The organism is Tenacibaculum pelagium, assembly GCF_014062345.1.
GTDB classification, from domain to species: Bacteria; Bacteroidota; Bacteroidia; order Flavobacteriales; family Flavobacteriaceae; genus Polaribacter; species Polaribacter pelagius.
Genome location: NZ_JACGLS010000002.1, coordinates 1 through 115,343 on the forward strand (window position 1 = coordinate 1; position 115,343 = coordinate 115,343).

The following is a 115,343-nucleotide window of genomic DNA, read 5'->3' on the forward strand; positions in this document are numbered from 1 at the left end:
GTGTAAAAAAAAACCTCAATCTAAAAAGATTGAGGTTTAAAAGAAAGGCAACGACCTACTCTCCCACCATTGGCAGTACCATCGGCGCAAATGGGCTTAACTTCTCTGTTCGGAATGGTAAGAGGTGAGCCCCATTGCAATAATCACCTTAAATCGTTCAGTATATTTCAACTGTATAAGTTAACATATTGATAAAATCATATTGTAAAAAATCAAAGAGTTTCGCTTCCGCTCACAAGGAGCGGAAGACTATACATAAGCCTATGGGTTATTAGTACTACTCGGCTACATACATTACTGCACTTACACCTATAGCCTATCAACGTGGTAATCTCCCACGACCCTTTAAAGAAATCTCATCTTGTGGTGGGTTTCGCGCTTATATGCTTTCAGCGCTTATCCCTTCCCGACGTAGCTACCCTGCAATGCCACTGGCGTGACAACAGGTACACTAGAGGTCAGTTCAACTCGGTCCTCTCGTACTAAAGTCAAATCCACTCAAATTTCTAACGCCCACAGCAGATAGAGACCGAACTGTCTCACGACGTTCTGAACCCAGCTCGCGTGCCACTTTAATGGGCGAACAGCCCAACCCTTGGGACCTTCTCCAGCCCCAGGATGTGACGAGCCGACATCGAGGTGCCAAACCCCCCCGTCGATGTGAGCTCTTGGGGGAGATCAGCCTGTTATCCCCGGAGTACCTTTTATCCTTTGAGCGATGGCCCTTCCATGCGGAACCACCGGATCACTATGCTCTACTTTCGTACCTGATCGACCTGTATGTCTCTCAGTCAAGCTCCCTTATGCCATTGCACTCTACGCACGGTTACCAAACGTGCTGAGGGAACCTTTAGAAGCCTCCGTTACTCTTTTGGAGGCGACCACCCCAGTCAAACTACCCACCACGCACTGTTCTCATTGCTGAGTTAGGCTCTAGATAAGCAAAGGGTGGTATTTCAAGGACAACTCCACAACGCCTAGCGACGCCGCTTCAAAGTCTCCCACCTATCCTACACATTACTTATCCAAAGTCAATACGAAGCTATAGTAAAGGTTCACGGGGTCTTTTCGTCCCGCTGCGGGTAATCGGCATCTTCACCGATACTACAATTTCACCGAGCTCATGGCTGAGACAGTGTCCAGATCGTTGCACCATTCGTGCAGGTCGGAACTTACCCGACAAGGAATTTCGCTACCTTAGGACCGTTATAGTTACGGCCGCCGTTTACTGGGGCTTCATTTCAGATCTTCGCCGAAGCTAAACCCTCCACTTAACCTTCCAGCACCGGGCAGGTGTCAGGCCTTATACATCATCTTTCAATTTAGCAAAGCCCTGTGTTTTTGATAAACAGTCGCCTGGACCTTTTCACTGCGGCCCCACCGAAGTGGGGCGACCCTTCTCCCGAAGTTACGGGTCTATTTTGCCTAGTTCCTTAGCCATGAATCTCTCGAGCACCTTAGAATTCTCATCCCAACTACCTGTGTCGGTTTACGGTACGGGTTCTTATAATCTGAAGCTTAGAGGTTTTTCTTGGAAGCCTTTAGGCACACTATCAACGCATCCGAAGACTTGTTGTACTATCACAATTCACCTAGCTCTGCGGATTTACCTACAGTGCCAATAGCTACTTGTTTCAACGAACTATTCCGTCAGTTCGCGGTGCTTTCATTACTCCGTCACCCCATCGCAATTATAAGAAGTACAGGAATATTAACCTGTTGTCCATCGACTACTCCCTTCGGATTCGCCTTAGGTCCCGACTAACCCTCAGCTGATTAGCATCGCTGAGGAAACCTTAGTCTTTCGGTGAGGGGGTTTCTCGCCCCCTTTATCGTTACTTATGCCTACATTTTCTTTTCTATCCGCTCCAGCATACCTTACAGTACACCTTCGGCGCAAATAGAATGCTCCCCTACCACTTATACTTACATATAAATCCATAGCTTCGGTAATATGTTTATGCCCGATTATTATCCATGCAAAACCGCTCGACTAGTGAGCTGTTACGCACTCTTTAAATGAATGGCTGCTTCCAAGCCAACATCCTAGCTGTCTAAGCAGTTTCACCTCGTTAGTTCAACTTAACATATATTTGGGGACCTTAGCTGATGGTCTGGGTTCTTTCCCTCTCGGACATGGACCTTAGCACCCATGCCCTCACTGCTGAAAAACATTTTATAGCATTCGGAGTTTGTCAGGAATTGGTAGGCGGTGAAGCCCCCGCATCCAATCAGTAGCTCTACCTCTATAAAACTTTTAATCAACGCTGCACCTAAATGCATTTCGGGGAGTACGAGCTATTTCCGAGTTTGATTGGCCTTTCACCCCTACCCACAGGTCATCCAAAGACTTTTCAACGTCAACTGGTTCGGTCCTCCACTGTGTGTTACCACAGCTTCAACCTGCCCATGGGTAGATCACTCGGTTTCGCGTCTACTACTACTAACTATGGTCGCCCTATTCAGACTCGCTTTCGCTTCGGCTCCGGACCTTAAATCCTTAACCTTGCTAGTAACAGTAACTCGTAGGCTCATTATGCAAAAGGCACGCCGTCACACAGTAAATGTGCTCCGACCGCTTGTAGGCGTACGGTTTCAGGTTCTATTTCACTCCCTTACTTAGGGTTCTTTTCACCTTTCCCTCACGGTACTAGTTCACTATCGGTCTTTCAGGAGTATTTAGCCTTACCGGATGGTCCCGGTGGATTCATACAGGATTACTCGTGTCCCGCACTACTCAGGGTACTGCTATATCCTCATCGCTTACCTATACGAGACTATCACTCTCTTTGGTTTGTCTTTCCAGACAATTCTAGTTCACTTTGATTCTAATGTCGCAGCCCTACAACCCCCAATTTGCCGTAACAAATTGGGTTTGGGCTAATCCGCGTTCGCTCGCCACTACTAACGGAATCACTATTGTTTTCTCTTCCTCTGGTTACTTAGATGTTTCAGTTCACCAGGTTTGCCCCCTTGCGGGTACTATGTCTTCAACATAGTGGGTTGCCCCATTCGGAAATCTACGGATCAATAGGTATGTGCCCCTCCCCGTAGCTTATCGCAGCTTATCGCGTCCTTCATCGCCTCTGAAAGCCTAGGCATCCGCCATACGCCCTTATTTAGCTTATTGTACTTTTTGCTCTAGTATAAATACTAGAACGAGCTCTTTATAATTCTTAATTTTATAAAAAATATTGTGTTAATCGTTAGATTAACTCTCTATCTTGATTCTTTACGATATCATTTTACCAATATGTCAATGAACTTTGTGGCGAGTCGCCACTGACAAGTATTTAAACTTGTTAGCTACAATCTGCCCGCAATACTCATGAAGATAATTTTACTTATCTCCAGGCATCGCCTGGTGGAGAATACCGGAGTCGAACCGGTGACCTCTTGCGTGCAAGGCAAGCGCTCTAGCCAGCTGAGCTAATCCCCCATTACTAGTAGTTAGTAATAGTGATAGTAATTAATCTTAATTACGTCAACTTCTAGAATTTCCTTTCTAATATTTAAGTTTTTGTAGTCTCGGGCAGACTCGAACTGCCGACCTCTACATTATCAGTGTAGCGCTCTAACCAGCTGAGCTACGAGACTATAATAGCTTATATATTAGTGTGTTTTAAAATTAACAGCAAAGAGTAAAATCTCCTTTTGTAACTCACCATCTTTCTCTAGAAAGGAGGTGTTCCAGCCGCACCTTCCGGTACGGCTACCTTGTTACGACTTAGCCCTAGTTACCAGTTTTACCCTAGGCCGCTCCTCTCGGTAACGGACTTCAGGCACCCCCAGCTTCCATGGCTTGACGGGCGGTGTGTACAAGGCCCGGGAACGTATTCACCGGATCATGGCTGATATCCGATTACTAGCGATTCCAGCTTCACGGAGTCGAGTTGCAGACTCCGATCCGAACTGTGATATGGTTTGTAGATTCGCTCCTATTCGCATAGTGGCTGCTCATTGTCCATACCATTGTAGCACGTGTGTAGCCCAGGACGTAAGGGCCGTGATGATTTGACGTCATCCCCACCTTCCTCACGGTTTGCACCGGCAGTCTCGCTAGAGTCCTCAGCATTACCTGTTAGCAACTAACAATAGGGGTTGCGCTCGTTATAGGACTTAACCTGACACCTCACGGCACGAGCTGACGACAACCATGCAGCACCTTGTAAAGTGTCCGAAGAAAAAGCTATCTCTAGCCCTGTCACTCTACATTTAAGCCCTGGTAAGGTTCCTCGCGTATCATCGAATTAAACCACATGCTCCACCGCTTGTGCGGGCCCCCGTCAATTCCTTTGAGTTTCAGTCTTGCGACCGTACTCCCCAGGTGGGATACTTATCACTTTCGCTTAGTCACTGAGATAAATCCCAACAACTAGTATCCATCGTTTACGGCGTGGACTACCAGGGTATCTAATCCTGTTCGCTCCCCACGCTTTCGTCCATGAGCGTCAGTATATACGTAGTAGACTGCCTTCGCAATCGGTATTCTAAGTAATCTCTATGCATTTCACCGCTACACTACTTATTCTATCTACTTCCGTATAACTCAAGTCAACCAGTATCAAAGGCAGTTCCATAGTTAAGCTATGGGATTTCACCTCTGACTTAATTGACCGCCTGCGGACCCTTTAAACCCAATGATTCCGGATAACGCTTGGACCCTCCGTATTACCGCGGCTGCTGGCACGGAGTTAGCCGGTCCTTATTCTTACAGTACCGTCAAGGCCGTACACGTACGACTGTTTCTTCCTGTATAAAAGCAGTTTACAACCCATAGGGCAGTCTTCCTGCACGCGGCATGGCTGGTTCAGAGTTGCCTCCATTGACCAATATTCCTCACTGCTGCCTCCCGTAGGAGTCTGGTCCGTGTCTCAGTACCAGTGTGGGGGATAATCCTCTCAGACCCCCTACCTATCGTTGCCATGGTAAGCCGTTACCTTACCATCTAGCTAATAGGACGCATAGTCATCTTGTACCCATAAATGTTTAACTAAATTGTGATGCCACATCTCAGTATTATGGAGTATTAATCTTCATTTCTAAAGGCTATCCTCCTGTACAAGGCAGATTCTATACGCGTTACGCACCCGTTCGCCGGTCGTCAGCGGAAAAGCAAGCTTCTCCCTGTTACCCCTCGACTTGCATGTGTTAAGCCTGCCGCTAGCGTTCATCCTGAGCCAGGATCAAACTCTTCATTGTATATTTTAAATAATATTAATGAATAAGTTTCAAAAGAATTTAACTTCGTTAGAAGTTATGGTTATTCTACTCTTTGTTTACGCTGTCAATTTCAATATTTTCAATGAACTTGGTGAGTCGCCAATAACAAGTATTATCTTATTTTTTTAACTCAACCTTTTGTAGAAATACTAGACTCGAACTAGCTGATTTTATTATCTCAAAATCATTCCAAAATTTCTGTGATCGTATCGCTTTCTTAAAGCGGTTGCAAATTTATAAACTATTTTAAAACTGACAAACTTTTCTGAAAGTTTTTTTTAATTTATTTTTTCGCTAATTTTAATGAACTTCCGTTTTTAAAACGGACTGCAAAGATACTCTCTTTTATTTATTCTAAACAAATAAAATCAAACTTATTTTTAATCTTTTTTTGAAAATTTCTTTACACTATTTTAATGAACATTCGCTATTTTCTAAACTCGCGTTTTCCCCTTAGCGGGTGCAAATATAGAACCCTTTTTTAACATAACAATCACCTTTTTAAACTTATTTTTAAAAGAATTTTCAAACCGTTGTAATGCAGGTTTTTATGATGAAAATATTTTTGGAAATCGCTTTTAAACCCATTAACCCCCTCAATAAAACCAATTCAGAACACTTCCTTTTAAAATACCTTATATATATATTGTGCAAAAAATGCTTTTACAATATCTTTGCGCTTCGAAATCTCCACTTGTAAGGAGATTAACATATAACATATATATAATGATTAAAATTACATTACCTGACGGGAGCGTTAAAGAGTTTGAAAAGAATAGCACAGCTATTGATGTTGCTAAAAGTATTAGTGAAGGTTTAGCAAGAAATGTTATTTCTGCAACATTTGAAGGGAATACAGTTGAAACTACCACCCCACTTATAACAGACGGCTCGTTAGTATTACATACATTTAATGATGCAAAAGGTAAAGAAGCTTTTTGGCATTCTTCTGCACACGTATTAGCGCAAACCATCTTAGATTTTTATCCAAATGCAAAATTAACGATAGGTCCTGCTATTGAAAATGGATTTTATTACGATGTTGATTTTGGTGATGATTCAATTTCTGATAAAGATTTTGGAAAAATCGAAAAGCAATTTTTAGAAAGAGCTCGTGAAAAAGCTGAATTTAAGATGCGTTCAATTTCTAAAGCAGATGCGTTAGCATACTACAAAGAACAAAACAATGAATATAAAGTAGAATTAATTGAAGGATTAGAAGATGGTGATATTACTTTTTGTGACCATTCTGACTTTACTGATTTATGTCGTGGTGGACACATTCCAAACACTGGAATTATAAAAGCTATTAAAATAATGAGTGTTGCTGGTGCTTATTGGCGTGGTGATGAAAAAAACAATCAGTTAACTCGTGTTTACGGAATCTCTTTCCCTAAACAAAAACAGTTAAAAGAATACTTAGAGCTATTAGAGGAAGCTAAAAAGCGTGACCATAGAAAACTTGGTAAAGAATTAGAGTTATTTACTTTTTCTCAAAAAGTTGGGGCAGGTCTACCTTTATGGTTACCAAAAGGAGCTGCTTTACGTAGCCGTTTAGAAGATTTCTTAAAAGCTGCTCAGAAAAAAGCAGGTTACGAAATGGTAATGACTCCTCATATTGGTCAGAAAGAATTATATGTTACTTCTGGGCACTATGCTAAATATGGTGAAGACAGTTTTCAACCTATTAATACACCTAAAGATGATGAAGAGTTTTTATTAAAACCTATGAACTGCCCTCATCACTGTGAAGTTTTCAATTTTAAACCCCATTCATATAAAGATTTACCAAAACGTTTTGCAGAATTTGGTACCGTATATAGATATGAACAAAGTGGAGAATTACATGGATTAACTCGTGTTAGAGGATTTACTCAAGACGATGCACATATTTTCTGTACACCTGAGCAATTAGATCAAGAATTTAAAGAAGTTATCGATTTAGTTCTTTATGTATTCGGTTCTTTAGGTTTTGAAGATTTTACCGCTCAAGTATCTATTAGAGACATGGACAATCTTGACAAATATATAGGTGATGTTAAAACTTGGGAAATTGCAGAACAAGCAATTATAAATGCAGCGACAGACAAAGGTTTAAATTTTGTAATTGAAGAAGGTGAAGCTGCTTTTTATGGACCTAAATTAGACTTCATGGTAAAAGATGCTTTAGGCAGAAGTTGGCAGTTAGGAACCATTCAAGTAGATTATAATTTACCTAAACGTTTTGAATTAAGCTATAAAGGAGCTGATAATCAGTTACACCAACCAGTAATGATTCACCGTGCGCCATTTGGTTCAATGGAACGTTTTATTGCAGTATTACTAGAGCACACAGGAGGAAACTTCCCTCTTTGGCTAACTCCAGAACAAGTTATTGTACTGCCAATCAGTGAGAAATATCAAAAATATACAGAAAAAGTTTTAACTTTGTTAGAAAATTCCGAAATTCGCGCCCTCGTAGACAGCCGAAGTGAGAAGACAGGAAGAAAGATACGTGATGCCGAAGTAAACAAAATACCTTTTATGGTTATTGTTGGAGAGAAGGAAGAACAAGATGGCACAGTATCTGTAAGAAAACATGGTGAAGGCGATATAGGAACATTTACAATCGAAGAGTTTATTTCTCTAATACAGAAAGAAGTTAGTAAAACATTAGTTCCTTTTGGAAACCAAAAATAGATAGTAATTTTAAATTTATAAGTCATAGCAATTAGAAGAAGAGGCGGACGTAGACCGCTAAGAGTAATTAAAGAAGATCAACATAGAATTAACGGAAAAATCCGTGATGTTGAAGAAGTTCGTCTTGTAGGCGAAAACATAGAGGTGGGTGTATATTCTTTATCGAGAGCTAGAGAAATAGCACGAGAACAAGAATTAGATTTAGTTGAAATTTCACCTAAAGCAGTTCCTCCTGTTTGTAAAGTTATTGATTACAAGAAGTTTTTATACGAGCAAAAGAAACGTGAAAAAGCTTTAAAATCAAAAGCTACTAAAGTTACCGTAAAAGAGATTCGTTTCGGACCGAATACTGATGAGCATGATTATGAGTTTAAAAAGAAACACGCCATTAAATTTTTAAAAGATGGTGCTAAATTAAAAGCATTTGTTTTCTTTAAAGGACGTTCGATAGTATTTAAAGAGCAAGGACAAATTTTATTATTAAAATTAGCTCAAGAATTAGAAGAATATGGTAAGGTAGAGCAAATGCCTAAGTTAGAAGGAAAACGTATGATTATGTTTATTGCTCCGAAAAAGGGTAAATAATATAACATGCACACAATATATAAGCAAGATAAACTAAAAAACAAAGATGCCTAAAATTAAAACAAAATCTAGTGCCAAGAAACGTTTCAAGTTAACTGGTTCTGGTAAGATCAAAAGAAAGCACGCGTTTAAAAGTCACATCTTAACAAAGAAGTCTAAAAAACGTAAGCTTGCATTAACTCATTCGACTTTAGTACATAAGTCTGATGAAGCTAACATTAAGCAACAATTAGTATTAAGATAATAATTGTTAGCCAGGGAATTTAATTATTAACCATGGAGTTAGGCTCAGTAAAGTATCGATTTTCGATCGCCTACTACAAAAAACATTGAAATTATGCCAAGATCAGTAAATTCAGTAGCTTCAAGAAATAGAAGAAAAAAAATCTTGAAGCAAGCAAAAGGTTACTTTGGAAGACGTAAAAACGTTTACACAGTAGCAAAGAATGCGGTTGAAAAAGGAATGCAGTATGCATACCGTGACCGTAAAAACAATAAGAGAAACTTCCGTTCATTATGGATTCAACGTATTAACGCTGGAGCTCGTCAGTTCGGAATGTCTTACTCGCAGTTTATGGGGAAAGTAAAAGCTAATAATATCGAATTAAACCGTAAGGTTTTAGCTGATTTAGCTATGAACAACCCAGAAGCTTTTAAGGCCATTGTAGAAAAAGTAAAATAAGTTTCATAACCTTGCTTATACTAAAAACCCAAACTTAATCGTTTGGGTTTTTTTAAACCAATAACATCCATAATAAAGAACATAAAATCGTTACCTATGAAAACTTTAAAGATCTTATTTATTCTTCTTTTTACTCAAAATATTATTGCACAAAATGCAGATAAAATTGAGCAACCAAACACTGTTGAAAATCAATTTAAAAAACTTTATAAAAACTCAAACAATTATCAAATCTATAAAGTTGTAAAAAAGAATGAGTATTTAAGTTTACAAAAAAGCATTTTAGACAGTATTAAAGTTATTAAAACTGATGCCGCTTCTAAACAAATTAAAATAGATGAACAGCTTAAAGCAATTACATCTTTACAAACTAAAATAGATACCTTAAAAGGAGACTTATCTGTATCTATTGAAAAAGAAGATTCATTTTCTCTTTTAGGTATGTCGCTAAATAAAGCAACCTATAATACTACTTTATGGAGTATTATTGCCGGTTTATTAATTGGTCTTGCTTTTTTCATATATAAGTTTAACAACAGCAATTCAGTTACAAGAGAAACTAAAAGCTTGTTAGTAGATGTTGAAGAAGAATTCGAAAAACACAAAAAGAACTCTATTGAAAAAGAACAAAAATTGCGTCGTCAATTACAAGATGAAATTAATAAACAACGTGGAGTAAATTAATTTACGTTTTAACATAAATAAAAAAGAGCATCTTAATTAAGGTGCGCTTTTTTTATTATTCAAAATATTCTTTTAATCGATTTGTAAAATATTTCCAACCTCCTTCACAACTTTCTCTTGTGAATTCTGGAATATCAAAATGATGAAACTTTTCAATCCCTTCAGCCGACACCTTTACTTCTGTTTGGTTTTCTGATTCAGAATTTAACTCAAACGTAACTAAAAATGGTTCCTTTACATAATCTGGATACGTCCATTCTACCTTTATAATTTTATTAGGTACAACTTCTGCTACTTCCCACAAGTGATAAAATGTTCGCTCTTCTGAAGCAACTACAAACCAAGTTTTAAAACCAACTTCTGCCTTAAAATCTGGAATGTTATCAAAAAACCACTGAATCATTTCTGAATGTTCAGTAATAGCATCCCAGACTTTTTTTACTGGCTGATTTATTATTTTATTTACAATTACAGGCTTCATTTACGACAGTCCTGATATAACTCCATTATTGTCAATAGTCATTCCTTCAGATGCGGGAACAGCTGGTAAACCAGGCATACGCATCATTTTCCCTAAAATAGGAATGATAAACTGTGCACCCGCAGCTATTTCTATCTCTCTAACTGTAACAGTAAATCCTTCGGGTCTTCCAATTAGCTTATCATTATCTGAAAATGATTTTTGAGTTTTCGCCATACATACTGCAAAATCATTGAAACCTAAACGATCTATTCTACGCAAGTTTAATTGCGCCTTTTTACTGTACTCAACCTTATCTGCCCCGTAAACTTCTTTAGCAATCGTTTCTATTTTTTCTTTTACAGGGCTTTTCCAATCATACAATGGCTTAAATTGTGTTGCTTTATTTTCAACTACATCAACCACAGCATTCGCTAGATTTTTAGTTCCTTCACCTCCTTTTGCCCATCCTTCTGAAACTACTGCTTTTACACCTAAATTAGCACAAGCATCAATTACAAAACTAACCTCTTCATCAGAATCTGAAATAAATGAATTGATTGCCACCACAGGTTCAATATTAAACTTACGGATATTTTCAATATGCTTTTCTAAATTCTTAAATCCATTTTGAACACGCTCTAAACTTGGAGTATTGTATTCTTCTTTTGGGGAACCTCCATGATGACGTAGCGCTCTAATGGTAGCGACTAACACTACACATTTAGGATTCAAATCAGCATATTGCGATTTTATATTCAAGAACTTCTCCGCTCCTAAATCTGCACCGAAACCTGCTTCAGTAACTACATAATTAGACAATGACAATCCCATTTTTGTAGCAATAATAGTATTCGTTCCTTGCGCTATATTTGCAAAAGGTCCTCCATGAATAATTGCTGGGTTCTCTTCTAATGTTTGTACTAAGTTTGGTTTAACTGCATCTTTTAACAAAATAGCCATAGCATCTTGCGCTTTTAAATCGCGTGCAAAAACTGGCTTTTTATCAAAAGTAAAACCTATAAAAATATTTCCTAAGCGCTCTTTTAAATCATCAAAATTAGTAGCCATACAAAGTATTGCCATTACTTCTGATGCTGGTGTAATATTAAAACCATCTTCACGAGGAATTCCGTTTGCTGTTCCGCCCAACCCAATAGTTATTTGGCGTAACGCACGGTCATTCATATCAATTACACGCTTCCATAAAATAGTACGCGGATCGATATTCAAGTTATTAGTTTTACTCTGTAAGTTATTATCTATTAAAGCTGATAATAAATTGTTGGCTTTTTCAATCGCATTAAAATCTCCTGTAAAATGAAGATTAATATCCTCCATAGGTACTACTTGAGAATACCCACCACCAGCAGCACCTCCTTTAATACCAAAAACAGGACCTAGAGATGGTTCACGTAACACTACCGTAGCTTGTTTACCAACTTTATTTAACCCCTCAGTTAACCCGATAGAAACCGTAGTTTTTCCTTCACCAGCAGGTGTTGGCGTTAAAGCCGTTACTAAAACTAAATTATTATTCTTTACTTTTTCATCATCAATTAAACTTAAAGGTAATTTAGCTTTGTATTTACCGTACATTTCTAAATCATCTTCTAAGATATTCAACTTAGTTGCTATATGTTTAATATGCTGTAAATCTTTTGCTTGAGCAATCTCAATATCTGTTAAATGCGCCATAGCGAATTGTATAAATTTTAGGTTGTTTGTTATGCTAAAAATAGCAGGTAAATATACATAATATAATCCCTATAAAACCTGACATTTATTAGCATTTTATAACTAAACCCATACTAACTAGATAAATATCCTAAAAGAATTGTCCAATCTTTTTTGAAATACTATATTTGCACGTTTTAAAAAAAGTCGATTTAAATTATTAAAAATGCAAAACAAAGGTCTTATTAAATTATTTGCTGTCCTATTTGGATTAGTGAGTTTGTACCAATTGTCGTTTACATTTTTTGCTAACAAAGTAGAAGATAGCGCAAAGGAGTACTCAAAAGAAAACGTTAAAGATAACAACGGTAGAGAGTTAGCTAGATATGAAAGAAAATATTTGGATAGCGTAGCAAATAAAGAAGTATTAAATTTAGGAGTTGCTAAATACACTTACGACGACATCAGGGAGAAAGAAATGAACCTTGGTTTAGATTTAAAAGGTGGTATTAATGCAATTTTACAAGTATCTGTAAAAGATATCTTAATTGGGTTATCTAACAACTCAAAAAACACAGTTTTTATTGAAGCATTAGCGAAGGCTGATGAAGCTCAAAAAGACAGTCAAGAAAATTATTTAGATTTATTCTACAACAACTTCGTAGAATTATCTGCAAACAATGTAAAGTTAAGCGATCCAAGTATTTTTGGAACTAAATCGTTGCGTGACAAAATCGACTTTAATAAAACGAACGAACAAGTAAAATCGACTTTACAAGAAGAAATTAATACATCTATTAATACTGCTTTCGAAGTATTACGTAGCCGTATTGATAAATTTGGTGTTGTTCAACCAAACATTCAAAGAATTGGAACTTCTGGACGTATTCAAGTAGAATTACCAGGAGCTAAAGATATTGATAGAGTTAAAAAGTTATTACAAAGTACTGCCGAATTACAATTTTGGGAAGTATTTACAAATGCTGATGTGCAAAACTTTTTATTTGCTGCAAATGCAAAAGTTGCTGAATTATTAAAAGATGATTCAACTACTGAAGTAGCTAAAGATTCTACAAAAGCAGATAGTATTGATGATTTACTAGGGGAATCTACAGATTCTACTAAAGTAGCTACTCAGAAAAACTTGTTTACTTACATGTACCCTTTCGTAGCTCAGAGTCAACAACAAATTAGTCCCTTAATTGCACAAGCTAGAGTACAAGATACTGCGAAAGTAAATAGCTTTTTAACCAACAAAGAAGTTAGAGCTTTATTACCAGCTAATTTAAAATATGTTAAATTTTTATGGGATTACAAAGCGCAACCAACTGCTGACGGAACTGGTGAAAACATTAACTTATACGCAATAAAATCTAACAGAAAAGATAAAGCTCCTATTGATGGAGATGTTATTGCAGATGCAAAACAAGATTATAACGAGTTAAGTAAACCAGTAGTTTCTATGGCTATGAATGGTGTAGGAACTAAAAAATGGGCAAAAATGACTAGCGAAAACGTTGGTAAATTTGTTGCTGTTGTTTTAGATGACTATGTTTATACTGCACCTTCTGTAAACCAAGTAATTTCAGGAGGGCAAACTCAAATTTCTGGAGGAAACATGACTGTTGAAGAAGCACAAGATATCTCAACAGTATTAAAAGCTGGTAAATTACCTGCACCTGCAAGAATGATTCAAGCACAAGTTGTTGGACCATCTTTAGGTCAAGAATCTATTAACGCAAGTATGTGGTCTTTTGGATTAGCGATCTTATTAGTATTAGCTTGGATGTTCTTATACTATGGTAAAGCTGGTTTATATGCAAACATCGCTTTAGCAGTAAACATCTTGTTTATCTTCGGATGGTTAGTATCGTTTAATGCTGTATTAACATTACCTGGTATTGCTGGTATTATCTTAACCATAGGTATGTCGGTAGATGCGAACGTAATTATTTTCGAAAGAATTAAAGAAGCATTAAGAGGTGGTAAGAGTTTAGGAGAAGCTGTTAATGAAGGATTTAGTTTCAAAGGAGCTTTATCTGCAATTATCGATGCTAACATTACTACTTTCTTAACAGGGGTTATCTTATTTGTATTCGGTACAGGGCCAATTAAAGGTTTTGCTTACACTTTAATGTTAGGTATTGCTACTTCTTTATTTACAGCAATTTTTATTACTCGTTTATTTATTGACAGGGCTGTTAACAGAGGTACTAAATTACCATTCAACACAAATATTTCTAAAAACTGGTTTAACAACATTAATATTGAATTCTTAAAGAAACGTAAGTTGGCTTACATCATTTCTGGATTCTTTATTCTTGCTGGATTAATTTCAATCTTTACTTTAGGATTAAAGCAAGGTGTTGACTTTAAAGGAGGTCGTTCGTACATCGTACGTTTTGATCAACCAATGAAAGCTAACGAAGTTGCTTCTTCATTAAAAGGTGCTTTTGGTACTGCTCCTGAAGTTAAAACTTACGGTCCTAGTAATCAATTAAAAATTACTACTGCTTTTAAAATTGAAGAAGAAGGTAGAGAAGTTGATGATCAAGTACAAACTGCATTATATAACGGATTAAAATCTTACATCGGAACTACTTCTTATGAAGACTTTAAACCAGGGTTTGAAAAAGCTGAGAATTCTAATGCAATTATGAGCTACATGAAAGTTGAGCCAACAATTGCTGATGATATTAAGCAAGCTGCATTATGGGCTGTATTAGGTTCATTAATTGTAGTATTCTTATATATCTTATTACGTTTTAGAAAAATGTCTTACTCTATTGGTGCAGTAGCAGCAGTATTCCACGATGTATTAGTGGTATTAGGAGTATTCTCAATTTTCTACAAAGTAATGCCATTTGATATGGAAATTGGTCAATCATTCATTGCAGCAATCTTAACAGTAGTTGGATACTCGCTGAATGATACCGTGGTAATTTTTGATAGAATTAGAGAATACGCTGCTAACAGTAATACTTTAACAGCTGGTTTAGTAGACAAAGCATTAAGTAGTACTTTAGGTAGAACAATCAATACATCTTTAACTACATTATTAGTAATGTTAGCTATTTTCTTCTTCGGTGGAGATAGTATTAAAGGATTCATGTTCGCATTAATTGTAGGTGTAGTTGTTGGTACGTATTCATCATTATTCGTAGCAACACCAATTATGTTCGATGCTTCTAAAAAAGAAGACAAGAAATAATAATTAAATAAATATTTCCAAAACCGTTTTGAGTTATTATTCAAAACGGTTTTTTTAGTTAATATCAAGCAACTATCTTTGCACTCTGATGAAAATTACAAAACTTCACGATTTATATTTTAAAGAATTTATTTCTACTAACGAATTAGCTACCATAGTAAAATCGTTAGCAGAGCAAGTAAAAAACGATTTACCTAAAGATGAAGTTCCTTTATTTGTAGGGATTTTAAACGGGTGTTTTGTTTTTACGGCAGACTTCTTACGCGAGTATAGAGGCGATTGTGAAATGACTTTTGTAAAATTGGCTTCCTATGAGGGAACCACATCAACAGAAACTGTAAAGAAATTAATTGGTATCAACGAAGATTTAACAAATCGAACTGTTATCATTTTAGAAGATATTATAGATACGGGCACAACCCTACAAGAAATCTATGAAATCTTCAAAACAAAAAACATAAAAGAACTTAAAGTAGTAACACTTTTCTTTAAGCCAGATGTATACCGTAAAGAATTACCAATAAATTATATCGGAAAAAGTATTGAAGATAAATTTATTGTTGGTTACGGATTAGATTACAAAGGTTACGGAAGAAACTTGCCATCTATTTACCAATTAACAACACAACCCAAAATGAAAAACATCGTATTATTCGGCCCTCCGGGAGCAGGAAAAGGTACACAAGCTGAAGTATTAAAAGAAAAATACAACTTAGTACATATCTCTACTGGAGATGTATTCCGTTTTAATATTAAAAACAAAACTGAACTAGGTCTATTAGCTAAAACTTATATGGATGATGGTAATTTAGTTCCAGACGAAGTTACGATTAGCATGTTAAAAGCTGAAGTTGAAAGAAATGCAGATGCAGCTGGTTTTATTTTTGATGGTTTTCCTAGAACAGAATCTCAAGCTGAAGCTTTAGATGCTTTTTTAGCTGAAAAAAACGAGCGTATTAATGGGATGGTTGCTTTAGAAGTACCTGAAGATTTATTAGTTGGTCGTTTATTAGAAAGAGGAAAAACTAGTGGTCGTACCGATGATATGGACGAAAGTAAAATCCGTAATCGTTTTAACGAATACAATACAAAAACAGCCGTTTTAAAAGATTTTTACCACGCACAAGGTAATTATTACGGTGTAAACGGTGTAGGGTCTATTGAAGAGATTACACAGCGTTTATCTGACGTGTTTGACACATTATAAATTACATAAAAAGAAAGAATAAATTTTCTTTTTAAATATTAGAAAAAATGACTGAAGGAAATTTTGTTGACTATATAAAAATCTACGCATCTTCGGGTAAAGGAGGGCGAGGATCTGCGCATTTACACCGTGAAAAATACATTACCAAAGGAGGTCCTGATGGTGGAGATGGTGGTCGTGGAGGTCACATCATTTTACGTGGTGACAAAAGTATGTGGACACTTTTCCATTTAAAATTTAAACGTCATTTTAGAGCAGAATCTGGTGGTGATGGTAGTAGTAGCCGAAGCACAGGTCGTGATGCTGCTGATATTATTGTACCAGTACCTCTAGGTACAATTATTCGTGATGCAGATACCGATGAAATTTTATTTGAAGTTACACAACACGATCAAGATGTTATCTTATTAGAAGGTGGTAAAGGAGGTTTGGGTAACTGGCACTTTAAATCATCTACCAATCAAGCACCTCGTTATGCACAACCAGGTATTGAAGGTAAAGACGGGTGGTTTCGTATAGAACTTAAAATATTAGCTGATGTTGGTTTAGTTGGTTTTCCTAATGCAGGTAAATCTACTTTACTATCTGTAATTACTGCAGCAAAACCTAAAATTGCTGATTATGCTTTTACAACACTTAAACCTAATTTAGGTATTGTAGAGCATCGTAATCATCAAAGTTTTGTGGTAGCAGATATTCCTGGAATTATTGAAGGAGCTGCTGAAGGAAAAGGATTAGGACATTATTTTTTACGCCATATCGAACGTAACTCTGCCCTATTATTTTTAATCCCTGCTGATAGTGATGATATTCAAAAAGAATATGATATTCTATTAAACGAATTAAAAAAACATAATCCTGAATTATTAGACAAAGATCGTTTACTAGCTATTTCGAAATCGGATATGTTAGACGACGAATTAAAAGAAGAAATTAAAGCTGAATTACCAAAAGGTGTAGAAACTTTATTTATCTCATCTGTAGCGCAATTAGGCTTACAAGAATTGAAAGATAAATTATGGGGAATGTTGAATTAATATAATAAATGATCAGAAATACATTTTTAACATTTCTTTTTTGTATCACTTCATCATTTTGTTTTTCTCAATATGATTGGACAGAAGGTGAGATAAATTTAAAAAATGGACAAACAGTTTTTGGGCTAGTAAAAATCCCTATAATATCAAAGAACTTTGTTAGCTTTAATGGTAAATCTAAAATTAAATTAAAAGATAAAACAACAGGTAGTAAAACTAAATTTGAAGAGCATCAAGTTGAATTAATAAAATTTAATTATTCAAATTCTGAAGTTGCTTACTACAAGTATATTCCTATTTCAAAAAAAAGAAAAGAGATATTTTGTGTGATTTTTTCAGGAAAAGCAACTCTGTATGCAAGAGTTGTTGGAACTTCTTCGTCTAACCCTGGAATGATGTCTTCTCACGGTATAAATGAATTTTATGTTTTAAGAGATAATGAAAAAATAGCAACTCCTTTAATTACTGCTAGACCATCAAGATCATTTAGAAAACGTGCTATTAGTTACTTTAATGATTGCCCAACATTAGTGGAAAAACTAAAAAGCAGAGTGTTTTCAAAAAAAGATATCATAACGGTTATCAAAGAATACAATAATTGTTCTTTATAATTTTTAAAAAATTATAAAAAGCGCTTCGCTTTTACAAACTCTTTTTTCCAATAGGGTTCATTCATAGAAGAAGTAATTACCCCTTTTGATGTTGTGGAGTGAATAAATAGAATGTTATCATTTTCAACTGAAGTCACCAAACCTACATGATTGATTCCTCCTTTTAAACGAGCAATATCAAAAAACAATAAATCACCAACTTTTACATCTTTTAAATCAATTTCTTTTCCTTTTGTACTAATAGCACTTGAAGATCTTGGCAAATCAATTCCTATTTGTTTAAAAGAAATATTTACCAAACCAGAACAATCCATTCCTTTTTTGGTACTCCCTCCAGCTTTATAAGAAACGCCTTTATAGGAATTTGCGATTTCTAATAGTTTAGAAATTTTTGAGCTTTCATTTTTTAAAACGATAGTTCTTTCAGGTTGTTCGTCTCCGCTAGTTATATAACGAAAAGTAATAAAACCTATAATTACAATTAATAAGAGTAATCTTTTGCTCATTATTACAATACTCTTTTTGCTTTTATAAAAGCTTTATTCCAATAATCTTGATTTAAAGAAGTAACGATAACACCACGAGAACTTGTAGCGTGTATAAAACGAATATCGCCGTTTTTTATAGAAGTAACTAAACCTACATGATTTACTTTACCTCTTTTACGAGCTGTTTTAAAAAACAATAAATCTCCTCTTTTTACTTTTCGCAAAGAAATATCGTAACCCTTTGCATACATTTCTCGCGAAGTTCGAGGAATCTCAACATTTCGTTGTTTAAAAGCAGTGTGAATTAATCCTGAACAATCCATTCCTTTATTGGTTGTTCCACCGTATTTATAACGAACTCCTTTGTAAGAAACTGCTGTCCAAACAATTTTATCGGCAACAGTGATTTCTTTAGTATCTGTAGTTGTTCTTTTAGTTGTGCTAGTAACGTTTTTTGAAGACCCACAAGAAATCATCAAAAATGATAGTATAAAAATGCAGAGTAGTTTTTTAATCATAGATTAATTATTTCAGATATAATTCTTTGAAATATTCTATACGTTTTCCTGGTATTATCATTTTCCAAATATCTTTTTTTGCTATTACTTCTTTATCATAAAGTCTTTTACCATCAACATAAGTTCTAAAAACTAGAAGATATATAGATAAAACTATAACAAAGTGTATTGAACTAATTATCTCAGATTTAATCAGATATATTATTGCTGCTAATGGTATAAAAATCGTTAAGTAGTAGATAAAAATATTTTTCATTCTTTTTTAAAGAATTTAAAAGATTATTTAATTAACCCTTCAACAATTAATTTTGCTGTTTTTTCTGAAGCTCCTTTACCTCCAAGTTTTTGTTCTAAATCAAAGTAATCTAAAAACAATTGCTCTCTTTGTTTTTCTTCAAGAATTTCAGTCAACTCAATTTTTAAATTTTCTTTCGTAAAATCATTTTGAATCAACTCTTTTACAACCTCACGATCCATTATTAAATTCACTAAAGAAATATATTCTAGTGTAATAATTCGCTTTGCTATTTGATACGAAATATTGCTTCCTTTATAACAAACCACCTGTGGTACTTTAAACAAGGCCGTTTCTAAAGTTGCGGTACCAGAACCTACCAAAGCTGCATGAGAAATACTTAATAAATCATAGGTTTTATTACTGATAAGCTTCACATTTTTATCTCCGATAATTTCTTGGTAAAATGCAGTTGCTTGACTTGGCGCTCCACCGACTACAAACTGATAATTCGGAAAATCACCTACCAAAGACAACATTACCGATAACATTTTAGTAATCTCTTGTTTTCTACTTCCTGGTAGCAATGCAATAATTTCTTTATCTCCTAAATTGTGTTCTTTTCTAAAAGAAAGTTCATCAATTTGTTTTCTACCAGCAATTCCATCAATTAATGGATGTCCTACAAAATTAACATCGTAATCGTATTTTTTGTAGAATTTTTTTTCGAACGGAAGAATTACAAACATTTCATCAACATCACGTTTAATGTCTTTTACTCTACCTGCTCTACTTGCCCAAACTTGTGGAGAAATATAATAGTTAGTTCTTATCCCTTGTTGTTTTGCCCATTTAGCAATACGTAAATTAAAACCTGAATTATCAATTAAAATAAGTACATCTGGGTTAAATTTAGCAATGTCTTTTTTACAAAAAGAAATCATTCCTAAAATCTTACGCAAATTCATTAACACCTCAATAAACCCCATAAAAGCACGTTCTTTGTAATGCTTTACAAGCCTACCCCCTACTTCTTGCATTAAATCACCTCCCCAAAAACGAATCTCTGCATTTGGGTCTTCTTTTAACAAAGCTTTCATCAAATTTGCTCCATGTAAATCACCTGAAGCTTCTCCTACAAGAATGTAATATTTCATCTAGTTATATTAGAAAAATTTTAAAACCAGTGTTAATAAAGCAATCAAAATAGTTGCCATTAAAACACCTCTTGCTCTGTAGTCTTGTTTCTTTTTTAAAAACACCCAAAACACAAATAAATTAGGTATTGCTGCTAATGCTAAAACAGGTCCTAATACACCACCTTCTCTAACCATTTTAATAGTTTCAGCAATGGTTCCTTGTGAAATATATTGTAAGTAAACAAACAAACCAAAGGCAGTGGCTAGCAACGATACTAAAACTCCTATTGCTATTTCTTTTTTTATATGTCCCATGAATTTAATTTTTGAATTGCATGATGTGCTGTCATATCAAACTTAACAGGAACCACTGATATATATCCATTTTCTAAAGCCCAAATATCGGTGTCTTGTCCTTTATCTCTATTGATAAATTCTCCAGACAACCAGTAATATTCTTTACCATGTGGACTTTTACGTTTTTCAAAATCCTCTTTCCAATACCCATTTGCTTGACGACAAACACGAATTCCTTTAATATCGTTTTCTTTTAACTTCGGAATATTTACATTTAATACTACTCCGTCTGGTAAACCGTTTAACAATACGTTTAATGTAATTTTTTCAATAAACTTTTTAGCAGCTCTAAAATCAGCATGCCAATCAAAATCTAACAACGAAAATCCTATTGCAGGAATTCCTTCGATACCTGCTTCAACCGCAGCACTCATTGTGCCTGAATAAATTACATTTATCGATGAATTTGATCCATGGTTAATTCCTGACACACATAAATCTGGTGTACGATTTAAAATCTCATTCTTCGCCATTTTAACACAATCGGCAGGAGTACCTGAACAACTATATTCAATCTGAGGACCCTCATCAATTGTAATCGGATTACAATGCAATACATTGTTTACAGTTATTGCGTGTCCCATTCCACTTTGTGGACTATCGGGAGCAACTACTACAACATCTCCAATTTTATTCATTATTTCGATAAGCATACGAATACCAGGAGCGGTAATTCCATCGTCGTTAGTAACCAAGATTAAGGGTCTTTCTTGCATAGTGTGTTAGTTTTACAACAAATGTAACACAAAAAAAGGATTATTATTTTAACATTTTGTAAAGATAGAATCGCTCATATTATGCGTAAAATTGTAGTAATCAATCACAAACATCATGGTACGAGTTATAGTTTACATTACCGTTTTTATAGTTTCTACATTTTTTTCAGTAGCAACCGCTCAAAATAAAACAAGTATTCCCTGTAGCTCACCTGAATATTCTCAATTTGATTTTTGGGTAGGTAATTGGGATGTTTACAATACAAACAACAAAATAATCGGACATAACAACGTTGTACAAGTACCTAACGCTTGTGCTATTCAAGAAAATTGGAGTTCGGAAACATCAAAAAGTAAAGGAACAAGTTACAACTACTATAATAAAAAAGATAATTCTTGGAATCAAGTTTGGGTTGATAATTCAGGTTTTTCACTTGAATTGAAAGGTCATTTTGAAAATAATGCCATGATTTTGAAAAGCAACCTAATTAAAAGCGACAAAGGTAATTACTATAACCAAATTACTTGGACTAAGAACAACGATGGTTCTGTTACTCAGGTTTGGGATTACCTAAATGAAGACCATAAAAAGATTAAAGAAGTTTTTAGAGGGATTTATAAAAAACACCAAGAATAAAAAACTGGCATTATTTTAGTAGATTAGCAGTATAAGTAGCACAAAAAAATAAAAAGACAGAAGATACATGAAGACGAAGTTTATCATTCCATTTTTAACATTAGCATTATTATTTTCAAATACTACATATTCAAACTCAATTCCTGATACCGATCCAGATAAAGATCGTGTAATTGTTTATGTGTTAAAGAATATTTTAGGACGTTATCATTATGTTCAAAAAGAATTGAATGATGACTTTTCTAAACATGTATACACAACTTTTATAGACGGGTTAGATCCAAGTAAACGATATTTTACGCAAGAAGATTTAAAAGAATTTTCTCAATTTAAATACTTAATTGATGATCAATTAAGAGAAACCAATATTGACTTTTACAAATTAGTATATAATCGATTTTTAGAAAAGTTAGGTGCTGCAAAAAATAGTTATCGTGCATTACTTGCTCAACCTTTCAACTATAAAAAAGATGAAGTAATCGATATTGATTACGACAAGGTTCCGTTTGCTAAAAACGAAATAGAATTGGTTGATTATTGGAGAAAGCAATTAAAGTTATCTATTCTAAGTAGAATTGAAGATGCTGAAAATTCTCAAAATGAAAAAATTAAAAAAGACCCGACTTTTAAGAAGAAATCATTTGCCGAATTAGAAGAAGAAGCTAGAAAAGAGGTTTTAAAAAACATGAACGATTTATACCTACGTATAGATGAACTTGAAAACTCAGACTGGTATTCTACATTTTTAAACAGTGTGGTTAGTGGTTTCGACCCACATACAACGTACATGTCTCCAAGAAGAAAATCTCGCTTCGATCAAGAGATGTCTGGTAAATTAGAAGGTATTGGTGCACGATTACAAAAAAAAGGAATTTATACACATATCGTTGAGTTAATTTCTGGTGGACCTGCATGGAAACAAGGTGAGTTAGAAGCAGATGATATTATTTTAAAGGTAGCTCAAGGAAACGAAGAACCTTTAGACATTGTCGGTATGCGTTTAGATGATGCTATTAAATTTATTAAAGGTAAAAAGGGAACTGAGGTTCGTTTAACTGTAAAGAAAAAAATTGACGGTTCAACAAAAGTAATTCCTATTATCAGAGATGTAGTTGAATTAGAGGAAACCTTCGTTAAATCGAGTATAGTTGAAAAGAACGGAGAAAAGTATGGCGTTATTAATCTTCCAAGATTCTATATTGACTTTAATGACTTAAGTCGTAGGGATGCAGCCAAAGACATGGAAAAAGAAATTGAGCGTTTAAAAAGCGAAAACGTTAAAGGTTTAATTGTTGATTTACGTGATAATGGCGGTGGATCTTTAAAAACTGCTATAGAAATTGGTGGATTATTTATTGAAAAAGGACCAATTGTACAAGTAAAATACAGAGGAGAACAACCGTTAGTTAAAAATGATACCGATGCAAAAATTCAATGGGACGGACCTTTAGTAGTTATGGTAAATGAATTTTCTGCTTCTGCTTCAGAAATTTTTGCTGCAGCCATGCAAGATTATAAACGTGGAGTTATTATTGGTGGTAAGCAAACTTATGGTAAAGGTACTGTACAGAACGTTTTACCTATCAATCGTTTTTATGAGAAATATCCAAGTGACTTAGGTGCTTTGAAAATGACCATCCAAAAGTTTTACAGAATAAATGGTGGATCTACACAAATAGAAGGTGTGTATTCAGATATTTCTTTACCTAGCAGATATAGTTATATGAAGTTTGGAGAGCGTGATTTAGATGGAGCTTTACCTTGGGATAAGGTACAACAAGCTAAATACAACACAACAAATTCATATAGTAATTTTGCAGATGTTGTTTATAATAGCAAACAACGAATTATGAAAAATGATAAGTTTCAAAAAATTAATGATTATGCGAAATGGTTAAAGAAAAATCAAGAAGAAAAAACGTACTCATTAAATTATAATGAGTTTAAAAAAGAAAGTGAACAAAAAAATAAAGAAGGTGAACAATTTAAAGAAGTATTTAAATTTGACTCTAACCTTACTTTTAATTCACCTAAATACGAATTAGATTTATTTAAGAAAGATACTGTTTTAGAAGAAAAACGTATTGTTTGGCATAAAAACCTTAAGAAAGATATTTATATGAACGAAGCACTTAATGTGCTGAGTGAATTAAAAATGAACAATAATCATATTGCTGTAAAGCATTAAAACTAAAAAAAGCGAATCATAAGATTCGCTTTTTTTATATAATATTATTTTGTTTACACTAAACTTATTTTTACAACTAAACCTTCATTAGCACGAACATTAAATACAGTATTATCATCAAAAATTAAATACTGCCCTTTTACTCCTACTAGTTTACCTGTATAAGATTCCTCCTTTACAATGTTCAAACTTTTAGGTTTTTCAGGATATTTTTCTACAGGAAAATTAATTGTAGTTTCTTTATTATTCTCTATAAAATATTCTTGTACTTCATCAGGAATAAACGCTCTTAATTTCTCTTGCCAAGAAACTAAACTTTCATCTTCAATATCATTTTTTAACATCTTACGCCAATTCGTTTTATCAGCTACATGCTCTTTTAAAGCAACTTCGGTAATTCCTGCTAAATAGCGATTCGGAACCTCAACTATTTCGATAGCCTCATGCGCTCCTTGGTCTATCCAACGAGTTGGCACTTGCTGCTTTCTAGTTACCCCCACTTTTACATTACTTGAATTTGCTAAATACACAATATGCGGCTGCAATTGTACTTTCTGCTCATAAGCTAAATCGCGATCTTCAATACCTAAATGTGCTTTACTTAACTCAGGACGCATAATCCAATCTCCAGCATTTGGAGTTTCGAAAAAACAACTTTTACAAAAACCTTGGCGATAAATTTGTTTTTCTAAATGACAATTTAAACACTCATAAGTAACAAAACTCATTTCTATTTGCTTACCTATTAACTGATTTATATTTAAAAAATCAGATTTCATATCTAAATAATACTGCACCGTATCTAAATTTTCGGTAACCATTTTTTTTAAAACTCCTTGGTATTGCATGTCTTAAATTTTAGTACTTTTAACTGCAACAAACTTACAGTAAAAAAATTGAATTAAGAGTTAACCTATGGCGTTTCCATTTATAAATTCTATTATTTCTTGGTTTCTAAAAAAACGTAAACACCAAGTAGAATTATTTTTAAAATACCCTATTGATGTTCAAAATGAATTATTAATAAAGCTCTTAAACACTGCTAAAAACACTGAATTTGGAAAACAACACTCTTTTTCATCTATAAAAAATTACACTGATTTTTCGAATAATATTCCAATTCAGAAATACGAAAGTATTGAACCACTTATTGAGCGCTGTAGAAGAGGTGAACAAAATTTATTTTGGCCGACTCCTATTCGTTGGTTTGCAAAATCTAGTGGTACAACCAATGCAAAAAGTAAATTCATTCCTGTAAGTGATGAAGCATTAGAAGGATGCCATTTAAAAGCAGGTAAAGACATGCTGTGTTTATACATTAATAATAATGAAGAAACACAAATGTTTAAAGGAAAAGGATTAAAATTGGGCGGTAGTACTGCAATTTACGAAGACAACAACACTTACTTCGGAGATTTATCAGCAATTATTACCGAGAACCTTCCTTTTTGGGCAGATTTTAGTTCTGCTCCTAGCATGGAAGTTTCGTTAATGGCTGAATGGGAAACCAAAATGGAAGCTATTATTGATGAAACTATTAACGAAAATATTACAAGTTTAGTTGGAGTACCAAGTTGGATGCTAGTCTTATTAAACCGTGTTTTAGAAAAAACAGGAAAGGATAATATTTTAGAAGTTTGGCCGAATTTAGAAGTTTATTTTCATGGAGGAATTAACTTCAATCCATATAGAGAACAGTACAAAAAACTAATTCCGAAAGCCAATTTTAAATATTACGAAACCTATAATGCTTCAGAAGGTTTTTTTGGCATCCAAGATCAAAATAATTCTGATGAGTTATTATTAATGCTTGATTATGGTATTTTTTACGAATTTATTCCAATGGATACTTATGATGGGGAAAATTCAAAAGCAATTCCACTTTCTGAAGTTAAAAAAGGCGTAAACTACGCAATTGTAATTACTACAAATGGAGGGCTTTGGCGTTATTTAATTGGCGATACAGTTAAATTTACTTCAACAGATCCATATAGAATAAAAATAACTGGCCGTACTAAACATCATATTAATGTTTTTGGAGAAGAATTAATTATTGAAAATGCAGAAGTAGCTTTAAAAGCCGCTAGTGAGAAAACAAATGCAAGCATAAAAGACTATACAGTAGGTCCTGTTTTTATGGAAGGGAAAAGGAATGGCGCTCATGAATGGATTATCGAGTTTGAAAACCCGCCAGAGAATTTAGCTCTTTTCACTGAGTTACTTGACAATGCTTTAAAAAACTGCAATTCAGATTACGAAGCAAAACGTTATAATAATATGACTTTATCAATGCCAAGAGTACATCAAGCTCGTAAAGGTTTGTTTTATGATTGGCTAAGTTTAAAAGGTAAATTAGGCGGGCAACATAAAGTTCCTAGGCTATCGAATACTCGCTGGTTTGTTGATGAATTATTAGAACTATAACTATGAATAGAGAAGACCTAAAAATTATAATTGCCAGTGATGTAAGTGAAAGGGATGGGATTGGAATTTTCAGAGATGATTCAAAAAAAAGTAAAGAATTTAATACTTATAGAAAAGATATACCTCTTGATATCATTGAATACTCTATTGAATGTTTTAAAAAAGAAATCCCTAAAGAATACATTAACTATATATGAATTCTTTCTTAGAGCAAAACGCTGCCTTATTATTAGATAATCCTCTACTAGCTGAAGCTTTTCAGAATATTATGATGTTTGAAAAATATCCTAAACATCATATTTTACATGAATCTGGAACAATTTGCAATCACTTTTATATTATAACTTCTGGTGTAGCTCGTGTATTTTACTATAAAGAAGATAAAGATATTACAGTACATTTCTCGGCTGAACAAGAAAGTATTACCACTATAGATAGTTTTATTCAACGAAAAAAAAGTAAGTATAACATAGAAGCTCTTGAAGACTTAGACGTTTTAAAAATTGCCCATGCCGATTTAGAAAACTTATTTGAATCTAACCCTAAGTTCGAACGTTTTGGTCGATTATTTTTACAACAAATCTATATTGATTTAGTTGAGCGAATTGACGATTTACAATTACACTCAGCTCAAGAACGCTATCAAAAATTATTAGAAAAGAAACCTTACCTGTTTCAAAGAGTAGCATCTAAACATATTGCTTCATTTTTAGGAATGACCCCTGAAACTTTTAGTAGAATTAGAGGTAAATAATTTCTTGATAATTGTCAAGAAGAATTAAAACTCCCTAAAATATCTTTGTGTTATAATTAATCTATTATGACAATAGCACAGGCATTACAGCAGTTTTACAAAGACAATAATTTTGCCAAAGATGGTGGAGAAAGCGAAGATACTTTCGAGTTAAAATTTAAGTTTTTTACTTTAAAACTACCTAACTCACAATTCAGAAAAGATGTAATTCACATACACGACATTCAGCACATCTTATATAATTGTGATACTAGTTGGAAAGGAGAATCATTTATAGCTGGTTGGGAAATTGCGACAGGTCTTTGGAAACATATACCGATTGGTTTTATGAGTTTATGGGCAATGGGTTTTTGTTTATTAAACTATCCTAAGAAAGTTATACAAGGTTATAAATCTGGTTTACAATCAAGAGGAATTGTAGATTTACAAATAACAAAACAAGAGCTTTTAAATTTATCAATAGATGAATTAAAAGAAAAAATTGCAAAAAAGAAACCCACTAAAATGAATATACTTCAATGGGCAATTTTCCTTTTTTGGATTCTAGTTAGTCAAATAATATTCTTATTCCCGTTTCTTTTAATTATTGTTTTATTCTTTAGTTAATATTCTTATTGGTAATTGATATTGAGTACTAACAGGAATTCCTCTTTTTATAGCTGGAGAAATTCTTGGTAAATCTTTAACCGATTTTTGTAATATACTATCTAGTTTTGGTAATTCGACTTTTAAACTTTCTGTAGATGAAGTATTTAAAAACCGAAATTCTCCTTTATTAGTTATAAATACATCTAAAAAAACAACTTCATCAATAAAATTTTCTGTGACAAAATGATGCTGTTTTAAACTAATTGCTATTCTTTTTTGAATTTCATTTCTAAAGCAATTTGTTTTTGCATCATCAAAAAGGTTCTTACATTTATTAAACGAAGGCGAAACATCTACTCTAGTAAAATCTACAATAGTATCAGTAGTTTGAGTATTTTGTTTTTTCTCTAATGATAAATAATTACATGAAGCACATATAAATATTGATAAAAAGAAAAAGACACAACGAAACCTCATCTATTTGATTTTTAGATGAAAGTACAAAATATTTATCTGTTTTTTCTCTTCTTACCTTTAACCTTAAAAGTAATTGGTAATGTATATGCCACTCTAACAGGTACTCCTTTCTGCTTTCCAGGTATCATTGCGGGTAATAATTTAATCACCCTTATACTCTCTTCTTTCAATTTAGCATGTGGTGCAGTAACATTAACATCTTCTATTAAACCTTTTTTATCTATTTTAAACTGAATGTAAATTCTTTTTTTACCTGGATCTAAATCTAAATTTTCTGCTAATTCAATATTAAAATATTTCACTATATGCAATTGCATACTTTTATTTAAACATGCTTTTTTCTCTGCTTTACTTCCTATACATCCTGGAAATACAGGGACTTCTTCTAAAAATTTAAAAGGAACTGTTTCATCCACTATTTCTACCTCTTTAGAGTTTTGTGACGAAATTGAAAATGTTAAAAATAATAGACTTAAAATAAATACTCTTCTAATTATGTTTTTCATTGTGTTTTCTTTTTTTATTGTTTTTATATTAAAAATATAAAAACTATTCTAAAACCTCACCTTTCATGAAGTAATATTTTTTAATTTCCTTTAATCTAGATTTTACTTGATCGGTGAGTAATGAATCTTTTTGCTCAAATCTATCAATATAATTCTTATAAAGTTTATATGCTATCCTCTTGTCTTTATAAAAATTCTCTGTTGTAGTTGCTTGTTGATATAAAGCCCTGAAGTTCCTTCCGTTTTCATTGTAAGCTTTTTTATAAAAACTCATTTCTTCTTTCGGTTTCCCTAATGCTTTATATGTTCTAGCTAACTGATAATACTCAGTATCTCTAGGTTCTTTTCCAGTAAAAGCAGCAGACATATAATTATACATTGCTTCTTTATAATCTTTTTGATCAAAAGCTATATCTCCTAAATAGGTATATGATTTAAAATCATCTCTATCTATTCTTAGTGCCTTCTTAAAATACTTTTTTGCTTCACCATAATCTTTTAGCTTATATAAAATTCTCCCTAACATTTTCTGTGTATAATGTTCGTTTGAAGCTAACGTATCAATTTTTTCTAATAAACTAATTGCTGGTAAATATTCTTTTCGCCTATATAAATCATTAATCTTTAATTTGTTTAAAGCGACATGGTTTTGATTTACTTTCAATCCTTTATTTATAAATAGATTTGCCGAATCTCTATCTCTTAATAATGTATACGAAACTGCCAATTGATGGATTGCCTTTATATGTTCATCATCATACTTATAAGCATCTAAAAAACTATCAATCTTTGGATTTCTCTTTTTTGACATTGAAAATACTAAGCCTAATTGATAATGATAATTAGCATTTGTTTTGTCTTTCACGATTAAAAACTCAAAAACTTTCTTTGCTTTTAAAGGTTGTTTAGTTTGCAAGTATAATTTACCAAGTTGATAATTGATTAATAAATTATCAGCATCTTTTTCAATAATCTCTTCAAAAATTGAAATTGCTTTTTGTAGTTTTTTCTCTTTTTGATAAGTTTTTCCTAAACTAACTTTAGTTACGTAATCATCTTTTAGTCCTAAAGCTTGTTCGAAATATTTTGCAGCTTTTTTATTATCATCTATCGATGTATAAATTTTAGCTGTTTTTATATTGGTTTTAAAAGTTGATGGTAACTTTTTAAGCTTTACTAAAGCTTTTTTATACCGTCCAATAGTTAGCAAACTATCAATTGATTTAAAAGCCGAAGTTTGTGCTTCGGCTTTTATGAATCCAATTACTAAAACAATAATTAAAATTCTCTTTTTCATATATTTTTAATCCTTATGTGACAACCAAGTCATAATATTTAATAACAATTTATAATTCTCTTCGGCTCCCTCTGCATTCATTCCTACTTTAAATCGATTTCTTCCTGCCAATTGAGCAGTAAACATTGCTGCTTCCCCAAAGAATGCTACTTTACCTTTTCCATATTTCATAATTGCACCTTGTGATAACCCTTTAGCTGAAAAGTTTTTTGTTTTTTCAGAAAATCGCCACATGGTATCTGGTAAATGAACTTGCATTTTCTCATTTGTTTTTAATATTGAAATTGCTTTATCTGGAATTTCAAACGCTTGACCTGTAAATGTTTTTATCGATTTTATCTTTTCATATTTTTCAGATCCGCTTATAATTTTATGCTTTCCTAATAATGAGTTTTCATTAGAAAAATTTAATATTCCTCTTCGGTTTTCATCAAATAAAAAGCTATCATAAAAAGTAAATCCAAATGCTTTTGCTAATTTTTCACTCGCTCCGGCAAAAGGCATATGATCTGCAATTAAAAACAAAGAACCACCTTTTTTCACCCAGGTTTTCACAGCTTTGACTTCCTCTTTCGAAAAAGCACTTAGTGTTGGAGCTACAAACGGACCTATTGCTCCTTCAACCAAAGCATTAGAAACTACTAATACTTTAATTTTATTTAAACTCTCTTTTGAAAACTTTTCTGTGAAGCTTTTTACTTCATAACCTGCTTGATCTAAAACATTTGCAAATGGTTTAAAGCGATTGTCTTTTGTATGAAAATTGTTATGCGCTTCATCAATATACACCTCAATATTCATTGCTTTTTTTTGAATACTAGGTATATACAATGTATCTGGCATCTGTTGAGCAATACCAGATACACTCATATACAATAACAATATGATTATAAAATACCTCAACTTACTCTACATTAAATGTAATTGGTAATGTATAACCAGTTTTAACAACTTTTCCGTCCTTCTCTCCTGGCTTCATTATTGGTAATTTACTAGCTACTTCCATAGCATGCTCCTTTAGTGATGGATGCGGCGCTCTAGCTTTAATATCTATTACTTTACCTTCTTTGTCAATTCTAAACTGAACGTAAATTCTTTTTTTTCCTGGTTCTAAGCCTAATGTATTCGCTAACTTCCCGTCAAAATTCTCTTGTATAAACTTTATCATACTCTGATTAAAACATTTTTTATTCCCTTCTTCACAACCAGGAAAAGTCGGATGCTTATCTAAAGTTGCAAAAGGTGCATACTCCCCTTCTTTATAATTCTCCTTTTTAACTTTAGAGAAATCAAAAAAATGAGCAATAATTTTCCTTCCTTTAAATCCTGAGAAAATTTTTAACTTCATCATAGAAGCAACTTTACTAGAATTAAGTTTGTCATTTATTTTCATAAACTCTTCTTTCTCATCTTCAGACAATTCTTTTATCGATAATTCTTTTCCTAAATCTGCTTTAGCATCTCCATAATAAAAATCCAAGTAACTCTCTTCTTTTCCTTTAACAGAAGTTAAACTACCTTTTTTATTATTATAAATAGTAACAATTTCTTTTTCAGAACTTTTAACATCTTCATTATTATTACAAGAAGTATACAAAACCATACTTGCTAGTAACGGAATTAATAATAAATACTTTAATTGTTTAATTTCTTTCGATTTCTTTTTCGTCATCATAATAATTCGTTTTTTGATTAATGAATGTTTATAAAATTGATTAATGAATGAAATACTCTCCACCTGAAAAATATCAGAGAGTAAATTGTTTATATAGTTTTCTTTTGGAGTAGACTTACTTACTATTGCATCAGAAATATATTCATGAACTAACGAAATGCGGTTTTGATATACATACACCATTGGATTAAACCACATTATAATTCTTAGAAATTCAAAAAACAATAAATCGAACGTATGCTTTTGTTGGCTATGCACCAACTCATGCTGAATTATCTTTTCTTGCTTTTCAGCTGGAATACCTTTTCCTAAAAAAATATAATTAAAGAATGAAAACGCTTTTGAACCTTGAGGTAACAGTACTAATTTATAAGAGCTTCTTTTCTCGCTTCCATATTTAAAAATTAGTCGAATGATGCGTTGTAACTTTATCATGAAAACTACCAAAAACAGTAAGCTTACCAACCAAAATAACACATCTAAATAATCTATCGATTGATACCAAGCTGCTTGCTCAATAACTTTTTGAGGTGACAGCACTACTTCAGGTAGTAAAATCGTATACTCTATTGGAACTGCCTTTTGAATTGTTGGTATTTTTAACAACGGAAGTATAAATGAGATTACTGCTGTACTGAGCAAATACCATCGATTTTTAGTAAAGAACGTTTCTTTGCTTAAAAAGAAATCATACACCGCAACAAATAGCGCTTGAAATAATATTACTTGAATAATGTAGTTTATCATGATTTCTTGTTTTTATCTACCTCTTTTAAAATACTCTCAAGCTCATTAATATCCATTTTATTTTCTTTCATAAAAAAAGACACCATACTTTTAAATGAACCTCCAAAATATCCGTTCATTAACTTATGTAAGCTTTCATTACTATAATCCGATTTTTCTACTAAGGGATGATATACATACCCTCTCCCTTTTGGTTCGTGCCCTACAAATTCTTTTGTTTCTAAAATTCTAATGATTGTTGAAACAGTGTTATATGCTGGTTTTGGCTCTGGTAGTTCAGCGATTACTTCTTTTACCGATGCAACTTTTAAATTCCATAAAACTTGCATTATCTGCTCTTCTGCTTTTGTTAACTGTTTACTCATTTTTATTCTTTTAAAGTAGTATGAAAATATTCTGATTTAAATAATTTTGATGGATCTTCTTTACTGTAAGTGTATTTTACTTTAGCGATATCTCGTACAGGAACTACCTCCTTATTCAATCCATAAAAAACTCGTTCTTTTACATTTCCGTAAATATCAAATTTGTAATTTCTAAACACATATTCTCTATTCCCTACCATTGGCTTACCATCTAAACCAATTGTTATATACTGTAATACATTTCCGTTGTCATCATATTTTACAATTCCGCCTGCTGCTCCTATAAAAGTCCCAACAACAGGTACTTTCTTTGCGTTTAAAAATTTATATGAAACGATATTAAATTTTTCATCATAGACTGGCACATCGATTGCTACACCTGTTGCTTCTTCAATCAAATTCCCTTTATCATCGACATTATTCATCGATTGTAAAATTCCTTCTTTAGAAAACCTATATAATGTTGTCATAAAATGATAATAAGATCTCATTGGCACAAAATCTCCTTTTACATTTTTTCTTTTCTCCGACACATCACTATCATTAACATGAGACCAGAAGTACTCATAAATTCCCCAAGAATTATTTATTGGCTTCTCTTCATCATCATAATGCTTCAATCCTACTTTTTTATTTTTCTCATCGTAACTGTATACTTCTTTATATACACCCATAAAATTTTTACGCTGATTACCATACTCATCAAAAAAAGTTCTTACCTCTGTATTGTTCTTATATTCAATACTCGTTTTAGGCATTAAATTTCGATTTCCATCTAACATCCCAGATCTTCTAGTACTAATTAATTTACCTCCGATATTATACTCTACTAAAATCAACTTACCTAGTTCATTATATGTCAACTTATAATTATTCTCCTTAAGTGCTCTTCCTTTTGTTATTTCTATTCTACCTTTTATCTCAGAAAAAGGGGTTTCTCTAAATACCAAATGTTTATAATGTTTAACTTTACTCTGAGCATTTGTCGTAATTGAAAGAAGAATAATTATAATTAATATCGAATATCTCATTAAGTTTATTTTTCACAAATATAACTAAAAAATTAGTTTGAACTAATTTTTTAGTTATAAAGTTGTGTAACAAACTGTTAGTATTTTCGTCATATTTATGAGAAACCGTTAAAAACACTATGGATATACTACTTGCCTTTCTTGGCTTCTTTTTTGTTTGCTTAGGTATTATTGGATCATTTTTGCCAATTTTACCAGGGCCCATTACTAGCTGGATTGGATTATTACTACTGCATTTAACCAAAGCAATACCGCAAGACTGGACTTTTCTTGGAATTACTTTAGCTATAGCTGTATTGATTTTTTTCTTAGACTATTTTATCCCAGCTATGGGTACAAAACGTTTTGGAGGTACAAAATATGGTGTATATGGAACTACAATAGGATTAATTATAGGTTTACTCTCCCCTATTCCATTCGGGATATTAATAGGTGCTTTTTGTGGAGCCTTAATAGGTGAATTAATATATGACAGTAATGATACTAACCGAGCTATAAAAGCTTCTTTTGGTGCATTTTTAGGCTTTTTAGCTTCTGTAACCATTAAGTTCTCAATTTCTTCAGTATATTTTGTATTGTTTATAATGACGCTATGGGAATATAAAGAAGTTTTATTCTAGTAGAGTTTACTCCAAAAAAAAAAGCAACCCATTTCAGGGAAGCTTTCCATTGGTTAACAAAACCATGACACTATTTAAAGTGCCTAACAACACAACTAAATGCTACTTTATAAAAAAGCAGCCTGCAAATATACAACCTTTTTTAAAACTTACAAGTTTTTTCTATTATTTTACAAAAAACCTGAAATTGTTATTCATTGTTTAATTCTTCAATTGATTGTATCTTTGCCCCTTCATTAAAAATTATAAAAAACAACCCATGCAATTATCAGAACAAGAAGTTGTACGTAGAGAAAAGTTAGGGAGATTACGCGAGTTAAATATTAATCCGTACCCTGCTGATTTATTTCCATTAAATTCTAATTCAAAAAAAATAAAACAGGATTTTGAAGAAGGAAAAAAGGTGGTGATTGCTGGTAGATTAATGAGTCGTCGTATTCAAGGAAAGGCTTCTTTTGCCGAATTACAAGATAGTGAAGGGCGTATACAAGTATACTTTAATAGAGATGAAATTTGTACCGGAGAAGATAAAACCTTGTACAACGAAGTATATAAAAAATTATTAGACATTGGAGATTTCATTGGAATTGAAGGTGAATTATTCACAACCCAGGTAGGTGAAAAAACTGTAATGGTTAAAGACTTTAAATTATTAAGTAAATCTTTAAAACCATTGCCTATTCCAAAAGTTGATGCAGAAGGAAATACATTCGATGGGTTTACAGATCCTGAAATGCGTTACCGTCAGCGTTATGCTGATTTAGTGGTTAACCCGTATGTAAAAGAGGTATTTGTTAAACGCACCAAATTATTCAATGCAATGCGTCAGTTTTTTAATGACGCAGGTTATTTTGAAGTTGAAACTCCAATTTTACAACCAATTGCGGGAGGTGCAGCAGCAAGACCTTTTATTACACACCATAATGCATTAGACATTCCATTATACATGCGTATTGCCAACGAATTATACTTAAAGCGTTTAATTGTTGGTGGTTTTGATGGTGTTTATGAGTTTTCTAAAAACTTCCGTAACGAAGGAATGGATAGAACGCACAATCCAGAGTTTACTGCAATGGAAATTTATGTAGCTTACAAAGACTACAATTGGATGATGGATTTCACCGAGAAATTATTAGAGCACTGTGCAATTGCAGTTAACGGAACTACAGAAGCTACTTTTGGTGAACATAAGGTAGATTTTAAAGCTCCTTATGCTCGTGTAACTATGGCAGACTCTATTAAGCATTTTACAGGTTTTGATATTAATGGAAAATCTGAAGCTGAGTTATTTGAAGCTGCGAAAGGAATGGGTATCGAAGTTGATGCCACCATGGGTAAAGGAAAATTAATTGATGAGATTTTTGGTGAGAAGTGCGAAGGAAACTACATTCAGCCTACATTTATAACTGACTACCCTAAAGAAATGTCTCCTTTATGTAAAGAGCATAGAGATAATCCTGAATTAACTGAGCGTTTTGAATTAATGGTTTGTGGTAAGGAAATAGCAAATGCATATTCTGAATTAAACGATCCTATTGATCAACGTGAGCGTTTCGAAGCTCAGTTAGAATTAGCTAAACGTGGTGATGATGAAGCTGGTGAATTTATTGACCAAGATTTCTTACGTGCTTTAGAGTACGGCATGCCACCAACCTCTGGGCTAGGAATTGGTATGGATCGTTTAATTATGTATTTAACTAATAATCCATCTATACAAGAAGTATTATTCTTCCCACAGATGAAACCAGAAAAGAAAGCTCCTGCTATTGAATTAAATGATGATGAAAAAGCAGTATTAGCTTTACTAGAAAAAGCAGAAAAAATTGGTTTAAACGATTTAAAATCTCAGAGTGGTTTATCTAACAAAAAATGGGATAAAACCATTAAAGGATTAACAAAAAACAAATTAGCGAAAGTTGGCAAAACTGATCAAGGTTTATTTGTTGAGATTTTATAATCTATTTAATACAAAAAAGAACCCCGATAAATTTAAATTTATCGGGGTTCTTTTTTGTATTTCTACACTACTTTACAAAAATAAAAGCTTAGTTAAGTAAACTTATTAATTTACTGCAATTCTACTGCAAAATGGATTTTGTGTCCATCAACCAAAACATATCCATCATGATTCAACACTCTGTTAAAGTCTTCATCTGATAACTGATTTGTTAACACTGAGAAATCATTAATAACAAAATTATTTATTTCTAACTCACCATCTTTCTCAACAAAAACTATTTTTTCTACATTTCTATCAGATATCTTAGCATCAAACTTAATTAATAACTGACGATAAAGAGCACCTCCCTGATTATTATAAAGTTTTGACTTCCCATCTATTTTTACATTAGGATGCTCTGATTCTCCTAACTTTACAACAATAGTATGTTTTGTAGCCAATTCACCACCACTACTAATTGAAACATTATTTAACACATCTAAACCATAGGCCCCGCTTTTTATATAAGCAGGTATTGATACGGTAGCTTGATTTTTATTTTCTAAATCACCCAAAAAACTTATATATTTAAATCTTGAGAATGCTTTTAAAACTAACTTACTAGGGGTCTTATCTTCTTGACCATTTATATTACGATTATAAAATAAATTCTCTCCTAAAATATCAAATTCTTCATTTTTATAAACTTCTGACTTACTAACGCTTACAACCTTAGCTTCTTGTGTAACAGTAACACCTATAGGTTTCATTAAGTCATTTATAAACGGAAATTCAAATTCTTTATCGTTATACTTAATAATAAACTTAAAATCTGAACCAGATTCCGCCTCTCTTAATTTATGATCTACAGAAGTTTGAAAATGGACAACAGGAGAGTTATCCCAAAAACCATAAGCACCTAACATATAGTCTTTGTCATTTTTACGTAAATAAAAATTATAATCATTTTTATTCTCAACATCAACAATTACTTCAGCTCTAAAGCCATAATAAGGAACAAGCAAGGTATTAATAGTATGTGAGCTACCACTACTACCATTTACAAATAGAAAATTTGGTTCTCCTTTAGCTAGAAAAAATGTTGTGGTCTCATCTTTGTTATCATGCTCGATTGACACCTCGAATTTGTATTTGTTATTTTTATAATCATTTGGTAAATAAAAAAAGATATTATGATTGTCTTTATCAATCGTTTCAGTTCTATCAACCTCTAAAGCTATAGACTCGTTGCTTATTAAATTAACTTTCACACTATCTAATACAGGATGTATTCTATTAACTTTTAAACTCATTAACTCCCCAGGCATTTTATCCTTTAAAGAAGCGTAAAAAACACTTTCTTTAATATTAAGTTGGTCTATAAACTTATCTATAATTACAACGTACTCTTTAACAGAACTATCTTGCGCTGTTACCTTATATACAACTGGTGCTGTATAATCTAATATTTCACCTGACTTTGGAATAACTGAAGCCGTTTCATTAATTTCAATTTTAGATTTTAAGCTGGTCACATCAGTTTTATAAGGCATTTTAAATAATAAGGTATCTATATCATTGGGGCTCTTATTAATTAAATCATAACTACCATCTACTCCATTTGGTAAATCTAAAAAACTAAATGATTTTATAGAGTTATCTGTTAAAGGTGGGGTTACATTTATATTTACTGTATACACTTTTACATCTCCATTTTCTGCTTTAACTTTATATTCTACAGGTGAGGAAAAATCTATTACTTGACCAGAGCTTGGTGTCACAGTTGCTTTTTCAGAAATCTCTACTACAGGTTTTAAGTTTTTTACATTAGTTAATGCAGGAAGTGTTGTAGTTATACTTGTATTATTAATAGTAGCATTAAAAGTATCTCCACTAATAATAATGGAAAAATTTAAAATGCTATTTTCATTTGACTTTATATCTTCTTCTGAACAAGAGGTGAAAATCAAGGCAAAAGCCATAGATAAAATAAGTAATGTATTTTTCATATTTAATTCTTTTTAAAGCTCACAAATATAAAAATATTTCTAAATTAAATGAATAGGCACTTTGCTATATAACTATATATTTATTAACTTTAACTAGTTGTGAAAAAGCTATTTACATATATACCTTTTTATTGTTTATTATTTTTAGTCATTGGAATCATTATTCAATTCCATTGGAAACTATGGACGTTTGATTTCACTACCTTATTTACTTCTTTTTTATTTTTAATTACCTTATTATTTGTTTTTAGACAGCGTTTAAAAATTGCTTTTAAATTACAACTTCACTCGTTTTTATATTAATAGGTATTTCTGCTATTATCATTCAGAATCCTAAAAATTATAGCAACTACTACTTTAATAAGTATCAAGAAAACAATAATGTAGTTCTATCAATTCAAAAAGTTTTAAAATCTGGAAATTATTATAATAAATATGTTGCTAATGTTACACAAGTAAACTCTGAAGAAACTGTAGGGAAAATTCTATTGAATATTAAAAAAGATAGCGCACATATCTCTTTACAAGTAGGCAATCAACTCTTTTTAAAACCAGAATTTAAAAAATTAATTCCTCCTTTAAACCTACATCAGTTTAGTTATAAAGATTACTTAGCAAAACAACACATTTACCATCAAATATTCACAAGCAAAAGTCATTACAGGAGACTAAATAACAATCACTATTCATTAATAACATTATCAGCATCAGTTAGAAGAAAAATTCAAACTTCATTAAAAAAACACAACTTTTCTAAAAATGAATATGCAGTAATCAATGCTTTGCTATTGGGGCAACGTCAAGAAATATCAAAGGAACTATTACAAGACTACACCAATGCAGGAGCGATTCATATTTTAGCAATTTCAGGCTTACATATAGGAATCATACTACTAATCTTATCTTTTTTATTTAAACCCATAGAGCGGTTTAAAAACGGACGTTTAATAAAGAGTATCTTAATCATATTACTACTTTGGATGTTCGCTTTTATTGCTGGTTTATCAGCATCAGTTATGAGAGCTGTAACCATGTTTAGCTTTGTTGCAATTGGAGCTTCTTTTAAAAAGAAAAAAATAATTGAGCATTCCTTAATCAGCTCCATGTTTTTACTCTTACTCATAAAACCTCTTTTCTTATTTGATGTCGGTTTTCAACTAAGTTACTTAGCCGTTTTTGGAATCGTTTGGGTACAACCTCTACTCTACAATTTATGGAAACCAAATTTTTGGCTACTAGATAATTTTTGGAGACTTTTTACCGTATCTGTAGCTGCTCAAACTGGAATATTACCAATAAGTCTGTACTATTTCCATCAATTTCCTGCATTGTTTATTTTATCGAACTTAATTATCATTCCTTTTTTAGGTGGAATCTTAATAGGTGGAATCCTTATTATAACCCTTTCTCTTTTAAACATACTACCGCAACTTATTGCAGATTTTTATGGTTGGATAATCTCATTTATGAATGAAACTGTAAGTTGGATTTCTAACAAAGAAGAGTTTCTTTTTAAAGAAATATCGATGTCCTTCATTGAAATGATTGTTTGGTATCTTTTTATTGTTTTAGCATTTCGGTTTTTAATATCGAAAAACATCAAACGGTTCAGATACTTTTTAATCTCAATCATCTTAGTGCAATCAGTTTATATTTTTGAAGCTTATCAAAGAAATAACAAACAAGAATTAATTGTTTTTCATAAAAGCAGGAAAAATCTAATAGGAATCAGAAACTCAAAAAAGCTAGAACTTTATCACAATCTTGATTCAAATAAAATTGATACAGAAAAATCAATTATTGCCTACCGTATAAATGAAAATATCAAAAGTGATTTTTCTAGCAAAAAACCAACACTTTTGAAATTCAAGTCAGATACTATTTTAATTGTTGATAGTTTAGGAATTTATCAGTTTAAAAGCATTAAAAATCCGATAGTCCTTCTACAAAATAGCCCGAAAATAAACTTAAATCGATTGATTAAAAAAATAAATCCTAAACAAATAGTAGCCGATGGTAGTAATTACAAAAGCTATATAAGTAGATGGAATATGACTTGTAGACAAAGAAAAACTCCGTTTTATCACACAGGACAAAACGGAGCTTATATTATTAAGTGAAACTAATTAGTTTACTCTTTTAAAATTCTTTTCAAAATCTACCCAACTAGAGTTCTTGTAATTATCATTATTAAAGAAAGCTAAAATCTTTTCAAACCTATCCTCTTTTAAATACCCTGGAACTGTTTGAATCAGTTGCTCTTCAGGGTTAAAAAATGCTGTTGAAGGATAACTCATTTTACCTTTCATAATAGCTGCTGCTAATTGATGGTATTTACTTCGCCCTTCTTGCACATACTTATAGGTTTTCCCTTTAAACTGAATATCCTCTTTACCTTCGCCGTCCATCTTTACAGCATAGTAATTATCATTAATATACTTAACAATAACATCGCTCTTATAAGTGGTTTTATCCATTTTTTTACACCAACCACACCAGTCTGTATACAAATCAACTAAAATTGGCTTCGGATTTTCTTTATTTTTCTCAATTGCTTCCTCAAAAGTTAACCAATTAACTTCTTCTTGCGCATTCACTCCTATCGAAATAATTGCTAAAACGGCTACTAATATTAATTTCTTCATGTCTCTTAGGTCTCAATAAGTATTCCAAATTTACAAAAAAACCTGTCAATTATTAATAATTGACAGGTTGTTAAGTTATTTTAACTTTTAATTAGGGTTATTTCACCCCGTGCATTAACTTTTTTAGTGTTTTATTTAATATCATAGATAACAGCCCCATTACAATAGGTACTAAGGTAAATATCAAGAAGAAAGTGCTCAAAGAGTATTGTTCAGTAATTTTATCAATCATTCCTCCCATAGTTCCAGCTGCTTTTTGCCCGATAGCAATGGCTAAATACCAAATTCCAAACATAAATCCAATCATTCTAGCTGGTACTAATTTACTTAAATAAGATAAACCTACAGGGGAGATACATAATTCTCCCATTGTGTGGAGTAAATAGGCTAATATTAAAAATACCATACTTACTGAAGCCGTTTTTGCTCCTTGTGGAATTCCAGCAGTACCAAATACTAATATACCAAAACCAGCTCCCAACAATATTAATCCTATTCCATATTTCATTGCGGCACTTGGATTGTATTTGCTTTCCCACCATTTAGAGAATAAAGGAGCAAGTGTAATAATAAAGAATGAGTTTAAGATTCCAAACCAAGACGCTCCTACCTCTGTAGTTTCTTTACTAAATTCGTTGTTGATTTTGTAAAAAACAATACACCATAAAAACACAAAAGAAAGTGCTAATACAATATTTGAATACGGAATTTTAGAAGAGGTCTTCTTAAATAACAGGTACAATACCCAAGTTATAATAGCTAATGGGCCAACAGTTAAAATTAAATCTATAATTTTAAAAATCATTGCAGAGCTTCCTGTTAGTGCTCGTTCTGTATAATCTCTTGCAAATAAAGTCATAGACCCTAAAGCCTGTTCAAATGCTGCAAAGAAAATCACTGTAAATAAACCACAAATAGCTACAGCTATAATTTTATCTCTTACAATTTCTGTATACCTTAATGTTCTTGTAATGATTAAATACAAGAATATAACTAGTCCTATAAGCACTGTAGCATATGACCCTTCTAAATTCCCTATACTATAATCTAAGATATTAACACCTCCGATCTTCGATAATGGATCGTTGAATAAATACAGTAAACCACAAATAGAAGCTAAAGCCATTAGAACTTTATCAACTATAGTAAATGGATTAGCAGGCTCAATATCTTGAGATGCAGTTGGACTTTCCTCATTAATATTTTGAGGTAGTTCAGCTTCAACAATATTACTCGGTTTGGCTCCAATAGAACCAAAAAGATCTTTAGCCAACCAAAACTGAATCAGTCCTAATAACATAAATATTCCGGCTAAACCAAACCCATAACTCCATCCAATATTTTCTGCTAAATATCCACAAAGCATCATTCCAAAGAAAGCTCCTGCGTTTACTCCCATATAGTAAATCGTATATGCTCCATCTTTTTTAGACTCTTTCCCTTTATACATCTCAGAAATCATCGAAGTCATATTTGGTTTAAAGAATCCTGTACCAACAATCAACAAAGCTAACCCCAAGTATAACGACCATGGTGTTTCAAAGACCATTGCTGCATGTCCAAGCATCATTATAAAACAACCAATAACTACTGCTGTTCTATAACCAGTGTACTTATCAGCAATCCATCCACCAAGAATCGGTGTTAAATATAATAATGAACCATAAGTTCCTATTAAAGCTAAAGCATTTTCTCGTGGCCATTCCCATCCTGGATTATCTCCAAATAAAGGTGCTGTTAAGAATAACACTAATAATATTCGCATTCCATAGAATGAAAAACGTTCCCACATTTCTGTAAAAAATATAACAAATAATCCTGCAGGGTGCCCTAAAACTTTGTCTTTAAATAGATTTTCTATATCTGTATTCATGTGTAAAAAATTGATTTATAATAAAGAAGCTTAATAATTAACAAGCTTTGTTTTTTTAGTGTACGTTACCCATTAACTTTTTCATTAATGGAGAAAAAATTAATACGATTGCTCCTGCTGCTAAAGAGTACATAGCAATTAAATGGAACCCATCAGTATATATTCCTAAAGTATCTAACCCTCCTACATTTGCATCAGTACTTTCTACAGCTAATTGTTTAGAGATGAATCCTACAATTTGAAATGCAAAAGCTGATGATAAAAACCAAACTCCCATCATAAATGCTACGATATTTTTAGGTGATAAATCTGTAATTTTCGATAAACCTACTGGAGACATAAATAATTCACCAACAGAAATAATAAAGTACATTACTAATAAGTATGTAAAAGGAACCATTCCGTTTTCATTTGCACTTGTTCCACTAATTGAAAGAATATAAAAACTTACACCAGCTAAAAGTAATCCTAATCCAAATTTATATGGTGTTCTTGGATTTAATTTTCTCTTTGATAAATACCCCCATAATAATGAAATTGGAATTGCTAAAATGATAATAAACATTGAGTTTAATGCATTTGTTTGACTAGCAGTCATAATACCATCTAAATCAACATTTCTTGAAGCAAATAAAGTAATTACACTTCCAGATAATTCATGGAAACCCCAAAAAAGAGTCATGAAAAATGTAATTAACACAGCCATAAACAACTTTTTACGTGCTCCACTATCTAAGTTATACATAATATATCCTAAGTAAGCCAATACAGTAAAACCTATAAATTTGAATATTCCACTTACATAATTCGCTTGCCAAGAAGAAAGCAACCATGCTATTGCTGGAGCACATAAAAATGCGATTATTGGAATTAATGTCTTTTGAGGAATCCCTAAAACTCTCTTTTCATATACTTCCTGACTAGGTGGCATCCCTTTATCTCCAAAAACATTTTTTTTAATTCCACTCCAAAAGAAAATTAATCCTGCTAACATTCCTATTCCTGCAAGACCAAAACCATAATGCCAACCATATTCCGCAGCTAACCATCCACATAATAAAGGAGCTACAAATCCACCGATATTAATTCCCATATAAAAAATGGTGAATCCTGAATCTTTCCTTACATCTCCATCTTCATATAAAGAACCTACGAATGTTGAAATATTTGGTTTAAAAAAACCATTACCTACTACTATAAAAGCTAATGCTAAAAAGAAAGCAATGTCATTTTCTATAGCTAGTACAAAATGACCTAAAGCCATTAAAACACCACCCAAAAAAATAGAAGCTCGCATTCCTAAAATTTTATCAGAAATCTGTCCTCCAATAACAGTTGACGCATATACTAAAGAACCATAAGAAGCATATACAATTGCCGTTGCCGCATCACGTTCTACAATTGCTTTAAAAATTTCTTGCACCATGTACAAGGTTAATAAAGCACGCATTCCATAGAAACTAAAACGTTCCCATAACTCTGCGAAAAATAAATAAAACAATCCTTTAGGATGTCCGAACATTTGTTGCTCTTCTGGTTTAACTACTGAACTCATATGAATTATGGTTTAATTTTATAAATTGTTTTTAATAAAGTTTGTCATTTTTGTGTACAAATGTAAACGAGTATTACCACCATAAATTCCGTGGTTTTTATCTGGGTACATTCCCCATTCGAATTGCTTATTAGCTTGAATCAATGCTTCTGCCATTCTATAAGCATTTTGTACATGTACATTATCATCACCTGTACCGTGAATCAATAAATATTTTCCTTTTAATAATTCTGGGTAATTTAATGGAGAATTCGCATCATAACCTTCAGGGTTTTCTTCTGGAGTTCTCATATAACGTTCTGTATAAATTGTATCATAAAAACGCCAAGTAGTAACAGGTGCCACTGCAATTGCTGCTGCAAAAACATCATTTCCTTTTAATAGTGAATTTGTACTCATATGACCTCCAAAAGACCAGCCCCAAATACCAATTCTTTTAGCATCAACATAAGGTAACTCTGCTAATTTTTTAGCTACTGCTATTTGATCTTCTGTTTCGTGCTTTACTAAATTCATATACGTTACTTTTTTAAAGTCACGTCCTTTAAATCCAGTTCCTCTACCATCAACACAAACAACGATATACCCATCTTGTGCCAGCATTTGATGCCAATAATCATTCGTACTATTCCAACGATTTGCTACTTGTTGCGACCCTGGACCTGAATACTGGTACATTAATACCGGATATTTTTTGTTAGGATCGAAGTTTGCTGGCTTTATTGTATACATATTTAAGTCCTCACCATTTACTGTAATAGTTGAGAATTCTTTTTTACTTAAATTATATCCAGCAATTACTTCTTTTAACGCAGCATTGTCTTTTATCGTTTTTAATACTTTTCCTGAGTCGTCTCTTAAAGTATATACATTTGGAGTATTTATATCAGAAAATGTATTGATAAAATAATGCATATTCTTACTAAAAGATGCTCTATTAGTTCCAGAAGGATTACTTAACAATTTCTTGTTTTCTCCTTTTAAAGAAATACTATAAACACCTCTATTAATAGAACCGTTTTCTACAGATTGATAATAAATTGTTTTTTTATCAGCATTATATCCGTAATAAGAAGTTACTTCCCAGTTTCCTTTTGTTACTTGGTTAATTAACTTTCCATCTTTATTGTAATGGTAAATATGATTGTAACCATCTTTTTCGCTCGTCCAGATAAAACTATTATCATTTAAAAAAGTTAAATCATCAGTTACATTAACATATGCTTTATCTGTTTCATTTAAAATTAAAGAACTATCGTAAGAATCAGCATTAACGAAATACATTTTTAAATCATTCTGATGACGATTCAATGTACGAACTGCTAATAAGTTTCCTTCATTCGTCCAATTAATTCTTGGGATATACTCATAATCACCTACTCTAATTTCAGCAGTTTTATTCGTTTTTAAAGAGAATATATGCAACGATACTTTTGCATTTTCTTCACCTGCTTTTGGGTATTTAAACACATGTTGACTAGGATACTTCCCTTTCCCATAAACATCCATCGAAAAAGTTTTTACTTTACTCTCATCAAAACGTAAAAAAGCTAAATTCTCACTGTTTTTGCTCCATTCAAAAGCCTTTACAAAAGCAAATTCTTCTTCGTAAACCCAATCTGTTATACCATTAATAATTTCGTTCTTTTTACCATTACTAGTAATTTGGTAAACAACATTATTATTAGAATAATCTTTAATAAATAAATTATTGTCTTTGGCGTAAGCAATTTTCTTGCTGTCAGGTGAAAATGTTGGCTCTTGAATATCTTCTCCAATTAAATCTAAAGATTTCGTTGCAATGTCGTACACGTAAAATGTACCCAAAAAAGAATGACGAAAAATCGGTTTAAAGGCAGTACCTAAAATCAATTTTGATTCGTCATTATTAAAACTATATGATTGAAAGTTTTTTAATCCTTCTAAATCTTTACTATTTACAATTGTGGCAACTTTTTCCAAAGTTTTATAACTGTATTTATCTACAGTCGAACTTCCTTCTGAATAATTTAAAAGTGAATAAAAATCTCCATTCATTGAATTTAGAGAATTCATGTAATCAGCTCTAAATGTGCCCTTTTTCCATATATCTTCTAAAGAAATATCTTTTTTCTGAGCTTGTAAAAGCGAAGATATTCCTATAAAAAATATCAATATTTTCTTCATATTACCTTGTTGTTTGTGTAAAAAGTTTGCCAAGTTTACGGAAAAATCATCAAAAATCAGCCCAAAAAGATTAGAAATCCTAAATAAGAAGCCTATTTTAACAGGATTCATTTATCTTTGAGCCACTCAAAATAAACTAAGAATGTCTAAAATTATTTCTGGATTTTCGAAACTTACCAAAGAAGAAAAAATTGATTGGTTAGCTAAAACATATTTTAATAACCAACCTGAAATTATACAAACACTAAAACAGTATTGGAATGTTGATAATAAATTGCAACAATTACATGATGATTTTATAGAGAACACGGTTTCTAATTTTTATATGCCCTATGGTATCGCTCCTAATTTTGTCATTAACGGGCACGATTATGTAATACCAATGGTGGTTGAAGAAAGTTCAGTCGTTGCAGCAGCCTCTTTAGTGGCTAAATACTGGAGTACTCGTGGTGGTTTTAAAGCCGAGGTAATTTCTACTACTAAAATTGGTCAAGTACATTTTATGTACGCTGGTGACAAAAAAGATTTAGAAACTTATTTTAATCAGAGAAAAAGCGAACTATATACAGCCACAGCTTCCATTACTAAAAATATGGAAAAACGTGGTGGTGGTATTTTAGATATTCAGCTAGTTGATAAAAATGATAAACTTGCTAATTACTACCAACTACATGTTACGTTTGAAACCAAAGATTCAATGGGAGCAAACTTTATCAACTCATGTTTAGAAGCAATGGCTAATCAATTTAGAAATGATGAGATTGACATTGTTATGAGCATACTTTCTAACTACGTCCCTGAGTGTACTGTTAGAGCTGAAGTGAGTTGTAAGGTAGAAGATTTAGGAGGGAAAAATCCTCAAAAATTTGCTCAAAAATTTGAGCAAGCTGTTAAAATAGCGGAAATAGAACCTTATCGTGCAGTAACGCACAACAAAGGAATTATGAATGGTATCGATGCTGTTGTTTTAGCTACTGGAAATGATTTTAGAGCTATTGAAGCTGGTGCTCATGCATACGCCTCAAAAGAAGGTCAATATAAAAGCTTAACACATTGTACTGTAAAAGATGGTGTTTTTAAATTTTGGATTGAGATTCCGTTAGCTTTAGGAACTGTTGGAGGTTTAACCTCTTTACACCCTATGGCAAAATTATCGTTAGATATGATGCAAAAACCTAGCGCAAGAGATTTAATGCAAATTATTGCTACTGCAGGTTTAGCTCAAAATTTTGCTGCTTTGCGTGCTTTGACTACCAAAGGAATTCAGCACGGACATATGAAAATGCACTTGCAAAACATATTAAATCAGTTAGGAGCATCAATTAAAGAAAAGGAAGAAATAACTACTTATTTTGAAAATAAAACAGTTTCTCACAGTGCTGTAGTTGATAAATTTAATGAAATAAGAAAGTAATTTTGAACAAGTTTTACAGTAACGGAAAATTATTATTAACTGGCGAATATGTTGTTCTCGACGGAGCAACCTCTTTAGCTGTTCCTACAAAATTTGGTCAAGATTTAATCATTAAGCCGATTAAAGAGCCTCAACTTATTTGGGGAAGCTTTACCGATAAAGGCGAATGCTGGTTTGAAGCTAGTTTCGATTTACCAAAACTTCGCTTAACCTCAGCAACCTTTAATTCTAACAAAGAAGGAAGTGCCGAATTCATTGCTGAAACTTTACGTGATATTTTATCCGAAGCTAAAAAATTAAATCCACAATTTTTAAATTCTGAAAACGGATTTATTATAAAAACTAACTTAACATTCCCACAAGATTGGGGATTAGGAAGTTCATCAACTTTAATAAACAATATTGCTACTTGGGCAAATGTAAATCCGTTCGCCTTATTATGGAATGCTTTTTCAGGTAGCGGATATGATATTGCTTGTGCAAGTCACAACTCCCCTATTTTATATCAATTAGAAGATAAGAAACCTATAATTGAAGAGGTAAAATTCAATCCTAGTTTTAAAGATGAATTGTTTTTTGTGTATTTAAATCAAAAGCAAAACAGTAGAGAAGGAATTGCGCAATACAAACAACATAGAGAAGAAGGAAAAACATTAATTCCTGAAATTAATAATTTAACTCAAGAGTTTTTAAAAGCTGACTCATCTAAAAGTTTAAACAAGATAATTATTGAACATGAACATATTATTAGTTCAATTATAAAACAGGAGCCTGTAAAAAAACGATTGTTTTCTGACTATTTCGGAGAAACAAAAAGTTTGGGTGCCTGGGGTGGTGATTTTATTCTGGCTACAGGAAATAAAGACACCATTAAATACTTCAATAAAAAAGGATACAATACTGTTATTCCTTATAAAGAAATGGTTTTATAATGAAAAAAGTAATAATCGTTGGTGGTGGAGCTGCAGGATTTTTCACAGCTATTAACGCTAAAGAAGCAAATCCTGATTTAGACATTACCATTCTTGAAAAAGGAAAAGAGGTTTTACAAAAAGTTAAAATTTCTGGTGGAGGACGTTGTAACGTAACACACGCTTGTTTTGACCCCAAAGAACTAACAAAATTCTATCCTCGTGGAGAAAAAGAACTATTAGGTCCTTTTCATCAATTTATGACAGGTGATACTTTTGAGTGGTTTGATATCAGAAATGTTCCTTTAAAAATAGAAAGCGACAATCGTGTGTTTCCGGAAGCAAATACTTCTCAAGCAATCATCGATTGTTTTCAAAACGCTGTTGATGACTTAGGGATTAAGGTATTAAAAAACCATGGTGTAAATTCAGTTTCTAAACAAAATGACAAATGGATTGTTAACACTAAAGAAAAACAATTTGAAGCTGATTATATAGTAGTTGCAGCTGGTAGCTCAAAAAAAGTGTGGGATTTATGCAAAACCTTAGATCATAGCATCATTGAACCTGTTCCTTCTTTGTTTACTTTTAATATAAAAGACAAACGAATTATCGATTTGGGCGGAATCGCTGTACCAAATGCAGAGGTTAAATTAGTTGGAACAAATTTAGAAAACTCAGGACCTTTATTAATTACACATTGGGGATTGAGTGGACCTGCAATTTTAAAACTATCTGCTTTCGGAGCAAGAATTTTAGCCGATAAAAATTATAAATATAACGTTGAAGTTAATTGGTTAGGACAAGATTTTGATTCGGTTTTAGAAGAACTTCAAAGTTTAAAAAAATCACAACCTAAAAAGCAAGTCAATTTAAAATCTCCTTTTGTTGATATTCCTCGTCGTTTATGGGAACGTTTTATTACTGCTTCAGAAATTAAATCCAATCAGAATTGGGCTGATTTAAGTAATAAGCAATTAAACAACTTAGCAAGTCAATTAACCAAAGGAGTGTTTAACGCAAACGGAAGAACAACTTTTAAAGAGGAATTTGTAACCGCTGGTGGTGTAGATTTAAAAGAAATAAACTTTAAACGTTTTGAAAGTAAGCTTCACAAAAACCTATTCTTAGTTGGTGAAGTCTTAAATATTGACGCTGTCACAGGTGGATTCAATTTTCAGAATGCTTGGACCGGAGGTTATATCTGTGCAAAAAGCATTGCTGAATAATTACCATTAATTAACAAAAAAAAGAGCATTTACTAAATTTAGTAAATGCTCTTTTTGTTTTGCTTAGCTCTTAACTAAGCCATTGCTGATGCTTTCATTGACTTTCTATAAGTAAAAGAGTTAAAAATATTTCTCTTTCCGAAGTTGTTTATAGACTTTGCATTAATGAATTTTAGAAATATCTTTTTACTTACTCCAAAGTATTCATAAGTATTACCATCAGTAAAAGTAACTTCTAGCAACATACTTTTGTGCTTGTAATCTGCTACTTTAAATTCAGTAATTGTAGTATGGTACGCCTCTAAGTTATCTTCTTTTGTCTTTGGTGCAATACTTACTAAAAAATGATAACCGTCAATAATTTTAGTACTCACTTCTTCAGCTTCTAGTTTTTTCTCGTCATCTAAAAACTTATCTGGATGCCATTCTTTTACTAATCCTCTATAAGTTTTTTTCAATTCCTTTAAATCTATAGCTCCTTCTACATTAAAAAGCTTTTTATATTCTTTTATTCGTTTCATTTTCCTGAAATAATTTAGCGCGCAAAGCTATTCAAATTATCTGAATATGAGACAGAAAGCTCATTTTATTTGATATAAAATAATTAGACTTAAAAATTAGTAACTCATTACGGTACCGTAATACAATAATTGAAAGGTTTTAACATCTAACAATAAACAGTTCATTGCCATCATCATTCCGTAGTTAGATTTATCATAAAAAAGATATTCAAAGTAGTTTATCTCTTTTTCATACTCATAATACCTAGCAGAAGTTTTAAAGTTGTCGTTGTAAAAATTTTCTAATTGTGATAATTGATGCACATTAATTTTTACTGAACAATTATACAAACTATCTATTTTATCTTTAAGTTTCTTTCCTTTTAAAGTTAAATTTCCATTATTCTTAAAAAGAGTTGTTTTGTATTTATCTTTTTCTAATAATTCATAGAGAATCATTTCGGTATTCACTTCTTCTTGAATACTTTCAATATATTTTGATAAGTTATTAGACAATCTATTTAATTCGCTAATTCTAACTTTTGTTTTTTGAAACATTAAAGGTTTTACTTCTGCTTGTTTTTCAAAAAATGTAGTCCGTCCTTTTATTATTTCATCATTAATACGAATAGCATCAATAATAGATTTATGTGCAGTAAAGGTTTTGTATTTATGCTGAGATATACAGTTTAAAGAAATGAAAACAATAATTAGCAAAACAAGTTTACCCTTCATAAAATATTTTTTTACAAGATACTATGTTTTAGCTAATTATTATAAAAGTAAAAATCTATTCCTCTTCGTAGCAATTAAAAACAATAGAATAACCGTATTCTAAAGCTTCATTGTACAGTTCTTTTTGTCCTTCTTCATCAACATCATTAACAGAATCTAAACTAAAATATTCTTCTTCTATTTCGGTAACCTTCCATCCTTCTTCTTTAATATAAAAGTTGGCAAGCTTTAAAGCTCCTTCTATATCTTTATAATCAATATATAAGCTCACATAAGCTCCGATTACCTCATCGTAGTGTTCAGATGATTTTTTAGGTTTTGCTAAGGCATTTATTAAAAACATATTTTCTTTTTTATTGGTTAAGCTAATTCTCCTCTATGTGGTTTTAGAGCATCTCTAAAAATTTTCATATTACTTTCATCAACTACAATAAAAGCAATGGTATGCATCGGGTTGATTTCTTTAAAATCAACCTCATCATAAGGCAAACTATCAATTTGCGCAAACTCTTTTAAATGAACACAATGATGTTTTGCTGTTTCTAATCCGTCTGGACCTTTAAAATCCCAAATTAGTTTTAATTTTCTATTCACAATTATCGTTTAAAGCACAAAAATACCCAATTCAAAATTGAATTAGGTATTTAATCAACTAACTAATCAAAAACGTTGGTTACTTATTCTACTATCCAATCGTAATTAATCTTTCTTATTAAAAAGAAGTGCTATAATTCCTAAACGAGCTACTAAAAAAGTAACAATTCCAAACGATGGTGATAACAACCCTATTTTTAAACCACCTGCTAACACCCCTTGATTAATATCTGTAGCTCTAGATATAGCATCGAAAGCATCAATTAACCCAACAAAAAAGCCTAAAAAACCCCATGCCAATGCAAATAAACTAATGTGTTTTATTAGTGAAACTGTTTTTCCTCCTAAATCTCCTTTTAAAAAGACTTTCACAATTAAAACAATACAAATAAGTAACATTAACAATGTTGGATACATAAAAGTTGGTCCTCCATCGTTTAAAAGATTAAAGAATAAAAAATTCATATTTCTGCTTTTTAAATTATTATGCTTCTAATTTATAGTTAAGCTTTACACTTTAAATTTAATTTCGATATTTAACCAAAGTAAAGATTAAAATAGCAGTTTTTCATCTTGTTACTACAAAAATGAGGATTTTGTTATTCATCGATGATTGATAGCTATTTATCGCAAAAAATAATATTTTAACTTCAAAAATTAAGATATTGCAATCTTATGACAAAATACACTGTTCCAATAAAACACTTTCTATTTATATTATTGAACCTCATTTTTTGGGTAGGTGTTTATTTTTTTTACACCTATTTTTTAGGTTATGGCAGTTCTAACACAGCTTATGTCAATCATTTTTCAATGTTTTTAATGCCAATTACAATTACATTAAGCTATTTTATAATTCTACATCTAATTCCAAAGTATTTATTAAAAAAGCAATATTTTCTTTTTATTCTATATAGTATATACACGTTTCTTATTTCATTTGCAGTAATAATTATCTCTATCTTTTATGGATTGGTATTCTCTTCTTATTTACGAGACATTAACTCCATAGCATTAACCAAGTCTCTTTCACTAATAATTTTAGGTGTTTATTTTATTGTAATTATAGCTACTTCAATTGCGTTACTTATCTATAATTATTTATCAAGTAGTAAAAATGAAGATTTAAAAAATAAATTCTTACAAGCCCAATTACAATTAAAAGAACAAGAATTGAAGTTCTTAAAAATGCAATTGCATCCGCACTTTTTATTCAACACCTTAAACACTTTATATGGTTTTGCCTTAAAAAAATCAGATGCAGCTTCAGACATGATTTTAAAACTATCTAATTTGCTTGATTATATATTATATCAAGTTGACAAACCATCAGTACTTTTATCTAATGAAATAAAGCATATAGAAAATTATATTTCTTTAGAAAAAATGAGGTTTCAAGACAGTCTACATGTCAATTTTATCAAAGATTTACATAAAGATAATATAGAAATTGCTCCTATGCTATTATTACCTTTTATAGAAAACTCATTTAAACATGGAACACAAATAAATAATGTTTTAAAAGTAGACGCTTTTCTTAAAACTTCAGATAATCTTTTAGAATTTACAGTAAGTAATACTTCTAAAAATAGTCTCGCTTCAAAAAGAGGAATTGGCTTAAATAACATAAAAAAACGTTTAGAAATGCTATTTAATAATGACTACACGCTGAATATTACCAAAGAAGATACTTCATTTAATGTTGCACTAAAAATCCCATTAAAAAATGTATAAAAAAACAACCTGTGTAATTGTTGATGATGAACCAATAGCTAGAGAAATAATTACTTCATTCATAGAAAAAACACCTTCATTAGAGTTAATAAGAACCTGTAAAAATGCTACTGAAGCAATTAATTTTATTGAAACTAATGAGGCGGATTTATTTTTCCTAGACATTAATATGCCAGAAGTTAATGGACTTAGTTTAGCCAAAATTATTGGTAAAAAAGCAAATATCATTTTTACAACTGCTTATAGAGATTATGCTGTAGATGGATTCAACTTAAATGTGGTTGACTATTTATTAAAACCTATTGCGTTCGAACGTTTTTTTGAAGCTGTACAAAAAGTAGAATCAATACCAGAATCAAAATCTATAGAGAAAGACAAACCTGTTTCAAAAGATTTTATGTTTGTTCGAGCAGACCGGAAAATGGTAAAGATAAATTTCAATGAAATCTTATATATAGAAAGCTTAGGGGACTATTTGAAAATTTTTCTAGAAGGACAAACTATTGTTACTAGAGAAACTATGAATAACATAAACAGTAAACTACCTGAAAGTATCTTTATTAGAATTCATAGATCATATATTGTTTCATTAAACAAAATATCCTCATACACAAATGAGTTTATCGAAATCAACAATAAAGCATTACCAATAAGTAGAAGCTACAAAGAAACCGTTTTACAAAAATTAGCAGAAGTGTAGTCTAAATTTTATCTTTACCCCAAAATTTAGACTTTTGAATACATCACAATTTATTTCCAAAAACTTAGATAAAACAATTGAAAAAGTAACATTTACTTGGCAAACACCAAGTAATATTGCTTTAGTAAAATATTGGGGGAAAAGTAATCCGCAAATCCCTAAAAATACATCTATAAGTTTTACACTAAATAACTGTCATACCACAACAAGTATAGAGTTTGAAAAAACTTCGAAAAATACAGTTGTAGATTTTGAATTATTTTTTGAAGGAAAAAAGAAAGATGATTTTAAACCAAAAATCGCTGAATTCTTTAAACGAATTGAAAAGTACTGTCCGTATATTTTTGAATATAAAATGATTATTAATTCTGAGAACTCTTTTCCTCACAGTAGTGGAATAGCATCATCAGCAAGTGGAATGAGTGCCATTGCAATGTGCTTAATGAGTTTGGAAAAAGAATTAAACCCGAATATAACAGACGAATTCATCAATAAAAAAGCATCATTCTTAGCCCGTTTAGGTTCAGGAAGTGCAAGTAGAAGTATAGAAGGTCCTTTAGTTGTGTGGGGAAATCACCCAGAAATAAAAGGGAGTTCCGATTTATTTGGCACAAAATTCCCTTATGAAATACACCCAGTTTTTGAAAACTATTGTGATACAATCTTACTTGTTGATAAAGGAGAAAAACAAGTTTCTTCAACCGTTGGTCATAATTTAATGCACAACCATCCGTATGCAGAAAATCGTTTTAAACAGGCTAACGAAAACTTAACTAAGCTCTCTAAAATTTTACAAAATGGAGAAATTAAAGAGTTTATTAATCTTGTAGAAAGTGAGGCCTTAACACTACATGCAATGATGCTTACTAGTAACCCTTATTTTATTTTAATGAAACCAAACACCTTAGAGGTGATCAATAAAATATGGCAATACAGAGAAGAAAATAATAGCAATATTTGCTTTACGTTAGATGCAGGCGCAAATGTACATGTCTTATATCCAAATACCGAAAAGACTGAAATAGAGCTTTTTATTAAGAATAATTTAGCTAAATACTGCCAAAAAAATCAGTATATTTGTGATAATGCGGGTTTGGGAGCAAAACCGCAATAATCTTAAATTCCCTGATATTATGAAAACATCAACACTACTAATAGCTATGTTTATTGGGTTTTTAGCTTCCTCAGTTACGGCTCAAGATTCAGATACAGTTTGGTTTGACAAAAATTGGCAAGAAACCACCAAAGAAAATCATGAATTTTACAGACCTACTCCAAAAAAAATAAAAGATGGTTTTTGGATTGTAGACTATTATAAAAGTGGTCAAATTCAAATGGAAGGATATAGTACCGTTAACAAACCAAACGAAGAAGTTTTTGATGGTCTAATACTGTATTATCACCCTAACGGAAAACCTTTTCATAGGGCAAATTACAAAAACGGAAAACTAGAAGGAGTACGCAAAGTGTTTCATGAATCTGGCGAACTGAAAGAACAAGGAAAATATGTAAATGGTAAGCGTGAAGGCGTATGGAAAACCTTTTACAAAAACGGTAAAATAGAAACAAAGGGGAAATATAGAGACAACGAGAAAGTTGGTGTTTGGAAAACTTTTTACAAAAATGTTTACTAGCTTGTAAACAAGCTTATTTACTTGTACTTTTGCTTGGTAATTAAATCATCTATGAAAGGACCATTATTTTACGCGAAAATCTTACTTTTTGGTGAGTACGGAATAATAAAAGACTCTAAAGGCTTAGCTATTCCTTTCAACTCATATAAAGGCGCGTTGAAATCTGCTAATAATTTATCTGGAGAAGCGAAAAAATCAAATGAAAGCTTATCTAAATTTTATAATTATTTAGCAAGCCTAAATTCAGACATCGTATCTTTTGATTTAACATCATTAAAAAACGATATTGATACTGGTATGTATTTTGACTCTTCGATTCCTCAAGGATACGGAGTTGGAAGTTCTGGTGCTTTAGTGGCTTCTATTTACGATCAATACGCTACGGATAAAATTACTGTTTTAGAAAACTTAACACGTGATAAACTGTTAACTTTAAAGCAAGTTTTTTCTTTAATGGAATCTTTTTTTCATGGAAAAAGTTCCGGATTAGACCCTTTAAACTCATACTTAAGCTTACCTATTTTAATTAACTCAAAGGAGAACATTGAGCCAGCTGGAATTCCATCTCAAAAAGAAGGAAAAGGAGCAGTTTTCTTATTAGACTCTGAACAAATAGGAGAAACCGAACCTATGGTAAACATCTTTATGAATAAGATGAAGAATGAAGGTTTCCGTAAAATGATTAGTGAAGAATTCTCACTACATACCGATGCTTGTATTGAAGACTTCTTACAAGGAAATATCAAGTCATTATTCGGTAATGTTAAAAAATTATCTAAAGTTGTTTTAGCTAATTTTAAACCAATGATTCCTTCTGCTTTTCATAAAGTTTGGGAAAAAGGGATTCAAACCAACGATTACTATTTAAAACTTTGCGGTTCTGGTGGCGGTGGTTATATCTTAGGTTTTACTGAAGATTACGAAAAAGCAAAAAACAGCTTACAAGAATATAAATTAGAATTAGTGTATCGTTTTTAAAGAATGTTACCATGAGTACATTAAAAACCAATACATTTTTCTTTAAACTTTTCAGTCTTCTATCAGTAGTTAGAGGATATAATATTTTAGTATTAATAGCAGCTCAATATTTGGCTGCTATTTTTATTTTCTCAGAACATAAATCGATAAAACCAATACTTTTCGATTGGCACTTGCTATATTTAGTAATAGCCACTGTTTGTGTAGTCGCCGCTGGATATATTATCAATAATTTTTATGATAAAAAAGCAGATAAAATTAATCGCCCTATAAAATCAGGTTTAGATTCTTACGTAAAACAAGAAACAAAACTATCATTATATTTTTTCTTAAACTTTATTGGTTTTGGTTTCGGTTATTTAGTTTCATGGCGAGCAGCATTCTTTTTTGCAGTTTATATTTTCGGAATTTGGTTTTACTCTCACAAACTTAAAAAACATCCTTTTATCGGTTTAATGAGTGTAACTATATTAACAATCTTACCTTTCTTTGTTGTTTTTGTACATTATAAAAACTTCTCTAAAGTTATTTTTGTACACGCTATTTTCCTTTTTTTAGTAATCATGATTCGCGAACTAATTAAAGATTTAGAAAACATAAAAGGAGCAATTGCCAATAATTACAATACGTTTCCTGTAAAATATGGAGAAAAAAACACTAAAAGGTTAATTATTCTTTTAATGGTTTTAACACTAATTCCTATTGGAGTATTATTTAATTATCCAGCTATAGAATACATGAAATATTATTTTTATCTAGCTGCAATTATTTTAATATTTACTGGATTATACACTTGGAAAGCTACTGGTAAAAATCAATATCGTTTAGCTCATAACATCTTAAAAATATTATTATTAATAGGTGTTTTTAGTTTATTATTTATCGACAAATCTTTAATACTAGACAAAGTCGTTGAGGTTTTAGATTAAAAATCAAATAATTACCTTACATTTGCCCACTTTTTAAAATTTAAACATGAATTCAAAAAACTCGTCGAGAGGACGACAAGCTGGAAAGAGCAGCAATCCTCAAGGAAAAAACCAATTTAAAAGAGATTTTAGAAAACCTAAAAAGAGTACGCCTACTCAACAAAAATCTGAAAACACTGGTGTTCGTTTAAACAAATACATATCAAATTCTGGAATTTGTTCTCGTAGAGAAGCAGATACTTATATCGAACACGGAAGTGTTACTGTAAACGGAGACTTAGTAACCGAAATGGGATATAAAGTTCAACCTGGTGATGAAGTACGTTTCGATGGAACGTTGATTTCTATTGAAAAAAAGCGTTACATCTTATTAAATAAGCCAAAGAACTATATTACAACCATGGAAGACGATCGTGGTCGTAAAACAGTAATGGAACTTATTGCTAACGCAACAAAAGAGCGTATTTACCCTGTTGGAAGATTAGATAGAAATACAACTGGATTATTGTTATTTACCAATGATGGTGAAATGGCAAAAAAGTTAACACACCCAAAACATGATGTTCGTAAATTATATCACGCATCATTAGATAAGAAATTAAGTTTATCAGATTTAGATAAATTACGTGGTGATGTTATTATTGAAGGAAGAAAAGTATTTATTGATGCTGTTTCGTATGTCGAAGGAGAACGCAAAACAGAAGTTGGAATTGAAATCCACTCAGGAAGAAATCGTATTGTACGTAAGATTTTTGAAAACTACGGGTATACAGTTAAAAAACTAGATCGTGTAGTTTTTGCAGGCATGACAAAGAAAAATTTACCAAGAGGTAGATGGAGAGAGTTAACAAGTCAAGAAGTAAATAACTTACAAATGATATAAAAAAATCCCGAGTTTTAAACTCGGGATTTTTTTATTTATTGCTTTTCTTTCTTATGATCGTTTTGTATTTCCTCATCTCTGTATTTACAACAACCATGTAAGTTATCATAAACTTCTTTTGGTGCCTTAAAAGCATCTGTATCATGACCTACATTTGCGATATTCTGTTGCACTGTAGCTGCATCTGTTTTACGTTCATCAATAATTAAATTTAACTGATGTGTCTTTACATTCCATAAAGCATATTTTACCCCTTTTGAATTTAATGCTGCTTTTTCAATTCTGTTTTTACACATCATACAAACACCATCAACATCAAAAGAAACTTTTGCGTTTTTCTTCTTTTTTTGTGCCGACATAGACACGCTTAAAAATAATACTGTTATTACTAATACTAATTTTTTCATTTTAATCTATTTTAAATCTTAATCCTGTATAAAAATTACTTCCAAAAATTGGCGCATACACTATCGTCGTATCAAAACTTGAGCCAAAAGGATCATCACTTGCCAATATAGGATTTTTCTGTTTATAATTTGTAATATTCTCTGCTCCAGCATAGATCTCAAATTTCTTAGAAAAGACTTTTGTTATTTGAGCATTTAATAAGTTATAGCTGTTTGAGTACTCTGATAATTGATATTGAATTGGGTTTTGACTTGTATTTGGTAATCGTTGTTTACCAATCCAATTATAGGTAACATCAAACTTCCAATGTGCATCGTTTTCTTGTTTACTAGTTTCATAAGAAACATTAGCAAAAAATCGATGTTTCGCCTGAAGTGCTTTTGCTGCATTTCCAGATTTAAAATCTGTATTTACATCGTAATACTTGTATGAAAATCGAGTATTAAAAAAAGGAATAATATTCTGATTTAACTCAACCTGAAAACTATTAGCAACACTTTTTCCATCTAAATTATAAAACGAAATTTCTTGTGGATTTTCCCAATCCACCACTACTTGATTATCAAAATTGGTTCTGTAAAAATCAAAAGTAACATCTCCTTTTCTACCAAATAACTTATATCCTTGTAAAAAAGACACTCCATAATTCCATGCTACTTCTGGATCTAATCCATAAATTTTACCGTTTGCATTACCTATATTAATCTGTCTAGAAGATGCAAATAACTGTTGATTCTCAGCAAATATATTAGCACTTCTTTTTCCTCTACCAACAGATGTTCTAAACACCCCTTTTTCCCAAGGTGAATATCTTACATGTAAACGAGGTGTTAAGAAAGTTCCTAATAAATTATGATTATCAACCCTAATACCAGCAGTTACGCTTATATCATCTGAATTATCATAAGCATATTCAAAAAATGCTCCTACGGATGTTTCATTTCTATTATAATCATTTACTTGTGGAGTCGTTTTCACCATTTCGTCATATTTATCATAGGTAAAACTAAGACCAGTTTTAAATTTATGACGTGTATCTCCAATAATAGAGTTAAATAAGAAATTACTGTAAAAACTTTGGTGCTCAATATCATATTCTCTTAATCCAAAATACGAATCTTGTTTATGATTACTATAAGCAGCTTGTAATCCCATACTTTGAAAAGGTAAATCTGGAAAAACGTACCCTAATTTTGCTGAAGTTTCAAATCTTTTACTTTTAATTTCACTACCCCAAATTGTAGTTGAACCTTTATCAGTATCTGGATTAAAACCAATTTGACCAACTTGCTTATCGTCATCTAAATAGTGAAAATTAATAAAGCTAACCCATCCTTTTTCGGCATCGGTATATTGCCAACGGTTCATTACATTTATTTGTTTCGATAATGGATTATCTAAAAAACCATCATTGTTTTTATCAAACTTTTCACCTCTATGATTCCCATGTACATAAATACCTGTTTGCCATTTATCACTCACTTTTTGATTAAAATGTGTGTTTAACTCTAACCTTCCTCCTAAAGCACCATAAGCGTTTAAAAAGAATTTATGATCTCTCGAAGGTTTTACTAATTCAGCATTTATTTGTCCGGAAATACTTTCAAATCCGTTAATAACACTTCCAGCTCCTTTGGTTATTTGAATACTTTCTACCCATGTACCAGGTGTAAAAGTCAAACCAAATGCTTGAGCGGCTCCTCTAATTGACGGAATGTTTTCTTGAGTAATTAATAAATATGGACTAGTTAAACCCAACATTTGAATTTGTTTTGTACCTGTTAAAGCATCTGAAAAATTCACATCAATAGATGGATTTGTTTCAAAACTTTCCGATAAATTACAACATGCTGCTTTTAATAATTCTTCACTATTAATCGTTACTAAATTTTGAGCTTGTAAATACGATTTTTGTGTTGCGCTCTTTTTAGCATTTACCGAAACCTCTTTTAATGTATTACTCTCGGTAATAAAATGATGAATCGGTTTTAAGTTATTAATTGTTATTGTATCTGTTTTATATCCAACAAAACTAACAACTAGTTTTTTATAATTTGACTTATAAGGAATAGTAAACCATCCTTTTTCATTAGTTGTTACACCTACATTTGTATTCAACCAATAAACACTTGCTCCGTAAACCCCTAAATTATCTTTGGGATTATTTTTATCCATAATCATTCCCTTAAAGGTTTCTTGCGAAAAGGACATGGATGACATCAGTATAAATATACTGACCAATAAATTATTTTTCATTTTTTTATATCATATTAAATTTTACAATTCTTAATTTTTAAATAAGAACTATAAAATCATATGATAAAAACTTCGTGAAGTACCTGAATATCTTGAACTAGATCAGGTGGAGAATAATATTGATGTGACTCGATTTGCTTTTCAAAATCTTGAAAAACGAATTGATAAGCATTATAAAATGCTAAAACTATTTTTAGCTCATCAAAACTAACATCATCTAAAGAATGTTTTTGAAATTCATCTTGCCCATCAATTTGATGAACTTCATCTTTACAACATTTCTTTTTCTTTGTAACAGTAGCACATTCATCTACACCACCATCACTATTACAAGTATCAGCTTTACCTAAATAAGAAACATCTACTAAATAATCACCGCAGTAATGCTTCTCTACCGTAAAAGAAAACGTAGAAAACAGCACTAAAAATGCTAATACTGATGATACTATTTTAGTAATTACTTGTTTCATTGGCTGCAAAGTTACAAAAAATCAAAAATCTATTTTTTAAAACAATTGTTAAATCTATTTTTGTAAGTTCTTAACCTTAATTACGAACTAGGTAATAAACATTTTAAAATGAACTTACAAGCATTAAAAAACAACATAGATAACATCGCAGAAAATAATTCTACCAAAGAAGAAAAACTTCAACAAATATGTGATTATTTAGCTTCTGAAATTTCATATTATGATTGGGTAGGATTTTACTTTAAAAACGGTGATAAAGACGAATTAAAATTAGCACAATTTAACGGTGAACCAACAGATCATACAATCATTCCTTTCGGAAAAGGAATTTGTGGTCAAGTAGCTGTTAGTAATAAGAATTTTGTTGTGCAAGATGTTAGCGAACAAGACAATTATATTTCTTGTGGATGGAAGGTTAAATCAGAGATTGTAATTCCAATTTTTGTTAACGAAGAAAATATCGGGCAAATAGATATTGACTCTCATACAGTTAACCCATTTACAGCTGATGACGAAGCTTTATTAGAGTACACTTGTAAAAAAGTAGCTGATTTTATATAATTTTATTGTAATCGTTTGATTGTTAGGATTTTTTTTCTTTAATTTGAAAAGATTTATTAACCCTTGCTTAATTCCCCTATATTATGAGCAACAAAGAATACCCTACTTACGCTGCGTTAGGCAATCCTAATGCACGTGCAAATTCTCAACAATCTTTTTTCGAAAAATTTACAATGTGGTTTCGTGATTTCTTAGAAAACGCGGAATAATATTTTATATTTTGTTGAACAAAACACCACCAAAAACATATAGTTTTGGTGGTGTTTTTATTTAATAATAAACCAAAATAATTTATTGTATAACCTTTACTGTTTTAGTAGTTTTGCTAGCTTAACAACACAACAACAATGAACAATCAAAAAACTATTAAATCTGCACTGATTTCGGTCTTTCATAAAGACGGTTTAGAACCAGTTGTAAAAAAACTGAACGAGCTTGGAGTTACTATTTACTCTACAGGAGGAACAGAAAAATTTATTAAAGATTTAGGTATCGATGTAGTACCTGTAGAAGATATTACTTCTTACCCTTCAATATTAGGGGGTCGAGTAAAAACTTTACATCCTAAAGTTTTCGGAGGAATTTTAAACAGACAAAATCATGAAGGTGATATTGCTGAAATGCAAGAATATAACATTCCGCAATTAGATGTAGTAATTGTAGATTTATACCCTTTTGAAAAAACAGTAGCTTCAAATGCACCAGAACAAGATATTATAGAGAAGATTGATATCGGAGGAATTTCTTTAATTCGTGCTGCTGCTAAAAATTTTAAAGATACTGTGATTGTCTCTTCTATGGATCAATACGAAGCCTTTTTAAATTTAATTTCTGAAAATAACGGAAGTACATCTATCAGTGATAGAAAAAAGTTTGCTGCAAAGGCTTTCAATATTTCTTCTCATTACGATACAGCTATTTTTAATTACTTTAACGAAGACGAAGTTGCCTATAAAGCAAGTGAAACAACTTCTAAGACTTTAAGATATGGAGAAAATCCGCATCAAAAAGGGTATTTCTTTGGTGATTTAGATGCTATGTTTGATAAATTACATGGTAAAGAATTAAGCTATAATAATTTATTAGATGTTGATGCTGCTGTAAACTTAATGAATGAGTTTAAAGGAGAAACTCCAACGTTTGCTATTTTAAAACACAACAACGCTTGTGGATTTGCTCAAAGAGAAACAATTCATCAAGCTTATGTAGATGCTTTAGCTGGTGACCCAGTTTCTGCTTTTGGTGGGATTTTAATTTCAAACACAAAAATAGACAAAGCCACTGCAGAAGAAATCCATAAACTATTCTGTGAAGTTGTAATTGCCCCTTCTTATGATGATGATGCTTTAGAGGTTTTAAAAGGAAAGAAAAACAGAGTTTTATTAATTCAAAAAGAAGTAGAATTACCTAAGCAAACTGTTCGTACAGCTTTAAACGGTTTATTAATTCAAGATAAAGATTATATTACTGATAAATTAGAAGACCTTTCATACCCAACAAACAATAAACCTAACGAAAGTGAGTTAGATGATTTATTATTTGCTTCTAAGTTGTGTAAAAACACAAAATCTAATACTATTATCTTAGTAAAAAACAAGCAATTATTAGCTGGTGGAACAGGACAAACAAGTAGAGTTGATGCTTTAAAACAAGCAATCGACAAAGCAAATAGTTTTAATTTTGATTTAAACGGAGCTGTTATGGCGAGTGATGCATTTTTTCCGTTTCCAGATTGTGTAGAAATTGCAAATAATGCTGGGGTAAAAAGTGTAATTCAACCAGGTGGTTCTATTAAAGATCAATTAAGTATTGATTATTGTAATGACCATGATGTTTCAATGGTTTTTACAGGAACTAGACATTTTAAACATTAATAATTTTAGTTGTAGAAACATTACATATTTTTAGTTAGATTTGTAATAATCCTCTTAAATTAAAGAAATAACAATATCATATGGGTTTTTTCGACTTTATGACTGAAGACATCGCGGTAGATTTAGGTACTGCGAATACATTAATTATACACAATGGTAAAGTTGTTATAGACAACCCCTCTATCGTTGCACGTAACCGATTGACTGGAAAAATTATTGCTACTGGTCATGAAGCAAACAGAATGCAAGGAAAAACTCATGAGAATATTAAAACTATTCGTCCATTAAAAGATGGAGTTATTGCAGATTTTCAAGCTTCTGAAGAAATGATTAAAGAGTTTGTTAAACAAATTCCTGCAATAAAGAAAAAGCTTTTCCCACCTTCATTACGAATGGTAATTTGTATTCCTTCAGGAATTACAGAAGTTGAAAAACGTGCTGTTATTGATTCAGGCCGTCATATGAACGCCAAAGAAATCTATTTAATTTACGAACCAATGGCTGCAGCTATTGGTGTTGGTGTTGATATTATGGAGCCAAAAGGAAACATGATTATTGATATAGGTGGAGGTACTACTGAGATTGCAGTTATTGCACTTGCTGGTATTGTTTGTGATCAATCTGTAAAAGTTGCGGGTGATTTATTTACAAGCGACATTATGTATTACATGCGTACCCAACACAATTTACATGTTGGTGAAACTACTGCCGAAAAAATAAAAATACAAATAGGTTCTGCTACCGAAGATTTAGATACTCCGCCAGAGGACATGATGGTTCAAGGACGTGATCTTTTAAGTGGAAAACCAAAACAAGTACAAGTTTCTTATCGTGAAATTGCAAAAGCTTTAGATAAATCTATTTTACGTATCGAAGATGCTGTAATGGAAACTCTATCTAAAACTCCACCAGAATTAGCTGCTGATATTTATAATACAGGTATTTATTTAGCTGGAGGTGGATCTATGCTTAGAGGCCTTGATAAACGTTTATCTAGAAAAACTGATTTACCTGTTTATGTTGCAGAAGATCCTTTACGTGCTGTAGTTCGAGGAACTGGTATTGCATTAAAAAATCTTGAAAAATACAAATCAGTATTAATCAAATAAATTTTAATGATTATTTATGCAACAGCTTTTTTATTTCTTTCAAAAGAATAAATATTTTTTATTTTTTCTATTTCTAGAGATTATAGCTGTTGCATTAATCATTAACAATCATTCTTTTCATAAAAGCAAATTCATCAGTTCTACAAATTATATTACTGGAGGGCTTTATGAAAAATCTTCTGAACTTACTGAATATTTAAATCTAAAAGAAAGAAATAAAAATCTTTCAGAAGAAAATACTAGTCTTAAAAATAAGTTAGACCAATTGTATTTAATGATTGATAGTATAAGTATTACTAAAATCAGTGATTCTTTAAATCACAATCAACAATACAAGTACATTAATGGAAAGGTAATTAATAATATTTATCACAAGTCTGATAACTTTATTACCATTAACAGAGGTGCTAAAAACGGTGTTTCAACTGAAATGGCTGTAATTAATAACAAAGGTGTTATTGGTATTACTGACAATGTTGGCCCTAAGTTTTCAAGAGTGCAGTCAATTTTAAATTCAAATAGTAAAATAAACGCCAGTTTTAAAAACAGTAATTATTTTGGGACTTTAATTTGGAATGGAAAAGACTACAACATCACTCAGCTAACAGATATTCCTCGTCAAGCAAATTTTAAAATTGGAGACACTATAATTACTGGAGGTAGATCAACAATATTCCCAAAAGGAATTCCAATAGGAACCGTTGCTGACATTCCAGAAAAATTATCGGCTACAAACACAATTAATATTAAATTATTCAATGATATGGCTAATCTTGGACATATCTACATTATTACAAATCTTAATAAAAAAGAAATAAAAACAGTAGAAAACAAAAATGAATAGAACAGTTTATATCATCTTTTTATTTGTTTTTTTCTTGCTCTTGCAAGTACTAATACTTAACAACGTTTTGTTTTTAGGATATGTAAACCCTTATTTATATATCACTTTTGTTTTTTTATATCCATTAAACACTAATCAGTTTCCTTTTTTAAGTTTAGCTTTCCTATTAGGTTTATTCGTTGATGCATTTTCTAACTCAGGAGGTGTACATGCTTTTGCTATATTATTTATAGCTTATATCCGGTTATTTTTTATTCGAACAATTTTCAAAAAAACTCCCTCGGACTATTTACTTTTTAACTTAAGACAAGAAACTTTTGATAAAGTTTTTAATTATACTGCTATTTTAACAATCATTCATCATTTTATTTTATTCAGTTTAATTAATTTCAGCTTTTATAATTTATCTAATGTGGTTGTTAACACACTTTTTTCTAGTGCATTTACGTTAGTATTATATTTTTTAGGTAGTTTTATATTTAAGAAAAAACTCACATAAAAATAAAAGCAGTAAATGAAAAGAAGTTTCCTTCTTATTTTTCTAATTTCACTAGTCGGAATAATCTATATCGGTAGATTATTTCAACTACAAATTATACGTGGCGGAAATCAAAACCCTATTCAAGGATCTACTGTTAAAATCGAATATGATTATCCTGAAAGAGGCTATATATACGACCGAAATGGAAAGCTTCTGGTTGCCAATCAGCTATCTTACGATGTAATGATAATACCGAAAGAGGTTGAACCTCTTGACACTCTTGAATTTTGCAATCTTTTAAAAATTACAAAAGAAGATTTAAAAAAACGTTTTAAAAAAGCTGAAAAATATGCTAGATGGCTCCCTTCAAAATTCTTAAAACAATTAGCAAAAGAAGATTTTGCTTACCTGCAAGAAAAGCTGCCCAAATACAAAGGTTTTTATATTCAAAAACGTATTATTAGAAACTACCCCATTAAATCTGCTGCAAATGTTGTTGGGTTTATTGCCGAAGTAAACGAACAAAAGGCAAAAACCAATGATTATTATGAACAAGGTGAACTTATTGGGAAACTTGGTGTAGAAAAACAATATGAAAATGCTCTTAGAGGAATTAAAGGAAAAAAGATTTTTAAAAGAAATAATTTAAATAAAATAACTGGATCTTTTAAAAACGGAGAATACGATACTTTAGCTGTAGCTGGTCAGGATTTAACATTAACGATTGACACAGAACTACAACAATATGGAGAGTTGTTAATGAGGGGAAAAAGAGGAGGTATTGTTGCTTTAGAACCAAAAACTGGTGAAATTTTAGCTCTTGTTACTGCTCCTAGTTACGATCCTAATTTATTAGTTGGAAGGAAGCGATCACCAAATTCAGTAAAATTATTTGAAGATAATATAACGAAACCTACTTTTGATAGAGCTTTAAAAGCACAGTATGCACCAGGATCACCTTTTAAAATCATTAATGGCTTAATTGGATTAGAAGAAAACGTTATTGACGAAAATTTTGGAGTTAAATGTTATCGAGGATATCGATACGGTAATCGAAAAAGTGCTTTTATGGGTTGCCACTGCGATATTGTTGGGAGACCGATACGTTTAAAAACTGCCATATCTAAATCATGTAATAGTTATTTTGCAACTACCTATAGAAAAATAATTGACAAATATGAGAATAGCACTATTGGCGCCAATAAGTGGAGTGAACACGCAAAGAGTTTTGGATTAGGAAATTACTTAGGTTATGATTTACCTGAAGGTCAAAAAGGAAGGATCCCTAACGGAGAATATTATAATAAGGTCTACCCAAAGTTTCGTTGGGGTGCCACACATACAATATCAAATGCAATTGGACAAGGAGAGGTAGAAACCACACCAATTCAGTTAGCGAATATGACAGCAGCTATTGCTAACAGAGGGTATTTTTACACTCCACATATTATAAAAGAAATAGATCATAAACCAATTAGCGACTCTACTTATACTACAAAAAGGAACACTACTATAAACCCTAAGCATTTCTCTGTTGCTATAGATGCCATGCACGAAGTTTTTAAAACTGGTACTGCAAAATGGTTCCAAATGAAGGATATTGACATGTGCGGAAAAACAGGAACTGTAGAAAACTTTATTCGTGTAGATGGTGTAAAAAAACAACTAGAAGATCATTCTATTTTTATTGCTTTTGCTCCCAAAGAAGACCCTAAAATAGCAATGGCTATTTTTGTTGAGAACGGAGGGTATGGATCCACAATAGCGGCTCCAATTACAAGTTTAATGATTGAAAAATATTTAACTGGAAAGACCAAAAGAAAACATATCGAAGAAAGAATGATTAATCTTAGTCTTCAAAAGGAATATGATAAATTAATTCAGAAAAAAGACACACTTGAGACAGGAACGAAATAATATTTTTGCTGGTATCGATTGGCTACTAGTTCTACTATATATAATCTTAGTTGGATTTGGCTGGCTTAACATATACGCTGCATCATCAACTGATGAATCTAGAGAGGTTTTCACTTTTTCTTCTCAATATGGTAAGCAACTTATTTTTATCGGATTAAGTGTTCCGGTAATTATATTAATCCTCTTTTTTAATTCAAAGTTTTACGAGCAATTTTCTAGTGTCTTTTATATTCTTTCTTTAGTTTTATTAGCTGGAGTTTTAGTTTTAGGAAAAAAAATAAACGGAGCTACTTCTTGGTACAACTTTGGAGGAATTGGATTACAACCTTCCGAGTTTTCAAAAGCATTTACTGCGCTTGCTCTAGCAAAGTTAATGAGTGATCGACAATACAATTTAAAGCTTTTCAAAAATCAGATAAAAGCTTTTATTGTAATATTTCTCCCTGCTTTTTTTATTACATTACAACCAGATATGGGATCTGTATTAATTTACTTTGCTTTCTTTTTTGTATTAAACAGAGAAGGTTTAACATTAGCTTATATTCTATTCGGTGTAATTTCAATAGTATTATTTTTACTTACTATTTATTTTGGTGCCAAGTGGATTCTCATAATATGTTTATCTATATTAACCTTAGGCATCTTATATGGATACTATAAAAACAAGCGTTTTATCCGATTTAATGCTATAAAAATAATAAGTCTCTATTTATTTACAAGTGTTTTTGTTTTTGGTATAGGCTACACCTATGATAACATCTTAGAACCGCATCAAAAAGACAGGTTTGATATTCTTTTAGGAAAAACAACAGATCTTAAAAATAAAGGATATAACACATATCAATCTGAGCTAACAATTAGTTCTGGTGGTTTTTTAGGTAAAGGCTTTTTACAAGGAGATAGAACTCAAGGTAAATTTGTTCCTGAACAGGAAACGGATTACATTTATAGTACAGTAGGTGAAGAATGGGGGTTTGCTGGAAGTTCTTTGGTAATTATTCTATTTATACTACTACTCTATCGTATTATTTATTTAGCTGAAACCCATACTAATAAATTTGGTAGAATATACGGTTACGGTATTGCATCAATTATATTCTTCCATGTTATTGTAAATATAGGAATGGTTATTGGATTGTTACCTACTATCGGAATTCCACTACCTTTCTTTAGCTATGGAGGGTCGTCTTTATGGGGATTTACCATCTTACTTTTTATTTTTATTAGGCTAGACGCACATAAAAAATATGATTGGTAAGTATTTAGTTACTCAACTCAACCTCTTTACTCTCTGTTAAATTAATCTTTTCTTTTAATATTAATTTATCTATTAACTCTTTAGATATTTTATTTTTATTAGTTAGTTTTTTTTCATTATTAAATCTTTTTCTCAAAACCAAATTCTCACTAAGAGTTCTTACCTCTTTTTTTGAAATATTATCACGTGTAATAACACATTTATCTATACTATTTACATCAACTATATGGTTTTCTTTCGATTCGCAAACTTCTACTTGAGCAATCAAATTTAAAGTGTTAAAAACTGCAAAAACAAAAATCAATATACTTTTCATGTTATTTCTTTTAAAAAATTATATATGAGATTTAGTACGCACTAAATTCTTTTAACTTTCTTTCGAAATAAGTATTTAACATATTTTTATAGTTTTAGGCAAAAAAAAGCGTTTCGAAAATCGAAACGCTTTTAACTATTAACTAACCTTAAAACTCTTATAAAGCTGCAACGTGTTTAGCCAATTTAGACTTTAAATTTGCTGCTTTATTCTTATGAATAATGTTGTTCTTTGCTAATTTATCTAACATAGATACAACTGACGAAAACATTCCTTCCGCTTCCTTCTTATCTTCAGTAGCTCTTAATTTTCTAACAGCATTACGTGTAGTTTTGTGCTGATATTTATTTCTTAAGCGCTTTGCTTCGTTACTTCTAATTCTTTTAATTGCTGACTTATGATTTGCCATTGTGCTAAATTCTTAATTGTTTATAAAAACTTTGTAGTCCGTACGGGAATCGAACCCGTGTTACCAGGATGAAAACCTGGCGTCCTAACCCCTAGACGAACGGACCAAAACAATCGTTCTGATTGCGGGTGCAAATATACAATACTTTTTAATATTTGCAATAATTTTTAATCTTTTAATTATCAATTTGATAAAAGGTCTTTAACATCACATTAAAGCTGATTAAACCTAGTAGTCCGTACGGGAATCGAACCCGTGTTACCAGGATGAAAACCTGGCGTCCTAACCCCTAGACGAACGGACCAAAACAATCATTTTTCGTGATTGCGGGTGCAAATATAAAAACTGTTTTTTATTTGAACAAAGCTTTTTTTATTTTTTTTAACCAACCTCTGTTTTCTTTAGATTATAAATTCCTAAAATCATAAAAATCACTTCTAAAATCACTCCAGGAACATATTGATATGATATACCATCTAAAACAAAACTAAGAAGCCTTCCAAGTGCTAATCCTCCCATAAAGATTATATTAGACAATGTAGCAGCTTTCCAATAAGTGTTATTTGCAGCGCCAAGAGCCCAGAAAAAAGCAAATCCTAAATACAGTCCCATTATAGCTCGAAAAATATTCTTTAGCTCTAAACTCTCTACTTTAAAATCAAAAACTAATGGTAAAACTCTATTTGGGTTTCCGCCATATAGTAAAGCTACTATAATAATTAGCATAGCAGAAGTTAATAAATGAAACTTTCTCATACTTTTTACAAATAAAAAATCCTGCAAAAAGCAGGATTTTGAAATAGTTATTAATATGCTTTCGCAAAAAGCACTCTTTTCGATGAAGGTTTTCCTGTAAAAACACAAACTCCTTCTTCCTCTTTAGCATCATTAGGAATACATCTAATAGTTGCTTTTGTTACTTCTTTAATTTTATCTTCAGTTTCTATCGTTCCGTCCCAATGTGCAGAAACAAATCCTCCTTTGTTTTTTATCACATCTTTAAACTCATCAAACGTATCAACTTCAGTAATATGATTATTTCTATAATCTAGTGCTTTTGTAAATAAGTTCTCTTGAATTTCTTCTAATAGACTAGCAACAACATCAACAACATTACCTTGAGCAACAGTTTGCTTTTCGAAAGTATCACGACGTGCTACCTCAACTGTTCCGTTTTCTAGATCTCGTTTACCCATTGCTATTCTTACAGGGACTCCTTTTAGCTCGTATTCTGCAAATTTAGCTCCAGGGCGGAAAGTATCTCTATTATCAAATTTAACTGAAATTCCTCTCGCTCTTAACTCCTTTACAAAAACGGATACTTTTTCAGAAATTGCCTCTAATTGCTCTTCTCCTTTATATATAGGTACAATTACTACTTGAATAGGCGCTAATTTTGGAGGCAATACTAATCCTGCATCATCTGAATGTGTCATAATTAATCCACCAATTAAACGAGTAGACACTCCCCAAGAAGTAGCCCAAACATGTTCTTGCTTACCTTCTTTAGATGTATACTTTACATCAAATGCCTTTGCAAAGTTCTGACCTAAGAAGTGAGAAGTACCTGCCTGCAATGCTTTACCATCTTGCATTAATGCTTCAATAGTTAAAGTATCATCAGCTCCTGCAAAACGTTCGCTCTCTGATTTTGCTCCTTTTACCACTGGCATTGCCATAAAGTTTTCTGCAAACGTAGCATACACCTCTTGCATTTGTTTCGATTCTGCAATTGCTTCCGCTTTTGTAGCATGTGCAGTATGACCTTCTTGCCATAAAAATTCAGCAGTACGTAAAAACAAACGCGTACGCATTTCCCAACGAACAACATTTGCCCATTGATTAATTAACAACGGTAAATCTCTATATGATTGAATCCATCCTTTATATGTATTCCAAATAATAGCTTCAGACGTTGGACGAACCACTAACTCTTCTTCTAATTTAGCCTCCGGATCAACTCTTAATTTCCCTTCATTATCAGGATCATTTTGTAAACGATAGTGTGTAACAACCGCACATTCTTTAGCAAAACCCTCTGCATTCTTCTCTTCAGCTTCAAACAAACTTTTAGGTACAAATAGCGGAAAATATGCATTTTCATGTCCTGTTTCTTTAAACATTCTATCTAATTCTGCTTGCATTTTTTCCCAAATAGCGAATCCGTAAGGCTTTATAACCATACATCCTCTAACTGCTGAGTTCTCAGCTAAATCAGCTTTTACAACTAATTCGTTATACCATTTCGAATAATCTTCGGCTCTTTTTGTTAAGTGTTTGCTCATAATCAAAAGTTTGGCACAAAACTTGTTACTTTTTATGCGTAAATTGTAAGTGCAAAACTACATTAAAAAGGTAACAAGCCCAACAAAGAAATAAGTTTTTGCAATGCATTTTTAAAAAATTTGCTTTAACCTAAAAATACACGACATGAAGTTACATTACGCCAACACCAAACTTCCATTTTATATTCTATCATTATTAATGGTGGCAACATTTGTTTCCTGCGGAACAATGCAAACGGTTGCTGGTAGTGATGACGGTATTTATGCCGATGATCAAGAACAAATACAAAAACCTCAACGTAGAGTTGTTGTTGAAAATAGTAGAGAACATAAAGAGCACGAGGAGAATTACTTTAGAAAAGAAGTTGAACGTTTAGGTACACTAAATGGAACCGACATCTTTACAGATATTGAAAATTATAGTTCTGAAGATTTTGATGTAGAAGAAGAAATTATTGATGAAGAAAGACCAGAAACAAGAATTACATATAACGATAACGAACCTTGGGGATACAACACAAATTCTGATGTTGTTATAAACATTAACACTAATCCTCGTTGGGGATGGGGCTATAATGGATTTTACGACCCTTATTGGGATGGAGCATGGGGATGGAATAATAATTGGCGTTGGAACAGATGGCGTTGGAATAGATGGAACAACTGGGGATACAACCCTAACTGGCATCCTTACCACTGGAATTCAGGATTATATGTTGGTATTGGCTTAGGCGGTTTTTACAATAATCCTTTTTACTGCCCTCCATATTATAGAAATAGATTCTACAACAATAGATATTATAGAGGAGCTAATCCATACAGAGGATATCGTACTGCTTCAAATTCGAGAAGAGGATATACTAATGGCAGAAGAGCAACCACTACATCAAGAAGATCTTCAAATGTATATCGAAGAAGTAATAGAAGTGCTACTTCTCGTACATCAAGAGGAACAAGATCTACAAGAGGATACAACTCCAATAGAAGAAACACTCGATCTACAAGATCAACGAGAGGTTATAATTCCAACGGGAGTAGATCTATAAGAAGTTCTAGAGGAACAAGAAATACTCGTAGTCACTATAACACAAGAGGTTCTCGTGCTTCTAATAATTCTAGAGGTTACAACTCTAATGGTAACAGATCTGTAAATAGCTCACGAAGTACAAGAAGCAGAGTCTCTAACAACTCAAGAGGAAACAGTACTAGAAGCTATAAAAATTCTACTCAAAAAAACACACGTAGTTACTCAAAACCAACTAGAAGTAGCAGAGACTATGCCTCTAACAAAAACTCAAGATCTAGTAGATCAAATAGCTACTCAAGCTCTTCAAGAAGCAGAAGCTCTCGTAGTTATTCAGCTCCATCAAGAAGTAGTTCTAACAGAAGTTCTAGTTCTTCTTCAAGCCGAAGAAGCTCAAGAAGTAGACGATAATTTAAACCAACTTTTCTAAATAAGTTTTAAACTAATTAACGAAAACATGAAACGAATTTTAACCTTCGCGATTCTTATCGCTAGTACTTTTACTGCCTTTTCACAATCTTTAGGCTACAATGATTTAGGCATCCTTTTTTCAAAAGATGATAATTTTGGAACCGCTCGTTTTGAAGCCATGAGTGGAGCATTCGGAGCCTTAGGTGGTGACATATCTGCCTTCGGAATTAACCCAGCAGGATCTGCTGTAGCTAAAAAAAGTATGGCTTCTATTACGCTTAACAATAGAAACACTGAATATTTAGCTAATTACTACGGAAACACAACAAACTCACAAGATGATTTTTTTAACATCTCACAAGCTGGAGCTATTTTATCTTTCGATACTGCTTATAACTCTGAATGGAATCGATTTGCTTTAAGCTTTAACTATAGAGTAAAGAAAGATTTTGATGGATTTTACACTGCTACAGGAAATAGTAATAGATTATTTTATACAGAACACGCTGGAGACACTAATACTCCTAAAAGAGAATTTGACGCAAGTGTAGATCAATTTATTTCAAGTAGAACTAGAGGGCAATCTAGTGTTTTCAATTTAGGTTTTTCTGCAGTACATCAAAATAAATTATTTGTTGGAGGTTCTTTAAATTTTCATGATTTAGAATTTCGTAGAGAATATCTTTTTAACGAAGTAAATGATGATGCTGCCGGAAATATATTAGATGTTGAAGAATTTAAAGATAGCCGCATACAAGGAAGTGGGTTTTCTCTTGGTTTAGGTTTTATATATAAGTTTAATCAAAACTTACGATTAGGTTTAGCTTATGAAACACCTACATGGTATCAAGAAGTTTTAGAAGATTATTACGATGAACTTTTAATGAAAGAAGTAAGCGCGTTAAATATTCCTCAAGACAGAGATATTATTGAAGAAGGATATTTGTATAAATTTAAATCTCCTAGTAGAATTACTGCAAGTGGTGCTTATGTTATCGGAAAAAAAGGCTTAATAAGTGTTGATTACACCTATAGAGATTATAAAAACATTAAATTTAGAGATGGTAACTTTTCTCAAGAAAATGCAAATTTTGCCAATAACTATAGAAACACACAAGCTTTAAACATCGGTACCGAATGGCGTTTCGATAAAATGAGTATTAGAGGTGGGTATCATTATGAAAAAGACCCAAACCTTTTATTAGGAGGAAACACCAATAAAGACAATGTACAAGGGTACTCAGCTGGATTAGGTTATAATTTCGGAAATATGAAATTTGATTTATCGTATTCAAAATTCGAAAACAAACAATTTTACACCATATATAACGCTGATGATTTAAATATTAACAATAACACTTCAAGAGTTTCGGCTACCCTTACCTTTAGCTTATAATTCTAAACTGTTAAACAATATCAAAGTCCTGCTTCTTGCAGGACTTTTTATATATACATATCTCAGTTTTTTACCGTAATTTTGCACTTCATTTTACAAGACATGAGCTCAATTAAAATAAACATACAAGAAACTAATAACGAAACCATTATTAAATTTGTTAGTAATAGCATTTTAGTTAATGGTGGTAGTTATGAATTCAACAATATAGACGAAGCTAAAAACTCACCTTTAGCACAACAACTTTTTTATCTTCCTTTTGTAAAAAAAGTATTAGTTACCGCTAATTTTATAGCGATTCAACGATACGATATTGTACAATGGGATGATGTTGAAGAAGAAGTACGTGAGCAAATTGAAGCGTATTTACAAGAAGGAAATTCTGTTGTTAAAGAAGAAACAACGAAGAAAGACGCTGTTGAAGTATATGCCGAAGTTACTCCTAATCCAGCAGTTATGAAGTTCGGCACCAACAAAGCCTTAACACAAACTGATGTTGAATTTAAAAATATTGAAGAGGCAAGTAAATCATCTCCTCTAGCGCAACAATTATTCAGTTTTGCTTTCGTGAAAGAAATCTTTATTTCAGAAAATTATATTTCAATTACGAAATATGATATGATTGAATGGAATGAAGTTTATCAAGAAGTAAGAACTTTTATAAGAAGCTATCTTCAAGATGGAAAAACGATTATTAAAGAGCTTCCAAAGCAACAAACAAAACAAAACGTTGAAATTCCAAAAGAAGATTTAACCGATACCGAAGCTAAAATTGTTGATATTTTAGATGAGTATATTAAACCTGCTGTAGCTTCAGATGGTGGAAATATTGCTTTTCAATCTTATGACGAAAACTCTAAACAAGTTCGAGTAATTTTACAAGGAGCTTGTAGCGGATGTCCATCATCAACAGTAACTTTAAAAAACGGTATCGAAACCATGTTAAAAGAAATGCTTCCTAATCAAATTAACGAAGTAGTTGCTATTAACGGATAATCAAAAAACAAATGTCAAAAACAATCAAACCATATAAAGATTCCGAATTAGGAAAAAAAGAGCAAGTTGCTAAAATGTTTGACAATATTTCTGAAGATTACGACGGGTTAAATCGTGTTATTTCTTTAGGAATTGATGTAAGCTGGCGTAAAAAAGTAGTAAAATTAGTTGGCGAAAATAAACCTCAACAAATTTTAGATATCGCTACTGGAACTGGTGATTTAGCTTTAATGATGTCTGATTTAAATCCTACAAAAATTGTTGGTTTAGATATTTCTGAAGGAATGTTAGAAGTTGGTAAGCAAAAAGTAGCTAGAGCAAACTTATCAGATAAAATTGAAATGATTGTTGGCGACAGTGAAAACATTCCTTTTGAGGATAACACTTTTGATGCTATTACAGTATCCTTTGGTGTACGTAACTTCGAAAATTTAGACAAAGGATTAACTGAAATATTTCGTGTGCTTAAACCAGGTGGAAAGTTTGTGGTTTTAGAAACTTCAAATCCAACTAAATTTCCTTTTAAACAAGGTTATAAATTTTACACTAACTTTATCTTACCTGTTATTGGTAAAATATTTTCGAAAGACAAGGTTGCTTATTCATATTTATCAGAAAGTGCTAATTATTTTCCTTTTGGAGAAGCTTTCAACAATATTTTGCAAAAAAACGGGTTTAAGAATGCAAAGAATTTACCTGTAACTTTTGGAGTTGCATCAATTTATACTGCTACAAAATAATATGCTTAAAAGACTTTTATTATTAGGATTTTTAGGGGCTTTTACAATTACCTCTTATGCTCAAGAAGAAAAAATATTGAAACTACCTAGTTTTGACAAACCTCTTTTTCATTATGGTTTTTACTTGGGAGTTAACAACAACGGATATAAAGTGTCTTATAAACCGAGCGACATAACTAATAATCCTGAAGTAGAAGTTTCATCATCTGTAGGGTTTAATGTTGGTTTAATTGCCGACTTAAGACTACATAATAACATTAATTTAAGATTCGAACCAGGTTTAATGTCTAATACCAAAACATTAAAATTTAACCATATTACTGGCGCTGATAATATTAAAACTAGAGAAGTTGGAGCAACCTACTTACACTTACCACTTATTTTAAAGCTAAGCACAAATAGATTAAATAATTTTAGACCATACGTATTAGGTGGTATTTCTTATGACTATAATTTTTCAAGTAACGAAAGTAATAGTGATGACAACTTTGCTGGAGAATTTAGAACCACTACCAGCAACTTAATGTATGAACTAGGTATTGGTGTAGATTTTTATTTAAGTTATTTTAAGTTTTCGCCATCAATTAGAGGAGTTTTTGCAGTTAACAACGAACTTGTAAGAGATGGTCAAAGACCAGGAGGTAGCCAATGGACTGACCCTATCGACTTTCTAGGAACCAGAGGTATATTCTTACATTTATCTTTTGAATAACTGACATTCAACACAATACACTTACAGGGTGTTTTTATATAACACAAATGGCTTTTGTTTTCACAAAAGCCATTCTTTATTAACACCGAGATAGTAGTCCCCCCAGAAAACTATCTCCTCTATTTTAGACACTTTATTGTTTTTAAAGTCACAGTTTAGTGCAAAAAAAATGACCATCCGAAGATGGTCATAATTTGTAAAGATTACTCTTTACTTATAAGATAGAAGTCCCCCGAAATCTATCATTCTACTTTTATTTCAATTCTATTTGACTTCAAATATATGAAAAAATATTAATTTTCCTTATTTTCTAACGACTATTTTACTGTCAACCACATCTTTAATCGGTATAACAACCTTACCATCTCCAGTAGCTACTGTTAAACAAATGTTGTCTATTGCTACTACTACACCTTCTATATCATTAATAATTATCTTTTCTCCTATACCTATATTCTTTCTAGAATAATAACCGAACAACAATCTTGAAACCGCATCACGGGCTCCTAAACCAAAGGCAATAGTAAATGCTAAAAGAATAGAACCTATCAACATCAACAAATTACTTTTAATAACCGATGTATCAACTCCAGCTTGATCTAATGCTGTTATTGATAAGAAAATTACTATTAAATAAAAAGCAATGTTACCTACTAAGTTACCTCCTGAAATTTCGAGAGATTTAAACATTGTATGAATAGCTTTTTTAACCATAGTTCCTAAGTATGCCCCAGCCACAAAAATTCCTAGTGCCGTTAATAATTTAGGCAAGTAAGCGAAGAAACTTTTTATACCTTCAGATACAGCAGATAAACCAAACATTTCTGCACCAACCATAACAAACATAAAAATCAAGAACCATTTTAAAACAGCCAAAATTACATTTGTTAAAACGATATTTATTGTTGAATTTCCAAAAATCTCTGTTTTACTTAACTTCTTAGACCATTCATCAATTTTAGTTTTAGCTAAAGCTTTTCTAACAATATATAAAAACACCTTTATTAAAAGCCAAGAAACTATAATAAATCCAACAAAACCAGCAACTGTTGGTAACGTTTCAACTATATCTTCAAATGTATTTCTAAAGGGTTTTAAAAAATCTATTTGCAATGAGTACATAATTCTTTGTTTTTATTCTTAGTTAGTTGTAATTAATCTTCTTTATCTTTTTTGTTAGAGCTCCCCCCACCTATTAAATCTGCAATTACATTTGGGTATTTTACCACAAATAAGTCTGCAACATCAATAGACAGTTTAATCATTGCCACATCATTAAGTACTTTATCTTTAAGTACCTCTGGCAATTCTTCGTTATGTAATATTTTCTTAAATGGGTTATCCATAATTATTACAGTTCGTTATATGCTTTAACAACTTTTTCTTTCGCTCTTTTTAAACGCATTTTTACTGCGCTATCTCCTAAATCTAATGCCAAAGAGATTTCTTTAATGCTCATATCATCTTGATATTTCATTAAAAGAATCATTTTTTCAGCAACAGGTATTATTTCTAAAGCTTTCGCTAATTTATCAGATTTCAATTCAAATAATGTAGAGTCGTCGATTTCATCTACATTACCATCTTCTTTAATTTGATCGGTTACTACGGTTACTTTTTCTTTCTTTTTCTCTTTATTTCTTTGAACGTAATTTACACAGAAATTGTAGGTAAAAGAATATAACCAAGTAGAAAACTTAGATCTACCTTTAAAAGATCTTAATTTTACAAATAGCTGTATAAACACATCGTGGGTTAAATCTTGTGCCTCTTCTTTATTTTTAGAAAAGCCATAGCATTTATTATAAACCACGGGTGCATAACGATCATATAAAACAGCGAATAAATGAGTATCATTTTTTTCAACTATTTTACTAACCAGTTCTTCATCGCTTAATTTTGTTATATCAAGACTTTTCAACAGCTATCTTTAGTTCTTATAAGTGGGTTAGACATATTATCATTTAGACACCTTTTACATAAAAAAGTCACTAATTGTATCTAATCTCAAAATCAAATTTAACACTTCTTTAACAACTACAGAAAATTAAATAAAAAAGTTTCATCTTTTTGTAACATTATTGAAACATCGTACGTATAAGAGTATGTAGGAAGATTAAGAATTTAAAACACACCTTAATTACATGAGACAACTTAAGATTACAAAACAGGTTACCAATAGAGAAACCGCCTCTTTAGATAAATATTTACAAGAAATAGGAAAAGTAGATTTAATTACTGCTGACGAAGAAGTAGAATTAGCTCAACGAATTAAAGCTGGTGACCAAAGAGCCTTAGAAAAATTAACTAAAGCAAACTTACGTTTTGTAGTATCGGTTGCTAAGCAATATCAAAACCAAGGATTAACATTACCAGATTTAATTAACGAAGGAAACTTAGGTTTAATTAAAGCTGCTAAGCGTTTTGATGAAACTCGTGGTTTTAAATTTATATCTTATGCTGTATGGTGGATTCGTCAATCTATCTTACAAGCGTTAGCAGAACAATCTCGTATCGTTCGTTTACCTTTAAACAAGATTGGATCGATAAACAAGATTAATAAAATGTACGCTTTCTTAGAGCAAGAAAATGAAAGACCTCCAAGTCCTGAAGAAATTGCTAAGAAATTAGACATGACTGTTAACGACGTAAAAGAATCTATGAAAAATTCTGGTCGTCACGTATCAATGGATGCTCCTTTAATTGAAGGAGAAGATTCTAACTTATATGATGTATTAAACTCGGGTGAATCACCAAATCCAGATAAAACATTATTACACGAATCTTTACGTATCGAGATTAATAGAGCTTTAGAAACGTTAACTCCTCGTGAAGCTGATGTTGTAAAGTTATACTTTGGTTTAGGTGAACACCAACCAATGACTTTAGAGGAAATTGGAGAAACTTTCGATTTAACTCGTGAGCGTGTTCGTCAAATTAAAGAAAAAGCGATTCGTAGATTAAAGCATACTTCTCGCAGTAAAATTTTAATGACTTATTTAGGATAGTATCACTGATGCTTTTAGCATAAGCATATTTGTAAACAATATATACAACAACAAATAGTTATTATAACTATTCGTTTTTTGATTAATGAATGGAAAACTCTCGAATTATCGAGAGTTTTCTTTTTTATACAACCACCCTTTATGTTTTCATTATATTTGCTCAACTTAACAACACAACAACAATTACAATGAATAAACTTGTAGCTCCTTCAGTTTTAGCCGCTGATTTTGCAAACCTTCAAAGAGATATAGAAATGGTAAACGATTCGAAAGCCGATTGGTTCCATATCGATATTATGGACGGCGTTTTTGTACCTAATATCTCTTTTGGAATGCCTGTTTTAAAAGCCATTTCTAAGCACGCAAAAAAAATAATAGATGTACACTTGATGATTGTAGATCCTGATAGATACATTCAAACTTTTGCAGACTTAGGTGCTGATATTTTAACTGTACACCATGAAGCATGCACACATTTACACAGAACAGTACAAGCTATTAAAGCTGCAGGAATGAAAGCTGGAGTTGCTTTAAATCCTCATACACCAATTGCTGTTTTAGAAGACATCATTCAAGATTTAGACTTAGTATGTATTATGAGTGTAAATCCTGGTTTTGGAGGACAATCTTTTATTGAAAATACTTATAAAAAAGTAAGTCAATTAAAACATCTAATTGAATTCACCAACTCTTCTACTTTAATAGAAATTGATGGAGGCGTAACTGATAAAAATGCAAATCAACTAATTGAAGCTGGTGCAGATGTTCTGGTAGCTGGTAGTTATGTTTTTAAAAGTGATAATCCAACCGATACAATTGAAAATTTAAAAAATCTAATAAACTAAAAAGAGGAGGCAATTGCCTCCTCTTTTTTTAAAACTGCTCTAACAAATAATTTATTAAATCAGTTGTTGTAACTATACCTACTAAATTATTATCATCAACTACTGGTAAAGCATGAAATTCTTTTTTAGCTAAAATTTCCGCTACTTCTTTTATCTTTGTAGACGAAGTTACTTTTACTAAATTCTTAGCCATTACCTGATCTATTGTAAACATATTATACACAACTGTATCTACATCAGTTTCATTATCATCAACAGCATCTGCAAAACTAATTCTTAATAAATCTGTATAACTTAACATTCCTACAATTTCTTTTCCACTCACAACAGGAATATGTCTTATACTGTTTTCTTTAAATAATTTTTCGGCTGTCATTAAATCATCTACACTACTAAGCGTTATAACATCTTTAGTCATAATTGCTGATACTGGCGTTCTTTTTTTCATTTTTATAGAGTATTAATCGTTATTTTCTATATCAAATTTCAGAAATAAACTCAATAGAAAAACTGATTAAAATCATCATGATTTAATTTATTTTTTTGTAAATTTTCACTCCAAAATTCCAGAAAATTGATACAAGATTTAAAAAGCTATTATGGTTATTTGTTTGAGGATGAATTACTGAACGAAATAGCCAAAACAGCCACTCCTAGGTCATTTAAAGCAAATACTACTATTATTGATGTTAATAGCTACATAACCTCTATTCCTTTACTTCTTAGTGGTGCTATTAAAATTTTACGCGAAGACAAAGAAGGAGATGAATTAGCTCTTTATTATATTGAAAAAGGCGACACTTGCGCTATGACACTATCTTGTTGTGCTGGATTAACAAAAAGTAAAATTAAAGCTGTTGCCGAAACTGATATTGAGTTATTAATGATTCCGAAAGAAAAAATGTCGGAATGGTTAAGTAAATATAAAACCTGGCAAGAATTTATTTTACAAAGTTATCATTCGCGTCTCGATGAATTTATTGAAGCTGTTGATACGATTGCCTTTTTAAACATGGACGAACGTTTAATTAAATACCTAAAAGACAAAGCAATGATTATAGGTAGTGATGAAATAATTGCTACACATCAACAAATTGCGAATGATTTACACACTTCTAGAGTGGTGGTTTCAAGACTGTTGAAATCTTTAGAAAATAAAGGAGAAATAAAGCTACAACGAAACCAAATTAAAGTTTTAAACGTTTAATTTGACCGATTTATAGTTAAGCATAACTTCAATCTTCTTATATAATTTAGGGAATTTTTCTTGAAGGTCTTCTGGTGTTTCGAAAAAATGCTCCATAATAACTGCCACAAACTCTAGCTTGTTTGTTAAAGCATATTCTCTAAAATAATTAGATTGTTTTATAGCTTCTAAGTTTTCTTCTGAATTCATAAAACTGGTTATTTCTTCAAATACACTATAAAATATTCTTGCACTAACATCTTTAGATTTCCTTCCGTGAAAAGTTAAGGCATGAGTAAATTCATGAATTCCTAAATTCAAATTATCATTAACCACAACATCTCCAAGTAAAAAATCTTCCCAAGAGAACACAATCATTTTAAAAGCAGGATTAAATTCTCCTTTATGATATTGCTTAGTTATAAGCGAGTAGAAATTATTTGGATATACTACAATTTTATCAAAAGTCGTTGTTAAATATTTTCGCATACCAAAAGTTAATTTCACATAAGATGAGGCTATTAAAACCTTAGCCTCTGGGGTTAACTCAAAGTTTTCTCTTTCTACAAAATCGTATGTTCTAATAAATTTTGTTAATCTATGTTCGAAGTAACCTTTATGTTTATTACTTAACTTATTATAAAAAGACACGTTATTAACTAAAAATTCTTTCTTTTTCTTTGGTAATTTCTTCTTAACCAAATACAAGTGTACAAATATTGGCTTATTAAAAAGATACACATAAATGGATTCAACTACATTAATTCCAGCACTTAAAAAGCCTAGCAAAATTGCCGAATATTTAATTATATAAATGTGCTTCATTATTTATAGTTTCCTTTAGCTATGTAACAAATGTTACATTATTTAGTATAACGATTGTTTATTTTTAATATTCCTATTAAGAAGTAGCCCCCTTTTTCTTATCCCTTAAAAAAAAGCAGTAAAATTAACTTTTACTGCTTTTATTTTATGCGACCGCGAAGGGATTCGAACCCCCAACCTTCAGAGCCGAAATCTGATATTCTATCCAGTTGAACTACGCAGCCAAATATCTTGTTATATTAAATTCTTACGAACCAACGTTGAAATTGTTTTTCCGTCTGCTTGACCTGCTAACTGTTTAGATACGATTCCCATTACTTTACCCATATCTTTCATTCCTTCAGCTCCAACTTTTGCAATTGTTTCTTTAACCACTTTCTCAATTTCCTCTTCACTTAAAGCTTCTGGTAAAAATTGCTCTAAAATTGCTGCTTCAGCTAATTCTGGCTCAGCTAAATCACTTCTTCCTTGTTCTGAAAAAACAGCAGCACTATCTTTACGTTGCTTAACTTGTTTCTGAATAATTTTCATTTCATCTCCTTCCGACAACTCTCCAGATCCAACTTCAGTATTTGCTAGCATAAAAGCAGATTTTAATGCTCTTAAAGCTGTTAAAGCTACAGTATCTTTCGATTTCATAGCTTCTTTCATTTTATCCATTACTTGTTTTTGCACACTCATAATTGTAATTATTTTAATTAAAAAATTCCCGATGTTATCGGGAATTTAAAAGTATATGTTATTTTTTAATTAATCTACATTATCATGTAAAAACGAATTATTAGAACGTAACAAATCATTATTATCAGTATTTAATGCAGTATCTGATTTACTAATATCAGATCGAGTATCGATATCTACTCCTAATCTTTTATATGCTGGCTGACGTTCAATTTCGTCGATATTCTTACTTACCTGATCGTTGAACTTATAATTAAACCCTTTCATTTTTTCGCGACGCTCTTTTGCTCTTTGCTTTAATTCTGAAACCGTTAAACTTAAAGGAGAAACTTCTTCGCTAACTGTAGCTATATTATTAATTTCTTCTTGAGTTTTACTTTTTACTTCGAACTGTAAAGCTTCTTCAACTTCATCTTTTATTATTGGGGTAGAACTTTTACCTATCGTAGGCTGCACATCAAAATCATCAAGAACATAACGTTTTTCTATTTGATGTCCTCTTGGTTTAACTTCTTCAGCTACCACCTCAATATTTTTAATTTCTTGGGTCGTTTCAACTAACTTAGAAGCTGGTTTAATTTCTTCGTAAGAATTCAACGGTAAATCAAACAATAAATCTTGTTGAACTACTTGTTGTTTTACTTCTTGAACCTCTTCTTTTTGCTCTATAACATTAGTAATGATAAAATCATCTTCTGAGATTGTTTCAATCTCTATCTGATCATAAGTTACGTTTATGTTTTTAATAGCTTCAGTAGTAGTAATCAAATCTAACTTTGGTTCTACAACTTCTTCTTCTAAAACATGAACAACTTTAGCTTCTGGTTTACTTGTTAAAGGCTCATTAATACTTGGTGCAGACTGTACTTTTTGTTCAGTAAAATTATAAGTAGCTTTTTGCTCATCCTCTAAAGTATGTACAATTTTCTTAACCTCTGTATTTGTAATATTACTTTGTTGCTCTACTGCGAAACCAGTAGCAACAATAGTTACAGCTATTCCATCCTCTAACGATTCGTCTTCACCAATACCCATAATGATGTTTGCATCATACCCAGCTTCATCTTGAATGTAATCGTTAATCTCACCGATTTCATCTAAAGTAACTTCATTTTGTCCAGATACAATTAACAATAATACATTCTTCGCACCAGTAATTTTATTATCATTCAATAACGGTGAATCTAATGCTTTTACAATTGCATTTTTAGCACGGTTTGCTCCAGTTTCTTTCGCAGATCCCATAATTGCTGTACCACTATTAGAAAGCACCGTTTTAGCATCATGTAAATCGATATTTTGCTTATAGTGATGTGTAATTACTTCCGCAATTCCTTTAGCAGCTGTAGCTAAAACTTCATCTGCTTTAGAGAAACCTGCTTTGAATCCTAAATTACCGTAAACCTCACGTAATTTATTATTATTGATAACAATTAATGAATCTACATTTTTACGTAGTTCATCAATTCCATTTTGAGCTTGTTTTGAACGCATTCGACCTTCGAACTGAAATGGCATTGTTACGATTCCTACCGTAAGAATATCCATGTCTTTCGCAATTTTGGCAATAATAGGTGCTGCACCTGTACCTGTACCACCACCCATACCAGCAGTAATAAATACCATTTTGGTATGTGTACTTAGCATTTGCTGTATTTCTTGAATACTTTCTGCTGCTGCTTGTGCACCAACATCAGGATTTGCTCCTGCACCTAACCCAGAAGTTAAATGTGCTCCTAATTGTATTTTATTAGGAATTGGACTGTTCTCTAATGCTTGTGCATCTGTGTTACAAATTACGAAGTCTACTCCGTGAATTTGCTTGTTAAACATGTGGTTTACTGCATTGCTACCTCCCCCACCAACACCAATTACTTTAATGGCATTCGATTGAGTTTTTGGCATATCGAATGAAATGTTATTGAATTCTGCGCTCATAATAACTTTTCTTTTTATTAATTCTTATTCATTTTACATTCCTATTTTAGGGAGTAACAGGAACAACTTATTCTATTTATTTCTATTCAGCGTTATCTAAAAACTCTTTGAATTTTTCAGTGAATTTTTCAAAAATTGATTTAGACTTCTCTTTCGCTTTATACTCTTTTTCTACCACTGGCTCTTCTAAAATCTCTTCTTCTAAAGCATCATTTATTGGAGCAGTTACTTCAGGTTGATTTTCAACAACTTCTTCCTCTACTTCAATATCTTTTCTTAACCCTTCCATTAATAATCCAACTGCTGTTGCATATGACGGACTAGATAAAACGCTATCTGAATCTCCAGCTAAATGCTCGTTAGGATACCCAATACGCGCATCCATTCCAGTAATATATTCAACTAATTGACGTAAGTGTTGTAACTGAGATCCTCCTCCTGTTAAAACAATACCAGCTATTAGTTTTCCTTTTTGAGTTTCGTGTCCATAGTTTTTAATTTCCAAGTACACGTGCTCAATAATTTCTTGAACTCTAGCATGAATTATTTTTGATAAATTTTTAAGCGTAATCTCTTTCGGCTCTCTACCTCTTAATCCAGGAATTGAAACTATTTCTGTTTCTTTATTCTCCCCAGGCCATGCGCTACCAAACTTAATTTTTAATAATTCTGCTTGCTTTTCAATAATCGAACAACCTTCTTTAATATCCTCAGTAATTACATTTCCTCCGAAAGGGATTACTGCTGTATGACGGATTATACCGTCTTTAAAAATGGCCAAATCTGTTGTTCCACCACCTATATCAATCAAAGCAACTCCAGCTTCTTTCTCTTCTTGGCTTAATACAGCAGATGCAGATGCTAAAGGCTCTAATGTTATATCAGACAAATTTAAACCAGCACTCTTAACACATCTTCCAATATTTCTAATAGAAGACACTTGACCTACTACAACATGAAAGTTTGCTTCTAAGCGCCCTCCATACATTCCGATAGGTTCTTTTATTTCAGGCTGACTATCAACTTTAAATTCTTGTGGCAATACATGTATAATTTCTTCACCAGGAAGCATTACTAATTTATGTACTTGACCAACTAAATTTTCTATATCAAACTCATCAATTACTTCATCAGACTTTTCACGAGTTATATAATCGCTATGATGCAAACTACGTATATGCTGACCTGCAATACCAACAACAACATTTTCAATCTTTTGTCCAGAAACACTTTGTGCTTCATCAACAGCTTGTTGTATCGACTGTATTGTTTGAGTTATATTATTTACCACACCTCTTTTTACACCTAAACTTTTGGCTTTACCAATACCTAAAACTTCAATTTTACCGTATTCGTTTTTACGCCCAATCATGGCAACAATCTTGGTTGTACCAATATCTAAACCAACTGCGATTTTATTGTTTTCCATCTTGATTTTGTTTTGTGCACACAACTTGGTTGTGGTATTTTACAGTTATTGTCTTATAATTATTTATAGTTTTATCAGCTAATGCCTTATTGTAAAAGGCTATTAACTTTTTAAACTTAACGTCAACGTTTATAAACTCACCAAAAACTATTTTATAGTCACCGCTACGAACGGTAAAAACATATTCATTTTTAGCATTTTTTTGAATTGCAATAATTTCTTTTACAAGAAAATCGTTGCTTTCAATTGCTTTTATTAAAGTCGTTAATTCTTTGATTTCTTCAGAATCCCCTACTCCTGAAACTAACGGTACTCTTGCTGAAAAATTTGATGATAATGGAATTTTAACTCCATACTTATCAACATAAAAAGATTTTTCTTTATCAACAATACGAGCTATCGGAGTCCTTTGTTTTATCACTGTTTTCAACACCCCTTCAATGGTTAAAAACACGTCTGCTTTTTCAACATATGGATTCGCCGATACATTAGCCTCTAGAAAGTGTAAATCTAACACTCTTTTTGGTTGGTTTTTAACAAATTCTTGATTTTGTATTAACAATTTATCAACCATACTGTGTGTCAAAAAGTTATTGTCTCCAGCTTTAAATTCAACCACTGGTTTTAATACCTTTTTAGCTCCATTTCTATTGGATGAAAAACCGTATAACACTGCCAAAAACACTAGCAACACTAAAAAAGACAAATATGTAGCCACTTTTTTAATCATCCAGCTTGTATTTTTTAATCAAACTATCTTTTACTTCATCAACCATTAAACCTATATCTCCAGCTCCTAACATCACCACAATTTTAGACTCAGATTTTAAGATTTCGTCACTTAATTTTTCTTTAGAAATCAGTTTTTTATTTTCTGAACTCATTTTCTCTAACAACCAAGAAGAAGTGATGCCTTTTATTGGTAATTCTCTCGCTGGATATATATCTAATAATAACACTTCGTCGAACTTAGAAAGCGCTTTAGCAAAATCATCAGCAAAATCTTTTGTTCTACTAAATAAATGTGGCTGAAATACAGCCAACACCTTATCATTAGAATACATTTCTCTTACCGAATGTTCCACTGCATTTATCTCTGTTGGATGATGAGCATAATCATCAATTAAAACACTTTCGTCCGTTTTAATTTTATAAGAAAATCGACGTTTTACACCTCTAAAGGTTTTTAATTGTTCTTTTACACTCTCTAAAGAAACTCCATAAACATCAGCCATTGCTAAAGCAGCCAGCGCATTCATCATGTTATGCTTTCCTGGTAAATGAAATTCTATATTTTTAATTTCTGATGTTGGTGTTTGTACATCGAAAACATACTTACCATCATCAATTTTTACATTATATGCTTTATAATCGGCCTCTTCATTAACAGCATAGGTTAAACCTTTTAAAGGCAATCCTTTCGCTACAACTAAAGTATCAGAAACTTTATTTGCAAAATCTCTAAACGACTGTTGCAATTGTTCGTTCTCACCATAAATATCTAAATGATCTGCATCCATAGAAGTAACACAAGCAATATTTGGTGATAACTTCAGGAAAGATCTATCAAATTCATCAGCCTCAACTACCGATATTTTATCTTCACCTAGAATAAGATTTGAGTCATAATTTTCAGTAATTCCCCCTAAAAATGAAGTAGCTTTTTCTGGCTGCATTATATGACCCAAGATAGAAGACGTAGTTGTTTTACCATGTGTTCCTGCAACTCCTAAACAAAAAGTATTTCTTGTTATTTCTCCTAAAATTTCAGCTCTTTTTAAAACTGAAAACCTATTATTTATAAAATAATTTAACTCTTGATGATTATTAGGTATCGCTGGAGTATACACCACCAACGTTTTATCTTTATCTAAAAATGAAATTGGAATGTTCTTAACCGAATCTTTAAAGTGAATTTCAATTCCTATTTCTTCTAAACCATTTGTTATAGGGCTAGGAGTTTTATCATAACCTGCAACAGTTTTTCCGTTTACAGAAAAATAACGCGCAATAGCACTCATTCCGATTCCTCCGATTCCTACAAAATAAACGTTATGTATCGTTTTTAAATTCACTAATAAATTAGTTTTTCTATTTCGTTAACAATATCATTTGTTGCATTTGGTAATGCCAACTCATTAATATTCTCACTTAAACTTTCTTGTTTTCCTTTATCCTTTAGCAAAGTTTCAACTACAATAGGAAAAGTTTCTAATTCAGACTCTTTTATTACAATAGCACCATGTTTATCCGCTATTGATTTTGCGTTTTTTGTTTGATGATCTTCTGCAACATTAGGTGACGGAATAAAAATCGTTGGTTTACCAACAATACACAATTCAGACACCGAGCTAGCCCCTGCTCTAGACACTATAAAATCTGTTGCGGCATAAGCTAAATCCATTCTATTTAAGAACTGATAAACTTGTACGTTTTCTAACTCATTGTACTTTTTATATTCATCGAAATACAATTTACCACACTGCCAAATCAACTGAACTTTTTGTTCTTTAAAAAACTCTAAATTTGATTCTATTAACTGATTTATCTTTCGAGCTCCTAAACTTCCGCCAATAACCAGTATCGTTTTTTTCTTTTTATTTAATTTGAAAAAGACTTTACCTTCATCAACTTTTGTATGAATAAACAGTAAGTCTTGACGAACAGGATTTCCTGTTTTTATAATCCTCTCTTGAGGAAAAAAGCGTTCTAAATTATCATAGGCAACACAAATTTTATTTGCCTTTTTACTCAACAATTTATTAGTAATTCCCGGATAAGAATTCTGCTCTTGCACCAATGTTGGAATTCCTTTTCTATTCGCCATCATTAAAGTTGGTCCACTTGCAAATCCACCAGTACCTATAGCTACATCTGGCTTAAACTCATTAATGATTTTATTCGCATTCCACAAACTACTAATCATCTTAAAAGGAAACATTAAATTTTTTAACGTTAACTTTCTTTGAATCCCTGAAATCCACAATCCTTTTATATCATAACCAGCTTGTGGCACTTTTTCCATTTCCATTTTATCCTTAGCTCCTACAAATAAGATATTCGCATCTGGATAGCGAACCTTTATCTCGTTCGCTATTGCTATGGCAGGATAAATATGACCTCCTGTTCCTCCTCCGCTTATAATAACATTAATCGATTGTTTCATGTAAAATATCTAAAGGATTATCATCTAAAATTGTTTCTTCAGTTTCGTTTTTAGAAGCACTAACACTTAAAATCATTCCTAATGCGAAACATGTCATCCAAATTGAGGTACCTCCACTACTGATTAACGGAAGCGTTTGCCCTGTTACTGGTAAAATATTTACGGCAACTGCCATATTAATCATTGCTTGAAAAACAATAGGAACTCCTACTCCTATTACTAATAAAGTCGCGAAAATAGTTGTTGCTTTTTTTGCTGTTATTAAAATTCTAAAGAGTAATAAAAAGTAGATAAATACAACCACTAAGGCACCTACAAACCCATACTCTTCAACAATAATTGCATAAATAAAATCGGATGATGATTGTGGCAAAAAATTCTTCTGAACACTCTTACCAGGACCTTTACCCACAACTCCTCCTGTAGCAATAGCTATCTTTGCTTTTTCTACTTGATAATCTTCTTTTCCATCAGATTTTGAGAAGTTTTCAATTCTACTTTTCCATGTATTTACACGATTTGGCATTGCATCTGGAAATGCTTTGGCTACCAAAATAAAAAACAGAAAAGCAAAAAGTCCGATACCCAAAATATAGCCTATAAACTTTAATGGGTATCCACCGATAAAACTCAACAACAACACCATAAAAAAGATTATTGCTGTAGTTGAAAAATTCGCTGGCAATATTAGAACCAAAACTAGCCCCACAGGCAACCACAGGTTTATTAGACTCTCTTTAAAATCAATTAATTTCTCTTTATTTTTAGCAAGATATCTTGCAACATAAACCATCAACACCAATCCCGCTAAGGTTGATGTTTGAAACCCAATACCAACAAATGGTATACGAATCCAACGACTTGCATTGGCTCCTCCAATAGTAGTTCCTTGCGCTAATGTTACTATTAAAAGCAACACAACAACCGGTAACATTAAAGCGGATCCTCCGCTAAAATATCTATACGGAATTTTATGCACTCCATAGATAACTGCAAAACCAGTTAGCAGTAAAACTATATGTTTTACTAAATGCCCTAAAGTAGAACCATTACCAACCACATACACCAAATTTGTACTTGCGCTATAAATTGGCATAAAAGAAAAAATCGCTAATATGGTAACTATCGCCCAAATAGCTTTATCTCCTTTTATATGATGAAAAATGGTTTTCATTTTTAATTCTTATAAATTCTTTACCGCTTGTTTAAACTTATTCCCTCTATCTTCATAGCTATCAAACAAATCGAAACTTGCACAAGCTGGAGATAATAAAACAGTATCTCCTTTCTTTGAAATTTTATGAGCTACTTTAACAGCTTCTTCTGCTCCTGCTGTTTCAACTAATACATCTACAACACTACCAAAAGTGTCGATGATTTTTTGATTATCTAAACCTAAACAAACAATTGCTTTTACTTTCTCTCTTACTAACGGCATTAAATCGCTATAATCATTTCCTTTATCTACACCACCAACAATCCAAACTGTAGGATTATCCATACACTCTAATGCATAAAATGCAGCATTTACGTTTGTTGCTTTGCTATCGTTGATATACTGTACTCCGTTTATCTTTTGCACATTCTCTAATCGGTGTTCTACTCCTTCGAAATCTGATAAACTTTCAGCGATTGTTTCTTTTCTAGTTTTTAATAATCTAGCCGCTAAAGAAGCTGCCATCGCATTTTTAGTGTTATGCTTTCCTTGTAATGTTAATTCAGAAACATTCATTAGTATATCTTCAGTTTTTAATTTCATTATAATTTTATCTCCTCTTAAAAAAGCTCCATACTCTAACTCTTTCTCCATAGAAAAAGGAACTAATTTTGATTTAATTTTATTATTACTCAACCAATTTTGTATTGCTTCGTCATCTGCATCATAGATTAAAAAATCGTTTTCTGTTTGATTTTTTACTATGCGAAATTTTGAATCTATATACTTATCAAAATTGTATTCATATCGATCTAAATGATCAGGTGTAATATTTGTAATTATCGCTATATGTGAATTGAAATTTTCAATTCCATCTAACTGAAAACTACTTAACTCTAACACATAGTTTTCAAAGCTCTTTTCAGCTACCTGTTTAGCAAAACTATCACCGATATTACCCCCAACTCCCACATCTAAGCCCGCTTTTCTTAACACATAATGTACTAACATTGTAGTGGTTGTTTTTCCATTTGAACCTGTAATTCCAACAATAGTTGCATTGGTATACTCTGAAGTAAACTCTATTTCAGAAACTACTTTAATTTGTTTTGAAACTAACTCTTGAATCAACGCTACTTTATCAGGAATACCTGGGCTTTTCATTACTAAATCAGCCGCAAAAATTTTGCTTTCTGTATGCTGATTTTCTTCAAAATCGATATTATGATGTAAAAGAACTTTTTTATATTTATCTGCAATTGCTCCCTTATCAGAAACAAAAACATTAAATCCTTTTTGCTTACCCAAAATAGCTGTACCAACACCACTCTCTCCCCCTCCTAAGACAACTAGGTTTTTCATTTATCTTAACTTTAATGTTACGATTGTAAATACCGCCAATAGAATTCCTACAATCCAAAAGCGAGTTACAATTTTACTTTCGTGATAGTTTAATTTTTGATAATGATGATGCAATGGTGACATTTTAAATACACGTCTACCTTCTCCAAATTTCTTTTTCGTGTACTTAAACCAAGAAACCTGAATCATAACTGATAAGTTTTCTATCACAAAAATTCCTGCTAAAATTGGCAACAATAATTCTTTACGAATTGCGATTGCGATAACTGCAATGATTCCTCCAATTGTTAAACTTCCTGTATCTCCCATAAACACTTGAGCTGGATAGGTATTATACCACAAAAATCCTATTAAAGCTCCTGCAAAAGCTAGTATAAAAACCGTCATTTCTCCAGATTTTGGTATGTACATGACATCTAGGTAATCTGCAAAAATGATGTTACCAGATACCCATGCGAAAATTGCTAGAGTTATTACTATTATTGCGGACGAACCTGCTGCTAAACCATCTATTCCATCTGTTAAATTTGCTCCATTTGAAACTCCAGTTACAATAAACACTACTACGAATATGAATACAATCCAACCGTATTTCTCATAACCATCACCTAAAAAGCTAAACGCCTTTGCATAATCCAACTCATTATCTTTTAGAAAAGGTACTGTCGTTTTTGTTGATTTATGCGCATCACCAAAAACTTTCTTCTTCCCATCAACCTGAACCATTTGTTCAGACTTAGGTAATTGCTCTTTTATTGTTACATCTGAATTAAAATACAACATAGCCCCTACTATAATTCCTAAACCTACTTGCCCAAGAACTTTGAATTTTCCTTTTAATCCCGCTTTATCTTTTTTAAATACTTTTATGTAATCATCAGTAAAACCAATTAACCCCATCCAAACCGTGGTGATTAATAAAATAATGATGTATATATTTTCTAACCTCGCTAATAACAGTACAGGAATTAAGGTTGCTAAAATTATAATAACCCCACCCATAGTTGGCGTTCCTGCTTTTTGAACTTGACCTGCTAACCCTAAATCCCTAACTGTTTCTCCTACTTGTTGTCTTCTTAAAAAATCAATTATTTTTTTTCCGAAAATTGTCGAAATCAATAATGATAAAATAAAAGCTGCAGCTGCACGAAATGTGATAAACTGAAACACACTTGCCCCTGTAAGGTTAAATTCGCTTTCTAAATATTGAAATATATAATACAGCATTCTTTAAGAGTTTTTTAGTTGATTAAAACAGTTGGTTACTTCTTCTAAATCATCAAAATGATGTTTTACACCATTTATTTCTTGATAATTTTCATGCCCTTTTCCTGCAATTAGTATTATATCTCCTGTTTTAGCTAGTTTGCACGCCGTTTTAATTGCTTGTCTTCTATCTAAAATTGATAATGTTTTTTTGTAATTCTCAGCAGCAACACCTACTTCCATCTCATCAATAATTACCTGAGCATCTTCAGTTCTTGGGTTATCTGATGTAAAAATTGCTTGATTACTCAGCAAAGAAGCTATGCTTGCCATTTTTGGTCGCTTGGTTTTATCTCTGTCTCCTCCACAACCAACTACAGTTAACACACTTTCGTTTCCTGTACGGATATCGTTAATGGTTTGTAATACATTCTTTAGTGCATCTGGCGTATGCGCATAATCAACTATAGCTGTAACTCCATTACTTGAAATTGTATATTCGAAACGACCACTTATACTTTCTAACTCGCTAATAACTCTAAGAATTTCTAACTTTTCAAGACCTAACAATTCAGCAACTCCATAAATCGCTAGTAAATTAGACGCGTTAAACTCCCCAATCAGTTTTGTCCAAACTTCAATATTATTAATAGTTAATAGTGTACCTGAAAACCTTTTCTCTAAAACTTTTGCTTTAAAATCTCCCAAAGTTTTCAAAGCATATGTTTGCTTATTTGCTTTGGTATTTTGTAGCATTACTTGACCATTTTTATCATCAATATTCACCAATGCAAATGCTGATTTTGGTAACGAATCGAAAAATGATTTTTTAACATCACGATATTCTGCAAAAGTTTCATGATAATCTAAATGATCGTGAGATAGGTTTGTAAATACTCCGCCAACAAAATTTAATCCTTCAGTACGTTTTTGATGAACTCCATGAGAGCTTACTTCCATAAAACAATACTCAACACCCTCATTAATCATCATGGATAAATATTTATTTATCATCAACGAATTAGGCGTTGTATGTGTAGCCTCATATTCGGTTTCATCTACCATTATTTTTACAGTAGATAATAAACCTACTTTATATCCTGCCTTTTTAAATAATTGATATAGTAATGTTGCTATTGTTGTTTTACCATTTGTTCCAGTAACTCCAACAAGCTGTAAATCATCTGACGGATTATCGTAAAAATTAGCAGACATTATTGCTAACGCAACATTCGAATCTTCAACTTGCACACAAGTAACTTCTTCTTGCAAATCTGATGGAATCTCTTCACAAATTATTACCGAAGCTCCTAACAATAAAGCTTTATTTATAAATTGATGACCATCAACAGTTACACCTTTCTGAGCAACAAAAACATCATTTTTTTGAATCTGCCTGCTATCAAATTGAATATTATTAATTTCAATATCCGTATTTCCGTAAACAGCATTTACAGAAACTTTATACAATATGTCTTTTAAATTTTTCAATTATGATAATTTTAAATAAACTGTTGCGCCTTTTTTAACTTTAACTCCATTATTGATAGATTGCTCAGTAACCTTACCCATTCCTGAAAACTTAACGTTCAACCCCATATTCTCCAACAAAGCAATTGCATCCATACCACTCATTCCTAAAACCTTTGGCATAATGGTTTTATATTTTCTAAGTTTTCGATAATAATTTTGATAATTTTTATCAAGACTAGCATATTCAATTTTATCTGACACCAGCTGATTATCAATAGGGTTTGAAGTGTAAATTTTTTGAGCAATTTCTTTAAATACCGGAGCTGCTACTGTTGCACCATAATATCCTTTTTCTTTCTTCGGGCTATGAACCACCACTATACACGAATACTTTGGTTTTTTAGCTGGAAAGAACCCAGCAAAAGAGGCTACATATTTTTTATTTGAATAGTGACCATAAATTGTTTCACCATTTTCATCTTTATGTTTAGGAATGTATTTTTTTGCCGTACCTGTTTTTCCAGCCATTGAGAAATTTGGCGAATACACATTACTTGCAGTTCCTTTTTTAACCACATTCTCCATCACTTTCCTAACCTTATCAAGAGTTGTTTGTGATGCTATTTTATCTTTTAAAACTTCAGTAGTAAAACTTTTCTCAACTTTACCTCCAACTCTTAATTCTTTTACAAAAAATGGCTTCACTAATTTTCCATCGTTTGCAACTGCATTATAAAAAGCCAATGTTTGTAAAGGCGTTAAAGAAACTCCATATCCCCAAGCCATCCATTCTAACGAAATTGGATGCCAGCTTTTTTCTGAAGGATTTGGTATATAAGGTTTCCCTTCTCCCATTATCTTAACTCCTGTTAATTGATCTAAACCAAACGACTTTATTTTATCTGTAAATTTATTTGGGTTTTTATCGTAGTACTTTTGAATTGTTTTTACAATCCCCACATTTGAAGAAACTTCAAAAACGCGTGCTAATGATATTTTACCATACCCACCTCTTTTACTATCTTCAACTTTACGATTATTAATAAATATTTTTCCTTTTTCACAATCAACAACATCGGAAGTATCAGCAACCTTATCTTCCAAAGCAACCATTAAACTTGCCAACTTAAATGTTGATCCAGGTTCATGACTTTCCCAAACTGCATAATTTCTTTTCTCGTAATATTTACCCTTTGAAGTTCTACCTAAATTAGAAATCGCTTTTATTTCACCTGTTTCTACCTCCATCACCACGGCACAACCATGATCTGCTTCAAAGCGCTCTAATTGCCTCAACAAAGCATGATGCGTAATGTCTTGAATATTCACATCAATAGTTGTAATCACATCACTTCCATCAATCGGCTCTTTTTCATTTACATCATTAATAGGTTTCCATTGCCCTTTAGCTATTCGCTGCTTTAATCTCCAACCGTTTTCACCTTGCATATACTCAGCAAAAGCGCCTTCGATACCAGCACCTCCTCTATGATTATCGTAACCTATTGTTCTTTCCGCAATTTTTCCAATCGGATGCACACGAACAGTTTTATGCTCCGCAATAAAACCTCCTCTATACACTCCCAATTTAAAAATTGGGAAATTTTTCATTTTCACATAATCATTATACCCAACATTACGAGCAATTAGCAAATAACGATTTTTACGTTTTTTTGCTTCTCTTAATTTTTGTTGATAATAATTTGTTGACTTCCCCAGTAAACCTGACAAAGATTCAGAAAGAGCTCGGATATTTTTTTCAAACACTTCTGAATTTACAGCCAACACATCCATTCGAATAGTGAATTTAGACATTGAGGTTGCTAACAAATTACCATCTGCTGCATACACATTACCTCTGTTTGCAAAAATCGTGTCGTTTTTTACTGTTTTTTCTAGAGAAAGTTGTCGATACTTATCTCCTTCAACATATTGAAGTTTAAATACTCTAAAAACAATAACTATAAAAAAAAGCATCATTAAAACAGCAACTACATAGAGCTTATTTAATATACCTTTTTTAATTACCATTTTTTATTCTTTATTATATGTTACTTTTATTTTTCTTGGCGGTGTCTTTGCAGGAGACAACCCTTTTTGCTTTACTTTATCACGAATATTACTTTCCAATTTCATTCGCATCAGCCTCGTACTTGTATCAATATCTTCAGCACGCAACTCTCTTATTTCCTTATTCAATTGTGATATTCGAACCACTTTTGCATCAGCGCTATGAGAACTATATATCATAACCAGCAATAGAATTACCACAAAAATTAAAATCCGCCAGTTTTTAAAAGAGCTCTCGTCAGTCAAAAAGCCTCCACGTAAAATATCGTAAACGTTTTTTTTAACTTTCGACATTATTTTAATGTTGCTATTCTAAGTTTTGCACTACGTGCTCTATTATTAACCTTAATCTCCTCTTTTGTTGGCACTATCATCTTCCCTACCTTCTGCATAGGAACACTAATATTTCCGTAAAAATCTTTTTCAGGCTCCCCAACAAACAAACCAGTCCTTATAAATCTTTTCACTAAACGATCTTCTAAAGAATGGTATGAGATTACACTTAATCTACCATCATCATTTAATAGTTTTGGCATCTGCTCTAAAAACTCCTTCAACACCTCCAACTCTTGATTCACCTCAATTCTTACCGCTTGAAATATCTGTGCTAATATCTTATGTTCTTTTGCTTTTGGAAGATGCTTTTGCAACACTTCTTTTAGCTGAAAACTTGTCTCAATATCTTCCTCTTCTCTAGCTTCAACTATAGTTTTTGCCAAAGCACGAGCACTTCTCAACTCCCCATACAAAAACAAAATATCTGCTAACTCTTTTTCCTCATATTTATTGATTATTTTTTTAGCTGACAAATCAGATTTCTGATCCATTCTCATATCTAAATCAGCATCAAATCGAGTAGAAAACCCCCTTTCCGCTTCATCAAACTGATGGGAAGAAACTCCTAAATCAGCCAAAACACCATCCACTTTTTTCACTCCGTAAAAACGAAGAAATCTTGATATGAATCTAAAATTCTCTCCAATCAAGACAAATCGATCATCATCAATTTTATTTTGCTGTGCATCCGGATCTTGATCAAAAGCAAACAACCTTCCGTTCTCCCCCAACCTACTTAATATCTCTCGCGAATGACCTCCTCCACCAAAAGTCACATCCACATACACACCATCTTCTTTTATATTAAGTGCATCTACACTCTCCTTCAACAAAACCGGACTATGATAATTCATCTACATCTGTATTACCCATTACCTCTTCTGCCAAATCAGCAAAATCAACAACAGCATCATCAATTACTTTCTCATACTTATCTTTATCCCAAATCTCAATAATATTTACTGCAGACGAAAGCACAACTTGCTTCTCTATGCCTGCAAAATGACATAAGTCTTTTGGAATTAAAACCCTACCCGAAGCATCCATTTCAACCATTTTTACACCAGCCGTAAACCTCCTGATAAAATCATTGTTCTTCTTTACGAAACGATTCAACTTGTTAATTTTACCCATCATTAAATTCCATTCCTGCATTGGATACAACTCCAAACAAGACTGAAATACAGATCTTTTAACAACAAAACCCTCTTGCAACACAGAAGAAAGCTGCTTCTTGAAAGCTGATGACATCATCAACCTTCCTTTAGCATCAACCTTGCATTCGTATGTTCCAATTAAATTTATCACGTAAAGAAACTATAGTTATGCTTCAAAAATAGAAAATATTTACCACTTTTTACCACTTTTTACCACTTTGTTGATAAGTTTTAATTTTACAGCTAAAAAACTGACCCTAAGAGTGTTTACATAGCGACTAAGTATCGAAATAATAAAAATGTAGATTTAACAAAAAAGAACTACATTTGTGCTTAAGTCAAACCGTAGATATAAATGACTGATTTTTTAAAGAAAGAAGGCAAATTTACATATGCAGAAGCAGGGGAAGGGAGAGCACTAATCGTATTACACGGCTTAATGGGTGCACTTAGTAATTTTGATGAAACTTTTAACTATTTCTCTAAAAAAGGTTATAAAGTTTTAATTCCTGAATTACCTTTATATAGCTTACCACTTCTAAAAACTAATGTTAAAAACTTAGCTAGTTTTTTGCATGATTTTATAGAACATAAAGAACTAAAAGACGTTGTTTTACTAGGAAACTCTTTAGGCGGACACATAGGTTTATATTACACAAAACATTACTCGCAAGACGTTGCTGCACTTGTACTTACAGGAAGCTCTGGCTTATATGAAAAAGCTATGGGAGATAGTTTTCCAAAAAGAGGTAACTACGAGTATATTACAGAAAAAACACAAGCTGTTTTTTATGACCCAGCAATCGCAACAAAGGAATTAGTTGATGATGTTTTTGAAATAGTAAACGACAGAAGTTCAGTTATTAGAACTCTATCTATTGCTAAAAGTGCGATTAGACACAATATGGCAAAAGACCTACCAAACATGCAACAACCTACTTGTCTTATTTGGGGAAAGCAAGATACCGTTACTCCACCAGAAGTAGCTGAAGATTTTCATAAACTTTTACCTGATTCTGATTTATTTTGGATTGACAAATGTGGTCATGCTGCAATGATGGAAACTCCTGAAGAATTTAATACAATTTTAGAAGGCTGGCTTTCTAAAAGAAATATATAATAGCCACTTAGCTTACATCAATGAAAATAAAATCTGCTGAATTTGTAATGAGTAACAGCAATGTTACCAAGGCTCCTAAAGACAGAATACCAGAGTACGCCTTTATTGGACGTTCAAATGTTGGAAAATCTTCATTAATAAACATGTTAATGGAGCGTAAAGATTTAGCTAAAATTTCTGGAAAACCTGGAAAAACACAACTTATCAATCATTTTAAAATAAATGACGAATGGTTTTTAGTTGATTTACCTGGATATGGTTATGCGCAAGTTTCAAAAAAGAAACGACAAATATTTCAGTTTTTTATTGAAAACTACTTCAAAGAACGTGAGCAATTGGTTTGTACTTTTGTTTTGATTGATTCCCGTCATGATCCACAAAAAATTGATTTAGAATTCATGAAATTCTTAGGCGAAAATCAAATTCCGTTCTGTATTGTTTTTACAAAAGCAGATAAATTAGGAAGCTCTAAATTAAATAAGCAAATAACTTCTTATAAAAAGAAATTATTAAATTTCTGGGAAGAGCTACCAATGAGTTTTGTTACCTCATCATCTACAGGTTTTGGTCGTGATGAATTTTTAAAATTTATCGAGCAAATAAACGAAGATGTAGCTGATAACTTTAAATAACATTTCGATAATACTCGAATTGACTTTTTAAAATGTATTCTACTAAAGAAAACTTACAGGTTATACACGAAGACAATCATTTAATTATTGTTAATAAACGTGCTGGTGATATTGTTCAAGGTGATAAAACTGGAGACAAACCGCTTTCTGATGTTGCAAAAGAATACATAAAAGATAAATACAATAAACCCGGAGCTGTTTTTTTAGGAACTGTGCATCGTTTAGACCGACCTACTTCTGGCGTTGTTATCTACGCCAGAACTTCAAAGGCCTTAGAGCGTTTAAATAAAATGCTTCGAGAGAAAACCATCAAGAAAACCTATTGGGCTGTTGTAAAAAATCAACCTAAAAAAGCCTCAGACACTTTAATAAACTTCTTAAAAAAGAATCCTAAAAACAATAAATCTACAGCGTATTCTAAAGAAATTGACGGTAGTAAAAAAGCGATTCTACACTATAAGACAATTAAAAAACTTGATAATTACGCTTTATTAGAAATTGATTTAGAAACTGGTCGTCATCATCAAATTAGAGTACAACTTTCAAATATTGGTTCTACTATAAAAGGAGACTTAAAATACGGTGCTAAAAGAAGTAATAAAAATGGAAGTATTCACTTGCACGCTCGTAAAATTGAATTTATACATCCAGTTAGTAAAGAATTAATAAAGGTAACAGCACCCACTCCATCTGGTCCTATTTGGGATGCTTGCTCCTAATTTGTATCTTTAGGGAAATTTCAAAGATGAAAGCCCTCAAATATTTATCAATTTCTATTCTACCCATTACTGTATATTTTGCTTTTACTGGTAAAGGATGGATTACACTTTTACCTATAATTACTTTTTTTGGAGCTGTTCCGTTGGCTGAGTTATTCTTTAAACCAAACAAAGAAAACTTCACCAAAGAAGAAGCGCAAAAAGAAAAAGAAAACAAATTGTATACGGCCATTTTATACGCAACTGTGCCAATTCAGGTTTTCTTTTTAGGATGGTTCTTTTTTGCCATTCAAGAAACTGGATTGACTAATTTAGAAATTGTTGGAAGAATAACAGCAATGGGAATTATGTGTAGCGCTATAGGCATTAATGTTGGGCACGAGTTAGGACATCGTAATAACAGATTTGACGAATTACTAGGTGAAATATTATTATTAACCTCTATAAACACTCACTTTTTACCGTACCATAATGCGGGACATCATTTAAATGTAGCCACTCCAAAAGATGCAGCAACAGCAAGAAAAAACGAAATTCTATATACATTTTTGTTTCGCTCTCATATTACAAGCTATTATCAAGCTTGGGAAGCCGAAAATACACGTTTAAAAAGCACCAACAGAAGTTGGTTTCACATTCAAAACAGAATGCTTATTTACACCATTTGTAATGTGCTTTTAGTTGGAGGAATTTATTTTTTCTTCGGTAGCTTTGTTACTCTAGCCTTTTTAGCCGCTGCTGTTTTCGGAATTTTACAATTAGAAACCGTAAACTATATAGAACATTACGGGTTGTTACGTAAGAAAAATGAGCATGGAAGGTACGAACGTGTAAAAAGAACACATTCTTGGAATTCAGACCATGTTATTGGACAAGCAATGTTGTTTAATTTATCACGTCACTCTGATCATCATTATAACGGATCTAAACATTATCAATTATTAAAAACATTACCCGAAAGTCCGCAAATGCCTACTGGTTACCCTGGCATGATGTTGCTTTCATTAATCCCGCCATTATGGTTTTCGGTAATGAATAAAAAACTACAAGAAATTTAATTTTATGAATATTCCACAATTGGTTCAGTCGCAAAAAGATTTTTTTGCTACACAACAAACCAAAGATATTTCCTATAGAAAAACTGCTTTAAAACGTCTTCAGAAAGAATTAATCAGAAGAGAAAATGATATTATTAAAGCATTGAATGATGACTTTAAAAAATCAGAATATGAAGCTGTAATGACAGAAACTTCTATCGTTTTAGCGGAGTTAAAAATGGTACTGAAGAACATTCATTCTTGGAGCAAACCCAAACGTGTTTTACCATCGTTGTTAAACTTTCCGTCTTCAGCAAAAATTTATAAAGAACCTTATGGAACTGTTTTAATTATTGCGCCATGGAACTATCCTTATCAATTAGCTTTTGCACCATTATTAGGAGCAATTGCTGCTGGAAATACCGCAGTATTAAAACCATCGGAATTAACACCGAACACAAGTAAAATTACTAGAGAAATTGTTGAAGCAGTTTTTGATAAAAATCATGTTTCTGTAGTAGAGGGTGGCGTCCCAGTTTCGCAAGAACTACTAGCACAACGTTGGGATTATATTTTCTTTACAGGAAGTGTACCTATAGGTAGAATTGTTGCCAAAGCTGCTGCTGAACATATTACTCCAGTTACTTTAGAGTTAGGAGGAAAAAGCCCTTGTATTGTTGATGAAACTGCTAATATTAAACTAGCCGCAAAAAGATTAGTTTGGGGTAAATTTATCAATGGAGGACAAACCTGTATTGCTCCAGATTATTTGTTAATTCATAAATCTGTAAAAGAAAAATTTGTATCGCATTTTAAAGATGAAGTTTTTAGAGCCTACGGAGAAAACCCACAAACATCTGAAGATTATCCAAGAATTGTAAATACTCGAAATTTTGATCGATTAGTATTAATGCTAGAAAACGAACAATTTTTAATTGGCGGACAAACTGAAAGAGAAGATCGATATATTGCTCCAACTATTGTAGATGAACCAAGTTTAGATAGCGAAGTAATGAAAGGTGAGATTTTCGGACCTATTTTTCCATTAATCTCTTACGAAAACGAACAAGATATTGCCACAACATTAGCTAAATACGACAAACCTTTAGCACTATATGTATTTACAACTCGCAACAAGTTTGCAAAAAAAATGATTGCTGATTATTCTTTTGGTGGCGGAACCATAAACGATACAACTGTTCATTTTGCCAACCACCGATTACCTTTTGGAGGCGTTGGAGAAAGTGGCATTGGCGGCTATCACGGAAAACAAACATTCGATACTTTTTCACACAAAAAAGGTGTTGTTACTAGAGGAAACTGGTTAGACATACCTACGCGATATGCACCATACAAAGGGAAATTGAAACAATTAAAAACCTTGATGAAAATAGGATAATGACAAAAGAAAAAACAGTTTCAGAAGCCGTTAATTATCGACGCTCAGTAAGAATATTTGATGCTGAAAAACCAATTGATACTACTGTTGTAAAAAAATGTTTAGAACAAGCTAGTTTAGCTCCAACGAGTAGTAATATGCAATTGTGGGAATTTTATCATATTACCTCTAAAGAAACTATTGCTAAAATTGCACCGATGTGTTTTAATCAAAATGCGGCAAAAACGGCACAACAATTGGTAGTTTTTGTTACTAGAAAAGATTTATGGCGTAAACGTGCTAAAGCAAACTTAGCTTTTATGGATAAAACTTTTGGAAAAGATAATCCGAAAGCAGCACAAAGTAGTAGAGAAAAAGTAGCACGTAATTATTATGGTAAAATCATTCCATTTGCTTATTCAGATTTCTTAGGGATTTTAGGTTTCTTTAAATACTTAATGATTTTAATTACTGGCCTATTTCGCCCAATTTATCGTGAAGTTCGTAATAGTGATATGCGAATTGTAGCTCAAAAAACTACGGGACTAGCAGCCCAAACCTTTATGTTATCTATGGCTGCTGAAGGTTATGATACCTGCCCTATGGAAGGCTCTGATACTTGGCGAGTAAAAAAACTATTAAACATTCCTCATAGTGCAGAAATAAACATGATTGTTTCTTGTGGTATTAGAACCGAAAAAGGTGTGTATGGAGAGCGCTTTAGAATTCCATTTAATGAGATTTATAAAGAAGTTTAATATGAGAAAACTTATTTTATTTGGGATAATAATTAGTGGAATCTTAATTGGATGTAAAGAGAAAAAAACTACCAAGAAACTTTCTGAAATCACCATTTCAAACAATGGTATTAATAAAATTGATTTAGGAAAGTGTATTAATATTGATTCTTTAAAAATAGCTTTTCCTGATTATAAAATCAGCTCTAAAATTGGTCAGCAAGACGGACCTGACTACCAATATTTTGAAGTTAAAAAAGATAGCACAACGATTAATTTTATAATGAGCGAACAAGAAGGTTGTTTGGTTGATGAGATTAATGCTACAACAAATTTACCTGATATATACGGAGTGAAAATTGGAATGACTTACGAGGAAGTAAAAAAGCTGCGTCCTGAAATTACTCATAAAACCAATTATCATTTTCACACGATTTTATCTACACCAAATTCTAATTTAAAATATGAAATCTCTGGCACTTTTGACGGTCCCGACAAACAAGATTTTATTTATGATGAAGTTAAAAAATGGAAGGTCACTCAGTTTTTGATTAGAGGATATTGATTTAACAATATTATTAATTTATTAAATATTTATAGTTTAAAAACTCTAAGAATTCTTTCCAAATCATCGATTTAGTAACACTTTTTAAATTAAGATAAACATCTAACTCTACATTAAACTCATTAGAAACCTCAAAATCAATGATTTTATTATTCCACAAGCTAAACCCATATCTTTTTTCGTTGTTAGCCAACTCTTCGTTTACCTCTATTTTTTCTTTTCCATTATCATAATAAAAACCAATAATATACTTTAACAACTCGCCCCAAAAAGTTTTTTTAATTGTACCATCTTTTTCAGTAGACACTCCATTAAAAGCCTTTGCTAAATCTTTATAATCTCCATTAAACAGCTCCATCATGTCCTCTAAAACCTCAACTAAATTTTTTCCCCTATTAAAATCCATATTAGACATTCTTCTTAACTGCCTAAAACTTAATTGCCTATTATTAAATAATAGAGCTATTAAGTTTATTTTTAAGTCAGGAAAACCTCCATATTCATATAAATTAAAATCATGTCTAAATAAATTTTTAATAGCATCATAAAATGTTAAAAAATAAATTTTATTTGAATAAAATTTATTGATATAACCCTCAAAATCAGAACCCTTTCCATACTTGTGATGATATATGCTTTTTACATTATAGTAATCAGCAACAATAATTACCTTATCTATTCCAAATTTGTTAATTGAGTATCCAGAATTATCAAAATTAGCTGAAAATATATTTAAAAGCCTAAAAATATGTTCTGGATCAATTCTATCTAAATCATCTAATATTAATATATTTTCCTTTTCACTATCTCCTTTCTTTATCTCTACCAGCTTGTTATTAATATAAGTAGTAATTATATCGTTTTCAAAAATACTTCCTTTAGTATTTTCTATTTTATTAATAAAAGAATTAAGTTCAGGAGTATTAAATTCTTGTTCATATAATTCTAAAATTTCCTTTTCTACAATTTTAAAAGCTCCTATTATTTCCTTAAGAGCTTTTCCTATTTCCGGAATTTTCTCAACAAAACTTAACAGAATAGCTTTAATATTCTTTTCTGCAATTTTCTTTGTAGCTTCCTTATAATTTATATCTATCTCTTCTGTTATATCATTTTGCTTTAATAATTCAAATAATAAATCATATTTAACCAACTCAAATACGTCTTCATTTTTATTTACTGCGTAATGTACAGGGTACAGATGAAAAAAATTATATTTACTTTTATTCTCTTCTGAACTTATAAAATCTTTAATAAAAGTAGTTTTACCTAAACCAAATGGTGCTGACAAGAAAACAAAATCTGAATCTTCTAAATGTTCTTTAAAATTTAAAAAAGAGTTAGTCTTAAGTTTGTAATCTTTTTTCTTATTCATTAATTATTTTTTAAGTTTATTTCTTCGGCAAAAACACCAACTTATTTTCACTCTTTTCTATATCAGACTGATTCAAGTTCATTTTTACAAAATCGCCATTTACATATTTTTCTGCTTGGTCCTTATAGTGTTCGCTAAATACATTCCCCGATTGCCCAGTTGGTAAAATAGTAATACTGTTTTCTACATCCGAAAAATCTATAATTCTACGAGTCGATGGTCCTGCGATGATTTTATAATACCCGGTACTATCAATCTTGTAAATTTGGTTATTAATTACCTGATCACCTCCATTGGTTTCGAAAGGACCTACATTAAAAAACTTTCGCAACAATCCTCCCGCTTTTCCTATTGCATGCTCATACTCTACTGTAGTTACTCTTTTCCAATACCAACCATCTACATTTTCACCTAATTGCTTTTGTAAAAAAGCGATTGTATTTTGGAATGATTTATTTACAACATCCTGCTTAGTTTCTTTTTCTTTTGTTGAAATATCATCCCACCAAACCGAATTATCTTTTCTTACTTGAGCTGCTACTACTTTTTCTTCGAAAGGTGTATTTACAAATTGTTCAAAAGCATCACCCATTTCATCTTTAAAAGTATTCTTTACAAACTCGTACCACAAACGCGTATAAATAACCGGAGCTACTTTCTTTTTTCCATAATGACCATCCCAATTTTTTAAAATATTAAATGCTTTTTTCTCGCTAGCAGTTAATTGAGTAACATCAATATCTTTAGCAATTTTCATTATATTTTCTGGTGCTACGGGTGATGTTACATCATTAATCATTTCAGAAACATCAAACTTTGTCCAATCGTTTTTATCCTCTAACAAATATTCTATTCTTTTAGCTCTATCTTCTGGTAAATAATACCCAGGATATAAAACACCTGCAATAGAATCTGGTTGATTATTGGCTGAATACACATAATTCCAATCTGGATTTATCGCTTGCGGATTCTCTTCAAAATCAATCCATTCTACAATTTCATCTTTTCCAGAGGCTCCATCTAAAATCACCTTTGTGTTTAAACTATCTCGGTATTTATATAATTTTCCTGATGCAAACCAAGCAATATTATCTTTTGCATCGCCATACATAATATTTAACCCAGGCGCATGTAATTTACTTGCTCCCACTTTAAAATCTGACAATGATTTTGCATGTGACATCTTGTAAGAAACATCTAATAATTGATTTTCTAATTTCGTGTAAATCCACTGCATTGCAATAGGACGTTCATCTTCTATAAAATCAATTAAACCATTCATAACTGGTCCGTGCTTACTAACTTTTACTTGGTAAGTAGTATCGGCACCTCCTTTAACTTTTATCGTTTTATCAATTAATTTATATTTCTGATACCCTTGTGGAGTTTTATATTCTAATGAATTGTTTGGATTGTTTTCTTCGTAGTAAAAATCAACATCATCATTTTCAAACATTGTTAATCCGTACGCATAATTACGATTGTGCCCCAATAATGGAAATGGAGTTAAAGCTAAATTAAATCCATACATTTCGTAATTAGGGGTTTTAATATGCGATTGATACCAAACTGAAGGTTGTGAAAACCCGATATGCGGATCGTTTGCAAAAATCACTTTTCCATTTTTGGTTTTTTCTGGTCCTAATACCCATGAATTACTTCCGATAAATGGAGAAATTGGTAATTTATCAAGCAAATTATTCATTGCTTTTGCAAATTCTGCTTTTATCTCTGGGTTCTTTTGATTTTTAATCAAGGTTAAATTTTCAGTGCTTGCTCCGTTTAATTCATTAAAATATACCTCGCCTAATTTCTCCTTTATTTCCGTTAACATCGGATCCGTTTTATGAGCAACTGCAAAACTAAATGCCATATACCCAAAAACATTATATACATCTTTAACTGTATATTTTTCTTTATCAAGTCCAACTAAATAAAACTCTAATGGCTTAGCACCTTCATCAATAAATTGGTTAATTCCGTTCAAATAAGCTTCTGTCATCTTATAAGCTTCGGAATTTTTATCTAAATTTTGAATTGTTTTGGAAGCCGCTTCTTCAATTCCCAAACCAGAGAAAAACTTATCTGTACGCACTAACTCTTTTCCGAAAACCTCAGCCAATCTCCCTGCTGCAATTCTACGAATCAACTCCATTTGCCACAATCTATCTTGCGCATGTACATAACCCAAAGCGGTATATGCATCTTGCTGATTTTGCGCATTAATATGCGGTACACCTACTTCGTCGTAGTACACTGTAACTTTATCAGAAATATTTGCTAATTCTAATTCTCCGTTATAAGTTGGATGCAATGTTTTAGTAAACAGCCAAACACCAACAAATAACAACACTACTACTAGTAAAAATATTTTGAAAATCTTTTTAAACAATTTCATTTGGGATTGATTTTCACCAAAGATAACAGAATTTTTATTTTAGGTTTTTGAGTAATCTTCTTTTTTATATACTACAATCTGTAAAAATTTAATTTCGTTAATTCTTCAAAATCAATCAGAGATTGTTTGTATTTTTGTTCTACTAAAAAATTCGTTTATCAGATGAAAAAAATTCAAATGGTTGACCTACAAGGTCAGTACGCAAAAATAAAACCTCAAGTAAATAAAGCTTTCGAAAGTGTTTTAGACACTGCTTATTATATCGGAGGTCCAGAAGTTAAAGGATTCGGAAGCGATTTAGAAAAATATTTAGGTGTAAAGCACGTAATTCCTTGTGCAAACGGAACAGATGCTTTACAAATTGCAATGATGGGATTAGGCTTAGAGCAAGGTGATGAAGTTATTACTGCCGATTTTACTTTTGCTGCTACTGTAGAGGTAATTGCATTATTAAAGCTAACACCTGTTTTAGTAGATGTTGAGCCTGATACATTTAACATTGATATTGAAGCTTTAAAAAAGGCGATCACTCCAAAAACAAAAGCGATTGTACCTGTACATTTATTTGGTCAGTGTGCTAATATGGAAGCTGTAATGGAAGTTGCTAAAGAGCATAACTTATTTGTAATTGAAGATAATGCACAGGCAATTGGAGCAGATTACACTTTTTCTGACGGAACTAAAAAGAAATCTGGAACGATTGGAAATGTAGGAACTACTTCTTTCTTCCCGTCTAAAAACTTAGGTTGTTATGGTGATGGTGGAGCTATTTTTACAAACGATGATGATTTAGCACATACAATTAGAGGAATTGTAAATCACGGGATGTACAAACGTTATTACCATGATGTTGTAGGAGTAAATTCTCGTTTAGATAGTTTACAAGCTGCTGTTTTACAGATAAAACTACCTTTATTAGATTCTTACTGTGATGCTCGTAGAGAAGCAGCTATGTATTATACAGAAGCTTTCGCAACCAATTCAAATATTATTACGCCTGCGATTAGCACTTTTACCACACATGTTTTTCATCAATATACTTTAAGAATTACCAATGGGAAACGAGATGAATTACATCAACATTTGTTAGATAATAATATTCCGAATGCGATTTATTATCCTGTTCCGTTACACGCTCAAAAAGCATATAAAGATGAACGTTATAATGAAGATGATTTTGCAATTACTAATCAATTAATTGATGAAGTAATTTCGTTACCAATGCACACAGAGTTAGATGAAGAGCAATTAGCTTTTATTTCAAAAACTATTAATGATTTTATAGGATAATCTATATATGAATCAAAAAATAAAAACGCTCAAAATAATTCATTTAGCATTAGTGGCTGGAGTTACTCTGGCTTACTTTTTACTCGGTGATTTTAAAAATATATTGAATCTTGAAATTGACAATGCTTCGCTACCTTACTCTTTTATTCCTGCTGTAGCATATGTTTTAAGTAATTTTTTATTCAATAAAACTTTAAAAAACATACAAAAAGATTCTTCTGATGATGAAAAGTTTTCTATTTATCAAAGTGCCTCTATTATAAAATGGGCGGTATTAGAAGGGGCTTGTTTTTTAATTTTATTATTAAAACCTGAGTTTTTATTATTTGGAGTAATTCTTTTATTCTATATGATTCTTTTAGCACCTAAAGAAGATAAAATATTTCAACTTTTAAATATTAAAAGTTAAGCATAAAAAAAGCGAACTCAATTTGAGTTCGCTTTTTTTATTTACTTTATAACTTCTTAAGCTTCTATACTTGCTCCACTAGCTGTAACACTTCTATCAATCTTACGCATTAAACCTTGTAATACTTTACCTGGACCAACTTCAATAAACTCAGTTCCTCCATCTGCAATCATTGCTTGGATACATTGTGTCCATTTAACAGGTGCCGTTAATTGCTTCATTAAATTCTTCTTAATCTCTTCTGGATTTGTAACTGCACTTGCTGTTACATTTTGATATACTGGACAAGTAGGTTCACTAAAAGTAGTTTCTTCAATCGCTTTCGCTAATTCTTCACGAGCTGGCTCCATCATTGGTGAATGAAATGCTCCTCCTACAGGTAAAACTAATGCTCTACGTGCTCCTTTTTCTGTTAATACTTCACAAGCTTTTTCTACAGCTTCAACTTCACCAGAAATTACTAATTGACCTGGGCAATTATAATTTGCTGCAACTACAACTCCATCAATCTCAGCACAAGTGTCTTCAACTACTTTATCCTCTAGTCCTAAAACAGCTGCCATAGTTGACTTCTGTATTTCACAAGCTTTTTGCATTGCTAAAGCACGTTTAGATACTAAGGTCAATCCATCTTCAAAAGATAAAACTCCGTTAGCTACTAATGCAGATAATTCTCCTAACGAATGTCCTGCAACCATTTCTGGTTTAAAATCATCACCTAACACTTTTGCTAAAATTACAGAATGTAAAAAAATGGCAGGTTGCGTAACTTTTGTTTCTTTTAACTCTTCAGCAGTACCTTCAAACATTACATCAGTAATACTAAAACCTAATATATCGTTAGCCTTTTCAAAAAGCTCTTGAGCTAATGGCGATTTTTCATATAAATCTAATCCCATTCCTGTAAACTGTGCTCCTTGACCTGGAAAAATATATGCTTTCATTTTATTTGTTGTTTGTTTTATGCTGCAAACATACACATTTTTAAAATCATTATTAATTAGTAACTTCGTTCTATGACTGAGAAACTGAAAAACCAAGCACAGTTAATTTATTTAATTTTAGCCGCTTTATTTATTGCCTCTTTAGTAACTTCTAACTTAATTTTTCAGAAGTTTTTTTATTGGTACCCATTCAACATAGAAATTTTTGACGTTAAGCTTTTCGAAATTTCAGTAGGTCTTTTACCATATCCAATCACTTTTTTAATTACCGATATTTTATCTGAAATCTACGGAAAGAAAAAAGCGAATCAAGTTGTAATCGCAGGTATTTTTGCATCTTTCTTTTCTTTAGGAATTATTTATGTTTCAAAAAATGTTCCTGCTACCTCATGGTCTACAATAGATAACACAACTTTTATTAATGTTTTTGGCGCTGCTCCATTAGCTGTATTAGCATCAATGTTGGCTTATTTAGCTGCTCAATTTATTGATATTAGAGTCTACCATTTTTGGAAAAACTTTACCAAAGGAAAACATTTATGGCTACGTAATAATTTTTCGACATTCACCTCGCAAATAGTTGATACATTAACCGTATTAGTTTTGTTATGCTATTTTGGAATTATACAATGGAATTTATTTTGGGGTTTATTAATTAGTGGAGTACTTTTTAAAATGATGATTGCAGCCATAGACACTCCTATTTTATATTTAATTGTGTTTTTATTCAGAAAAAAATTCAATTTAAAAGTTGGTGAAGAGATTCGCAATATCTAATTTCGATTTATGAAGAATTCTAATTCTCTTTGGCAAATTGCTATCCAAAAATTTAAGCAAAGTAAAATTGGTATGCTTAGTTTTAGCTACATTATTCTTTGTGGGTTAATAGCTGTTTTTTGTTACGTTTTAGCTCCAGACAATAGCAACGCTGCCAACCAAATGCACTTAGAAATTCATTCAAAAGCGCCTGGGTTTTCAGTTCAAATATTATCGATTCCTTCTGAAGAAAAAACAGCACAATCTTGGTTTTCAATTTTTATGGATGGAAAACAAAATTCAAGTTATGAAATTCCTATAAAATCCTATTCAATAAATAACAATCAATTAGAAGTAATTAAGTATTCTGATGGATTACCTAAAAACTATTCACTCTCATTATTTAATAATCAACCTGAAGAATTTATTCAAAACCGAACTTTTTTATTCGGAACCGATAAATATGGTCGCGATTTATTAAGTAGACTATTAATTGGAGCTAGAATCTCTTTTTTTATTGGCTTTATTGCTGTTTTTATCTCTTTATTAATTGGAATTCCTATTGGAGCAATTGCGGGTTATTTTGGAGGAAAAATTGACAACTTTATTATGTGGATCATCAACATCACTTGGTCAATACCAACTTTACTATTAGTTATTGCAATTACATTGGCTTTGGGTAAAGGCTTTTGGCAAGTATTTATTGCTGTTGGTTTGACCATGTGGGTAGAAGTTGCCCGTGTTGTTCGAGGGCAAGTAATCACCACGAAACAACAACAATATGTTGAAGCCGTAAAAGCATTAGGTTTCTCTGATTTCAGAATTATATTTAAACATATTTTACCGAATATTTTAGCGCCTATCATCGTTATTTCTGCGGCTAATTTTGCCGCTGCTATTTTAATTGAAAGCGGATTGAGTTTTTTAGGCATCGGGGCACAACCTCCTACTCCTTCTTGGGGTGCCATGATTAAAAATCATTATAACTATATTATTCTTGGCAAACCTTTTTTAGCTTTAATTCCTGGATTGGCAATTATGAGTTTGGTAATGGCTTTTATGCTTATTGGAAACACATTACGTGATGCTTTAGATGTAAAATCTTAATCTCAGCCGTTATAATTTTGTACTTTCGTTTTTAAAAAATATATAAATGAATTTTAGCGTACAATTTAAAACAAGATGGTCTGATTTTGATGCCAATATACATATGCGTCATACTGCATATAACGATTATGCCGCTGAAGTAAGGTTGCGTTTTTTTAAAGAACATGATATCACTATCCAAGATTTTACCAAAGAAAAAACAGGACCGATTCTATTTGAAGAAAACACCAAGTTTTTACGCGAAATTCACATGGGAACAGATATTTCTGTAAACCTTAAAGTTATTGGACTATCTAGTAAAGGTGAACGCTGGAAAATTCAACAT

At 31.7% G+C, this 115,343-nt stretch carries 110 protein-coding genes, 5 tRNA genes and 3 rRNA genes (1 of these 118 running past the window's edge); 56 read left to right on the forward strand and 62 right to left on the reverse strand.

Annotated features, from left to right (window positions below):
- Positions 1-42 precede the first annotated feature (42 nt).
- From rrf to H3Z83_RS04990, 5 genes are all read right to left on the reverse strand, one after another.
- Positions 43-151 (reverse strand): 5S ribosomal RNA (gene rrf / locus H3Z83_RS04970).
- Positions 152-251: 100 nt separating this feature from the next.
- A 23S ribosomal RNA gene (locus H3Z83_RS04975) occupies positions 252-3,130 on the reverse strand.
- Between the two features lie 232 nt (positions 3,131-3,362).
- Positions 3,363-3,439, reverse strand: a tRNA-Ala gene (locus tag H3Z83_RS04980).
- Positions 3,440-3,523: 84 nt separating this feature from the next.
- Positions 3,524-3,597, reverse strand: a tRNA-Ile gene (locus H3Z83_RS04985).
- 81 nt (positions 3,598-3,678) lie between these two features.
- A 16S ribosomal RNA gene (locus tag H3Z83_RS04990) occupies positions 3,679-5,202 on the reverse strand.
- The 16S, 23S and 5S rRNA genes sit together here with 2 tRNA genes alongside, the layout of an rRNA operon.
- Positions 5,203-5,949: 747 nt before the next feature.
- On the opposite strand from H3Z83_RS04990, the gene thrS reads away from it, so the two are divergent.
- From thrS to H3Z83_RS05015, 5 genes are all read left to right on the forward strand, one after another.
- The gene (gene thrS, locus H3Z83_RS04995) at positions 5,950-7,902 is read left to right on the forward strand and encodes a threonine--tRNA ligase (RefSeq protein ID WP_182124390.1); all 1,953 of its coding nucleotides are present in this window, start codon (positions 5,950-5,952) and stop codon (positions 7,900-7,902) included.
- A gap of 66 nt (positions 7,903-7,968) precedes the next feature.
- Complete coding sequence (gene infC, locus H3Z83_RS05000) at positions 7,969-8,487, forward strand: translation initiation factor IF-3 (RefSeq protein ID WP_317167218.1); 519 nt, start codon at positions 7,969-7,971, stop codon at positions 8,485-8,487.
- 46 nt (positions 8,488-8,533) lie between these two features.
- Entirely contained in the window at positions 8,534-8,731 is a 198-nt protein-coding gene (rpmI, locus tag H3Z83_RS05005; RefSeq protein WP_182124391.1) for a 50S ribosomal protein L35, read from the forward strand.
- A 93-nt stretch (positions 8,732-8,824) separates the two neighbouring features.
- The gene (gene rplT, locus H3Z83_RS05010) at positions 8,825-9,169 is read left to right on the forward strand and encodes a 50S ribosomal protein L20 (protein ID WP_150900931.1); all 345 of its coding nucleotides are present in this window, start codon (positions 8,825-8,827) and stop codon (positions 9,167-9,169) included.
- A gap of 96 nt (positions 9,170-9,265) precedes the next feature.
- Entirely contained in the window at positions 9,266-9,853 is a 588-nt protein-coding gene (locus H3Z83_RS05015) for a hypothetical protein (RefSeq protein ID WP_182124392.1), read from the forward strand.
- Positions 9,854-9,908: 55 nt separating this feature from the next.
- Here the strand turns inward: H3Z83_RS05015 and H3Z83_RS05020 are convergent, their stop codons facing one another.
- Entirely contained in the window at positions 9,909-10,334 is a 426-nt protein-coding gene (locus H3Z83_RS05020; RefSeq protein WP_182124393.1) for an SRPBCC family protein, read from the reverse strand.
- Entirely contained in the window at positions 10,335-12,011 is a 1,677-nt protein-coding gene (locus tag H3Z83_RS05025) for a formate--tetrahydrofolate ligase (RefSeq protein ID WP_182124394.1), read from the reverse strand.
- 205 nt (positions 12,012-12,216) lie between these two features.
- On the opposite strand from H3Z83_RS05025, the gene secDF reads away from it, so the two are divergent.
- The 4 genes from secDF to H3Z83_RS05045 all read left to right on the forward strand — a co-directional run bounded on the left by secDF (position 12,217) and on the right by H3Z83_RS05045 (position 18,056).
- The gene (secDF, locus tag H3Z83_RS05030; RefSeq protein ID WP_182124395.1) at positions 12,217-15,201 is read left to right on the forward strand and encodes a protein translocase subunit SecDF; all 2,985 of its coding nucleotides are present in this window, start codon (positions 12,217-12,219) and stop codon (positions 15,199-15,201) included.
- 88 nt (positions 15,202-15,289) lie between these two features.
- On the forward strand, positions 15,290-16,408 hold the full coding sequence (locus H3Z83_RS05035; protein ID WP_182124396.1) for an adenylate kinase: 1,119 nt from the start codon (positions 15,290-15,292) through the stop codon (positions 16,406-16,408).
- 47 nt (positions 16,409-16,455) lie between these two features.
- Positions 16,456-17,445, forward strand: coding sequence for a GTPase ObgE (gene obgE, locus H3Z83_RS05040; RefSeq protein ID WP_182124397.1), 990 nt, complete (start codon positions 16,456-16,458; stop codon positions 17,443-17,445).
- 8 nt (positions 17,446-17,453) lie between these two features.
- Entirely contained in the window at positions 17,454-18,056 is a 603-nt protein-coding gene (locus tag H3Z83_RS05045; protein WP_182124398.1) for a hypothetical protein, read from the forward strand.
- Between the two features lie 11 nt (positions 18,057-18,067).
- On the opposite strand, the gene H3Z83_RS05050 is transcribed toward H3Z83_RS05045, so the two are convergent.
- The 5 genes from H3Z83_RS05050 to surE all read right to left on the reverse strand — a co-directional run bounded on the left by H3Z83_RS05050 (position 18,068) and on the right by surE (position 21,509).
- Positions 18,068-18,562 carry a C40 family peptidase gene (locus H3Z83_RS05050; protein WP_182124399.1) on the reverse strand — a complete coding sequence of 165 codons (495 nt, stop codon included), beginning with the start codon at positions 18,560-18,562 and terminating at the stop codon, positions 18,068-18,070.
- A 2-nt stretch (positions 18,563-18,564) separates the two neighbouring features.
- Positions 18,565-19,020: a C40 family peptidase gene (locus H3Z83_RS05055; protein WP_246337477.1), complete on the reverse strand. Its 456-nt coding sequence runs from the start codon at positions 19,018-19,020 to the stop codon at positions 18,565-18,567.
- Positions 19,021-19,341: 321 nt separating this feature from the next.
- Entirely contained in the window at positions 19,342-20,454 is a 1,113-nt protein-coding gene (lpxB, locus tag H3Z83_RS05060; protein WP_182124401.1) for a lipid-A-disaccharide synthase, read from the reverse strand.
- Positions 20,455-20,463: 9 nt separating this feature from the next.
- Positions 20,464-20,751: a hypothetical protein gene (locus tag H3Z83_RS05065; RefSeq protein WP_182124402.1), complete on the reverse strand. Its 288-nt coding sequence runs from the start codon at positions 20,749-20,751 to the stop codon at positions 20,464-20,466.
- The gene (gene surE / locus H3Z83_RS05070) at positions 20,739-21,509 is read right to left on the reverse strand and encodes a 5'/3'-nucleotidase SurE (protein WP_182124403.1); all 771 of its coding nucleotides are present in this window, start codon (positions 21,507-21,509) and stop codon (positions 20,739-20,741) included. Before surE ends, H3Z83_RS05065 begins: the two co-directional genes overlap by 13 nt.
- A gap of 115 nt (positions 21,510-21,624) precedes the next feature.
- Here surE and H3Z83_RS05075 point away from each other — a divergent pair, with 115 nt between their 5' ends.
- Positions 21,625-22,146 (forward strand): hypothetical protein, encoded by a 522-nt coding sequence (locus H3Z83_RS05075; RefSeq protein WP_182124404.1) that lies wholly within the window; start codon positions 21,625-21,627, stop codon positions 22,144-22,146.
- A gap of 67 nt (positions 22,147-22,213) precedes the next feature.
- Positions 22,214-24,334, forward strand: a complete 2,121-nt coding sequence (locus H3Z83_RS05080) for a carboxy terminal-processing peptidase (RefSeq protein WP_182124405.1) — start codon at positions 22,214-22,216, stop codon at positions 24,332-24,334.
- Between the two features lie 53 nt (positions 24,335-24,387).
- Here the strand turns inward: H3Z83_RS05080 and H3Z83_RS05085 are convergent, their stop codons facing one another.
- Positions 24,388-25,182, reverse strand: coding sequence for a DUF2797 domain-containing protein (locus H3Z83_RS05085; protein WP_182124406.1), 795 nt, complete (start codon positions 25,180-25,182; stop codon positions 24,388-24,390).
- A gap of 67 nt (positions 25,183-25,249) precedes the next feature.
- Between H3Z83_RS05085 and H3Z83_RS05090 the strand changes: the two genes are divergently transcribed.
- The 4 genes from H3Z83_RS05090 to H3Z83_RS05105 all read left to right on the forward strand — a co-directional run bounded on the left by H3Z83_RS05090 (position 25,250) and on the right by H3Z83_RS05105 (position 28,118).
- On the forward strand, positions 25,250-26,758 hold the full coding sequence (locus H3Z83_RS05090; protein WP_182124407.1) for a GH3 auxin-responsive promoter family protein: 1,509 nt from the start codon (positions 25,250-25,252) through the stop codon (positions 26,756-26,758).
- Positions 26,759-26,760: 2 nt separating this feature from the next.
- A complete protein-coding gene (locus H3Z83_RS05095; RefSeq protein WP_182124408.1) occupies positions 26,761-26,955 on the forward strand; it encodes a hypothetical protein in 195 nt (64 codons plus the stop codon).
- Positions 26,952-27,512, forward strand: a complete 561-nt coding sequence (locus tag H3Z83_RS05100) for a Crp/Fnr family transcriptional regulator (protein ID WP_182124409.1) — start codon at positions 26,952-26,954, stop codon at positions 27,510-27,512. The genes H3Z83_RS05095 and H3Z83_RS05100 overlap by 4 nt, the downstream gene beginning before the upstream one ends.
- 66 nt (positions 27,513-27,578) lie before the next feature.
- A complete protein-coding gene (locus H3Z83_RS05105; protein WP_182124410.1) occupies positions 27,579-28,118 on the forward strand; it encodes a hypothetical protein in 540 nt (179 codons plus the stop codon).
- On the opposite strand, the gene H3Z83_RS05110 is transcribed toward H3Z83_RS05105, so the two are convergent.
- The 7 genes from H3Z83_RS05110 to H3Z83_RS05140 are packed head-to-tail and all read right to left on the reverse strand — an operon-like array spanning position 28,104 to position 34,198.
- The gene (locus tag H3Z83_RS05110) at positions 28,104-28,577 is read right to left on the reverse strand and encodes a hypothetical protein (RefSeq protein ID WP_182124411.1); all 474 of its coding nucleotides are present in this window, start codon (positions 28,575-28,577) and stop codon (positions 28,104-28,106) included. The genes H3Z83_RS05105 and H3Z83_RS05110 overlap by 15 nt on opposite strands.
- Positions 28,578-28,609: 32 nt before the next feature.
- Positions 28,610-29,083, reverse strand: coding sequence for an energy transducer TonB (locus H3Z83_RS05115; protein ID WP_182124412.1), 474 nt, complete (start codon positions 29,081-29,083; stop codon positions 28,610-28,612).
- 43 nt (positions 29,084-29,126) lie between these two features.
- Entirely contained in the window at positions 29,127-30,380 is a 1,254-nt protein-coding gene (locus tag H3Z83_RS05120) for a tetratricopeptide repeat protein (protein WP_182124413.1), read from the reverse strand.
- 6 nt (positions 30,381-30,386) lie between these two features.
- Positions 30,387-31,250 carry a motility-associated ABC transporter substrate-binding family protein gene (locus H3Z83_RS05125; protein ID WP_182124414.1) on the reverse strand — a complete coding sequence of 288 codons (864 nt, stop codon included), beginning with the start codon at positions 31,248-31,250 and terminating at the stop codon, positions 30,387-30,389.
- A 34-nt stretch (positions 31,251-31,284) separates the two neighbouring features.
- Positions 31,285-32,802, reverse strand: a complete 1,518-nt coding sequence (locus H3Z83_RS05130) for a M56 family metallopeptidase (protein WP_182124415.1) — start codon at positions 32,800-32,802, stop codon at positions 31,285-31,287.
- Positions 32,799-33,167, reverse strand: coding sequence for a BlaI/MecI/CopY family transcriptional regulator (locus tag H3Z83_RS05135; RefSeq protein ID WP_182124416.1), 369 nt, complete (start codon positions 33,165-33,167; stop codon positions 32,799-32,801). The genes H3Z83_RS05130 and H3Z83_RS05135 overlap by 4 nt, the downstream gene beginning before the upstream one ends.
- 2 nt (positions 33,168-33,169) lie before the next feature.
- Complete coding sequence (locus H3Z83_RS05140; RefSeq protein ID WP_182124417.1) at positions 33,170-34,198, reverse strand: hypothetical protein; 1,029 nt, start codon at positions 34,196-34,198, stop codon at positions 33,170-33,172.
- A gap of 119 nt (positions 34,199-34,317) precedes the next feature.
- Between H3Z83_RS05140 and H3Z83_RS05145 the strand changes: the two genes are divergently transcribed.
- Entirely contained in the window at positions 34,318-34,818 is a 501-nt protein-coding gene (locus tag H3Z83_RS05145; protein WP_182124418.1) for a DUF456 domain-containing protein, read from the forward strand.
- A gap of 259 nt (positions 34,819-35,077) precedes the next feature.
- Complete coding sequence (gene lysS / locus H3Z83_RS05150) at positions 35,078-36,775, forward strand: lysine--tRNA ligase (RefSeq protein WP_182124419.1); 1,698 nt, start codon at positions 35,078-35,080, stop codon at positions 36,773-36,775.
- Between the two features lie 110 nt (positions 36,776-36,885).
- Here lysS and H3Z83_RS05155 read toward each other — a convergent pair whose 3' ends face one another.
- Positions 36,886-38,766 carry a hypothetical protein gene (locus H3Z83_RS05155; protein ID WP_182124420.1) on the reverse strand — a complete coding sequence of 627 codons (1,881 nt, stop codon included), beginning with the start codon at positions 38,764-38,766 and terminating at the stop codon, positions 36,886-36,888.
- Positions 38,767-39,089: 323 nt separating this feature from the next.
- Here H3Z83_RS05155 and H3Z83_RS05160 point away from each other — a divergent pair, with 323 nt between their 5' ends.
- Positions 39,090-40,886: a ComEC/Rec2 family competence protein gene (locus tag H3Z83_RS05160; protein ID WP_317167219.1), complete on the forward strand. Its 1,797-nt coding sequence runs from the start codon at positions 39,090-39,092 to the stop codon at positions 40,884-40,886.
- A 6-nt stretch (positions 40,887-40,892) separates the two neighbouring features.
- Here H3Z83_RS05160 and H3Z83_RS05165 read toward each other — a convergent pair whose 3' ends face one another.
- The 4 genes from H3Z83_RS05165 to H3Z83_RS05180 form a co-directional block, all read right to left on the reverse strand.
- A complete protein-coding gene (locus H3Z83_RS05165; protein ID WP_182124421.1) occupies positions 40,893-41,411 on the reverse strand; it encodes a thioredoxin family protein in 519 nt (172 codons plus the stop codon).
- Positions 41,412-41,508: 97 nt separating this feature from the next.
- Entirely contained in the window at positions 41,509-43,284 is a 1,776-nt protein-coding gene (locus H3Z83_RS05170; RefSeq protein WP_182124422.1) for a peptide MFS transporter, read from the reverse strand.
- Positions 43,285-43,339: 55 nt separating this feature from the next.
- Positions 43,340-44,839: a peptide MFS transporter gene (locus tag H3Z83_RS05175; protein WP_182124423.1), complete on the reverse strand. Its 1,500-nt coding sequence runs from the start codon at positions 44,837-44,839 to the stop codon at positions 43,340-43,342.
- Between the two features lie 18 nt (positions 44,840-44,857).
- A complete protein-coding gene (locus H3Z83_RS05180) occupies positions 44,858-47,005 on the reverse strand; it encodes a S9 family peptidase (RefSeq protein WP_182124424.1) in 2,148 nt (715 codons plus the stop codon).
- Positions 47,006-47,147: 142 nt separating this feature from the next.
- On the opposite strand from H3Z83_RS05180, the gene H3Z83_RS05185 reads away from it, so the two are divergent.
- Genes H3Z83_RS05185 through H3Z83_RS05195 form a run of 3 tightly spaced genes read left to right on the forward strand, consistent with a single transcriptional unit; the run spans position 47,148 to position 50,559 of the window.
- On the forward strand, positions 47,148-48,419 hold the full coding sequence (locus tag H3Z83_RS05185; RefSeq protein WP_182124425.1) for a hydroxymethylglutaryl-CoA reductase, degradative: 1,272 nt from the start codon (positions 47,148-47,150) through the stop codon (positions 48,417-48,419).
- A gap of 2 nt (positions 48,420-48,421) precedes the next feature.
- Positions 48,422-49,351, forward strand: a complete 930-nt coding sequence (locus H3Z83_RS05190) for a GYDIA family GHMP kinase (protein ID WP_182124426.1) — start codon at positions 48,422-48,424, stop codon at positions 49,349-49,351.
- Positions 49,351-50,559 (forward strand): BaiN/RdsA family NAD(P)/FAD-dependent oxidoreductase, encoded by a 1,209-nt coding sequence (locus H3Z83_RS05195; protein ID WP_182124427.1) that lies wholly within the window; start codon positions 49,351-49,353, stop codon positions 50,557-50,559. Before H3Z83_RS05190 ends, H3Z83_RS05195 begins: the two co-directional genes overlap by 1 nt.
- A 74-nt stretch (positions 50,560-50,633) precedes the next feature.
- Here the strand turns inward: H3Z83_RS05195 and H3Z83_RS05200 are convergent, their stop codons facing one another.
- The 5 genes from H3Z83_RS05200 to H3Z83_RS05220 all read right to left on the reverse strand — a co-directional run bounded on the left by H3Z83_RS05200 (position 50,634) and on the right by H3Z83_RS05220 (position 52,853).
- Positions 50,634-51,080 (reverse strand): KTSC domain-containing protein, encoded by a 447-nt coding sequence (locus tag H3Z83_RS05200; RefSeq protein WP_182124428.1) that lies wholly within the window; start codon positions 51,078-51,080, stop codon positions 50,634-50,636.
- Positions 51,081-51,176: 96 nt separating this feature from the next.
- Complete coding sequence (locus tag H3Z83_RS05205; RefSeq protein WP_182124429.1) at positions 51,177-51,794, reverse strand: hypothetical protein; 618 nt, start codon at positions 51,792-51,794, stop codon at positions 51,177-51,179.
- Between the two features lie 55 nt (positions 51,795-51,849).
- On the reverse strand, positions 51,850-52,137 hold the full coding sequence (locus tag H3Z83_RS05210; protein ID WP_182124430.1) for a hypothetical protein: 288 nt from the start codon (positions 52,135-52,137) through the stop codon (positions 51,850-51,852).
- A gap of 17 nt (positions 52,138-52,154) precedes the next feature.
- The gene (locus H3Z83_RS05215; protein ID WP_182124431.1) at positions 52,155-52,388 is read right to left on the reverse strand and encodes a hypothetical protein; all 234 of its coding nucleotides are present in this window, start codon (positions 52,386-52,388) and stop codon (positions 52,155-52,157) included.
- A gap of 105 nt (positions 52,389-52,493) precedes the next feature.
- Positions 52,494-52,853, reverse strand: coding sequence for a hypothetical protein (locus tag H3Z83_RS05220; RefSeq protein WP_182124432.1), 360 nt, complete (start codon positions 52,851-52,853; stop codon positions 52,494-52,496).
- 357 nt (positions 52,854-53,210) lie between these two features.
- Here H3Z83_RS05220 and H3Z83_RS05225 point away from each other — a divergent pair, with 357 nt between their 5' ends.
- The 7 genes from H3Z83_RS05225 to H3Z83_RS05255 are packed head-to-tail and all read left to right on the forward strand — an operon-like array spanning position 53,211 to position 59,246.
- Entirely contained in the window at positions 53,211-54,122 is a 912-nt protein-coding gene (locus H3Z83_RS05225) for a sensor histidine kinase (RefSeq protein WP_246337479.1), read from the forward strand.
- Entirely contained in the window at positions 54,115-54,822 is a 708-nt protein-coding gene (locus H3Z83_RS05230) for a LytR/AlgR family response regulator transcription factor (protein WP_182124434.1), read from the forward strand. Before H3Z83_RS05225 ends, H3Z83_RS05230 begins: the two co-directional genes overlap by 8 nt.
- A gap of 34 nt (positions 54,823-54,856) precedes the next feature.
- A complete protein-coding gene (locus tag H3Z83_RS05235; protein WP_182124435.1) occupies positions 54,857-55,936 on the forward strand; it encodes a diphosphomevalonate/mevalonate 3,5-bisphosphate decarboxylase family protein in 1,080 nt (359 codons plus the stop codon).
- A gap of 19 nt (positions 55,937-55,955) precedes the next feature.
- Entirely contained in the window at positions 55,956-56,456 is a 501-nt protein-coding gene (locus H3Z83_RS05240) for a toxin-antitoxin system YwqK family antitoxin (protein WP_182124436.1), read from the forward strand.
- A 51-nt stretch (positions 56,457-56,507) separates the two neighbouring features.
- Positions 56,508-57,434, forward strand: coding sequence for a mevalonate kinase family protein (locus H3Z83_RS05245; RefSeq protein WP_182124437.1), 927 nt, complete (start codon positions 56,508-56,510; stop codon positions 57,432-57,434).
- 11 nt (positions 57,435-57,445) lie between these two features.
- A complete protein-coding gene (locus H3Z83_RS05250; protein ID WP_182124438.1) occupies positions 57,446-58,363 on the forward strand; it encodes a geranylgeranylglycerol-phosphate geranylgeranyltransferase in 918 nt (305 codons plus the stop codon).
- A 46-nt stretch (positions 58,364-58,409) separates the two neighbouring features.
- The gene (locus H3Z83_RS05255) at positions 58,410-59,246 is read left to right on the forward strand and encodes a pseudouridine synthase (protein WP_182124439.1); all 837 of its coding nucleotides are present in this window, start codon (positions 58,410-58,412) and stop codon (positions 59,244-59,246) included.
- Positions 59,247-59,281: 35 nt separating this feature from the next.
- Here H3Z83_RS05255 and H3Z83_RS05260 read toward each other — a convergent pair whose 3' ends face one another.
- The 3 genes from H3Z83_RS05260 to H3Z83_RS05270 are packed head-to-tail and all read right to left on the reverse strand — an operon-like array spanning position 59,282 to position 62,380.
- Complete coding sequence (locus H3Z83_RS05260) at positions 59,282-59,653, reverse strand: heavy-metal-associated domain-containing protein (RefSeq protein ID WP_182124440.1); 372 nt, start codon at positions 59,651-59,653, stop codon at positions 59,282-59,284.
- A gap of 1 nt (position 59,654) precedes the next feature.
- Positions 59,655-61,910 (reverse strand): TonB-dependent receptor, encoded by a 2,256-nt coding sequence (locus H3Z83_RS05265; RefSeq protein ID WP_182124441.1) that lies wholly within the window; start codon positions 61,908-61,910, stop codon positions 59,655-59,657.
- Positions 61,911-61,966: 56 nt separating this feature from the next.
- Entirely contained in the window at positions 61,967-62,380 is a 414-nt protein-coding gene (locus H3Z83_RS05270; RefSeq protein WP_182124442.1) for an HYC_CC_PP family protein, read from the reverse strand.
- 108 nt (positions 62,381-62,488) lie between these two features.
- Here H3Z83_RS05270 and H3Z83_RS05275 point away from each other — a divergent pair, with 108 nt between their 5' ends.
- From H3Z83_RS05275 to rodA, 8 genes are all read left to right on the forward strand, one after another.
- Positions 62,489-62,941 (forward strand): GAF domain-containing protein, encoded by a 453-nt coding sequence (locus H3Z83_RS05275; protein WP_182124443.1) that lies wholly within the window; start codon positions 62,489-62,491, stop codon positions 62,939-62,941.
- Between the two features lie 83 nt (positions 62,942-63,024).
- Positions 63,025-63,150, forward strand: a complete 126-nt coding sequence (locus tag H3Z83_RS12970) for a hypothetical protein (protein ID WP_262889548.1) — start codon at positions 63,025-63,027, stop codon at positions 63,148-63,150.
- 138 nt (positions 63,151-63,288) lie between these two features.
- Positions 63,289-64,815 (forward strand): bifunctional phosphoribosylaminoimidazolecarboxamide formyltransferase/IMP cyclohydrolase, encoded by a 1,527-nt coding sequence (gene purH / locus H3Z83_RS05280; RefSeq protein WP_182124444.1) that lies wholly within the window; start codon positions 63,289-63,291, stop codon positions 64,813-64,815.
- 80 nt (positions 64,816-64,895) lie between these two features.
- Positions 64,896-65,924, forward strand: a complete 1,029-nt coding sequence (locus H3Z83_RS05285) for a rod shape-determining protein (RefSeq protein WP_182124445.1) — start codon at positions 64,896-64,898, stop codon at positions 65,922-65,924.
- Positions 65,925-65,940: 16 nt separating this feature from the next.
- Positions 65,941-66,768, forward strand: coding sequence for a rod shape-determining protein MreC (mreC, locus tag H3Z83_RS05290; RefSeq protein WP_182124446.1), 828 nt, complete (start codon positions 65,941-65,943; stop codon positions 66,766-66,768).
- Positions 66,761-67,267, forward strand: a complete 507-nt coding sequence (gene mreD, locus H3Z83_RS05295) for a rod shape-determining protein MreD (protein WP_182124447.1) — start codon at positions 66,761-66,763, stop codon at positions 67,265-67,267. The genes mreC and mreD overlap by 8 nt, the downstream gene beginning before the upstream one ends.
- 15 nt (positions 67,268-67,282) lie before the next feature.
- Positions 67,283-69,166 (forward strand): penicillin-binding protein 2, encoded by a 1,884-nt coding sequence (gene mrdA, locus H3Z83_RS05300; RefSeq protein WP_182124448.1) that lies wholly within the window; start codon positions 67,283-67,285, stop codon positions 69,164-69,166.
- On the forward strand, positions 69,147-70,424 hold the full coding sequence (gene rodA / locus H3Z83_RS05305; protein WP_182124449.1) for a rod shape-determining protein RodA: 1,278 nt from the start codon (positions 69,147-69,149) through the stop codon (positions 70,422-70,424). Before mrdA ends, rodA begins: the two co-directional genes overlap by 20 nt.
- A 4-nt stretch (positions 70,425-70,428) precedes the next feature.
- On the opposite strand, the gene H3Z83_RS05310 is transcribed toward rodA, so the two are convergent.
- The 6 genes from H3Z83_RS05310 to proS all read right to left on the reverse strand — a co-directional run bounded on the left by H3Z83_RS05310 (position 70,429) and on the right by proS (position 73,434).
- Positions 70,429-70,740 (reverse strand): hypothetical protein, encoded by a 312-nt coding sequence (locus H3Z83_RS05310; RefSeq protein ID WP_182124450.1) that lies wholly within the window; start codon positions 70,738-70,740, stop codon positions 70,429-70,431.
- Between the two features lie 157 nt (positions 70,741-70,897).
- Positions 70,898-71,149 (reverse strand): 30S ribosomal protein S20, encoded by a 252-nt coding sequence (rpsT, locus tag H3Z83_RS05315; RefSeq protein ID WP_182124451.1) that lies wholly within the window; start codon positions 71,147-71,149, stop codon positions 70,898-70,900.
- Positions 71,150-71,183: 34 nt separating this feature from the next.
- A tRNA-Glu gene (locus H3Z83_RS05320) sits at positions 71,184-71,255 on the reverse strand.
- Positions 71,256-71,381: 126 nt separating this feature from the next.
- Positions 71,382-71,453 (reverse strand) — tRNA-Glu (locus tag H3Z83_RS05325).
- Between the two features lie 77 nt (positions 71,454-71,530).
- Entirely contained in the window at positions 71,531-71,905 is a 375-nt protein-coding gene (locus tag H3Z83_RS05330; protein ID WP_182124452.1) for a DUF4345 domain-containing protein, read from the reverse strand.
- Positions 71,906-71,955: 50 nt separating this feature from the next.
- Complete coding sequence (gene proS / locus H3Z83_RS05335; protein ID WP_182124453.1) at positions 71,956-73,434, reverse strand: proline--tRNA ligase; 1,479 nt, start codon at positions 73,432-73,434, stop codon at positions 71,956-71,958.
- 145 nt (positions 73,435-73,579) lie between these two features.
- Here proS and H3Z83_RS05340 point away from each other — a divergent pair, with 145 nt between their 5' ends.
- From H3Z83_RS05340 to porT, 5 genes are all read left to right on the forward strand, one after another.
- Positions 73,580-74,869 (forward strand): hypothetical protein, encoded by a 1,290-nt coding sequence (locus tag H3Z83_RS05340; RefSeq protein WP_182124454.1) that lies wholly within the window; start codon positions 73,580-73,582, stop codon positions 74,867-74,869.
- A gap of 46 nt (positions 74,870-74,915) precedes the next feature.
- Positions 74,916-76,265, forward strand: a complete 1,350-nt coding sequence (locus H3Z83_RS05345; RefSeq protein WP_182124455.1) for an OmpP1/FadL family transporter — start codon at positions 74,916-74,918, stop codon at positions 76,263-76,265.
- 102 nt (positions 76,266-76,367) lie between these two features.
- Positions 76,368-77,261 carry a NifU family protein gene (locus tag H3Z83_RS05350; RefSeq protein ID WP_182124456.1) on the forward strand — a complete coding sequence of 298 codons (894 nt, stop codon included), beginning with the start codon at positions 76,368-76,370 and terminating at the stop codon, positions 77,259-77,261.
- An 11-nt stretch (positions 77,262-77,272) separates the two neighbouring features.
- Entirely contained in the window at positions 77,273-78,001 is a 729-nt protein-coding gene (ubiE, locus tag H3Z83_RS05355) for a bifunctional demethylmenaquinone methyltransferase/2-methoxy-6-polyprenyl-1,4-benzoquinol methylase UbiE (protein WP_182124457.1), read from the forward strand.
- Position 78,002: 1 nt separating this feature from the next.
- Positions 78,003-78,713: a type IX secretion/gliding motility protein PorT/SprT gene (porT, locus tag H3Z83_RS05360; RefSeq protein WP_182124458.1), complete on the forward strand. Its 711-nt coding sequence runs from the start codon at positions 78,003-78,005 to the stop codon at positions 78,711-78,713.
- Between the two features lie 303 nt (positions 78,714-79,016).
- Here the strand turns inward: porT and H3Z83_RS05365 are convergent, their stop codons facing one another.
- From H3Z83_RS05365 to H3Z83_RS05375, 3 genes are read right to left on the reverse strand one after another with little or no spacing between them, the layout of a single operon-like run.
- Entirely contained in the window at positions 79,017-79,835 is an 819-nt protein-coding gene (locus H3Z83_RS05365; protein ID WP_182124459.1) for a mechanosensitive ion channel family protein, read from the reverse strand.
- Between the two features lie 32 nt (positions 79,836-79,867).
- A complete protein-coding gene (locus H3Z83_RS05370) occupies positions 79,868-80,059 on the reverse strand; it encodes a hypothetical protein (RefSeq protein WP_182124460.1) in 192 nt (63 codons plus the stop codon).
- A 5-nt stretch (positions 80,060-80,064) separates the two neighbouring features.
- The gene (locus tag H3Z83_RS05375) at positions 80,065-80,634 is read right to left on the reverse strand and encodes an RNA polymerase sigma factor (RefSeq protein ID WP_182124461.1); all 570 of its coding nucleotides are present in this window, start codon (positions 80,632-80,634) and stop codon (positions 80,065-80,067) included.
- A 223-nt stretch (positions 80,635-80,857) separates the two neighbouring features.
- On the opposite strand from H3Z83_RS05375, the gene H3Z83_RS05380 reads away from it, so the two are divergent.
- Both H3Z83_RS05380 and rpe read left to right on the forward strand, forming a co-directional pair.
- Positions 80,858-81,721: a sigma-70 family RNA polymerase sigma factor gene (locus tag H3Z83_RS05380; protein WP_028890199.1), complete on the forward strand. Its 864-nt coding sequence runs from the start codon at positions 80,858-80,860 to the stop codon at positions 81,719-81,721.
- A gap of 188 nt (positions 81,722-81,909) precedes the next feature.
- Positions 81,910-82,566: a ribulose-phosphate 3-epimerase gene (gene rpe / locus H3Z83_RS05385; protein ID WP_182124462.1), complete on the forward strand. Its 657-nt coding sequence runs from the start codon at positions 81,910-81,912 to the stop codon at positions 82,564-82,566.
- Between the two features lie 28 nt (positions 82,567-82,594).
- On the opposite strand, the gene H3Z83_RS05390 is transcribed toward rpe, so the two are convergent.
- A complete protein-coding gene (locus tag H3Z83_RS05390; protein ID WP_182124463.1) occupies positions 82,595-83,014 on the reverse strand; it encodes a CBS domain-containing protein in 420 nt (139 codons plus the stop codon).
- 126 nt (positions 83,015-83,140) lie between these two features.
- Here H3Z83_RS05390 and H3Z83_RS05395 point away from each other — a divergent pair, with 126 nt between their 5' ends.
- The gene (locus H3Z83_RS05395; RefSeq protein WP_182124464.1) at positions 83,141-83,773 is read left to right on the forward strand and encodes a Crp/Fnr family transcriptional regulator; all 633 of its coding nucleotides are present in this window, start codon (positions 83,141-83,143) and stop codon (positions 83,771-83,773) included.
- Here the strand turns inward: H3Z83_RS05395 and H3Z83_RS05400 are convergent.
- From H3Z83_RS05400 to mraZ, 16 genes are all read right to left on the reverse strand, one after another.
- Entirely contained in the window at positions 83,762-84,577 is an 816-nt protein-coding gene (locus H3Z83_RS05400) for a zinc-dependent peptidase (RefSeq protein ID WP_182124465.1), read from the reverse strand. The two genes, H3Z83_RS05395 and H3Z83_RS05400, sit on opposite strands and share 12 nt — an antisense overlap.
- 150 nt (positions 84,578-84,727) lie before the next feature.
- A tRNA-Arg gene (locus H3Z83_RS05405) sits at positions 84,728-84,801 on the reverse strand.
- A gap of 10 nt (positions 84,802-84,811) precedes the next feature.
- Entirely contained in the window at positions 84,812-85,258 is a 447-nt protein-coding gene (locus H3Z83_RS05410) for a GatB/YqeY domain-containing protein (RefSeq protein WP_182124466.1), read from the reverse strand.
- Positions 85,259-85,327: 69 nt separating this feature from the next.
- Positions 85,328-87,196 (reverse strand): cell division protein FtsZ, encoded by a 1,869-nt coding sequence (gene ftsZ, locus H3Z83_RS05415; RefSeq protein ID WP_182124467.1) that lies wholly within the window; start codon positions 87,194-87,196, stop codon positions 85,328-85,330.
- An 82-nt stretch (positions 87,197-87,278) separates the two neighbouring features.
- Positions 87,279-88,625 carry a cell division protein FtsA gene (ftsA, locus tag H3Z83_RS05420; protein WP_182124468.1) on the reverse strand — a complete coding sequence of 449 codons (1,347 nt, stop codon included), beginning with the start codon at positions 88,623-88,625 and terminating at the stop codon, positions 87,279-87,281.
- Entirely contained in the window at positions 88,612-89,355 is a 744-nt protein-coding gene (locus tag H3Z83_RS05425) for a cell division protein FtsQ/DivIB (RefSeq protein ID WP_182124469.1), read from the reverse strand. Before H3Z83_RS05425 ends, ftsA begins: the two co-directional genes overlap by 14 nt.
- Entirely contained in the window at positions 89,348-90,700 is a 1,353-nt protein-coding gene (murC, locus tag H3Z83_RS05430; RefSeq protein WP_182124470.1) for a UDP-N-acetylmuramate--L-alanine ligase, read from the reverse strand. Before murC ends, H3Z83_RS05425 begins: the two co-directional genes overlap by 8 nt.
- Positions 90,700-91,791: an undecaprenyldiphospho-muramoylpentapeptide beta-N-acetylglucosaminyltransferase gene (gene murG, locus H3Z83_RS05435; protein WP_182124471.1), complete on the reverse strand. Its 1,092-nt coding sequence runs from the start codon at positions 91,789-91,791 to the stop codon at positions 90,700-90,702. The genes murC and murG overlap by 1 nt, the downstream gene beginning before the upstream one ends.
- Positions 91,775-92,965 (reverse strand): FtsW/RodA/SpoVE family cell cycle protein, encoded by a 1,191-nt coding sequence (locus tag H3Z83_RS05440; RefSeq protein WP_182124472.1) that lies wholly within the window; start codon positions 92,963-92,965, stop codon positions 91,775-91,777. Before H3Z83_RS05440 ends, murG begins: the two co-directional genes overlap by 17 nt.
- A gap of 9 nt (positions 92,966-92,974) precedes the next feature.
- A complete protein-coding gene (murD, locus tag H3Z83_RS05445) occupies positions 92,975-94,309 on the reverse strand; it encodes a UDP-N-acetylmuramoyl-L-alanine--D-glutamate ligase (RefSeq protein WP_182124473.1) in 1,335 nt (444 codons plus the stop codon).
- On the reverse strand, positions 94,310-95,536 hold the full coding sequence (gene mraY / locus H3Z83_RS05450) for a phospho-N-acetylmuramoyl-pentapeptide-transferase (protein WP_182124474.1): 1,227 nt from the start codon (positions 95,534-95,536) through the stop codon (positions 94,310-94,312). It lies immediately after the preceding gene.
- A gap of 3 nt (positions 95,537-95,539) precedes the next feature.
- Complete coding sequence (locus H3Z83_RS05455; protein WP_182124475.1) at positions 95,540-97,006, reverse strand: UDP-N-acetylmuramoyl-L-alanyl-D-glutamate--2,6-diaminopimelate ligase; 1,467 nt, start codon at positions 97,004-97,006, stop codon at positions 95,540-95,542.
- Positions 97,007-99,019, reverse strand: coding sequence for a penicillin-binding protein (locus H3Z83_RS05460; RefSeq protein WP_246337481.1), 2,013 nt, complete (start codon positions 99,017-99,019; stop codon positions 97,007-97,009).
- A gap of 3 nt (positions 99,020-99,022) precedes the next feature.
- Positions 99,023-99,352 (reverse strand): FtsL-like putative cell division protein, encoded by a 330-nt coding sequence (locus H3Z83_RS05465; RefSeq protein ID WP_182124476.1) that lies wholly within the window; start codon positions 99,350-99,352, stop codon positions 99,023-99,025.
- A complete protein-coding gene (rsmH, locus tag H3Z83_RS05470) occupies positions 99,352-100,248 on the reverse strand; it encodes a 16S rRNA (cytosine(1402)-N(4))-methyltransferase RsmH (protein ID WP_182124477.1) in 897 nt (298 codons plus the stop codon). The genes H3Z83_RS05465 and rsmH overlap by 1 nt, the downstream gene beginning before the upstream one ends.
- Positions 100,235-100,702: a division/cell wall cluster transcriptional repressor MraZ gene (gene mraZ / locus H3Z83_RS05475; protein ID WP_182124478.1), complete on the reverse strand. Its 468-nt coding sequence runs from the start codon at positions 100,700-100,702 to the stop codon at positions 100,235-100,237. Before mraZ ends, rsmH begins: the two co-directional genes overlap by 14 nt.
- Before the next feature lie 204 nt (positions 100,703-100,906).
- Between mraZ and H3Z83_RS05480 the strand changes: the two genes are divergently transcribed.
- The 7 genes from H3Z83_RS05480 to H3Z83_RS05510 are packed head-to-tail and all read left to right on the forward strand — an operon-like array spanning position 100,907 to position 106,739.
- Positions 100,907-101,671 carry an alpha/beta fold hydrolase gene (locus H3Z83_RS05480; RefSeq protein WP_182124479.1) on the forward strand — a complete coding sequence of 255 codons (765 nt, stop codon included), beginning with the start codon at positions 100,907-100,909 and terminating at the stop codon, positions 101,669-101,671.
- A gap of 20 nt (positions 101,672-101,691) precedes the next feature.
- Positions 101,692-102,303, forward strand: coding sequence for a ribosome biogenesis GTP-binding protein YihA/YsxC (yihA, locus tag H3Z83_RS05485; protein ID WP_182124480.1), 612 nt, complete (start codon positions 101,692-101,694; stop codon positions 102,301-102,303).
- Between the two features lie 32 nt (positions 102,304-102,335).
- Positions 102,336-103,022, forward strand: coding sequence for an RluA family pseudouridine synthase (locus H3Z83_RS05490; protein ID WP_182124481.1), 687 nt, complete (start codon positions 102,336-102,338; stop codon positions 103,020-103,022).
- Between the two features lie 26 nt (positions 103,023-103,048).
- Positions 103,049-104,080, forward strand: coding sequence for an alkane 1-monooxygenase (locus H3Z83_RS05495; protein ID WP_182124482.1), 1,032 nt, complete (start codon positions 103,049-103,051; stop codon positions 104,078-104,080).
- A gap of 4 nt (positions 104,081-104,084) precedes the next feature.
- On the forward strand, positions 104,085-105,458 hold the full coding sequence (locus tag H3Z83_RS05500; RefSeq protein WP_182124483.1) for an aldehyde dehydrogenase: 1,374 nt from the start codon (positions 104,085-104,087) through the stop codon (positions 105,456-105,458).
- A complete protein-coding gene (locus tag H3Z83_RS05505; protein WP_182124484.1) occupies positions 105,458-106,195 on the forward strand; it encodes a nitroreductase family protein in 738 nt (245 codons plus the stop codon). The genes H3Z83_RS05500 and H3Z83_RS05505 overlap by 1 nt, the downstream gene beginning before the upstream one ends.
- A 1-nt stretch (position 106,196) precedes the next feature.
- Positions 106,197-106,739, forward strand: coding sequence for a DUF1131 family protein (locus H3Z83_RS05510; protein ID WP_182124485.1), 543 nt, complete (start codon positions 106,197-106,199; stop codon positions 106,737-106,739).
- Positions 106,740-106,752: 13 nt separating this feature from the next.
- On the opposite strand, the gene H3Z83_RS05515 is transcribed toward H3Z83_RS05510, so the two are convergent.
- Complete coding sequence (locus H3Z83_RS05515; protein ID WP_182124486.1) at positions 106,753-108,114, reverse strand: P-loop NTPase fold protein; 1,362 nt, start codon at positions 108,112-108,114, stop codon at positions 106,753-106,755.
- A 16-nt stretch (positions 108,115-108,130) separates the two neighbouring features.
- Complete coding sequence (locus tag H3Z83_RS05520; RefSeq protein ID WP_182124487.1) at positions 108,131-110,512, reverse strand: penicillin acylase family protein; 2,382 nt, start codon at positions 110,510-110,512, stop codon at positions 108,131-108,133.
- Positions 110,513-110,674: 162 nt separating this feature from the next.
- Between H3Z83_RS05520 and H3Z83_RS05525 the strand changes: the two genes are divergently transcribed.
- Both H3Z83_RS05525 and H3Z83_RS05530 read left to right on the forward strand, forming a co-directional pair.
- Positions 110,675-111,802, forward strand: a complete 1,128-nt coding sequence (locus H3Z83_RS05525; RefSeq protein ID WP_182124488.1) for a DegT/DnrJ/EryC1/StrS family aminotransferase — start codon at positions 110,675-110,677, stop codon at positions 111,800-111,802.
- A gap of 7 nt (positions 111,803-111,809) precedes the next feature.
- On the forward strand, positions 111,810-112,211 hold the full coding sequence (locus H3Z83_RS05530) for an MFS transporter (RefSeq protein ID WP_182124489.1): 402 nt from the start codon (positions 111,810-111,812) through the stop codon (positions 112,209-112,211).
- 56 nt (positions 112,212-112,267) lie between these two features.
- Here H3Z83_RS05530 and fabD read toward each other — a convergent pair whose 3' ends face one another.
- Positions 112,268-113,155 (reverse strand): ACP S-malonyltransferase, encoded by an 888-nt coding sequence (gene fabD, locus H3Z83_RS05535; protein ID WP_182124490.1) that lies wholly within the window; start codon positions 113,153-113,155, stop codon positions 112,268-112,270.
- 72 nt (positions 113,156-113,227) lie between these two features.
- Between fabD and H3Z83_RS05540 the strand changes: the two genes are divergently transcribed.
- The 3 genes in view from H3Z83_RS05540 to H3Z83_RS05550 are tightly spaced (at most 46 nt apart) and all read left to right on the forward strand, a layout consistent with a single transcriptional unit that may run on beyond the window.
- Positions 113,228-113,932, forward strand: a complete 705-nt coding sequence (locus H3Z83_RS05540; RefSeq protein WP_182124491.1) for a queuosine precursor transporter — start codon at positions 113,228-113,230, stop codon at positions 113,930-113,932.
- 9 nt (positions 113,933-113,941) lie between these two features.
- Positions 113,942-115,018 (forward strand): ABC transporter permease, encoded by a 1,077-nt coding sequence (locus tag H3Z83_RS05545; RefSeq protein WP_182124492.1) that lies wholly within the window; start codon positions 113,942-113,944, stop codon positions 115,016-115,018.
- A 46-nt stretch (positions 115,019-115,064) separates the two neighbouring features.
- Positions 115,065-115,343, forward strand: partial view of an acyl-CoA thioesterase gene (locus H3Z83_RS05550; RefSeq protein ID WP_182124493.1) — the 5' portion only. 165 nt of this gene lie beyond the right edge of the window; only the first 279 of its 444 coding nucleotides appear in the window; the start codon lies at positions 115,065-115,067; the stop codon falls past the right edge of the window.

Bases quoted from the DNA above. Each gene is read 5' to 3' on its own strand.
- thrS (WP_182124390.1), top strand. From the start codon at position 5,950: ATGATTAAAATTACATTACCTGACGGGAGCGTTAAAGAGTTTGAAAAG.
- rpmI (WP_182124391.1), top strand. From the start codon at position 8,534: ATGCCTAAAATTAAAACAAAATCTAGTGCCAAGAAACGTTTCAAGTTA.
- rplT (WP_150900931.1), top strand. From the start codon at position 8,825: ATGCCAAGATCAGTAAATTCAGTAGCTTCAAGAAATAGAAGAAAAAAA.
- H3Z83_RS05015 (WP_182124392.1), top strand. From the start codon at position 9,266: ATGAAAACTTTAAAGATCTTATTTATTCTTCTTTTTACTCAAAATATT.
- H3Z83_RS05020 (WP_182124393.1), bottom strand. From the start codon at position 10,334: ATGAAGCCTGTAATTGTAAATAAAATAATAAATCAGCCAGTAAAAAAA.
- H3Z83_RS05025 (WP_182124394.1), bottom strand. From the start codon at position 12,011: ATGGCGCATTTAACAGATATTGAGATTGCTCAAGCAAAAGATTTACAG.
- secDF (WP_182124395.1), top strand. From the start codon at position 12,217: ATGCAAAACAAAGGTCTTATTAAATTATTTGCTGTCCTATTTGGATTA.
- H3Z83_RS05035 (WP_182124396.1), top strand. From the start codon at position 15,290: ATGAAAATTACAAAACTTCACGATTTATATTTTAAAGAATTTATTTCT.
- obgE (WP_182124397.1), top strand. From the start codon at position 16,456: ATGACTGAAGGAAATTTTGTTGACTATATAAAAATCTACGCATCTTCG.
- H3Z83_RS05045 (WP_182124398.1), top strand. From the start codon at position 17,454: ATGATCAGAAATACATTTTTAACATTTCTTTTTTGTATCACTTCATCA.
- H3Z83_RS05050 (WP_182124399.1), bottom strand. From the start codon at position 18,562: ATGAGCAAAAGATTACTCTTATTAATTGTAATTATAGGTTTTATTACT.
- H3Z83_RS05055 (WP_246337477.1), bottom strand. From the start codon at position 19,020: ATGATTTCTTGTGGGTCTTCAAAAAACGTTACTAGCACAACTAAAAGA.
- lpxB (WP_182124401.1), bottom strand. From the start codon at position 20,454: ATGAAATATTACATTCTTGTAGGAGAAGCTTCAGGTGATTTACATGGA.
- H3Z83_RS05065 (WP_182124402.1), bottom strand. From the start codon at position 20,751: ATGGGACATATAAAAAAAGAAATAGCAATAGGAGTTTTAGTATCGTTG.
- surE (WP_182124403.1), bottom strand. From the start codon at position 21,509: ATGCAAGAAAGACCCTTAATCTTGGTTACTAACGACGATGGAATTACC.
- H3Z83_RS05075 (WP_182124404.1), top strand. From the start codon at position 21,625: ATGGTACGAGTTATAGTTTACATTACCGTTTTTATAGTTTCTACATTT.
- H3Z83_RS05080 (WP_182124405.1), top strand. From the start codon at position 22,214: ATGAAGACGAAGTTTATCATTCCATTTTTAACATTAGCATTATTATTT.
- H3Z83_RS05085 (WP_182124406.1), bottom strand. From the start codon at position 25,182: ATGCAATACCAAGGAGTTTTAAAAAAAATGGTTACCGAAAATTTAGAT.
- H3Z83_RS05090 (WP_182124407.1), top strand. From the start codon at position 25,250: ATGGCGTTTCCATTTATAAATTCTATTATTTCTTGGTTTCTAAAAAAA.
- H3Z83_RS05095 (WP_182124408.1), top strand. From the start codon at position 26,761: ATGAATAGAGAAGACCTAAAAATTATAATTGCCAGTGATGTAAGTGAA.
- H3Z83_RS05100 (WP_182124409.1), top strand. From the start codon at position 26,952: ATGAATTCTTTCTTAGAGCAAAACGCTGCCTTATTATTAGATAATCCT.
- H3Z83_RS05105 (WP_182124410.1), top strand. From the start codon at position 27,579: ATGACAATAGCACAGGCATTACAGCAGTTTTACAAAGACAATAATTTT.
- H3Z83_RS05110 (WP_182124411.1), bottom strand. From the start codon at position 28,577: ATGAGGTTTCGTTGTGTCTTTTTCTTTTTATCAATATTTATATGTGCT.
- H3Z83_RS05115 (WP_182124412.1), bottom strand. From the start codon at position 29,083: ATGAAAAACATAATTAGAAGAGTATTTATTTTAAGTCTATTATTTTTA.
- H3Z83_RS05120 (WP_182124413.1), bottom strand. From the start codon at position 30,380: ATGAAAAAGAGAATTTTAATTATTGTTTTAGTAATTGGATTCATAAAA.
- H3Z83_RS05125 (WP_182124414.1), bottom strand. From the start codon at position 31,250: ATGAGTGTATCTGGTATTGCTCAACAGATGCCAGATACATTGTATATA.
- H3Z83_RS05130 (WP_182124415.1), bottom strand. From the start codon at position 32,802: ATGATAAACTACATTATTCAAGTAATATTATTTCAAGCGCTATTTGTT.
- H3Z83_RS05135 (WP_182124416.1), bottom strand. From the start codon at position 33,167: ATGAGTAAACAGTTAACAAAAGCAGAAGAGCAGATAATGCAAGTTTTA.
- H3Z83_RS05140 (WP_182124417.1), bottom strand. From the start codon at position 34,198: ATGAGATATTCGATATTAATTATAATTATTCTTCTTTCAATTACGACA.
- H3Z83_RS05145 (WP_182124418.1), top strand. From the start codon at position 34,318: ATGGATATACTACTTGCCTTTCTTGGCTTCTTTTTTGTTTGCTTAGGT.
- lysS (WP_182124419.1), top strand. From the start codon at position 35,078: ATGCAATTATCAGAACAAGAAGTTGTACGTAGAGAAAAGTTAGGGAGA.
- H3Z83_RS05155 (WP_182124420.1), bottom strand. From the start codon at position 38,766: ATGAAAAATACATTACTTATTTTATCTATGGCTTTTGCCTTGATTTTC.
- H3Z83_RS05165 (WP_182124421.1), bottom strand. From the start codon at position 41,411: ATGAAGAAATTAATATTAGTAGCCGTTTTAGCAATTATTTCGATAGGA.
- H3Z83_RS05170 (WP_182124422.1), bottom strand. From the start codon at position 43,284: ATGAATACAGATATAGAAAATCTATTTAAAGACAAAGTTTTAGGGCAC.
- H3Z83_RS05175 (WP_182124423.1), bottom strand. From the start codon at position 44,839: ATGAGTTCAGTAGTTAAACCAGAAGAGCAACAAATGTTCGGACATCCT.
- H3Z83_RS05180 (WP_182124424.1), bottom strand. From the start codon at position 47,005: ATGAAGAAAATATTGATATTTTTTATAGGAATATCTTCGCTTTTACAA.
- H3Z83_RS05185 (WP_182124425.1), top strand. From the start codon at position 47,148: ATGTCTAAAATTATTTCTGGATTTTCGAAACTTACCAAAGAAGAAAAA.
- H3Z83_RS05195 (WP_182124427.1), top strand. From the start codon at position 49,351: ATGAAAAAAGTAATAATCGTTGGTGGTGGAGCTGCAGGATTTTTCACA.
- H3Z83_RS05200 (WP_182124428.1), bottom strand. From the start codon at position 51,080: ATGAAACGAATAAAAGAATATAAAAAGCTTTTTAATGTAGAAGGAGCT.
- H3Z83_RS05205 (WP_182124429.1), bottom strand. From the start codon at position 51,794: ATGAAGGGTAAACTTGTTTTGCTAATTATTGTTTTCATTTCTTTAAAC.
- H3Z83_RS05210 (WP_182124430.1), bottom strand. From the start codon at position 52,137: ATGTTTTTAATAAATGCCTTAGCAAAACCTAAAAAATCATCTGAACAC.
- H3Z83_RS05220 (WP_182124432.1), bottom strand. From the start codon at position 52,853: ATGAATTTTTTATTCTTTAATCTTTTAAACGATGGAGGACCAACTTTT.
- H3Z83_RS05225 (WP_246337479.1), top strand. From the start codon at position 53,211: ATGCCAATTACAATTACATTAAGCTATTTTATAATTCTACATCTAATT.
- H3Z83_RS05230 (WP_182124434.1), top strand. From the start codon at position 54,115: ATGTATAAAAAAACAACCTGTGTAATTGTTGATGATGAACCAATAGCT.
- H3Z83_RS05240 (WP_182124436.1), top strand. From the start codon at position 55,956: ATGAAAACATCAACACTACTAATAGCTATGTTTATTGGGTTTTTAGCT.
- H3Z83_RS05245 (WP_182124437.1), top strand. From the start codon at position 56,508: ATGAAAGGACCATTATTTTACGCGAAAATCTTACTTTTTGGTGAGTAC.
- H3Z83_RS05250 (WP_182124438.1), top strand. From the start codon at position 57,446: ATGAGTACATTAAAAACCAATACATTTTTCTTTAAACTTTTCAGTCTT.
- H3Z83_RS05255 (WP_182124439.1), top strand. From the start codon at position 58,410: ATGAATTCAAAAAACTCGTCGAGAGGACGACAAGCTGGAAAGAGCAGC.
- H3Z83_RS05260 (WP_182124440.1), bottom strand. From the start codon at position 59,653: ATGAAAAAATTAGTATTAGTAATAACAGTATTATTTTTAAGCGTGTCT.
- H3Z83_RS05265 (WP_182124441.1), bottom strand. From the start codon at position 61,910: ATGAAAAATAATTTATTGGTCAGTATATTTATACTGATGTCATCCATG.
- H3Z83_RS05270 (WP_182124442.1), bottom strand. From the start codon at position 62,380: ATGAAACAAGTAATTACTAAAATAGTATCATCAGTATTAGCATTTTTA.
- H3Z83_RS05275 (WP_182124443.1), top strand. From the start codon at position 62,489: ATGAACTTACAAGCATTAAAAAACAACATAGATAACATCGCAGAAAAT.
- H3Z83_RS12970 (WP_262889548.1), top strand. From the start codon at position 63,025: ATGAGCAACAAAGAATACCCTACTTACGCTGCGTTAGGCAATCCTAAT.
- purH (WP_182124444.1), top strand. From the start codon at position 63,289: ATGAACAATCAAAAAACTATTAAATCTGCACTGATTTCGGTCTTTCAT.
- H3Z83_RS05285 (WP_182124445.1), top strand. From the start codon at position 64,896: ATGGGTTTTTTCGACTTTATGACTGAAGACATCGCGGTAGATTTAGGT.
- mreC (WP_182124446.1), top strand. From the start codon at position 65,941: ATGCAACAGCTTTTTTATTTCTTTCAAAAGAATAAATATTTTTTATTT.
- mreD (WP_182124447.1), top strand. From the start codon at position 66,761: ATGAATAGAACAGTTTATATCATCTTTTTATTTGTTTTTTTCTTGCTC.
- mrdA (WP_182124448.1), top strand. From the start codon at position 67,283: ATGAAAAGAAGTTTCCTTCTTATTTTTCTAATTTCACTAGTCGGAATA.
- H3Z83_RS05310 (WP_182124450.1), bottom strand. From the start codon at position 70,740: ATGAAAAGTATATTGATTTTTGTTTTTGCAGTTTTTAACACTTTAAAT.
- rpsT (WP_182124451.1), bottom strand. From the start codon at position 71,149: ATGGCAAATCATAAGTCAGCAATTAAAAGAATTAGAAGTAACGAAGCA.
- H3Z83_RS05330 (WP_182124452.1), bottom strand. From the start codon at position 71,905: ATGAGAAAGTTTCATTTATTAACTTCTGCTATGCTAATTATTATAGTA.
- proS (WP_182124453.1), bottom strand. From the start codon at position 73,434: ATGAGCAAACACTTAACAAAAAGAGCCGAAGATTATTCGAAATGGTAT.
- H3Z83_RS05340 (WP_182124454.1), top strand. From the start codon at position 73,580: ATGAAGTTACATTACGCCAACACCAAACTTCCATTTTATATTCTATCA.
- H3Z83_RS05345 (WP_182124455.1), top strand. From the start codon at position 74,916: ATGAAACGAATTTTAACCTTCGCGATTCTTATCGCTAGTACTTTTACT.
- H3Z83_RS05350 (WP_182124456.1), top strand. From the start codon at position 76,368: ATGAGCTCAATTAAAATAAACATACAAGAAACTAATAACGAAACCATT.
- ubiE (WP_182124457.1), top strand. From the start codon at position 77,273: ATGTCAAAAACAATCAAACCATATAAAGATTCCGAATTAGGAAAAAAA.
- porT (WP_182124458.1), top strand. From the start codon at position 78,003: ATGCTTAAAAGACTTTTATTATTAGGATTTTTAGGGGCTTTTACAATT.
- H3Z83_RS05365 (WP_182124459.1), bottom strand. From the start codon at position 79,835: ATGTACTCATTGCAAATAGATTTTTTAAAACCCTTTAGAAATACATTT.
- H3Z83_RS05370 (WP_182124460.1), bottom strand. From the start codon at position 80,059: ATGGATAACCCATTTAAGAAAATATTACATAACGAAGAATTGCCAGAG.
- H3Z83_RS05380 (WP_028890199.1), top strand. From the start codon at position 80,858: ATGAGACAACTTAAGATTACAAAACAGGTTACCAATAGAGAAACCGCC.
- rpe (WP_182124462.1), top strand. From the start codon at position 81,910: ATGAATAAACTTGTAGCTCCTTCAGTTTTAGCCGCTGATTTTGCAAAC.
- H3Z83_RS05390 (WP_182124463.1), bottom strand. From the start codon at position 83,014: ATGAAAAAAAGAACGCCAGTATCAGCAATTATGACTAAAGATGTTATA.
- H3Z83_RS05400 (WP_182124465.1), bottom strand. From the start codon at position 84,577: ATGAAGCACATTTATATAATTAAATATTCGGCAATTTTGCTAGGCTTT.
- H3Z83_RS05410 (WP_182124466.1), bottom strand. From the start codon at position 85,258: ATGAGTGTGCAAAAACAAGTAATGGATAAAATGAAAGAAGCTATGAAA.
- ftsZ (WP_182124467.1), bottom strand. From the start codon at position 87,196: ATGAGCGCAGAATTCAATAACATTTCATTCGATATGCCAAAAACTCAA.
- ftsA (WP_182124468.1), bottom strand. From the start codon at position 88,625: ATGGAAAACAATAAAATCGCAGTTGGTTTAGATATTGGTACAACCAAG.
- H3Z83_RS05425 (WP_182124469.1), bottom strand. From the start codon at position 89,355: ATGATTAAAAAAGTGGCTACATATTTGTCTTTTTTAGTGTTGCTAGTG.
- murG (WP_182124471.1), bottom strand. From the start codon at position 91,791: ATGAAACAATCGATTAATGTTATTATAAGCGGAGGAGGAACAGGAGGT.
- H3Z83_RS05440 (WP_182124472.1), bottom strand. From the start codon at position 92,965: ATGAAAACCATTTTTCATCATATAAAAGGAGATAAAGCTATTTGGGCG.
- murD (WP_182124473.1), bottom strand. From the start codon at position 94,309: ATGAAAAACCTAGTTGTCTTAGGAGGGGGAGAGAGTGGTGTTGGTACA.
- mraY (WP_182124474.1), bottom strand. From the start codon at position 95,536: ATGCTGTATTATATATTTCAATATTTAGAAAGCGAATTTAACCTTACA.
- H3Z83_RS05460 (WP_246337481.1), bottom strand. From the start codon at position 99,019: ATGGTAATTAAAAAAGGTATATTAAATAAGCTCTATGTAGTTGCTGTT.
- H3Z83_RS05465 (WP_182124476.1), bottom strand. From the start codon at position 99,352: ATGTCGAAAGTTAAAAAAAACGTTTACGATATTTTACGTGGAGGCTTT.
- rsmH (WP_182124477.1), bottom strand. From the start codon at position 100,248: ATGAATTATCATAGTCCGGTTTTGTTGAAGGAGAGTGTAGATGCACTT.
- H3Z83_RS05480 (WP_182124479.1), top strand. From the start codon at position 100,907: ATGACTGATTTTTTAAAGAAAGAAGGCAAATTTACATATGCAGAAGCA.
- yihA (WP_182124480.1), top strand. From the start codon at position 101,692: ATGAAAATAAAATCTGCTGAATTTGTAATGAGTAACAGCAATGTTACC.
- H3Z83_RS05490 (WP_182124481.1), top strand. From the start codon at position 102,336: ATGTATTCTACTAAAGAAAACTTACAGGTTATACACGAAGACAATCAT.
- H3Z83_RS05495 (WP_182124482.1), top strand. From the start codon at position 103,049: ATGAAAGCCCTCAAATATTTATCAATTTCTATTCTACCCATTACTGTA.
- H3Z83_RS05500 (WP_182124483.1), top strand. From the start codon at position 104,085: ATGAATATTCCACAATTGGTTCAGTCGCAAAAAGATTTTTTTGCTACA.
- H3Z83_RS05505 (WP_182124484.1), top strand. From the start codon at position 105,458: ATGACAAAAGAAAAAACAGTTTCAGAAGCCGTTAATTATCGACGCTCA.
- H3Z83_RS05510 (WP_182124485.1), top strand. From the start codon at position 106,197: ATGAGAAAACTTATTTTATTTGGGATAATAATTAGTGGAATCTTAATT.
- H3Z83_RS05515 (WP_182124486.1), bottom strand. From the start codon at position 108,114: ATGAATAAGAAAAAAGATTACAAACTTAAGACTAACTCTTTTTTAAAT.
- H3Z83_RS05520 (WP_182124487.1), bottom strand. From the start codon at position 110,512: ATGAAATTGTTTAAAAAGATTTTCAAAATATTTTTACTAGTAGTAGTG.
- H3Z83_RS05525 (WP_182124488.1), top strand. From the start codon at position 110,675: ATGAAAAAAATTCAAATGGTTGACCTACAAGGTCAGTACGCAAAAATA.
- H3Z83_RS05530 (WP_182124489.1), top strand. From the start codon at position 111,810: ATGAATCAAAAAATAAAAACGCTCAAAATAATTCATTTAGCATTAGTG.
- fabD (WP_182124490.1), bottom strand. From the start codon at position 113,155: ATGAAAGCATATATTTTTCCAGGTCAAGGAGCACAGTTTACAGGAATG.
- H3Z83_RS05540 (WP_182124491.1), top strand. From the start codon at position 113,228: ATGACTGAGAAACTGAAAAACCAAGCACAGTTAATTTATTTAATTTTA.
- H3Z83_RS05545 (WP_182124492.1), top strand. From the start codon at position 113,942: ATGAAGAATTCTAATTCTCTTTGGCAAATTGCTATCCAAAAATTTAAG.